This window comes from Marinibacterium profundimaris (genome assembly GCF_002210095.1).
GTDB classification, from domain to species: Bacteria; Pseudomonadota; Alphaproteobacteria; order Rhodobacterales; family Rhodobacteraceae; genus Marinibacterium; species Marinibacterium profundimaris.
In genome coordinates, this window is sequence record NZ_AQQR01000006.1 from 1 (window position 1) to 111,442 (window position 111,442).

Genomic DNA, 111,442 nt, shown 5'->3' on the forward strand with positions numbered 1-111,442 from the left:
AAACTGACCAAGGCGGGTGTCTAGGAAACTAGGGGCACCTCAGTCAGCCGGAAGCTGGAGCGAGCAAAGAAGCAGGAGAATATGGGTTGACTGTAAACGCATCTGTAAACGGCAGAGCCGCTACATTGCAAGGAGTGACGCAAGTGCTTGAAGTTAAATGGAGGCGAGTACCGGAATCGAACCGGTGTACACGGATTTGCAATCCGCTGCGTCACCACTCCGCCAACTCGCCTAGCCGCTGTGGTTGTAGTCACTTAGAATAACCCGCAGGGCAGTGCAAGGGGCCTGCCACACGGACGGCCGCAGTTTACCGTTTCGTGGGTGTCCCGTTCTCGCGCGTCTTGGCTGGCAACAGATCTGCGCGCCGCGGGCCCGGACGCGTCTGCGAACGTGCCGGGGGGCAGGGCCGAACCATCGCTTCGGTCCGGCCGGTGACGCCAGCGATCAACTGGTCGCTGCAGCCCGCGAACAATAGTTCCATGGCCGCAATCAGGATCTTCATGTTTATCGGGCGCCTGGCCGTTTGCAGAACCGCCATGGAACGCCGCCATGCAGCTTGCTGTTGAACATGCGGAGCGGGCAGCAAGCAATCCGGTGGGCCGCTTGCTCCGACTCAAGGTGAAGCGGTTGCCCGGCCGCGAGCCGTCCGACTTGACGTCGTTGTCATACGACAGGACGCCACCTGCCTAAGCGCGCCCGGCCAAGTCGTTCGACAGTTGCTCCCAGCCGGCCGCGTTGCGGCGGAACCGGGCGCTGCGGACCATGTCGTATCCACTGTCATCGGCGCGATTGGCATATCGGTCGACCTGGACCTGTCCGTCGCCGACCGTCAGAAGGTTGAAGTCGTTTTCCTCTCCGCGCAGCCGGCTCGACAAGACCGTACCGGCATGAACCTGAAGGACGGCCGGATCGTCGGGTCCCTTGCCGAAGACATCGACGCGCCAGCTGTGCAGGTGGCCCGACAACAGGATGTCCGTCCGGGCCTCGGCCAGGGCCGCGCGCGCCCTCTCCGCACCTAGGGTCAGCCGCTTCTCGTCCTCGGGGCGATGGTCCAGCGGGTGATGGGCGACAACGATCCGAAAATCCGTGTCCGGGCTGTCGGCGAACCCGTCCCGGACACACCTGAGCGAGGCGCTGCTGTACCGGCCCCTCTGCCAGCTGAAAGGGTTGGCCGAGTTCAGGCCGATGACCGACCAGCCCGGTTCATGGAATTCCGGAGCAAGATCCTCCGAGATCCATTTCCGATAGCGTCTCCACGGGAAGAACAGGCGTTCGATGGGCCGATGGAGCGGCGTGTCATGATTGCCGGGCACGACGAGGCAGGGGGATTCGATCCGGTCTATCAATTCGCGGGCACGCATGAACTGCCAGTCGCGGGCGCGCTGGGTCAGATCGCCCGAGATCGCCACGAGGTCGGGCGCCAGGTCGTTGACCCGCGCGATCAGGGGATCGAGAAGTTCCGGCCGGACGCGGCCGAAGTGAAGGTCGGACAGATGCAATAGTCGTTTCAAGAGATCAGCGAACGGTTTCCGTGAATTTGTGGGGGACGAGGACTTCGAGGGGCGTATCGGCAAGCTGCAGGCGGAAGGGACCGTCCATGTGGGTCCGTTCCCCGTCACGGGCGACAAGAAGCCGCTTGCCGCGCCGCGCGCGCAGTTCGAAACTGTCGCTGCAGATGATGTCGAAGTCCCGTTTGCGGCTGGCCTGGCCGGTCAGGACGGCCAGGCTGGACCGGATCATGCCAAGTCTTCCGCAATCCGGCGCGATCATCAGGGCCAGTTTGCCGTCCTCGATGCAGTTGGCGCCCTCCATTCCCATTTCCCGCAGCTGGAAGGCATTGTTGAAGACGAAGATGAGCGGGGTGCGCAGGACGGTGCTTTGACCATCGTTGCTGATCTCGATCTTCAGGGGACGCGGCCAGCGGAACAGCACCTTCAGGGCGGACCAGTAGGCTGCGGCCCGGCTGCGGCCCCAATAATCATAGATCTCTTCCCGAGAACGCAGAATATGCGGGTAAAGACCGAAGTTCGCGTTGTTAAGGAAGACCCTGTCGTTGAGCGTGGCGATGCGCAGGGGGCGGGCATGGCCCTTTGCGATGACCTCGACCGCACCGTCCAGCTCCTGCGGGATATCCAGCGACCGGGCGAAGTAGTTGAAGGTGCCGCGCGGCAGGATCCCAAGCCGGCATTTCGTGTCCTTGAGGGCCTCGGTCACGCCGCAGATCGTGCCGTCTCCGCCGGCCGCGACGATCGTGCCATAGCCTTTGTCCGCCACCTTCCTGACGGTCTCGGTCAGCGACACGTCGGGGTTCAGCTCGACGATGTCGGGTGACAAACCGTGCCTGGCAAAGGCCGTCGACAGGTCCTCGGACGTGGCATCGGCCTCCTGCTTGCCCGAGCGCGGATTGTGCAGGACACAAATGCCGTCGCCCTGTGTCGTCTGCTCCGGCTCCTGAAACTGAGTGGACATGTCGCCGCGCATCCTGTGCCTTTCGCTCTCGTGACCGCCAGGGCCGCTCCGGGTCGCGCACAATTGCCGAGCCGGGGGCGTGTCCCCGTGAGACCAAGCAGTTCACCGGTGCAAATGTTCCCGTCCGCGCGGCGGCCGCGCAAGTTTGGCGCCGGAATGCCGGTTTTCGCCGAGAGCTGACGCACCTGACCGCCCGTCGGCACAGGATCGTGCCGCGCATCATGCCGCAGCCGACGGCGGGTCCGCGGCATTCGGATCATCTGGTCGAGTCTGCGGGACTCCCTGGATCGCCTTCGCCCCCGCCGTCCCTGCGGAGGCGGGGGCCAAAAAGCCCGGGCCGGTCAGTTCTGGCCCGAGATCTTCACCGTGTAGCTTTGCGACTGGCCGTTGGGCGGCGCCGGGAACGGGGCGGCGCGTCGGATCTGCGTCACCGCGATCTCGTCCAGCCGGGCCGAGCCGGAACTGCGCGCCACGCCGACACCGGTCAGTTGGCCGGTGGGGCCGATGGTCAGCGTCACGATCGTGGCGCCGCGGACGTTGACCTGGCCGCGTTTGGCCCGGGCGATCCGGCGGAAGACCTTGCCGCGATAGTTCGACATCGCCGCATTGCCGGCCTCGCTGCTGGACGAATTCGACGTCGCCTGCCGCGCCGCCGTGGCAGAGGACGACCCGGTCGCCGCCCCGCGCGTGGCGTTCCGGTCGGAATTGCCCTGTGGCGCGGCCGTGGCGCGCTGCGGCGGTTCGCGCTCCGGCTTCGGGTCCGCCCGCCGCTGCGGCTGGGGCTCGGGTTCCGGCGGGCGAATGCTGTCGGGCCGGGTCGGCGGCTTGCGCGAGATCAGCGGCGCGGTGCTGTCGGGATCCTCGTTCTCCACCTGGGGCAGGGGGGGCTGCGCCGTGGGGGTAACGGGGGTGGTGACCGGCCTGGTCGGTTCCGTTTCGGTCGTCTCTTCGGTTTCGGGCGGCTCCTGCGGCGCCGGGGTCTGCGGGGTCATCGGGGTGACGGGCAGGGCGGTCTGGCGCGGGGTCTCCACGGGCTCGGTCGGCGCGACCTCCTGCGGGGGCAGCACGGCCAGGCCGGTGGTCTGTGAGGGCGCCACGGGCTCGGACGGGGTGGTCTCTGCCGGGGCGGAGGGCTGCGCAGGCTCGGTCACCTGAGGCGCGGTTTCGACCGTCTCGGTGGGCGGCGTGGTCTCGGTGGGCGGCGTCTGCGTGGGCGTCGCGGGCTCGGGCGGGGTTTCGGCGGTTTCCGTCGGCGCGTCGGGCTCGGTGGGGTCCGCCGGGGCCTCGGGGGTCATCTCCTCGGCGGTCACCGGTTCGGCCCGGCCCGCGCTCATGTTCTCGAAGCTCGAGCCAAGCGCCGCGGCCGCCGCGCCAGCGCCGCCTTCGATCTGGACCTGATCCCGGGGCTCGTTGCGCACCAGCGCCGTGGCATGTGCCGCCACCGCCAGCAGCAGCGCGATAGAACCGGCAAGGCGGGACCGGGGAATGCGTCGGGTCGACCGGGTCATTGCAGCCCCCGTTCCGAGACGAGCAGGATCCGTTCGGCGCCATGGCTGCGCAACTCGTCCGATATCGCGATCAGGTCCTTCGCCGGCAGGTCGCGGTCCGGCACGATGCGCACGACGGACCGGTCGTCGTCCGGCAGCCGCTCCATGAAGGCCGAGGCCGAGGTCAGCTCCACACCGCGCAGCCACAGCTTGCCATCCTCGTGGATGACCAGCGTATCCGGCGGCGCGCGGCCGTCGAGATCCTGCGCCTTGATCAGCGACAGGTCGGGATCGAGCGGCGGCGCCAGCGTGCCGGCGATCATGAAGAAGACCAGCATCAGGAAGACCACGTTGATCAGCGCGATCGTAGGCTCCTTGGGGCGGGCAAGGTTCGGGGCAATCTTCATCTCAGTACCACGGGTGTCAGGCCCGGCAGGCCGCGTGCCAGGGTCAGCACGTCAACCAGCTCCTGCGAGCTGGTGGCCTGGGCAGGGCTGATAAGCAGCAGCCGGGGGTCGGCGCCCTCGGGCGCCTCCAGCCGGGCGCGGAGCTCGTCCAGCGCCACGGGCGTGCCGTTCAGCATCAGCCCCTCGGGCCGCAGGGTCAGGAACAGGCGCTCGGCCTCGGTGTCGGCGCTGGCGCCCTGTCCGGCCGCCATCAGCTCGATCTCGCCATACTTGGTGAAGGTCGAGGTCAGCATGAAGAACAGCAGCAACAGGAAGATGACGTCGATCAGCGACGTCATCGACAGGCGCGAGCGCCGGCGCGTTGCGACCTCAAGAGCCATGGGCGCGCAGGCGGGCGGTGCCTTCGGCCATGGCCGCCTCGGGGGCGAAGATGGTGCGCAGGGCGCGGTTGGCGAAGACGCGGTCGCGGCGCATCCGGGCCTCGAACCAGTTCAGCACCAGCGAGGTCGGCATCGCCACGGCAAGGCCCGCGGCGGTGGTCAGCAGCGCGACCCAGATGCCGCCCGCTAGAAGCGAGGGATCGACCGAGGTGCCGGCGTTCTGCAGCGCGCGGAAGGCGTCGATCATGCCCAGCACGGTGCCGAAAAGGCCCAGCAGCGGCGCCAGCTGCGACACGATATCCAGCGCCGACAGCCCGCGTTCGAGCCGGGCAAAGCGGTCCTCGGCCTCGGCATCGGCGCGTTCGGCGTGGAACGTGTCGGCCTCGCCGCAGGCGCGGGCGATCACCGGGGCCAGGTAGCTGCGGCTTTGTTCGATCAGCATCGCGGCACGCGCGCGGTCGCCCCGGTCCCAGGCGTCCACCGCCTGGTCGAGGATCTTGTGGCGCCCGACGCGCGCGGCGCCGAACTGCCAGATCTTGTAGAAAATCAGGCTGGCGGTGACGACCGAGGTCGCCAGCAGGATCACGACGACGGGCCCGCCAAGGTCATAGACCGATTGCAGGGCCTCTCCGATCTGGGTGACAGGGTTCATCCGATCAGCTCCGTTCCGGTGCGCGTGGTCAGCTCCAGCCCGTCGATGCAGGCGCCGTCATCGGCGCCCGCGCAGGTTTCGGCCCCGTTGATCAGCACCCGGCTGATATCGGCGCAGGCCAGCCCGTCGAACTGGAACTGGCGCACGCGGGGGCGGCCCGAGGGCAGCTCCTGGAAGTCGAGAAGGGTCATGAGCGCGACCTGTCCTTCGCGCCCGAACAGAACCATTTCATAGACCGCCTGGGAGATATCGCCCCCGGTGCCGTTCCGGACCAGGAAGCTCATCCGGCAGGCGCTGCCGACATCGTCGGCGGCGCTCAGCTCGATCGACAGGGCCGCGGGCTCCGCGTCGGAGACCGTTTCGGCCTCCGCAGACTGGCCCTGCGCGGCAAGCGGGAACAGGCCCGCCGCGCAAAGCGCGATCACCTGGCTGAAAGACGTGGCTGGCGTAAGTGTCATGTCCGGGTCCTTGTTGAAGTGCTGTCCTGGTCGGAAAGGGGGGGATCGGCCCGCTCAGAATGTCTTGGCGAGCGAGACCTTGAAGTTGCGGCCCGGCGAGGGACGCGTGGAAAGGTAGGGGGTGAATTCCTTGTCGAAGATGTTCTCGACGCTCAGCCGGATTTCGGTGTCCTCCCAGATCCCGCCGGCCTGCGGCCGGTAGGTCGTCCGCAGGGCGTTGACGCCAAAGCCCGGGGTCCTGTCGCCGGTCGAGGTGGTCACGCCCTCGGACGCGGCCAGTTCCCAGCTGACATCCCAGGCCTGCCCGAAGCGCTTGCCCAGCGTGATCTCGGCGCTGTCGGCCGGGGCGTTGCGCCAGCGGCTGTCGACGCCGGTGACCGAGGTTTCGGTACCGTCCACCAGGTTGGCGTTGAAATCCACGTAAAGGCTGTTGTCATGCGCGTAGGAGGCTTCCATCTCGATGCCTTCCATCTCGATTTGGCCGACCGCGCTGTAAGAGGTCACATCCCAGATCTGCGTCTGGTAGATGTTCACCTTGGCCCGCACCGCGTCGCCTTCGGTGAACAGAGCGCTGCGTGCAAAGGATGCGCCGCCTTCCCAGGTGGTCGCCTTTTCGGGCTGGGTCATGAAGACCGGCGTGCCCAGGTCGTCGAGGATCGGCAGGCTTTCGGTATAGGCGAGCGAGCCGAAGACCGCGAAACCGCTGGCGAATTCATACCGCAGCGAGGCGCCGCCCATCAGCGCGTCGTTGTTGTAATCCTGCGGCAGGAAGGTGCCGGTGCCGTCCAGCTTCTGCGTCTCGTAGCGGACCGCCGGCGTGAAGGTCCACCCGCCCAGCTGCATGTCGTCCACGGCGAAGATCGCGAAACGGTCGTCGGTGCCTCCGGGTGCGGATTCGGCCTCCAGCCGGTCGCGGCGGATGAACTCGATCCCCGCGCGCAGGTCGTGGCTGACCGCGCCGGTGGCAAAGAACGCCTGGTTCTTCAGCGTCAGCTTGGTGGTCTCTTACCGCTGGTCGGCGTTGACCACGGCAAACCCGCTCTCTGGGAAGGGGAAGCCGCAGACGTAGGACGGGTAGGGCGGCACATCGCAGGACGAACTGCCCGGCACGTATTCCTGGTCGATCTCCTGGTCGGAATAGGTGAGGTTGGCGGTAAAGTTGATCAGGTCATTGCCGAGCGGGTTGAACTGATACTTCACCCCGACGACCCGCGTGTGGATGTCGCGGTCGACATTGCCGAACTGGTCGCCCGTGGTGCCGAAACTGTCATAGGGCACGTCGCGCTCGGCCGATGAGCTGTCGTTCAGCGACACGGTAACCGAGTGGGCGAGATCCTTGCCGAAGCTGTACTTGCCCTTGATCAGGTAGGACGGCAGCCGGAACGCCGAGTTGCCGATCGTGTTGCCGCCGCCGTCTTCCTGGTCACCCTGGTCGCGCAGGGTGTAGTTCAGCAGGAATTCGGCCTGTTCCGTCGGCTGCCAGGCCAGCGTCGACGAGGTCACGAATCCCTCGCCGTTGGACGAGCCTTCCAGCACCTGCCGGAACCGCAGCCCGATCTCGCCGCCGGTGTAATCCGAGGCGTCCTTCGTCTCCAGCTGCACCACGCCGCCGATCACGCCCGAGCCGTATTCGAACGATCCGATGGTGCCGCGGTTGACCGAGACTTCCTTGTAAAGCTGCGGATCGGTGAAGAGCTGGTTGCCGATGCGGTAGAGTTCCTCGGCGCCGGTGGTGGCGCCGTCGACCAGGATCAGGACCTTCTGGTCGGTGCCGTAGGTCGAATTCGACCCGAAGCCGCGGATGTTGATGCCGGACCCCTGCGGGGTCGAGCCGTTCACCAGCGTCACGCCGGGCACCGAATCGATCAGCTCGGCCACCGTGCCGGCCTGCCGGTCGTTGATCTCGTCCTGGTCGATGATGGTCTGCGCCTCGGCGGTCTGGGTCTGTACCTCACGCTTCGAGGTCCCCAACGCGATCTCTCCGAGATAGCTGTCGCCCAGCGTGGCGTCGGGCAGGTCGGTCTGGGCCAGCCCATCTTCGGCGGGCAGGATGTCCTCTACATCGGTCTCTTCACCGGTGCTGACAAAGACGTCCTCCGCCTCCTGTGCCGTCATCGGCCCGGCCGCGAGAGACAGCGCCATGACAGAGGCTGTCCCCGCAAGGATAGATCGGATCTTGGGTCCGCGCATGAGTGTTCCTTCGTGTCACAAAGTCTAGACCGGAAGGCTTGCGCGAGGTGGCTGGCACGGGTCGGTTTATCAAAATAGGCCGGGTCCCGGCCGGCTTATGACTTGAGGTCTCTAATTTAGGCGACTAAAACAGTCAACAAACAAGTTGCGCGGCCGAACGCCGTGCAGCAGCGCATACGCGCCGCCAGCGAGGGGCTCTCCGATTTTGGGGTAACCCAGCCAGTCATCAGCAGAAATCCTGAAGCTTCGAGGCCATTGATGACCCAAGACACCCCCAAACCGCCGCTGCGCACCGCCGCCGAGATCCGCGACGAGGCCGCGTCGATCGACAACATGCGCGCCCGCGAAAAGGCCGCGCACATGGGCCTGACCGAAGGCCAGCTTGTCGCCGCCTACACCGGCCACGGCACCACCCGGATCGAGGCGCATCCCGACGCGCTGATCCCCGCGATCGCCGCTCTGGGCGAGGTCATGGCCCTGACCCGCAACGACAGCTGCGTGATCGAGAAGGTCGGCGTCTACGACAATTTCCGCTCCGGCCCGCATGCCTCGATGATCCTGAACGACGCGATCGACATGCGGATGTTTCCCTCGCACTGGGTCTCCGCCTTTGCCGTCGAGACCGAGACGGACAGCGGCATCCGCCGGTCGGTCCAGGTCTTCGACGCCGCCGGCGACGCGGTCCACAAGGTCCACCTGCGCGACACCTCCTCGTTCGACGGCTGGGCGACGCTGGTCGAGAAGCTGAAGACCGAGGACCAGTCCGGCGTACTTGAAGTGACCGAGCGCAAGCCGACCGAGGCGGCGAAGTCCAACCCCGAGAAGGCCGAGATCCTGCGCGCCGAATGGGCCAGGATGACCGACACCCACCAGTTCCTGCGCCTGACGTCGAAGCTGAGGATGAACCGTCTGGGCGCCTATCGCATCGCCGGTGAACCGATGGTGCGCCGGGTGGGGACCGATACCGTGGCGCAGGCGTTCGAGGCCGTGTCGGAGCAGGGGATCGAGGTCATGGTCTTCGTCGGCAACCGCGGCTGCATCGAGATCCACGGCGGCCGCTGCGACACGCTGAAGGTCATGGGGCCGTGGTTCAACGTGATGGACCCTGACTTCAACCTGCACCTGCGGGCCGATCACATCGCCGAGGTCTGGGCCGTGACCAAGCCGACCCAGCGCGGCGACGCCGTCTCGCTCGAAGCCTTCGATTCCGAGGGCGGGCTGATCCTGCAGATCTTCGGCCGCCGCACCGAAGCGGGCGGCGATCACCGTCCGGCCTGGCGCGCCATCGTCGACGGCCTGCCCGCGCTGGAATCCGAGGAGGCCGCCTGATGCGCAGCCTTACCCTTGCCATTGGCCTCGCCGCCGCGCTGGCCACACCGGCGCTGGCGGCCGATGCCCGGGCCGACCGCATCGTCTCGATCGGCGGGCCCATCACCGAAATCATCGTGGCGCTGGGTCAGCAGGACCGGATCATCGCCCGTGACACCACGTCGAATTATCCGCCCGCCGTGGCCGAGCTGCCCGATGTCGGCTATGCCCGCGCGCTCTCGCCCGAGGGCGTGCTGTCGGTCGATCCCGATCTGATCATCGCCGAGCAGAACTCCGGCCCGCCCGAGACGATCGAGGTGCTGGAAGACGCCGGCGTGTCTTTCGTGCGGGTGCCGGATGCCTATTCGGTCGAGGGGGTCGCCGAAAAGATCCGCATCGTGGGCGAGGCGATCGGCGAGCCCGAGGCGGCCAGGCAACTGGCCGACGAGGTCGCCGCCGACCTGCGCGCCGCGATCCGCCCTGTGACCGATGACGCGCCCGGCGTGCTCTTCATCATCTCCGCCAAGGGGGGGCGCATCACCGCCGGGGGGCAGGGCAGCTCGGCCGACGGCATCATCGCGATGGCCGGCGGCCGCAACGTGATGACCGACATCCAGGGCTACAAGCAGGTCTCGGACGAGGCGGTGGCCCAGGCCAACCCCGACGTCATCCTGATGATGGACCGCAAGGGCGATCACGGCCTGACCGACGAGGCGCTCTTCTCCATGCCCGCCATCGCCCCCACCAATGCGGCGGAAAACAAGGCGGTGGTGCGCATGGACGGCATGCTGCTTCTGGGCTTCGGGCCGCGCGTGGCCGAAGCGGTGACCGACCTGTCGGCCGCGTTGCAGCAATGAGCCTCGCCGACGCGCCCCTCTCCCGGGCCGCCCCTCCGCGCGACCGGGTGCAGGGCGCCCGGCGACTTACCTTCGTGCTGGTGGCGCTGCTGATCGTGGTCTCGCTGACCTCGCTCTCCTCCGGCGCCACCGGAACCGCGCTGTGGCCCGCGCTCAAGGCGCTGGCCACGGGGCAGGAGCTGTCGGCCCTCGACCGGGTCGTGCTGCTCGACATCCGCCTGCCGCGCCTCATCCTGGGCCTGCTCGTCGGCGCCGCGCTGGCCGTGTCGGGCGCGCTGATGCAGGGCCTTTTCCGCAACCCGCTGGCCGATCCCGGGATTGTCGGTGTCAGCGCCGGCGCCGGGCTGGGCGCGATCCTGGCGATCGTGCTGGGCAGCCTGCTGCCCGTGGCGCTGCAACAGGCGCTCGGCTCCTACCTGATCTCCATCGCCGCCTTCGTCGGCGGCTGGATCTCCACCATCCTGCTCTACCGCGTCGCCACCCATGGCGGCCGCACCTCGGTCGCCACCATGCTGCTCGCCGGCATCGCGCTGGCCGCACTTGTCGGAGCGCTGTCGGGCATCCTCGTCTACATGGCCGACGACACCCAGCTGCGCGATCTGACCTTCTGGGGCCTCGGCTCGCTCGCCGGCGCCACCTGGACCAAGGTCGCCGCCGCCGCACCGATCATCCTTCTGGCGCTCGTCGTCGCACCGTCCCTCGCGCGCGGCCTCAACGGGCTGGCCCTGGGCGAGGCGACGGCCATGCACCTCGGCATCTCGGTGCAAAGCGTCAAGCGCATCGCCATCCTGACCGTCGCCGGGGCCACCGGCGCCGCCGTGGCGGTCTCGGGCGGCATCGGCTTCGTCGGCATCGTCGTGCCGCACCTGCTGCGCCTGGCCACCGGCCCCGATCACCGCACGCTGCTGCCCAATGCCGCGCTTCTGGGCGCCACGCTGCTGGTCGCCGCCGACATGATCTCGCGCTCCATCGTCGCCCCGGCCGAGCTGCCCATCGGCATCGTCACCGCCGTTCTCGGCGCGCCGGTCTTCCTGGCGATCCTTCTCAAACGCCGCAACACGCTGGGATTGTAGCCCCATGATCGGAAACGACATCCGCGTGACCCTGGGCAAGGCCGAGATCCTGCACGGCCTCGATTTCCAGGCCCGCCCCGGCCAGGTCACCGCCATCGTCGGCCCCAACGGGTCGGGCAAGTCCACCCTCATCAAGGCCCTGACCGGAGAGCTTGCCGCGACCGGCAGCATGCTGCTGAACAACCGACCCATCGACACGCTCCGCCCGTGGGAGCTCGCCTCCACCCGGGCGGTGCAGTCGCAAAGCACCACCGTCGCCTTTCCCTTCACGGTGATCGAGGTGGTGCGCCTGGGCCATTCCGCCGGCCCCTGGGCGGCGGAGCCGGGCATCCCCGAGGCGGCGCTCGCTCGGCTCGGCCTCGACGGCTACGCGGGCCGCTACTACCACGAATTGTCCGGGGGCGAACAGCAGCGCACGCAGTTGGCCCGCGTCCTGTCGCAGGTCTGGCACCCGGTCTTCGACGGCCAGCCCGCCTGGGTCTTCCTGGACGAGCCGGTCTCAAGCCTGGATATCGGGCACCAGTTCGTGGTCATGGACCTGCTGGCCGGCTACGCCCGCGCCGGCGGCGGCGTGATCACGGTGATGCACGACCTGAACCTGACGGCAATCTATGCCGACCACGTGGTGCTGATGAAGGACGGCGCCGTGCTGGCGCGCGGCACGCCGTCGGAGGTTCTGACCGATGCCACGCTCAGCCGCGCCTACGATCACCCGCTGCGCGTGAACCAGCCCGCGCCGCACGGCGTGCCCTATATCCTGCCCCAGGCGTGCCGCGCCGCCGCCGGCGGGGCCGGGTGAGCCTTCGCGCCGCGCGGGGCGGGGCAGGGCCTGCGTGCGGGAGCTTGGGCGCGACTGTCGCCATCCCCTTCGGATCCGCCCGCGCGGCCGGATGTCCTGCGCAAGTTTGCGTCGCCGTTCAGCTTTCGGAAAGCATGGGGCGATATGCCGGGGGCAAGGGCCGTTGCCGGGGCCGCCGCTATATGCGACAAGCCGGAAAGACGTCGCCAACGACAAGAGCCAGGCCATGACAGATTTCGAAGCCCGCCGCCGCATGATGGTCGATACCCAGGTACGCCCCTCGGACGTGACCCGTTTCCCGATCATCGACGCCATGCTGACCGTCCCGCGCGAGACGTTCGTGCCGGATGCCTTCCGCGAAACGGCCTATGTGGGAGAGCATATTCCTCTCGGCCGCGACCGCGTGGTTATGGATCCGAGGGTCCTGGCGATGATCCTCGACAAGCTGGACCTGACGGGCGACGACCTCGTTCTCGACCTCGGCAGCGCCTATGGCTACTCGGCCGCCGTGATCGCCCATATCGCCCAGGCCGTCATCGCCGTCGAGGGCGACGAGGATCTCGCCTCCGAATCGCAGGGGCTGCTAAGCGATTATGGCGCCGACAACGTGATCGTCGAACAGGGCGACATGGCTGCCGGCGCGCCCGAGCACGGGCCTTATGACGTGATCATCGTCGAAGGCGGGGTGGAAGCCGTGCCCGCGGCGCTGACCGACCAACTGAAGGAAGGCGGCCGCATGGCGGCGATCTTCGTCGACGGCGCGCTTGGCGTGATGCGGGTGGGCCACAAGCACAATGGCAAGATGACCTGGCGTGACGAATTCAATGCAGGCGTGCCCGTTATGCCGGGCTTCGCGAAGGAAACGGCGTTCTCGTTGTAAATAGGCACCATCCCGGCGCCGGATCCGTGACGTCACGCTTGCGTGATACAGTTGCGCAGCGCTGTCGTCTAAACTGCGCCAAAAGCACGAAAGAGGCGGTATTGGGCATGTCGAGACTTCTGAAACACCTTCGCAACACCGGCGTTGCCGTCATCGTCGCCGTGGTTTCGGGGCATGTGCCGGGCCAGGCCTCGGCCGAGGTGCTCTCGGACGCGATGGCCAGCGCCTATGTCAACAGCGGCCTGCTGGAACAGAACCGCGCCCTGCTGCGCGCCGCCGACGAAGACGTGGCGATCGCGCTGTCGGCGCTGCGCCCCGTGATCGAATGGTCGGCCAGCTATCAGCGCAACTGGATCGAACGTAATCAGGGCTTTGGCCGGGCCAGCGCAACCACGGATACCGGCTCTCTCGGCCTTCAGGGCAGCCAGCTGCTCTATGATGGCGGCGCCTCCCGGCTGAACATCGAGGCGGCGCAGGAAACCGTTCTCGCCTCGCGCGAGACGCTGCGCTCCATCGAACAGAACGTGCTGCTGAGCGCCGTGCAGGCCTACATGAACCTGGTGCGCGCCAACGAATTCCTGCGGCTGGCGCAGAACAACCGCCGCGTGCTCGAGGAAGAACTTCGCGCCTCCCGCGACCGCTTCGAAGTGGGCGAGGTGACGCGCACCGACGTCGCGCTGTCCGAATCGCGGCTGGCCAATGCGGATTCGAACGTGGCGATTGCCCGGGGTGACGTGGTCACCGCGCGCGCGATCTTCGTGCAGGTCGTGGGGCGCGAGCCCGGCAACCTGTCGCCCACGCCGAACATTCCCGAAGGCCCCGGCACCATCGACGCCGCCCAGGCCACCGCCGTGGTGAACCACCCCGATATCGCGACGCTGCAGCGCCAGATTTCCGCCGCCGACCTCTCCGTCGCCGTCGTGCGCCGCTCGATGATGCCGCAGGTGCGCGCCGGGGTGACGACCGGGATCAACAACACCTTCGACAACGAAGTCTATTCCGACAACGTCACCGCCGGGATCACCATGAGCCAGCGGATCTACCAGGGCGGCGCGATGACCGCCCAGGTCCGCCGCGCCATCGCCACGCGCGATTCGCTGCGCGGCAGCCTGCTGAACACCCAGCGCGCCGTGGAACAGGAAGTCGCCTCCGCCTATGTCGAACTGGAAGTGTCGCGCGCCAACATCGTGTCTTCGGCCGAACGGGTGCGCGCCGCGCAGGTCGCCTTCGACGGCATCCGCGAAGAGGCGCGGCTTGGCTCGCGCACCACGCTGGACGTGCTGACCGCCGAGCAGGAACTGCTCGACGCGCAGGCCGCGCAGATCTCGTTCCAGGCCGACCGCTACATCGCCGCCTATCGGCTGGTGGCCGCGCAGGGCCTGCTCAACGCCGAACGGCTGGGCCTGCAGGTGCCGATCTACGATGTGTCCGCCTATTACAACGCGGTCAAAAGCGGGCCGAGCCTTTACAGCAAGCAGGGTCAGGAACTTGACCGTGTCCTCCGGGCCCTCGGGAAAGAGTGACAATTTTCCCTTTCTGTTGTGCGGTGGGCACCCCCGGGTTATCCTCCCGGGTCAGGGCAGAACGGTAGCAGTACATGACAGATCCAGTCTCGAAGGGTGAAATCGAGGACGTGCTGTCCTCGATCCGGCGGCTGGTCTCGGAAGAATCACGCAAGACCCAGGGGCCGACCCCGGCTGATCCCCGGCCGGCGTCGCGGGACAAGCTGGTCCTGACGCCCGCCTTGCGCGTGACCGAGACCGAGACCGACAGTGAAACCGCCTCTGCCGGCCCGCAGGGCGCGGCCGTTTCGCCGCCCGCTGCCACCGGGCCAGACGACAGCGCGGCCGATGCGCCCGATCCGGCGTCCGACGCCGATATGAACGGCGGCCCGGACCATGTCGCCCCGCGCCAGCCCCGGCTCGAACCCGAACGCTGGACCCCGCGGCCGGTTCGCTCCGATCCTGTCGCGGCAGATCCTCTGTCGACCGCAGGCGCGACCCGGGTCGAGGGACCCAGTGCCGCCGCCACCGACACTCCACCCGAGGCCGTACGCCCGGAAACGCCCGGCTTGACGGGCGATGACGTGGCGCCCCGCGAAACGGGGCAGCTCGCGCCCGAGGACACCGACACCCCCGACCGCGCCTTCGAAGACCTCCTGACCGAAGCTGAAGAGGTCGCCGCCAACGCAGCGGAGGCCGGGTTCGACCCGATCTCCGACGCCGATTTCGATCCGGAGCTGGAGGCCGACCTGGACGCGCATCCCGACGCCGGGACGGATGCCGACGCCACCGATCCCGAAACGGATACCGCCGGGCAGGAGGAGGACGCCTTCGCCCCCGCCCACGACCAGTTCACCTGGTCCGGTGCACGGGCCTCCGCGCCCCGCCGCCTGGGCCTCCGCACCGAGGACACGCGCTCCTGGGACCATCCCATGGCGCCCTTCATCAATCCCGGCGCCGCCACTGAGGGCCTGACCGCCCCGGATGCCGGCGCGGCAACGGACAGCGCCTGGGGCGAAGGCCATCCCGTGGTCCATCCGCCCCGCGTGGACGCGCCCGTAGGCTGCCTGCCTGACCCGGACGATCCCGCTGCCGACACCGCCGAAGACAGTGCCGGCGCCGCGCCCGTGCTCCTCGCCGCCTCGTCCCGGGTCGCTCCGCCCTCCGCCGGGGCAGCGGCTTGGCCCGCCATTGAAGGCGACGACAGCGACGAGACGGCCCAGCACATGGCGCCGCCCGAAGAGCGGACCGCCCCCGCCGCGCAAGATGGCGATCGGGTCTCCGACAGCCTCTCGCTTGCCGCATTCGCGACCTCCCAGGCCGGGGAGCGCATTCCGGACGGCCCCTCGGACGACATGGATTACATGCCCGCGGGCCCCGACCTGCCGCGCGAGGCGCCGCTTCGGATGCAGGGCGCGCCACTGGCGCCCGATGCCGACGTGCCGATGCCGCCCACCGCCGCCGCCGCGATCGAGGCGCTGACCGCCAAGATCGCCATGCTCGAGGCCCAGCTGGCCGAGAGCCGGGCCGCCAATGCCGTGCACGACGCCACGGCCCGGGCCACGCCCACGGACCCCGCCGCCCTCCAAGAGGACCTCGACGAGGACGAACCGGCCGATTACACGGGCGCTCCGGCCGAGCAGGCCGTCCACTGGCACCCCGAGCCGTCGGACGAGATCCCTGCCGACAGGGATGAAGAGGCCGAGGCGGAAGCCGAGGCCGCCGCCGCCCTGCGCGAAGCGCAGGCCGCCAACGCGGATATCTTCGGCACCCAGGAGGCGATCCTCGACGAGGACACCCTGCGCGAACTGGTCACCGATATTGTCCGCGAAGAGCTGCAGGGCGCCCTGGGCGAGCGGATCACCCGCAATGTCCGCAAGCTTGTCCGCCGCGAGATCCACCGCGCACTGACCGCTCAGGACCTCGACTGACGCAGCCCTGGCGGGCCGTGCGCTGCAGCCTGCGGCCCGGTATGGCGCAGAGGTGTGGAATAGACGTGTAGACTGGAAGACCGTCATCGCAGCCGATGCGCGCCATGGGCGCCGCACGGCGGGATCGATCCCCGGAGGCACCAAGCATGACGGCCCTGCGCGCACTGCGGCAAGGGCCTTGCGGTCACACCATCAGCCGCGCAGGCCGCGTCGCAAACACAGCCCCTGGGACTGCGCCGAAGACCGGTGTGCGGTCACCCGGAGTGGCCGGCGCAAGACGCGACGTCACTTTCCCGGGTCGCAAAACGAACGACGCGCCCGGTGAGGGGCGCGTCGTTCGGTGTTGGCTGGCGTCCTGTTCAGGCGGCTTCGGCCTGGGCCTCCGCGGCATGACGGCGTTCGCTCTCTTCGCGCGACAGCGCGACCGAGGTCCGAACCCCTTTGCCGACGAACTCCATCAGTCCCGACACGACCCGTTCATTGGGGTCGATGCCAGCGCAGGTCAGCACTTCGCGGCCATCCCGCGAACGGGCCCAGCGGGCGATCTGCTCGGGACCGTTGCCATATTTCTTGTCGTCGGCAATGGCGTCGTCCAAAGCAGCAAGCACCACAGCCGCGAACAGTTTGCGGGCACGGTTGCCTTGCTCATTGTTAAAGGCCGTGCCGTCAACGAAATCTCTCATCTCGTGTCCTTGTTTTTCTTGCTCTTGGTTTTCGGCGTGGCGCCCCTTATGACGATTGCGGACTGATTCGGATACCGCTATATCGCATACCTTCGTTGCACACAGTGCATGGCTGGCGGAGGTGGTCTTAAGTGTTTTCCGTCTTCCGATCCCTTGGACGCCTGGTGGGGTCGTCGCCTTGTCACACTGTTGCGGTGGAGATATAGGGGACCGCAACAGGCCATCAACCATTTCTGAAGGTTTTATGTCATGCCAAAGATCAATGGCAACGAGATCCGTCCGGGCAACGTGCTGGAGCACAACGGCGGCCTCTGGGCCGCTGTGAAGGTGGATCACGTCAAGCCCGGCAAGGGCGGTGCCTTCGCCCAGGTCGAGCTGCGCAACCTGCGCAACGGCTCCAAGCTGAACGAACGTTTCCGCAGCGCCGACAAGGTCGAGCGCGTCCGGCTGGAACAGAAGGACATGCAGTTTCTCTACGAAACCGACGGCATGCTGACCTTCATGGATACCGAGACCTACGACCAGGTCGAGCTGCCCGCCGAGCTTCTGGGCGATCGCCGCCCGTTCCTGCAGGACGGCATGACCATCGTGGTCGAGTTCCACGAGGAAGAGGCGCTGAACGCCACCGTGCCGCAGAAGGTGACCTGCAAGATCGTCGAGACCGAGCCCGTCGTGAAGGGCCAGACCGCGGCCAACAGCTTCAAGCCGGCGGTTCTGGACAACGGCGTGAAGGTCATGGTGCCGCCTTTCGTGGGGCAGGACGAGGACATCATCGTCAACACCGAGACCATGGAATATTCCGAACGCGCCTGAGGCGGGGCCGGCGCGCCGCGGCTGGACGTGGCGCGGGGCGGATGCCGGATGTTGGGGGCGCTGCCCCCGTCCTCCGTCGGAGGACTCCCCCGGAGGTATTTGGGCCAAGAAGAAGCAGGGGCGGGGTGCCCCGAGGCCGGCGGTCCGACTGGGGGCGCCGGTTTCTTTTTGCGCGGTTCGTGGTTAACGGGCGACGTGGTTGTGGGGGTCGACCGGGGATCGGGGGCGCTGCCCCCCTCCGCCCGGGGGGCGGAGTCCCCCGGAGGTATTTGGGCCAAGAAGAAGCATGGACCTGGGTGGGGCGGGGCGCGTCAGGTGCCGGTGGGCGCGTCGCGGTGCATGGGCGTGCCGGGGCGGGGCATGGCGACGTCCTTGAGAAGTTCGTATTTAACGCGGGTCGCGCTGATCTGGCGGTAGAAGGCGATCAGGAAGCTCGTCGGGCCCTGCAGCCGCGACAGGCCCATCACCGCGGCCACCACCGTACCCACGTCCGTCTCGCCCTTCAGCACGTACCAGCCGCCCAGCAACAGCACGCCGACGGTGCCCGCGCCGGTGATCGCGCTGATCGCGAACTTGGTCGAGAGCTTCCATATGAACATCGACCGGCGCGTCGCGTAGATCCCGTCGAAGGCGCCCAGAACATCCGCGTTCTCGTGGTCCAGGTCGTCCTTCACGATGTCCGAGGTCGACCGCCGCAGGATCCGCACGCGTTCGGCCACGTGGCGGTTCACCACCCGCTGGGTCGACAGCACCAGCACCACCTGCGGCGCCATGATGGCCAGCGCGATCACGCCCAGGATCGGTTCGGCCGTGGCGATGTAGCCCACCACCGAGATCATCGTCCCGATCTGCATCACCGGCTCGGAATAGGCGCTGCCGGCGAACTTGCCCAGCTCCTCCGCCTCGGCCGAGATCATCGTCGACACCGTCCCGGTGCTCAGCTCGCTGTCGCGCCCGGTCTCCAGCGCCGTGCCGTAGATCCGCTGGCGCAGCAACCGCGTCGTGTCCTCGCCCAGGAGGTTGGCGCCGAAGCCCGCCGCCCATTTCAGGGCGAGGCTCAGCAGGATCACCCCCATCATCTCGGCGCAGAGCCGCAGCAGCCCGGGAAAGTGGATTTCGGAGGCGGTGAGCTCGTTGATGATGTCCTTCTGGTAGCTCAGCGGCACCGCCGCCAGCGCCGCGATCGCCGCGGACAGGAGGATGAGAATCACCTGGCGCCCCGCGCTGACCCGCCAGATCGCGGCATACATTTCCAGCATTCTGCGGTCCCCGGTCTCTTGAATCCGGCCTCTTTTTGCCCCCGGTCCCCCGCGGGCGCAAGATGACGGGGGCGAAGGGGGCAGATCGCGTCGCCAAACGGTGACAGGCACGGATCCGCTCGTGTAGCCTTACTCCGGGTCCAGTGTTCTTTGTACCGGGTTGGACATGACTGGGATACGAGTGGTTCTTTTTTGCCTGTTCTGCGCCCTGGCCGTGCTGACCGCGGGACCGGGGCAGGCCAAGCGCCTGGCACTGGTGATCGGTGTCGATGCCTACCAGAACGTCACCCCCCTGCAGAAGGCGGCCAACGACGCCCGCGCCGTGGGCCACGCGCTGCAGCGGTCGGGGTTCGAGGTTCTCAGCCGCATCGACCCCTCGCGGACCGAGTTCCTGCTGGCGCTCAACGACCTTTACAACCGCATCGATCCGGGGGACGAGGTCGTCTTCTTCTTTGCCGGCCACGGCGTGCAGCTGGACGGGCGCAACCGCCTGCTGCCCGCCAACGTGCCCCAGGTCGCCCCGGGGAACGAGCTGCTGCTGGAAGAAGACAGCTTTGCCGCCGACCAGATCATGGAGCGCATCCAGCAGCGCGGCGCGCGGCTGACCTTCATGATCCTGGACGCCTGCCGCAACAATCCCTTCCCGACCCAGGGCCAGCGCAGCGTCGGCGGCGCGCGGGGTCTTGCGCGGATGGAACCGGCCGAGGGCGCCTTCATCCTCTATTCCGCCGGCGCGGGGCAGACCGCGCTGGACCGGCTCTCGAATGCCGACAGCGATCCCAACTCGGTCTTCACCCGGTCGCTGCTGCCGCTGATGGAACAGCCCGGCCTGGCGCTGCCGACGCTCGCCCGCAAGGTCCGCGACGATGTGCGCGAACTGGCGCGCTCGGTGAACCACAACCAGTTCCCGGCCTATTACGATCAGCTCTCGGGCGATTTCTACATCCGTCCCGGAACGGCGGATCCCGACCGGGGGGCCTTCAGCGTGACGGCCAGCCCGGCGCCGCCGCCCGCCGATCCGCCCGCGCCGGGCGATCCCTGCGCCGGGGCCGAGGGCATGTGGACCATCATCCAGACCAGCGAGAGCCAGACCGTTTTCGAGGAATTCCGAAAGCGCTACGGCGAATGCGGCATCTACTCGGCCCTGGCCCTGGAGCAGCTGAACCGGCTCAAGGGCGGCATCGCCAGCAGCCCCGCCGACAGCACGGCGCAGACCCGGCCCGTCGCCGCCGCCCCGCCACAGCCTGTCCGCCCGGCGGCCCCGGTGCCATCGGGGGACGCCTGTTTCGACCTGTGGTACCAGCGGAACGCGGTTTTCCAGGCCTACGGCTATTGTTTCCAGACCGAAAAGGCGAAACGCTATTTCGACACCAGCGCCTGCAGCACCCGCTCGCCCCGCCTGTCGGCGGCGGACCTGAGCCGGGTCGAAGCCATCCGCGCCAGGGAACGGGCCGCGGGATGCTGAATGCCATCGTCCGCTGCGCCCTGCTGCTGGGCCTCGCGGCGCCGGTCGCGGCCTCGGATTGCACGGCGCGCGATTTCCTCGGCCTGACGCTGCCCGACAGCCCGGGGCGCCCCGCCATCGCCATCGCGCTCGAGACCGCCTATCCCGGCCTTTATGTCGACGAGGGGCAGGGCAATGTCCACATGCCCGACGGCTCCACCGTGCTGCCTCTGGGCGGCGTGACCGGGCGCGACCCGGCCCAGCGGCTCGACAGTCCCACGATCGCGGAACAGTTCTTCTATACCTACCCGCTGGCCTTCGACCTTGGACCGCGGCAGGTGCCCTGGACCGATCCGGGCCGCCTGCGCAACCCGGCCTTCTTCGAGGCGCTGTACTACAGCACGCAGGCCGAGGCCGCGGCCGACATGCGCCGCGTCACCTACGCCCCCACCGGCACGCGCTTCGTGCTGGGCGACCGCACCTGCGCGGCGACGCAGCTGGACGCCGCGCTGCGCGACATCGCGGGGCAGGGGATCGATTACAGCCGCTTCTTCCGCAACGTCGGCGGCAGCTTCAACTGGCGCCGCATCGCGGGTACCGACCGGCTCAGCGCGCACAGCTTCGGCATCGCGCTGGACCTGAACGCGGACCTGGGCGGCTACTGGCGCTGGTCCGGCGCCGCGCCGGGGGCGGCGCAGCGCTACGACAACCAGATCCCCGAAGGCATCGTCGCGGCGCTGGAACGCTATGGGTTCGTCTGGGGCGGCAAGTGGCACCATTTCGACGGCATGCATTTCGAATACCGCCCCGAGCTGATCCTGCACGCCCGGCTGTCCGGGGACCGCGCCTGAGCGGCCCCCGCAAGGTCACGCAACCGGATCCAGGCTGACCCGTGCGTCGCCGGCCTGCATCTCCGGCGCCACGCGGTCAAAGCGCAGGTAGGCGATGCCCTTGTCCCCGGCGGTGCTCAGCAGCGTGCCGGCGGCCTTCTCTCCGGCCAGGATCTCGGTGCCCGGCGCGGCCTGGCCGGCGACGGCGACCCGGGCCAGGCCCTTGCGCAGCTCGGTCTTGTGCTTCATCCGCGCGGTAACCTCCTGGCCCACGTAACACCCCTTGCGGAAATCCACGCCGTTGAGCCGTTCGAACCCGGCCTCCAGGATGAAGGTGTCGGGCGTCAGCTCGATACCCGTTTCGGGGATGCAATGGGCGACGCGCAGCGCGGTCCAGTCGGTGCCATCGTCGCTCTCGGGCGCCTCGGAGTAGGCCCGCCACCCCAGCGCCGCGTGGCGCGGGTCGCGGAACGCGCCCTCGGGCGCCGGCCCGGTGCCGCGCTGCACCTGCAACCCGCTGTCGGAAATCGCGACATCGGCGCGCAGCTTGTACATGCTCAGCCGTTTGGCCAGCGCGTCGGCCAGGGCCTCGTCCACGTCCAGCAGGATCGCGCCGCCCTGCCGGGCCAGGAAGAAATCGGCGATGTACTTGCCCTGCGGCGTCAGCAGCGCGGCATAGACAAGCCCGCCGCCGTCCCCGGTCTGATCCGGGTCGAGGCGGCTGATGTCATTGGTGACGAGGCCCTGCAGAAACTCCTCGGCCTCGGAGCCGGTGATTTGGAATACGCGTCGTGAGGGCATCTTGGGATCCTTGTTCCACGGCCGCCCGGGTCGGCGGCGATCTTGTGTCTGGCTGCCGTTGATATAGGTATGCGCAGGCCGCACCCTAACCGAGAGATGCCATTGACCGCCACGCTCAGCATCGTCATTCCGACGCTTGACGCGGAAAAACACCTGCCGAGGTGTCTCGACAGCCTGATCGAAGGGCTGACGGCTGGGCTGATCCGCGACCTGGTGATCACCGACGGGGGCTCGTCGGATACCACCCGCGACATGGCCGATGCCGCCGGGGCGACCCTGGTGACCGGCCCGGCCTCGCGCGGGGGGCAGCTGCGCCGGGGCGTGGCGGCGGCGCGCGGCGACTGGGTGTTGGTGCTGCATGCGGACACGGTGCTGTCCCACGGCTGGTCCGACATCGTGATCGACCATATCCGGGAACAGGGCGGGCCCGCCCATTTCCGCCTGGCCTTCCGCGAGAGCGGCCTGATGCCGGCGCTGGTGTCGGGCTGGGCCAACCTGCGCGCGGGGCTCTTCGCCTTGCCCTACGGCGACCAGGGCCTGCTGCTGCGCCGCGCCGACTACGACCGCGCCGGCGGCTACCCCGACCAGCCGCTGATGGAGGACGTGGCCCTGGCCCGCGCCCTGCGCCGCTCCGGCTGTGCCATCACCCGCCTTAACGCCCGCGCAACCACCTGCGCCGAACGCTACCTGCGCGACGGCTGGATCCGCCGCGGCGCGCGCAACCTCTGGACGATGTTCCGCTACATGATCGGCACCGATCCCGAACGCCTGGCCGCCTCTTACCGGCGCTGAGCACTCAGGCCACCGGCGCGTTCGTGGCGGTCGCTGTGTTGGAGTATTTTTACAAAGATGAAGCAGGGGACCTGTGCGCGATCCATCCGTCCGTGCCTCTGGTCGGGTGGCGGCCCCTATTTGTCGGCTTGTACAAAACGGACAAAGCGCGGCCCGATCCTTGTACAAAACGGCCAGTTCTTCACCTTTGGCCAAATACCTCCGGGGGAGTCGCGGCCTGCCGCGACGGGGGCAGCGCCCCCATCCAACGGTCACATCCTGCGCCGTCACCGGCCCCGGGCGCGCGCGCCTCAGGTCCCCTCGTCGCGGAACTGCAGCCGGTAGAGATCGGCATAAATCCCGCCGCGTGCCAGCAGCTCCTCGTGGGTGCCCTGATCGACCACGCGGCCGTGGTCCATCACCACGATCCGGTCCGCCTCGCGCACGGTCGAGAGCCGGTGCGCGATCACCAGCGTCGTGCGCCCGCCCGAAAGCTGGTCCAGCGCCTGCTGCACCACCTTCTCCGATTGCGCGTCCAGCGCGCTGGTGGCCTCGTCCAGCAGCAGAACCGGCGCCTCGCGCAGCAGCGCCCGGGCGATCGCCACCCGCTGCCGCTGCCCGCCCGACAGGGCCGAACCGCGCGGGCCCACCATCGTGTCGAGCCCGTCGGCCAGCTGGGGCAGGAAATCGCTCACATGGGCGGCCTTCAGCACATCCTGCAGGTCGGCGTCCGAAATGTCGGTGCGGCCCAGAAGGATGTTCTCGCGCAGGGTCTCGTCGAACAGCACCGCCTCCTGGCTGACCACCGAGAAGAGGCCGCGCAGCCCGTCGAGCGACATGTCCCGCGCCTCGATCCCGCCGATCTTCACGGTGCCCTCGGCCGGGTCCACCAGCCGGGTCAGGACATTGAAAATGGTGGATTTCCCCGCGCCCGAGGCACCGACAAGCGCAGTGGTTTTCCCGGCCTCGGCATGCAGCGTGAGATCGCGCAGCACCGTCGTGTCGCCGTAGGAGAGCGTGACATGATCCAGCGCGATGCCGGGCAGACCCTCGGGCGGGTCCACCGGGTGCTCGGGCGAGGTCAGCGTGACCGGCGCATCCAGCAACGCCTTGATCCGCTCCATCGCCGCCGCGGCCACCTGCCAGAGCCCGCTGATCGAGCCCAGCCGCCGGATCGGGTCGAAGGCCAGCCCCATGGCGGTGAAGAAGCTCATGAATTCGCCCACGGATTTCTCGCCCGAGATGATCTCGGACCCGCCGAAGACCAGCACGGCAAGAAAGCCCAGACCTGCGATCACGTCGACCATGCCCGGGATCAGGGCGGACCCGAAGGAGGCGCGGACCTCGGCGCCGACATAGGCCTGCATCTTCTCGTCGAACCGGTTGGCCTGATAGCGTTCGAGCCGGTTCAGCTTTACGGGCACGATGCCGTGGAACACCTCGTCCAGCCGGGTCGCCAGCGCCGCGCCCAGGTCGCGGGCGGTCCGCGCCTGGCCGCGCACGAAGCGCTGGATCGTCGCCACCGGCAATGCCATCAGCGGCACGCCGATCAGGGTCACCGCCGTCCAGCGCCAGTCGATGCTGATCGCCACGCCCATCAGCGCAAAAAGCGAGACCGCATCGCGCCCGGTGCCGGTGACCACCGCGCGCCAGACGTCGTTGATGGAATTCACGTCGGTCTGGATCCGCTGGATCAGGAAACCGGGCGGATGGGCCAGGTGAAAGGCGCCGTCCTGCCGCATCATGTGCCTGAGGATGTCCAGCCGCAGGGCCGCGCCGGTCAGCTGCGAGATCCGGGTGAGGATGACGCTCTTGCTGACCCCGCAGAAGGCGCGCAGCGCGAAGATCCCGGCAATGGTGACGCCCACGCTCCAGATCGCGCTGCGTTCGCCGCCGACGAAGATCTTGTCGAACATCGGCTGCATCATGTAGCTGAGCGCCCCCAGCATCGACCCCTCGATCGTCATCAGGACCATCGCCACCGCCAGCCAGCCCATGTGCGGGCGCAGGTAGCCCCGCCAGAGCCAGCGAAAGAGCTCGGGCGAGGGGGTGGTGTTGGGTTCGGGCATATCGGTCTTGCTCATTCCGGGGGCTCTTTGGCGCGGAAGGCGCGGATCATCGCCTCGTTGTCGTATTCGGTGGCGATCCAGTCCTCGAAGCCGATCGGGTCGCGCGCATTGCGCGCTTCGTAGACATCGAGCGTGTAATCGAGGATGCCCACCTTGCCATTGCGGAAATGCATGAAGCGCGGCGCCAGCATCTTGCGCGCCTCCGAGACCGGTTTGCCCTCGACCTCGATCAGGTAGATGGCCGAGGCGAAGCCCGAGCGGTCGGCGCCGGATTTGCAATGCATCACGAAAGGCTTCTCCAGCGTTTTCATCAGGTGGATCACGTGAAGGATATCCTCGCGCACCGCGGCGCCGCGCGCCAGCAATTGCGCATCGACAAGCTCAAGGCCCAGATCCTCGCAGGCTTCCTTTTCCAGCAGGTAATGCGCCGTCTTCGTCACCCCGCGCAGGTTCAGCACGGTGCGGATGCCCATGGCCTTCATCTTCTCAAGCCGCCCGCGCGAGGGCTGGTTCGACCGGTATACCCCCGGGGCGACCTTGTAGAAGTTCGTCCAGACACGGCGGATGATCTCGTGGTCGAACCACAGGGTGTAGATCATCGCCCGGCGCCGGTGCGCGGGCGTCGACAGGTCGGTGTTGAAATACGCCCGCAGCCGCTTTTCCCAGTCTTTCAGCTGCCGTCCGAGGCGCATGTATCTTCCCTTGCAGATCCGGTCGCATTGCTTTTGCGCAGACGGTCCCTCTTGACAAGCCATGCGTCGCCATGGCGAGCCGTGGATTGACGCCGCCGGGAAGCCCGCTAACGTGCCCGGCGCTATTACAGGAACGTTCCATGACATCCAAGCCAAGCCTTCGCCACGGTCGCCCCTACCTTGCCATCCCCGGCCCCTCCGTCATGCCGGACCGTGTTCTTCAGGCGATGCACCGCCCGGCGCCGAACATCTACGCGGGCGAGGTGGTGGACCTGACGGCAAGCCTGGTGCCCGATCTGAAATACGTGGCCGGGACAGAGCACGACGTAGCGATCTACATCGCCAACGGCCATGGCGTGTGGGAAGCCGCGCTGTCCAACGTGGTCGCCCCCGGCGAGCGGGTGCTGGTCCCCGCCACCGGCCGCTTCGGCCACGGCTGGAGCGAGATGGCCGCCGGCATCGGGGCCGAGGCGCAGATCCTGGATTTCGGCAAGCGCAGCCCCTGGGACCTGGAGCGCATCGCCGATGCGCTGCAGGCCGACTCCGAGCGGAAGATCAAGGCGGTGCTGGCGGTGCACGTGGATACCTCGACCTCGATCCGCAACGACGTGGCCGGCCTGCGCGAGGTGCTGGACGAGACCGGGCATCCCGCGCTGCTGATGGTGGATTGCATCGCCTCGCTGGCCTGCGACCGGGTGACGATGGACGCCTGGGGCGCCGACGTGCTGGTCACCGGCAGCCAGAAGGGGCTGATGACGCCACCCGGGCTGGGCTTTGTCTTCTTCGGACCCAAGGCGGCCGCCGCGCGCCAGGCAATGCCGCGGGTCAGCCGCTACTGGGATTGGGTGCCGCGCGCAAACCCTGAATTCTACTATGAATATTTCGGTGGCACCGCGCCCACGCACCATCTGTTCGCCCTGCGCGCCGCGCTGGACATGATCCGCGAGGAAGGGATCGAGAACACATGGGCCCGCCACGCCACGCTGGCCCGCGCGATCTGGGCCGCGGCCGAGGCCTGGGGCGCGGATGGCCCGATGGAGCTGAACATGCCCGACCCCGCCTTCCGGTCGCACGCGGTCACCGCGCTGCGGATCGGCGCGCCCCATGGCACGGCGCTGCGCGACTGGGTGGATCAGAACCTCGGGCTGACGCTGGGCATCGGGCTGGGCATGGCGCCGCCGGGCGATCCGGCCTGGCACGGGTTCTTCCGGATCGGTCATATGGGGCACGTGAACGGCCACATGATCCTGGGCCTGCTGGGCGGGATCGACGCGGCGCTGAAGGCGCTCGAGATCCCCCACGGCGACGGCGCGCTCGAGGCGGCCTCGACCGTGATCGCCGGTCTCTGAGGTCCCGGCCGGGCCCGCGCGCCGCATGGGGTCAGTCGTCGCTCTCGCGCATTGGCGCGCCCCGGGCTGTGGCGATCCGGTCGATGCCGTGGTTCAGCGCCAGTGCCAGCAACAGCACGGCGGCGAAGCCCCAGGCCGACCAGATCACCCAGAACATGCAGACCAGGTTCACACCCAGCATGATGATCGTGGCATTGGCGTAATCGGGGGCTGGTGGCCTGCTGTCGGACGGCATTGGACGTGCTCCTGAACGGTCGCGCCGACCCTAGCCGCCCTTTGGTGCATGTCAGGTTAATTCCTGCAAAGCCCCGGCCCGGGCTTCAGCCCCGGGCCTCTGCCAGCGCCCCGGGCAGGGCCTCGGCAAATGCATCCAGATCCGCCTGCGTCCCGCAGCTGACGCGGATGCAGCGGTTCTGCGGCGCGACAAAGGGCATCCGCACGAAGATCCCGCGCCGGATCAGCCCGTCCAGCACCGTCTTGGCAAAGGTCCCGTCGGCCCCGCAATCGATGGCCACGAAATTGGTGGCCGAGGGCAGCGGCTCCAGCCCGTTGTCGCGCGCGATCTGCGCGATCCGGCCGCGCGAGGCGTCGATCTCGGCGATCACATGGGCCAGCCACTCGGCATCCTGCAGCGCCGCCAGCGCGCCGGCCTGGCCGATGCGGTTCACGCCGAAATGGTTGCGGACCTTGTTGAAGGCGGTGATCAGGTCTTCGTGCCCCAGCGCGTAGCCGATCCGCTGGCCGGCCATGGCATAGGCCTTGGAGAAGGTGCGCATGCGGATCACGCGCGGATCGTCATGGGGCAGGGGCAGCGCGGCGGCCTCGGGGGCGCATTCGATATAGGCCTCGTCCAGCACCAGCAGGGTGTCCTCGGGCAGATCCTCCATCGCGCGCAGGATGTCGGCGCCCTCGATCCAGCTGCCCATCGGGTTGTCGGGGTTGGCGATGTAGACGAGTTTCGCGTCGGTCTCGCGCGCCTTCGTGAAAAGCGCCCGGGGATCCTCGGCATCGTCGGTATAGGGCACCTTGTGCAGCTCGCCGCCGAAACCCGCCACGTGGTAGTTGAAGGTCGGGTAGGCCCCGTCCGAGGTCACCACCGCGTCGCCCGGCCCGATCAGGAGCCGCACCAGCGAGCCCAGCAGCCCGTCGATGCCTTCGCCGACGGTGATCTGTTCCGGCGTCACACCGTGATGCGCGGCCAGGGCGGCGCGCAGGTCGTGGCTTTCGGGATCGGCGTAGCACCAGACCTCGGGCAGGGCGAGGCGCATGGCCTCGAGCGCCCTTGGCGAGGGGCCGAAGACATTCTCGTTCGCGCCGATCCGCGCGACAAAGGCGCTGCCCCGCGCGCGTTCCTGCGCTTCGGGTCCGACGAAGGGCACGGTGGCGGGCAGGCTCTGGGCGAGCGGGGTATAAAGCGGCGCTGTCATGGCGCGTCATATTGCCCGAGCCGCGCGCCCGCGCAAGAGCCGACGGTCATCGTCGTGACCCGGCGTCGTTCTGGACGGAACGGCGGGACGCCTGCAGTCTGGCGCCAACACGAGGAGGAGGACAGCCCATGGCCCGCGTTTCGGTGACATATCAGGATCACGTCGCGATGGTGACGCTGACCCGGGGCAACAAGATGAACGCCCTGGACGACGAGATGGTCCAGGCGATCCTTGCCGCCGGCGCCGAGGTTGCGGCCTCGGACGCCCGCGCCGTGGTGCTGACCGGGGAGGGCCGCAGCTTCTGTGCGGGGCTGGACCTGCAGAGCTTCGCGAAACTGGCCGGGATGGATGTCGAAAGCTGGCTGATGGAGCGTACTCATCACGACGCCAATGCCATGCAGGAGGTCGCGCTGTGCTGGCGCCGGCTGCCGGTTCCGGTGATCGCGGCGCTAAAGGGCGCGGTATTCGGCGGCGGTCTGCAACTGGCGCTGGGGGCCGATATCCGCATCGCCGGCAGGGACGTGCAGATGGCGGTGATGGAGATGAAATGGGGCCTGGTGCCGGACATGGGCGGCATGGTGCTGCTGCCGGGGCTGCTGCGCTCCGACGTGCTGCGGCTGCTGACCTACACGGCCGCGCCGGTGGAGGCCGAGCAGGCGGAGCGCTGGGGGCTGGTGACCCGGCTGGCCGACGATCCGCTGGCCGAGGCGCAGGCGCTGGCGCGGGAAATCGCGGGGCAGAGCCCGTCCGCGATTCGCGCCGCCAAGCAGCTGATCGAGACGGCCGAGGCGGAGAGCCGCGAGGAGGTGCTGCTGGCCGAGAGCCGTGCGCAGATCGGGCTGATCGGCAAGCCGGACCAGGTCGAGGTGGTCACCGCGCAGATGCAGAAGCGGGCGCCGGTGTTCAGGTGAGCCCCTATGAAGGGGGCGCTGCCCCCGTCGCCTTCGGCGACTCCCCCGGAGGTATTCTCTCCAAGAAGAAGACCTGGGGTTTAAAAATGTCCCACGCGTGGGACAGAGAGCCCGGCGTTTTGAATCAAGAGGTTGGACGGGTGGATTAACGAAGCGTTCAGGATTTTTGGCGCCACGCCCCTGCTTCTTCTTGGGCGAAATACTCCAGAATGCTGTTTCAGCCTGGTGACGTCAGCGGAAAAAGGCGCGACGCGCGTCACGGGCCATGTTGTAGCGCATCTCCAGATCCGCGATCCGGGCCATGGCGGCGCGTTTCTCGTCTGCATCGGTGAGCGTGGTGTAGTGCTGGCGGGCGGCGGCGAGCTGCTCTTTCAGCCCGAATTCCTCTGGCTTTACCCCGGCCTCGGCCATGATGCGCATGCCGGTGGCGAGGGCCGGATCGACCATGGCTTCGCCGCTGCGGTCGGGGAGACGTTTGCCTTCGCCCGCGAGGCCGGAGAGCTTCCTCTCGGCGCGGGCCTTGAGGATCTGGCGTTCGATCAGGGATCGGAAGGCGCGGGACATGTCATACGATTACCGCATGTCCCGCGCGATTTCCAGTTTCAGCCGACCTCGGAGAGGCGGGCGAGGGCCTCTTTCAGCTGGGCTTCTTCGGCTTCGCGCGCCGCGAGATTGGCGCGGGTTTCCTCGACGACCTCTTCCGGGGCGCTTTCGGCGAACTTGGGGTTGTTCAGCCGGCCGCGCAGCCCGCCGAGTTCCTTGGCGAGTTTGCCAAGGGTCTTTTCAAGCCGGGCCTTTTCCTCGTCGATGTCGATGATGTCGGCCAGCGGCAGGCCGAAGGTCGCGCCCTCGGCCGGGATGGTGATCGTGCCCTTGGGCATCGCGGTGGCCTCGGTGAGGCTGTCGATGCGCGCGAGGCGTTGGATCAGGGGGGCGTTGGCCTCCCATGCCGCTTTTGCCGCCGGGTCCATCTGGGTGACGATCATCGGCACCTGCAGGCCGGCCGGCACATGCATCTGGGCGCGGGCGGATCGGGTGTTCTCGATCACCGAGATCACCCAGTTCATCTCGCGGTCGGCGGCCTCGTCGATCAGCTCGTCCCCGTAGGTCGGCCAGTCGGCGTGGATCAGCATCTTGGACCGGGGGCCGGTGGCGTCCCAGAGCTCTTCGGTGATGAAGGGCATGATCGGGTGCAGCAGGATGAAGCACTGGTCGAGCACCCAGCGCATGGTCTTGCGCGTTTCCGCCCTGGCCGCCGCGTCGTCGCCCGAGAGCAGCGGCTTGGCGAATTCCACGTACCAGTCGCAGACCTTGCCCCAGGTGAAGGCATAAAGCGCGTTGGCCGCGTCGTTGAAGCGGAAGGCCTCGAGTGCTGAATCGACCTCGGCGCGGACGCGCGCGGTTTCGCCGATGATCCAGCGGTTCACCGTGGCGGTAGCCGCCGGCGGCGCGGTGGGCGCGGGATCGGTGAAGACCTCGTTCATCTCGGCGAAGCGGGCGGCGTTCCAGAGCTTGGTGCCGAAGTTGCGGTAGCCGGCGATGCGCGACGTCGAAAGCTTCAGATCGCGGCCCATGGCGGCCATCGAGGTCAGCGTGAAGCGGACCGCGTCGGCGCCGTATTCGTCGATCATATCGAGCGGGTCGAGCACGTTGCCGAGCGATTTCGACATCTTCTTGCCCTTCTCGTCGCGGACGAGGGCATGGACATAGACGGTGTCGAAGGGGCGTTGGCCCACCACGGCATATTGCATCATCATCATCCGGGCGACCCAGAAGAAGATGATGTCGAAGCCGGTGACGAGCACGGAGGTGGGGAAGTATTTCTGCAGCGCCTCGGTCTGGTCCGGCCAGCCCAGCGTGCCGATCGGCCAGAGGCCGGAGGAGAACCATGTGTCGAGCACGTCCGGGTCGCGCCAGACCGGGTAGAGCAGCTGGGTCGGATCCTGCGACATCTCGTATTCGGCGAGGCTGCGGGCCAGCGTTTCGATGGCGGTGTGCTTGTCGGCGACCTCGACGATGCGGGCGTGATTCAGGGGCGTCGGGATGTCGGCGATCTCGTCGAGGAACCCGTTTTGCACCTCTTCGAAGCTGGGCGCGCAATGGGCCTTCTGGCCGGCATGGACCATGCCGCCTTCCTGCAGGAGGCGGCCCAGTTCGACCATGTCGAGTTCGCCGTCGCCTTCATCGTCCTTGAAGCCCGGCGCCGAGAGGTCGAGCCCGTACCAGACCGGGATCTGGTGGCCCCACCAGAGCTGGCGCGAGATGCACCATGGCTCGATGTTTTCCAGCCAGTGGAAATACACCTTCTGGTCCTGTTCCGGCAGGATCTGCGTTTCGCCCGAGCGCACGGCGTCGAGCGCGGGGCCGACGATCTGCGCGGTGTCGACGAACCACTGATCGGTCAGCATCGGTTCGATCACAACCTTGGAGCGGTCGCCGAAGGGCTGCATGATCTGCTTGGCCTCGACCAGCGGGACAAGCGCCTGCTCGTCGGTCTCTGCTTCGTCCGCCTCGCTTTTCTTCTTCGGCTTGCCAAGTCGGGGGTCATCGGCGGTGGTCATCACCGCCAGGCCCTCGGCGGTGATCTCGGCGACCACCACCTCGCGCGCCTCGAACCGGTCGAGGCCGCGCAGGTGATCGGGGACAAGGTTCATGCCGTCGACTTCGTTCTCGCCGAAGCTGTCGCCATTGGCGATCTCCTGCGCGCGGGCCGCGCAGGTGGCGTAATCGTAGCCGTCCGAGCGCAGGTGGCCGGAGGTGTCCATCAGCCGGTACATCGGGATGTTGTTGCGCGAGGCGACCGCATAGTCGTTGAAATCATGCGCGCCGGTGATCTTCACCGCGCCCGAGCCGAAGCTGGGATCGGGGTATTCATCCGTGATGATCGGGATCAGGCGGCGGTGTTCCCTGGGTCCCACCGGGATTTCACAGAGCTTGCCGACGATGGGGGCGTAGCGCTCGTCCGACGGGTGCACCGCGACGGCGCCGTCGCCCAGCATGGTTTCGGGCCGCGTCGTGGCGATGGAGATGTAATCCCGCGTTTCGCGCAGGGTGACGTTGCCGTCCTCGTCCTTCTCGACATATTCGTAGGTCTCGCCATCAGCGAGCGGGTACTTGAAGTGCCACATGTGGCCAGCGACGTCGATATTCTCGACCTCGAGGTCGGAGATCGCGGTCTCGAAATGCGGGTCCCAGTTGACCAGCCGCTTGCCGCGGTAGATCAGGCCCTTGTTGTACATGTCCACGAAGACCTTGATGACGGCGTCGTGGAAATTGCCGTCCTCGCCCTCGGGTGCACCGGGGGCGCCGGACATGGTGAAGGCGTTGCGCGACCAGTCGCAGGAGGCGCCGAGGCGTTTCAGCTGGGTGATGATCGTGCCACCCGATTGGCCCTTCCACTCCCAGACCTTCTCGAGGAAGGCCTCGCGGCCCATCTCGCGTCTTGTGGCGTTGCTGCTGTCCTTGGCCAGTTCGCGTTCGACGACCATCTGGGTGGCGATGCCGGCGTGGTCCTGGCCGGGCTGCCAGAGCGTGTCGAAGCCGCGCATGCGGTGCCAGCGGATCAAGATGTCCTGCAGGGTGTTGTTGAACGCATGCCCCATGTGCAGCGAGCCCGTTACATTGGGCGGCGGGATCATGATCGAGAACGTCTCGGGGCGCGAGGCATTGGCCCCGGCCTTGAAGGCGCCCGAGTCTTCCCAGGCCTGGTAGAGACGGCTTTCGGCTGCGGCGGCGTCGAATGTCTTGTCCATGGGGTCCACGCTTTCGTCCTGTCGGTCGGCTTTGTCCTCTACCGCGTGGGGCAGGGAAGGGGAAGCCGGAGGCGGGGATTTCTTGAGGAACGGGCGGGGCCGGGCCGGGGTTCCGGGAGGGAGCAGGGTGATGTCGGGCCGCGCTGACCTGCGGTGGTGCGGGTGGCGGCGTCGGACTGGAGTATTTGTCTCCAAGAAGAAGGGTGGAGGCTGCGCCATGGGATCGGGCCAAGGGGAGGGAGAGCGGATGTCGGACGAGGGCGAGGTGGGGCGAGTGATGCTGGAGCTGGTGGCGGAGCGCGGGCCGGGGCGGACGATCTGTCCGTCCGAGGTGGCGCGGCGGCTGGGCGGCGACTGGCGCGCGCGGATGGACGAGGTGCGGCAGGTGGCGGCGCGGCTGGCCGCGGACGGTCGCATCGTGGTGACGCAGAAGGGCCGGGTGGTGGAGACCGGGCAGGCCAGGGGGCCGATCCGGCTGGGCCTGCCGGGGGAGGCGGGGTGAGACTTTCGCGTGACCGGGCGGTGCGGCGGCGCTAGGCTTGGGCCATGGCCACCGTTGTTGTTCCCACCCGCTTCGGAGAGATCGCCCTGACCCAGGACGGCGACGCGCTGGTGCGCGCCACCTGGGATGGCGAGACGGAGGGCGAGGAGACGCCGCTGCTGGCCGAGGCGGCGCGGCAGTTGGGGGAATACGACGCCGGGACACGCGAGGATTTCGACCTGCCGATGGAGGTGCGCGGATCGGAGGCCCTGCAAGCGGTCTGCGCGGCGATGCGGGCGATTCCCTTCGGCTATACGCGGACCTATGGCGAGATCGCGAAGGACACCGGCCTGTCGGCGCAGGCGGTCGGGCAGCTTTGCGGGTCGAACCCGCTGGCGATCCTGATCCCCTGTCACCGGGTCATGGGGGCCTCGGGTCTGACGGGCTATTCCGGCAAGGGTGGGGTGGAGACCAAGGTCGCCCTGCTGCGGCACGAAGGCGCGGGGTCGTTCCTGATCTGAGCGGCTCCGGGCGTTGCGCGGTGGTGCGATGCGTGCTCGGCGTGGTCTGCCCGGCCGCTTTCGGCGCGAATCTGCATGGTCGTTGCATAGCGACAGGGGACCGTCGGGCGCCCGGATCGGCGGGCGACGCAAGGCTGCGGTCAGACAGGGCGGTGGCGCGGTGGTCTCCCGACATCGAGGGCGATTGCAATCGGGCCCTTCAGCGTCCAACTTGAATACCGAGGATCACAGGAGGACGAGGCGATGACCCAGGACCGGGCGGCGCTCAAGGCGAAACTGCACGAACGGATGAAGGCCCTTGAAGAGGCCGAGCTGGCCGCGGCCATCGAGCATTACGAGGCGCATATGGCCGACAGCAGGCTGAGCGGGCGCGAACAGCATGACAACGACGATATCGCCGACAGCGTGACCGAGCTGAACCTGGCGCAGGGGTTCGAGCACCCGGTCGAGGAACACCAGGCGAAGATCGCGGCGATCCGGTCGCTGGACCTGTCGCCGACCGACGTGGTGCGGCCCGGCGCGGCGATCGTGGTCGGCGGCAAGAACTTCATCGTCAGCGTGGCCACGGCCCGGTTCGACTGCGAGGGCGAGACCTGGATGGGGATTTCGACCCAGGCGCCGATCTACCGCGCGATGGACGGGCTTTCGGCCGGCGACAGCTTTGAACTCGGCGGCCGCAACATGGTCATCGACGAGGTGTTCTGAGACGGGGTTTGGCCCCTTTCGAACAGTGGCGTGCCCGGATGCCCCGACGCGGGCGGCAATCCGGGTGATGCCATTCGGACGACCGGACCAAGCGCGCGGTCCGGTCCCGTGATCGGTGGTCCGGGACAGTCGACCGGAACCGTGGGGCGTGTCCCGGCGCCTAAAGGGCGCTGGATTGTCCTGCGGGCGGTGGGCGGCGCCTCTGGCCCTCAGGTGGCCGCGCTTTTCCCCGGGGCGGATCGGGCGCCGCGGCGGGCGCGGGGATGGGCCTGGTCATAGACCTCCATCAGGCGCGCGGTGTCGACGGCGGTATAGGCCTGCGTGGTCGACAGCGACGCATGGCCCAGAAGGTCCTGGATCGCGCGCAGGTCGCCCCCGGCGGCCAGCAGGTGCGTCGCGAAGCTGTGCCGCATCGCATGGGGCGTCGCGGTGGAAGGCAGGCCCAGCTGCTGGCGGGCGCGGGCCATCACGCCGCTGACGGCGCGCGGGTTCAGCGGGCCGCCGCGCACGCCGCGAAACAGCGGCGCATCGGGCGTCATCGGGTGCGGGCAAATCGCCAGATAAGCCTCCACCGCCTGCCGCGCGGCGGGCAGCACCGGCACGATGCGTTCCTTGCCGCCCTTGCCCCGGATGCGCAGCACCTCGGGCAGGGGGGCGTCCTTGAACGTCAGCCCCAGCGCCTCGGAGATCCGCAAGCCGCAGCCGTAGAGCAGCGTCAGCACGGCGCTGTCGCGGGCCGAAACCCATTTCTCGGGCGATTGCAGTTCCACCGTGTCGATCATGGCGCGGGCGGCATCCTCGGCCAGGGGGCGGGGAAGCTTGCGCGTGAACTTGGGCGAGCGGGTGGACAGGACGGCGGTGGCGTCGAAGCCGTCACGTTCGGCCAGCCAGCCGATGAACCCCTTCACCGCCGAGAGGCGCCTTGCCAGGGACCGGGCCGAAAGGCCGTGGGCGCGTTCGGAGGCCATCCAGGCGCGCATGTCGGAGACGGTGATCTCGCGCAGCGGGCCAAGCCCGGCGCGGCCGCCCTGGTGGATGGCGAGGAAGGCCAGGAAGCCCGAGACATCGGTCGAATAGGCGCGGATCGTGGCATCCGCGGCGCCGTTCAGGGCGCGTTCATGGGTCAGCCAGCCCTGCAGCGCGTCGCGGCTGGCGGCCGCGATCAGCATGCTGCGGTCCGGCGCCGTCACGACAGCCAGTGCCGCATGGAGCGTTCGAAGACGCCGGCGAAGAAGCTGAGCAGGTCGGTGCCTTGCTGCGGCGTGAACTGGTGCGGATCCTCCGAGCCGAGGGCGAGCATGCCGGGCAGGCGGCCGGAGCCGAAATCGAGCCTCAGGCAGGCCTCGGACCGGATCCAGCCGGCGCGGGGGCCGTGAACCGTGGTGACGCCCTCCTGCAGCTGGCGCAGGGTGACCTGGCGCGGGCGCGGTTCGTTGCCGCGGCCGAGGTAGCCGTCGATGAAGCCGGGGTCGCAGATATGCAGAACCTGGCCCAGGCGGTGGACGGCCGGGTCTTCTTCGGCCTGGGTGGATTCGAGGATCAGCGTGACGGCATCGACGCGCAGGATCTCGGCCACTTCGCCGCCCAGGTCGCGCAGGAAGCCTTCGAACTCGACCGGGTCGAGCATGCGCAGGATGGCGCGGTGGACCTGGTTGGTGCCGGCGAGGTTTTCGTAGGCGGCGGCGATGACGGAACGATGGGTGTCCTCGAGCCGGTCGAGCCGGGCCTCGAGCCGCTCCATGGCGATGCCGCGGAGATCGACGATATTGCCGCCCATGGACCGTTCGTTGGCGGCGATGAGGGCGCGCATCAGGTCCTGGTCGTCCAGGATGGAATCGGGTGCCGCAATGATCGCGGCGCGCGTGGCGTCGTCGAGTTTCGGGCTACTGCTCATGAAGGCCTCTGGTGATTTGGAGTGTGTATAACATGACACAAGACCGCGTTTCGACGGAAAAAGCCCCGTCCCGCGGTCGAAACTGACCCTGTGGCGCTCCCGCCGCTTGTCATGCCGCGGCTGCGCCGCGCCCTTCCGCGCGTTGGGCATGGCCCTGCGCCTGCGGCGCAGGGCGGTCGCGCCAAGCAACACCGGTGGGATCAGCGTGCAACCGCCGCGCGGCCTCGTCAGAGGCCGCGCGGCCGGGCCCAAGGCCCGCAGGGCCCCGGCCAGGCCGGGGCCGAGGGGCGCGGGAGCCCCCCGGTCAGATCGCGGATGCGTCAGATCGTGAAGACGGGCAGCCCTGGATCACAGGATCTTCTGGCCGGTCTTTTCCCAGTCCGCCAGGAAGGCGGCGAGGCCCTTGTCGGTCAACGGGTGGCTGGCCAACGACTTGATCACGGCCGGCGGCGCGGTGATCACGTCGGCGCCGATGCGCGCACAATCCTGCACGTGGTTGGCGCTGCGGATCGAGGCGGCGAGGATCTCGGTCTCGAACCCGTAATTGTCGTAGATGGTGCGGATATCGTCGATCAGCTCCAGCCCGTCGAGCGCGATGTCATCGAGCCGCCCGATGAAGGGCGAGATGAAGGTCGCGCCCGCCTTGGCCGCCAGCAGCGCCTGGTTGGCCGAGAAGCACAGCGTCACGTTGACCATCTTGCCTTCGCCCGACAGCACCTTGCAGGCCTTCAGCCCGTCCCAGGTCAGCGGCACCTTCACGGTGATGTTGGGCGCGATCTCGGCCAGCTTGCGGCCCTCGGCGATCATCGCGTCGGCCTCGGTGGCGACCACCTCGGCGCTGACCGGGCCGTCGACCAGGTCGCAGATCTCCTTGGTCACTTCCAGGATGTCGCGGCCGGATTTCATGATCAGCGACGGGTTGGTGGTGACCCCGTCGACCATGCCAAGGTCGTTCAGCTCGGCGATTGCATCGATTTCGGCTGTGTCCACGAAAAACTTCATTTCTGTCCCCTTCTGCCCCTCGGGCGTGGCGGTCGTCTCTTGCCGGTCTGGTATCGCAAACGACGTCCACCGGAAAGCCCCGGCGGCACCAATCCTGCGATCGCGCGCGCCCCGGTGGCACGGTCCCGCCGGCGGGTGCGGATGCCATCACCCTTGCCCTTCCCGCATGGCCTGCGCTACCTCCCGACAACCACCCGAAAAGCCCGGAGGCATCCCATGGACGCGAGCCAGGAATTCGCAGCCGGAACCCCGGTGGCCGTCCTGACCACGCAGCCGCTCGACCGGCTGCTGGATTACAAGGCGCCCGAGACCGGCTGCCAGACCGGCGATTTCGTCGAGGTCCCGCTGGGCCCGCGCCGGGTGCTGGGCGTGGTCTGGGGCCCGGGGCAGGGCGACTTCGATCCGGCGAAGCTGCGCCCCGTGAACCGCGTGCTCGACGCCGCGCCGATGCGCGAGGAGCTGCGGATTTTCCTTGAGAAATGCTCGGCCTACACGTTGACGCCGATGCCCGCCATGCTGCGTCTGGCGACCCGCGCGCCGGGGCTGGGCGACCCGCCGTCGATGCGCAAGATCTACCGCCTGGGCGATGCCGAGCCGAGCCGCATGACCGACGCGCGGACCCGCGTGCTGGAGGTTCTGCGCGACCACGGCGGGCTGGCCTTCACGCTGGGCGAACTGGCCGAGATGGCCGCTGTGGGCACCTCTGTCGTCAAGGGGCTGGTCAAGCAGGGCGCCGTGCGCGAGGAGGACAGCCCCCGCGACCTGCCCTTCCCGCGTCTCGATCCCGGCCGCCCGGGCAAGGCGCTGACCGAGGACCAGTCCGCCGCCGCGACCCAGTTGCAGGAGGCCGTCGCCTCGGGCCAATACGGCACCACGCTGCTGCGCGGGATCACCGGCTCCGGCAAGACCGAAGTCTACCTGGAGGCCGTCGCCGCCTGCCTGGAGCGCGGGCGCCAAGCGCTTGTCCTGCTTCCGGAAATCGCGCTGACGGCGGAATTCCTGTCGCGGGTCGAGGCGCGGTTCGGCGCGCGCCCGGCCGAATGGCATTCGGGCGCCACCATGACCGAGCGCCGCCGGATCTGGCGCATGGTGGGCGAGGGCGGCGCGCAACTGGTGGTCGGCGCGCGCTCGGCCCTGTTCCTGCCGTTCCGCGACCTGGGCCTGATCGTCGTCGACGAGGAACATGACACGGCCTACAAGCAGGAAGAGGGCGTTCTGTACAACGCCCGCGACATGGCGGTGCTGCGCGCCTCGATCTGTGCGGCGCAGGTGGTGCTGGCCTCGGCCACGCCGTCGCTGGAAAGCTGGACCAATGCACAGGCCGGCAAGTACCGGAAAATAGAGCTGAATTCGCGGTTCGGGCCGTCGATCCTGCCGCAGATGCAATCGCTCGACATGCGCGAGGCGAAGCTGCCCGCCGGGCGCTGGATCTCGCCCGCTCTGGCCGAGGCGGTGGAGGCGCGGGTCGCAAAAGGCGAGCAGGCGCTGCTTTTCCTGAACCGGCGCGGCTATGCGCCGGTGACGCTGTGCCGGGCCTGCGGATCGCAGATCGCCTGCCCGCATTGCGACGCGCGGATGGTCGAACACCGGTTTCTCAAGCGGCTGATGTGCCACCAATGCGGCGAGACGATGCCGATCCCCAAGGCCTGCCCCGAATGTGGTGTCGAGGACCGGCTGGCGCCCGTCGGACCGGGCGTCGAACGGGTGGCCGAGGAGGCCGCGGCGCTGTTTCCCGAAGCGCGGCAGGCGGTGCTCAGCTCGGATCTCTTCGGCTCGGCCCGGGCGCTTAAGGCCGAGATCGAGCGGATTGCCGAGGGCGGGGCGGAGATCATCATCGGCACGCAGCTGGTGGCAAAAGGCCATAACTTTCCGTTGCTTACGCTGGTTGGCGTGATCGACGCGGACCTTGGCCTGCAGGGGTCGGACCTGCGCGCGGCAGAGCGGACCTTTCAGCTGATGCGGCAGGTGGCGGGCCGCGCGGGGCGCTCGGAGCGGGCGGGGCTTGCGTTGCTCCAGACCTATCAGCCGGAGCATCCGGTGATCCGGGCGATCCTGGCGGGTGACGAGGACGGGTTCTGGCGCGCCGAGGCCGGAGAGCGGCAGGCGGCCGGGGTGCCGCCCTTCGGACGGATGGCGGGGATCATCCTGTCGGGCACGGATACGGCGCAGGTCTTCGACCTGGGCAACGCGCTGGCGCGCAACACGGGGCCGCTAAGTGCAATTGGCGCAACGGTTTTCGGCCCCGCGCCGGCGCCGATCGCGCGGATCCGGGGGCGGCATCGCGTGCGGCTTCTGGTCAAGGCGCCGAAGGGCGTCGCGCTGCAGGAGGCGATCTCGCGCTGGATCGCGCCGGTGCGGCTGAAGGGGGATCTGAGGCTGGCGGTGGATATCGACCCGCAGAGCTTCTTCTGACGGTGGATTGGGGGCGCTGCCCCCGTCCTCCTGCGGAGGCCTCCCCCGGAGGTACTTGGGCAAAAGTGAAGATATGGACGTTTTGTACATTGTCCGAAGCGGGGTATGTCCGTTTTGTACATCTGCGAAACGCCGCTCCACCGCCGGATCCGGGCGCGCCGCCCGGGCGTCTGGCACAGGTCCCCTGCTTCATCTTTGCCCAAATACCTCAATCCGACGGTGGCCACGACACGGACCGATTGCATGATGGCGACTGGACCGCAACACGCCCGATCCGGCCAGCCGCATCCGCGCCCGAGGATCATCCACGCGCGACCGCGGTGCAAAATCCGCCCGGCGGTGGGAGCGGTGCGTATTTGTCTCGCCAATCGCGGGAGCGGGGCGTAAAGGGGCAGATATGCCCCGTATCGTGCCTCTGTCCGAGATCGGGTCGCAGCCGGCCTGGCGCCGGCCGATCCCGCTACTCGTCCTCACCGCGCTTGCCATGCCGATCGCCTTCGCGACCTGGTCGGCGCTTCTGAACAATTTCGTCATCGAGGTCGCGGATTTCGACGGCTCGGATATCGGCTGGCTGCACACGGTGCGCGAGATCCCGGGCTTTCTGTCGATCGGCGTGATCGCCATCATCATCTTCATGCGCGAGCAGGTGCTGGGGCTGGTCGCGCTTTTCATGCTGGGGGTGGCGACCGCCGTCACCGCCTGGTTCCCGAGCATGGGCGGGATCCTGACGATCACGATGCTGAGTTCGATCGGGTTCCATTACTACGAGACGGTCAACCAGTCGCTGCAGCTGCAATGGATCGAGAAGTCCAAGGCGCCGCAGGTTCTGGGCTGGCTGCTGGCGGCGGGATCGGCGGCGACGCTGGTGTCCTACGGGCTGATCGTGCTGCTGTGGGACCGGCTGGGGCTGACCTACAACACCGTCTACCTTGCCTCCGGCGGGATCACGGCGCTGCTGGCGGTGCTGGGCTTCCTGCTGTGGCCGCAGTTCGAGGCGCCGCATCCGCAGGTCAAGAAGATGGTGCTGCGCAGGCGCTACTGGCTTTATTACGCGCTGCAGTTCATGTCCGGAGCCCGCAGGCAGATCTTCATCGTCTTCGCGGGCTTCATGATGGTCGAGCATTTCGGCTTCGACGTGCACGAGGTCACGTCGCTTTACATGATCAACCTGGTGCTGAACATGATCTGCGCCCCGCTCATCGGCAAGGCGGTCAACGCCTGGGGCGAGCGGCGGGCGCTGCTGTTCGAGTACACCGGGCTGGTGATCGTCTTTCTCGCCTATGGCGGGATCTATTTCTTCGGCTGGGGCGTGGTGCTGGCGGCGACGCTTTACGTGATCGACCACCTGTTCTTTGCCATGGCGCTGGCGTTGAAGACCTATTTCCAGAAGATCGCCGATCCGGGCGATATCGCGCCCACCGCCGCCGTGGCCTTCACCATCAACCATATCGCGGCCGTCTTCCTGCCGGCGGGGCTGGGCTATCTGTGGCTGGTGTCGCCGGCGGCGGTCTTCGTGCTGGCCTCGGGCATGGCGATGACCTCGCTGCTTTTGGCGCTGATGATCCCGCGCCACCCCGAGCCGGGGCGCGAAACCACCCTGGCCGGCGCGCTGCCGGCAGCGGCGGCGGAATAGCCGGCCCCGTCCTTCCCTAACAGAGCGCCGGTGAGACCGGCCTTCGCAGCCAGAAGAGCGTGATGTGAGTATCCTCAACGAACCCGGACGTTTCCTGACAGGCTCGATCATGGGCCACGTGGCGCGGATGACGCTGACCGGCATGATCGGCTTTGTCTTCATCTTCGCGGTGGACGCGATCAACCTCTACTGGCTGTCGCAGACCGGCGACACGACGCTGGTGGCGGCCGCCGGGTTCGCCATGGCGATCCAGGTGATCTCGCTGGCCGGGGGGATTTCGATGATGGTCGCCTCCTCGGCGCTGATCTCGCGCGCGCTGGGGGCGGGAGAGGCAGAGCTGGCGCGGCGGCAGACCGCCTCGGGCGCCGTGATCGCGGCGGTGGTGCAGGGGATCGTGGCGGCGCTGCTGATCAGCTTCCGGCACCCGGTGCTGGCCTTCCTGGGCGCCGAGGGCGAGGTGGCGGCGCAGGCGGCGCATTACCTCGTGGTCTCGCTGCCGGCGCTGACGGTGCTGGGCGCGGGGATGGTGATCAACGGGGCGATCCGGGCGCAGGGCGATGCGCGGCGCTCGGTCGGCGTGACCATGCTGGGCGGGCTTGTCTCGGCGATCCTGGGCTATGTGCTGATCCACCGGGCCGGGCTGGGTCTGACCGGGGCGGCGCTGAGCGTGAGTGCGGCGCAATGCGTGTCCTTCCTGCTGGCCTTCCGGGTGGCGCGGCGGGTGCACGACCTGCTGGCGCGGCCGCGCGCGGCGGATATTCGCGCGACTTTCGGTCCGTTCATGGTGATCGCCGTGCCCGCGATGCTGTCGCAGCTGGCCCGGCCCGTCGGGCTGGCGGTGCTGGTCATGGTCATGGCGCCTTTCGGCGAAGAGGCGGTGGCCGGCTGGACCGTGCTGTCGCGGCTGATCATGGTGGCTTTCGGCGGGCTTTTGTCGCTGGCGGCGATGATCGGCGGGATCTTTGGCCAGAACTACGGCGCCGGGCGGATCGACCGGGTGCGCCGCACCTTCCGCGACGCGACGATCTTCGGCGTGGCCTATGTGCTGGTGGTCTGGGCGCTGCTGATCTGGGTGACCGAGCCCGCGATCCGCGCCTTCGGCGTCACCGGGCTGGGCGCCGACGTGCTGCGCGCCTTTACCCATTACGGGGCGGGGGGCTATGTTTTTGCCGCGATGCTGTTCGTCAACGGCGCGGCGCTGAACGTGCTGGGGCGGCCGCACTGGGCCACCGGCTTTGCCTGGGTGCGCGAGGTGGCGCTGACCTGGCCCGCCGCCGTGCTGATGGCGGGCTGGTTCGGGGCCGTGGGCGTCGTCTATTCCCAGATCGTCGTCAGCATGATAATCGGCACCGCCGCCTGGCTGGTGGGCCTGTGGTACATCCGGTCGCTGAAACCGGGCTCCGTCGCGCCCTCCGCCACCACCCCGACCCTTGCAGAATAGAGCCGATCCCATGCCCACGTTTACCGCCCTGACCACCCTGACCGGACGCAAGGAGGCCGAAGCCCTTGGCGAGGCGATGGAGCGGCTGGACCCCGAACCCACCGGCGTCGGTGTCTTCGAACTGGAAGACGGATCGGGCCTGTGGGAGGTCGGCGGCTATTTCACCGAAAGCCCCGACGCGGCGGGGCTGGCGTTGCTGGCCCAGGTCTTTGGCGCAAAGCCCTTCGCGGTGTCGGAACTGCCCGAGACCGACTGGGTCGCCAAGGTCCGGCGCGAGCTGTCGCCGGTGGCGGCGGGGCGGTTCTTTGTCCACGGCAGCCACGATTCCGACAAGGTGCCCGACGGGGTCGAGGCGCTGCTGATCGACGCGGCGATGGCCTTCGGCACCGGGCACCACGGCACCACTCTGGGGTGTCTCAAGGCGCTGGACTGGCTGATCGAGCAGGGCGAGGTGAAGCACAACGTGGCCGATATCGGCTGTGGCACAGCGGTGCTGGCGATGGCCGCCGCGAGGACCTGGCCCGAGGATGTGCTGGCCTCGGACATCGACCCGGTCGCGGTCGAGGTGGCGGAAGCCAATGCGCGGGCCAACGGGCTGGAGGGGCGGCTGCATTGTGTCGAGGCGGCGGGGTTCGATCATCCCGCCCTGGCCGGGGCGGCGCCCTTCGACCTGATCTTCGCCAACATCCTCAAGGGCCCGCTGATGGCGCTGGCGCCGGACCTGTGCGGCGCGCTGGCCCCGGGCGGGCATGCGATTCTCTCGGGCATCCTGGTGGAGCAGGCCGATGACGTGGTGGCCGAGTATTCCCGTTTCGGAACCAATTTGCAGCGGCGGGACGATATTGGCGACTGGACCACGCTAATCCTTATCCGAACGGAGTGATTGGGGCGCATTTGAGCCGAGTTCTATCCGTTCGCCCCGGTTTTGCCACAATCTGGCCGTAGCCAGAGCCATCCGTTGGTGGGGGCCACGGACCGGGGTTCTTAAAGATGTCTGACAGTTTCGCGGGGTTTGACGCGCGCCGTCGCCGGATCGAGACCAAGCACGGCAAGCTGGCGAATGGCTACGACCTTCACATGCAGAAAGACGGGCTGATCGTCGCCCGTCCGCGCCGGACGCGCGGGCTGGGCGTGACGCCCCGGGTGCTGATCCTCGTCGTCGCGGCCCTGCTTGGCTTCAAGGGCTTCCTGATCGCGGCGCTGGGCCCGATGGCCTATAGTGATCGCGTGGAGCGGCTGGGTGCCGGATCGGCCTTCGAGAAGGCCGGCGCCTGGGTCATGCAGGCCGACCCCGTCTCGCGCGAGATCGGCGCGGCACTTGCACCCTACCTGAAGTAACGACCCGACCGGGCGGTGCCTTGTGCTGCCGGGGGATGCGACGGGGGGCTGGCGCGCGGGGCGACGGTGCGCCGTGCAGCGTTAGACAGGATGAACGGGCGCAACCCCAGACCTTTTTCGGTCGTGCAGCCGTCGGTCCCGGTCCGGGGCGGTGTGTTGCGGGCGATGGGGCGACTGGCCAGGTCGGTTTGCTGATGTCTCGACGCGCGCGGGGCGCGGAGTGTCAGCGGCCTGCGGGACAAGGGTCCCTTCGGAAATCCTGTGGGCGGCGCGATGGGCCGGCCCGGTCCGCCCGGAGGCGGCGGTGACAACGCCGCGCGGATTTCGCGCGGCGCGTCAACGGCAACCCATCAGCGGGTCCAGCGGCCGACGGCGACGGCGTCGATGTCGCTGCGGTTCAGGCCGATGTCTTCCAGTTCGCGATCGGTCAGGCGCGACAGCGTGTTGCGCGTGCGGCGCGCGTCGTTCCAGCCGGCGAAGGCCGAGAAGAGAAGGGTGAACGGCGTGAGCACATGGCCAGCAGGGCCAGTGGAGCCGTAGGTCGGACGAGTGGTGTCGTAAGCAGCCATGATCGTTTCCTATGTGCAGAAGGTCAAAACAAAGACCGCATCAGCGGTCTGTCTCGCACATAGATTGCCCATTATGTTACCGCAACTGGTCCAGATTGCATTCTAGCTATGCGTTTTTAGAATGCCTTCGATTTAAGCAATATGCCCATAATTCAAAACCCTCTGCGCCGCGGAATTCATGTCGTTTGCAGGCAAAAGAGCGTCGATTTTGACGTCTTCCCGGGGCAGGATCCCGCCGGGGACCGGATCCGCGCCAAAACCGCGTTCGCCGCGAAGCGCTTGGCAGATGTTCGCGTTTCGTGCTAATGACTTGAAAAAAATGACACCAAGACAGCGGGCGGGCAGCCAGATGCGGGTACTGGGCATCGATCCGGGTTTGCAATGCATGGGATGGGGCGTGATCGAGCAGACGGGAAGCCGGCTGGTTCATGTCGCCAACGGCACCTGCAAGACCCAGGGAACCGACCTGTCGGCGCGGCTGTTGTCGCTGTTCGACCAGCTGTCGGATGTGCTGGACCGGCACCGCCCGGACGAGGCCGCGGTCGAAAAGACCTTCGTGAACAAGGATGGCTCGGGCACGCTGAAACTGGGCCAGGCGCGCGGCATCGCGATGCTTGTGCCGGCGCGGGCCGGGCTGCCGGTGGGCGAATATTCCCCGAACTCGGTGAAGAAGACGGTGGTGGGCGTGGGACATGCGGACAAGCGGCAGGTGATGCACATGGTGAAGCTGCAATTGCCCGGCTGCAATCCCGAGAGCCCGGATGCCGCCGACGCGCTGGCCATCGCCATCTGCCACGCCCGCTATGGCGGATCGCGCGGCATCGCCCTGCGCGAGGTGCGGGCATGATCGGGCGGCTGTCGGGGCGGCTGGATTACCGGGCCGCGGATCACGTGCTGATCGATGTGCGGGGCGTGGGATACGTGGTCTATTGCTCGGACCGGACCATGGCGTCGCTGCCGGGGCCGGGGGAGGCGGTGTCGCTTTATACCGACCTGCTGGTGCGCGAGGACCTGATGCAGCTGTTCGGTTTCCCGACGCTGGTCGAAAAGGAATGGCACCGGCTGCTGATGTCGGTGCAGGGCGTGGGCGCGAAGGCGTCGCTGGCGATCCTGGGGACCCTTGGCGCCGACGGGGTCAGCCGGGCGATCGCGCTGGGCGACTGGTCGGCGGTGAAGGCGGCCAAGGGGATCGGGCCGAAGACGGCGCAGCGCATCGTGCTGGACCTGAAGGACAAGGCGCCCAGCGTCATGGCGATGATGGCCCCGGCGCAGGCGCCCGCCCCGGCGGATGCCGGTGAAGCGCCGGTGGAGGTCGTGGAGACCGCCGCTCCGGCGCCGAAAGCCGCGCCGCCGTCGAACACGAACGCCCAGGCGGATGCGATGTCGGCGCTGTCAAACCTTGGCTACGGGCCGAGTGAGGCGGCCGCGGCGGTGGCCGAGGCCAGGGCCGAGGCGCCGGAGGCCGACAGCCCGGCGCTGATCCGGGCCGCGCTGCGCCTGCTGGCACCGAAGGGATAAGCCATGACCGAAGCCGATCCCACCCTGCGCCCGGAGCCGCTGCCCGAGGACAACGACCGCGCGCTGCGGCCGCGCCAGCTGGGCGATTTCATCGGGCAGGCAGAGGCGCGGGCGAACCTTGCCGTCTTTATCCAGTCCGCCCGCCAGCGCGGCGAGGCGATGGACCACACGCTGTTTCACGGGCCGCCCGGCCTGGGCAAGACGACGCTGGCACAGATCATGGCGCGTGAGCTGGGCGTGAATTTCCGCATGACCTCCGGTCCCGTGCTGGCCAAGGCGGGGGACCTGGCGGCGATCCTGACCAACCTGGAATCGCGGGACGTGCTCTTCATCGACGAGATCCACCGGCTGAACCCGGTGGTCGAAGAGGTGCTGTATCCGGCGATGGAGGATTTCGAGCTGGACCTTGTCATCGGCGAGGGGCCGGCGGCGCGGACCGTGCGGATCGAGCTGCAGCCGTTTACGCTGGTGGGCGCCACGACGCGGATGGGGCTGCTGACGACGCCGCTGCGCGACCGGTTCGGCATTCCGACGCGGCTGCAATTCTACACGGTGGACGAGCTGCACGAGATCGTCACGCGCAATGCCCGCACGCTGGGCGCCCCGGCCGATGAAGCGGGCGCGCGCGAGATCGCGCGGCGGGCGCGGGGCACGCCCCGGATTGCCGGGCGGTTGCTGCGGCGGGTCGTGGATTTCGCCGTGGTCGAGGGCGACGGGCGGATCGACCAGGCGCTGGCAGATCGCGCGCTGACGCGGCTGGGCGTCGACGGGCTGGGGCTGGATGGCGCGGACCGGCGGTACCTGACGCTGATCGCCGAGCATTACCAGGGCGGTCCGGTGGGGATCGAGACCCTGTCGGCCGCGCTGTCGGAAAGCCGCGATGCGCTGGAGGAAGTGATCGAGCCCTACCTGCTGCAGCAGGGGCTGATCCAGCGGACGCCACGAGGCCGGATGCTGGGCCAGAGGGCCTGGACCCACCTGGGGCTGCAGCCGCCGAAGTCCGAGCGCGACCTGTTCTCCTGAGGACCTGCAAAAAGACGGCCCCGAAGGGGCCGCCCCCGCAGGGGGACGCGCGCGAAGCGCGCGCCACGGACAGATTCGGGCCGGGGCCGAAGGCCCCGGCAACCGCCGTCAGGCGGCCTGTGCCGCGTCGGGGTTGAACCGGCCGTAGAAGGTCTGGTTCTTCTCGGCCATCTCGCGCAGCAGCGGCGGGCAGGCGAAGCGGTCGCCGTAATCCGCGGCCAGCTGGTCGCAGCGCTCGGCCGCATAGGGCGCGCCGATGATGTCCAGCCAGGACAGCGGGCCGCCGGACCAGGGCGCGAAGCCCCAGCCCAGGATCGCGCCCACGTCGCCCTCGCGGATGTCCATCAGAACGCCCTCCTCCAGAGCGCGGACCGCTTCCAGCGCCTGGATGAACATCAGCCGTTCCTGCACTTCGGTCAGGCTGGGCTGGTCTTGCATCAGCGGGAACTTGTCCTCGACCCCCTTCCAGTAACCCTGCCGCTTGCCGGCCTCGTCATAGTCGAAGAACCCGGCCTTGGCCTTGCGGCCCAGCCGGCCCTGTTCCTCCATCCAGAACAGCAGCCCGTCGCCGGGGTTTTCCGGATAGGCATTGCCCATGGCGGCCTTGGTCGCCCGCGCGATCTTGGCGCCCAGGTCGATCGAGGTTTCGTCGTTCAGCTGCACCGGCCCCACGGGGAAGCCCAGCTGCTGCGCCGCATGGTCGATCAGCGGCATCGAGACGCCTTCGGTGATCATGCGCAGCATCTCGTTCATGTAGGGGATGATGCAGCGGTTGGCATAGAAGAAGCGCGCATCGTTGACGACGATGGGCGTCTTGCGAATCTGGCGCACGAAGTCGAGCGCCTTGGCCACGGCCCGGTCGCCGGTCTCGGCGCCCTTGATGATCTCCACCAGCAGCATCTTCTCGACCGGAGAGAAGAAGTGGATGCCGATGAACTGTTCCTGCCGTTTGCTGGCCTTGGCCAGTTCGGTGATCGGCAGGGTGGAGGTGTTGGAGGCGAAGATGCAATCGGCGGGGATGATCGCCTCGACCTTCTCGGTCATCTCGGCCTTGACCTTCGGGTCCTCGAAGACCGCCTCGATGATCAGGTCGCAGTCCTTCAGCTGATCGAGATCCGGCGTGGCGGTGATCAGGTCCAGCATCGCCTGCTTCTTCTCGGGCGTGGTCTTGCCGCGCTTGATGCCCTTGTCGGCATAGCTCTCGGTATAGGCCTTGCCCTTGTCGGCGGCGGCCTGGTCCCGGTCGATCAGCACGACCTCGATCCCGGCCTGGGCCGAGACCAGAGCGATGCCCGCGCCCATCATGCCCGCGCCCAGAACGCCCAGCTTCTTCACGCGTTGGTCGGGGATGCCCTCGGGGCGCACCGCGCCCTTCTCCAGCGCTTCCTTGTTGAGGAAGAGCGAGCGGATCATGGCGCCCGAGGAGGGGTTCATCAGCACATGGGTGAACCAGCGCGCCTCGATCTTCAGCGCGGTGTCGAAATCGACCAGCGCGCCCTCGTAGACGGCCGACAGCAGCGCCTTGGGCGCGGGGAAGGCGCCCTGGGTCTTGCCGTGCACCATCGCGTTGGCGCCGACGAAGGTCATGAAGCCCGCCGGGTGATAGGGCGCGCCGCCGGGCATCTTGTAGCCCTTGGCGTCCCAGGGCTTGACCAGGTCGGCGGCTTTCGCCTCCAGCACCCACGCCTTGGCGGCGGCCAGCGGATCGTCCGAGACCTCGTCGATCAGGCCGGCGGATTTCGCCTTCTTCGGCTCGACCATCTTGCCTTCGAGCAGGTAGGGCGAGGCCCCCATCGCGCCTAGCTTGCGCACCAGCCGCGTGGTGCCGCCCGCGCCGGGAAAGATGCCGACCATGATCTCGGGCAGGCCGATGCGCGCCTTGGGATTGTCGGCGGCAAAGATCCGGTGCGTGGCCAGCGGCAGTTCATAGCCGATGCCCGCGGCGGTGCCGGGCAGGACGGAGGCGATGGGCTTGCCGCCCTTCTTGGTCTTGACGTCCATGCCGGCCAGCTCGATCTTGCGCAGCAGCGCATGCATCCGCATCACGCCTTCGAAGAGCCCGCGCGCCGGGTCGTCGCCGGCGTCTTCCTTCATCTTGGCGAGGATGTTCAGATCCATCCCCCCGGCGAAGGAGCCTTCCTTGCCCGAGGTGATCACGATGCCCTTCACCGCCTCGTCGGCCAGCGCGTCGTCGATCAGTGCGTCCAGATCGTCCAGCCCGTCGAGAGACATCACGTTCATCGACTTGCCGGGCACGTCCCAGGTGATCACGGCGACGCCGTCGTCGCCCTTGGCCATGGTAAAATCTGTCATGTCAGTCTCCGTCTGTCGTGAGTGGCAGGACGGGCTGACGTCAGTCGTCGGGGTGCCCCCCCCTGCAATGGCTCGAATGTGCCCTGGGCCGTGATCCGCGCCAGGCCGCGGGACCAGCGGATGTGCCCGAACGAGCTGCGGATCAGCGCGATCCGCCAGTCGCCGTTCTGCGGGCGCAGGACGAATTGGGTGTGAAAAGGTTCGACGATCCGTCCGGTGGTGCCAAGGATGTTGGTCTCCACCGTGACCTCGATCCAGTCCTCCTCCATCTGCGAAAAGGACAGCACGCGGCGATAGATGTCGGTGGCGCGCTGGATGCTCAGCGCCTGGTGGTAAAGCTCGAAATCCTCGCGCAGCTCCTCCTCCGTGCGCATCACGGAGGCCTCTTCGCCCCGGGGGACCGTGTGCATCGGCAGGTGGATGATCGAACGGTAGAGGTCGAAGTCGCCGGAGATCAGCGCCCGCGTCAGGGTGCGTTCGATGATGGTGAACTCTTCGGGCGTCATGCCTGCGGTCCTTCTCCGGCAACGCGAAACGCCCCGTCACGCAGGCGCCCACGGCATCATCGCCGGCAGGACCGCCTTCGGTCAGGAGCATTCTCGGGCCGCAGATCGGTCCGTGGAAGGGGGTCTTCACCGCGGCCCCTCCCAGTCTGTGCCGTCGCGGTACAGGAATTTCGGCTGTCCGTCCATGATCTCGATCAAGAAGTCCTCGTCGGAATAGGTGGCGCGTTCCTCGGCCGCCTTCGTGCCTACGACGAGAAAGGCGGCGCGCGCGCCGGAGCGGTTGATGAAGCAATGCCCGTTCGGATTGCCGGCCGGGAAGGCGGCGCAATCGCCCGGCGTCATCTCGGTCTCGCCCTCGTCCTCGTGCAGCATCAGCGTGCCTTCGGTCACCATGACGAATTCGTCCTCGTTCAGGTGCCAGTGCCGCAGCGAGGATTTCGCCCCCGGTTCGAGAAAGACCAGGTTCGCGCCGAACTGCGTCAGCCCGCCCGCCGCGCCCAGGCGGAGCGAGCTGCGTCCGGCCATCTGCGAGGCATAGGGTTCGGGATAGATCGAGCCGGTGCGCAGCTCGAGCGTGGAGAGATCGATCTTGGGCATGGCAGTGCTCCTTGACGCGGTGGCGATGCGCCGCCCCGGGCGGGGCGGCCGCAGGGGTCAGACCCGTTCCAGGATCGTGGCCGCGCCCATTCCCGAGGCGATGCAAAGCGTGGCAAGGCCGGTTTCCTTGTCGGCCCGCTCCATCTCGTCAAGCAGGGTGCCGATGATGATCGCCCCGGTCGCGCCCAGCGGGTGGCCCATGGCGATCGAGCCGCCATTGACGTTGACCACGCCCGGATCGACATCGAAGGCCTGGCAGAAGCGCAGCACGACCGCGGCGAAGGCCTCGTTCACCTCGAAAAGGTCGATGTCGCCGATCTCCATCCCGTGGTCCTTCAGGATCTTCTCGGTCACCGGGACGGGGCCGGTCAGCATGATCGTGGGATCGGTGCCGATCTTGGCGGTGGCGCGGATGCGGGCGCGGGGCTTCAGCCCGTGCTTCTCGCCGAACTCCTTGTTGCCGATCAGCACGGCGGCGGCGCCGTCGACGATGCCGCTGGAATTGCCGGCATGGTGGATGTGGTTGATCCGCTCCAGCTCGGGGTATTTCATCATCGCGATCTTGTCGAAGCCGGGCATGACCTCGCCCATCTGCTGGAACGAGGCGTTGAGCGCGCCAAGCGCCTGCATGTCGGTGCCGGGGCGCATGTATTCGTCGTGATCGAGGATCGGCAGGCCGTTCTGGTCGGTCACGGTGATGACCGATTTCGCGAACCGGCCGTCATCCCAGGCGGCCTTGGCCCGGCGCTGGGATTCGACGGCCAGCGCATCGGCCTGGTCGCGGGTGAAGCCGTATTTCGTGGCGATGATGTCGGCACTGATGCCCTGCGGCACGAAGTAGCTTTCCATCGCGACGGTGGGATCCACGGCGATCGCGGCCCCGTCCGAGCCCATCGCGACCCGGCCCATCATCTCGACGCCCCCGGCGATATAGGCCTCTCCGGCGCCGCCGCGCACCTGGTTGGCGGCAAGGTTCACGGCTTCCATGCCCGAGGCGCAGAAGCGGTTGATCGCCAGCCCGGGGATGGATTGGTCGAGATCGGAGGCCAGCACCGCCGAGCGCGCCAGGCAGCCGCCCTGTTCCATGACCTGGGTGACATTGCCCCAGATCACGTCCTCGACCGCGTGGCCGTCCAGGTTGTTGCGCTCCTTGATGGCGTTCAGCGTCAGCGCCGAAAGCCTGAGCGACGTCACCTCGTGCAGGGCGCCGTCCTTGCGGCCCTTGCCGCGGGGGGTGCGCAGGGCGTCGTAGATATAGGCGTCGGTCATCTTGGTCTCCTTCAGGCCCGGTCCGAGGGGTTTCCGGGCATCAGATCGTAGGGATGTTTCCAGCCGGGCTGTTCGCTGAGGCGGGTGAGCCAGGCGTCGATATTGGGCCAGTCGGCGCGGTCGAAGCCGAAGGGTTCGGGGTAATAGAGATACCCGCAGCAGGTCAGATCGGCATTGGTGAGGCTGTCGCCCACGATCCACTCGCGCCCCATCATGTGCTTGTCGAGCACGTCATAGGCGGCCTTGAGCCGGCCCTGGAACATGGCGATCGCCTCTTTGGGCTGCTTGTCCTCGGGCAGGAAGTTCATCAGGAACCGCGTCATCCCGGCGACGGAGGACAGCTTGTGATTGTCCCAGAGCACCCAGCGCAGGACCTCGTATTTCTCCATGTCCGTGCCGCCCAGCTTGCCGGTCTTGTCGGCGATGTATTGCTGGATCACGCCCGATTGCGTGAGCTTCACGTCGCCGTCGATCAGCACCGGCGCCTCGCCCATCTCGTTGACATTGGCGCGGTATTCCGGGGACCGAGTCTCGCCGTTGAAGAAATCCACCTTCACCGGTTCCCAGTCGAGCCCGGAGAACTGCAGCGCCAGGGCCGCCTTGTAGGAATGCCCGGATTCTCCGAAGCAGTAGAGCTTGATGGTCATGTGCCTTATCTCCCTGGGTGGCGCCTGTGGCGGGTGTCGTGTTGCGGTATTTTTACAAAGATGAAGCCAGGACCGGGTTACCCAATATTAACCTTGTTCGCCAACGATAGGCTTGCGGTACAGGCTGCGGAGCCGATGACCGTCAAAGGTGAAGCCCCGCCGCCCTGCCTGCGTTCCGTCTGACGGTCGGGCCGCGCGGCGGGGTGGACCTCAGAGCGCAACCGGATCTCTTCATCTTTGCATAAATACCCGCCGCCGGAGGCTCCCGAAGCCGCCGCAAGCACTGCCGCCGGGCCGATGCGCCCGACGTCGCCACGCTCTTCCCGACGCGCAGTCTTCAAGTAGGACGTAACCATCGCTCCTCCCCGATCCAGCTATCTCACCTCTTCCTTGCGTCCAGTTCCGAGTTGAACAGCCGCAGCCGGTGCGACAGCGCCTCCGTGTCGGTCACGCTGTCGAAATGCTCGAAGAGAAAGCTCAGCGCCTCGCCCTCGTCCAGCCCTGCCTCTGCGGCGAAGCGTTTCAGGCGGCGGTACCCGTCCTCCGTCATGGCGACGGGAAAGCGGCGGGTCAGGCGAAAGCGTTTGGGCATCTTGGCTCCTCGTCGGGCTGGGGTAGGGTGGGGTTGCACCCCACCGCCACGCAGACCCTAGAAGTTCGCCGCTTCAAGCGCCATCACCGGCTCGGCACCGCTCTGGATCCGGGCCAGGTGCATCGCCGTCGCCGGCAGCTGTCGCGCCATGTAGTAGCGGCCGGTGGCCAGCTTGGTCTCGTGGAACGCTGCGTCAGCGGCGCCCTCGGCCAGCGCCTCCTGCGCGGCCTTGCCCATCATCGCCCACATCAGGCCCAGGCAGACATGGCCGAACATGTGCATGAAGTCATAGGACCCGGCCAGCGCGTTGTTGGGATTTTTCACGCCGTTCTGCATGAAGTACATCCCCGCCGCCTGCAGGTCCTTCGAGGCGGCCTTCAGCGGTTCGACGAAGTCCTTGTCGAACCCCGCGTCGGCCCCGGCATTGTCCTTGCAGAAGCTCTTCACCAGCTCGAAGAAGGCCATCACGTGCTTGCCGCCCTGTTGCGCCAGCTTGCGGCCCACCAGATCCAGCGCCTGCACGCCGTTGGCGCCTTCGTAGATCATGGCGATCCTGGCATCGCGGGTGAATTGCGACATGCCCCATTCCTCGATGTAGCCATGCCCGCCATAGACCTGCTGCGCCGCGACGGTGCAGTCATAGCCCTTGTCGGTCATGAACCCCTTGATGACCGGCGTCAGCAGCGAGATCATCCCGTCCGCGTCCGCATCGCTCATCCGGTGCGCCTGGTCGATCATCACCGCGCCCCAGAGCGCGAAGGCGCGGGCGCCTTCGGTAAAGCTTTTCTGGTCCATCAGCGCGCGGCGGATGTCGGGATGCACGATCAGCGGGTCGGCCGGGCCGTCGGGGTTCTTGGCCCCGGTCACGTCGCGGCCCTGCAGCCGGTCCTTCGCGTAGGCCACGGCGTTCTGGTAGGCGGCATCGGCCTGGGCGAGCCCCTGCATGCCGACACCCAGACGCGCCTCGTTCATCATGGTGAACATGGCGCGCATGCCCTTGTGCTCCTCGCCCAGCAGGTAGCCGGTGGCGCCATCGTAGTTCATGACGCAGGTCGAGTTGCCGTGGATGCCCATCTTCTCCTCGATCTTGCCGCAGCTCACGCCGTTGCGCGCGCCAAGGCTGCCGTCCTCGTTCACGAGGAATTTCGGCACGATGAAGAGAGAGACGCCTTTGATGCCCTCGGGCCCGCCGGGGATCTTGGCCAGCACGAGGTGAATGATGTTCTCCGCCATGTCGTGTTCACCGGCGGAGATGAAGATCTTCTGCCCCGAGATCCTATAGGTCCCGTCACCCTGCGGCTCGGCCTTCGTGCGCATCAGGCCAAGGTCCGTGCCGCAATGGGGTTCGGTCAGGTTCATGGTGCCCGTCCAGTCGCAGGACACCATGTTGGGCAGGTAGGTGGCCTTCTGATCCTCGGTCCCGTGGGTGAGGATCGCCGAGGCCGCTCCGTGGGTCAGCCCCTGGTACATGGCGAAGGCCTGGTTGGCGGCCGAGAAATACTCGCCCACCGCGGTCGACATGACGTAGGGCATGTTCTGCCCTCCGAACTCCTCGGGGAAATCGATACCGGTCCAGCCGCCGGCCTTCATCTCTTCGAAGGCCTCCTTGAAGCCGGCCGGGGTGCGGACCACGCCATTTTCCAGCACGCAGCCCTCGGTATCGCCGATCACGTTCAGCGGGGCCAGGACCTCGCCGCTCAGCTTGCCCGCCTCTTCGAGGATGGCGCCGGTGAAACTGGCCTCCATTTCCTCGTACCCGGGGATCCCGGTTTCGGTCACCTTCAGCACATCGTGCAGGATGAACTGCGTGTCCTTGGTGGGTGCGGTGTAGCTGGGCATGGAAGGTCCTCCCGTTCCGTCAGTCTGGGCTTGTCTTACTGTGCGGCCGCCTTGCTGGACGACTGGATCGAGGCAAGCATCTTCTCGCCCCATTTCAGCTGTTCGCGCAGGTCGGCGATGTTGCGGTCCATCTCGTCCCGCTCCGCCTCGAGCGCGCGCAGACGTTCGCTGGCCAGCTCGTAGGTGCGTTCCAGCTGGGTCTGCTGCTGGTCGCCCACGTGGTAGAGGTCGAGCAGCTGGCGAATTTCCTCGAGGCTGAAGCCGAAGCGCTTGCCGCGCAGGATCAGCTTGAGCCGGGCCCGGTCGCGCTTGGTGAACAGGCGCTTCTGGCCAAGGCGGAGGGGAAAGAGCAGTTCCTTGGATTCGTAGAAGCGCAGCGTCCGAGGGGTCACCTCGAATGCATCGCACATTTCCCGAATCGTCATCGTGTCAGTGGTCATCTATCTTCCCTGGCGGATGAGGCAAGGCCCCGGTCCGCTCCCGTTGAGGGTGCTTAGAGCAGGCGTCCGAGCTTTACGCAGCCTGGACGTCGCGTCAGCACCAAGTTGACGTTGGATCATGTCGCGTCAACTTACCCGTCGACGCGACTGGGCTCACATAGGGATCCCCTGCCGCGGCGTGAGGTCAGGATTCCCATACGTTGTGCGCTCGTGACCCAACGTCAGAACGCATGCGCGTCATATTTTGTTCAATTTCGGACAGGCCCAAATGGTGCGATCGGCAATATAACGCCGCGTCACGGGATCCCGGGGCCGGATCCGCCCCCGCTGTGCGCGTCCGCGCCGGCGGGAACCTGTCAGCTCAGCGAATCTCTTGTCTCGTCGCGGAGGCGCTCAAGCTCTTCCATCGCCTCGTCCAGCTGGGCGCGCTGTTCGGCCAGGGCCCGCAGCTGGCGGTCGGCGGATTCGACGAAGGCACGCATCTGCACCTCGGTGCCTTCGCGTTCGTAGATCGTCAGCCACTGGCGGATGTCTTCCAGCTGAAAGCCCCAGCGGCGCCCGCGCATGATGAGTTTCATGCGCGCAAGCTCCCTGGGGCCGTAGTACCGCGAACGCCCTTCGCGTTCGGGCTGCAACAGCTCGATATACTCGTAGTAGCGCAGCGTCCGGGGCGTCACGTCGAAAGCCGCGCACATTTCCTTGAAAGTCAGGCGTTTGTCCGTCATGCCGACCCTACTCCCGTTTGCGCGAAATCTATGCGCAACGGGTGCGGGACGCAACACTCGGGCTTGCCCCGGGTCCTTGCGGCGGTCCACATAGCATCCGTCAACATCCGAAGAGGGGCCCATGGTCGACAGAGCGACGCTTGCACGCCAGTTCATCGAGGCGATTCCCCATGCCCGGGCCCTGGGCCTGGAGCTGGTGGAGATCGCCGAGGGGCGGGCCGTGATCTCGATGCCGTATGACGAGAAGCTGATCGGCGATCCGGAGACGCGGGTGATCCATGGCGGCGCGGTGTCGGCCCTTCTGGACACCTGCTGCGGGGCGGCGGTGATGAGCCATCCCACGCAGCCGGACGCGACGGCGACGATCGACCTGCGCATCGACTACATGCGCGCGGCGACGCCGGGGCAGACGCTTGTGGCCACGGCCGAATGCTACCACGTGACCCGCTCGGTCGCCTTCGTGCGCGCCACGGCGGTGGACGGTCGGACGGACGTGCCGGTGGCCAGCGCCGCGGCCTCCTTCACCGCGGAGAGACGCTGATGCCTCGGTCGCGTCCCGAACCGATGCAGGTGGTCAAGCAACGCCGCGACGGCGCGCTGAAGGCGCTGGTCGAGGCTGTTCCCTACGTCCGCTTCCTGGGGATCGTCTTCGACCGCCGTGGTGACGAGCTGACCGGCGTGATGACCTATTCCGAGGACCTGATCGGCAATCCCTTCCTGCCGGCGCTCCATGGCGGCGCGACCTCGGCCTTCCTCGAGGTGACGGCGATCGTCTCGCTCAGCTGGGCGGTGCTGTGGGACGACCTGGAAAGCGGCGCGCTTGATATCGCCCGGCTCGAGGCCGGGGACCTGCCGCGCCTGCCCAAGACCATCGGGCTGACCACCGATTACCTGCGTTCGGGCCTGCCGCGCGACGCCTATGCCCGGGCGCGGATCGTGCGGCGCGGGCGGCGCTATGCCTCGGTGCATGTGGTGGGCTGGCAGGACAATCACGACCGGCCCTTCGCCCAGGCGACGGGGCATTTCCTGATGCCTCCGCGCGACGGCGACGGGGCGCCGGACACCCCGCGCGAGCCGATGGCGCCCGGTGGACCGGGCCCGGCCGATGGCTGACACGGCCGCGCCCGGCTCGCCGATCACCCACCGGCGGGTGCTGCACATCGCCATTCCCATCGTGCTGTCGAACGCCACCGTGCCGATCCTGGGCGCGGTGGATACCGGCGTGGTGGGCCAGATGGGCGCGGCGGCCCCGATCGGGGCGGTCGGCATTGGCGCGGTGATCCTCTCGGCGGTCTACTGGATCTTCGGCTTTCTGCGGATGGGCACGACCGGCATGGTCGCCCAGGCCAAGGGCGCGGGCGACGTGGCCGAGACCGGCGCGCTGCTGACCCGCGGCATGTTGGTCGGGCTGATCGGCGGGGTCGTGCTGGTGGCGCTGCAGGCGCTGATCTTCTGGGGCGCGTTCCAGCTGTCACCGGCGTCGGACGAGGTCGAGGGGCTGGCCCGGCAGTACCTGTCGATCCGGATCTGGGGCGCGCCGGCGGCGATCGGGATCTATGCCGTCACCGGCTGGCTGATCGGGATGGAACGCACCCGGGGCGTGCTGATGCTGCAGCTCTGGATGAACGGGCTGAACATCGGGCTGGACCTGTGGTTCGTTCTGGGCCTCGGCTGGGGTGTCGGCGGGGTGGCCACGGCGACGCTTTTCGCCGAATGGACCGGGCTGGCGCTGGGCCTCTGGCTCTGCCGCGCGGCGTTCACGGGGCATCAGTGGCGCGACTGGCCGCGCGTTTTCGACCCGGCGCGGCTGAAGCGGATGCTGCAGGTGAATGGCGACATCATGATCCGCTCGGTGCTGCTGACCGGCTCCTTCATGACCTTCCTGTTCCTCGCCGCAGACCTGGGCGACGAGACGCTGGCCGCCAACCAGGTGCTGATCCAGTTCCTGGAGATCACCGCCTTTGCGCTCGACGGCTTCGCCTTCTCGGCCGAGGCGCTGGTCGGCGTGGCCGTGGGCGCGCGCAACCGGGCGGACCTGCGCCGCGCGGCGATCATCGCCTCGCAATGGGGCCTGGGTGGGGCGGTGCTGCTGGGGGCGGTTTACTGGCTTTTCGGCGGCATGATCATCGACCTGATGACCACGGCGGAGGGCGTGCGGGCCGAGGCGCGCAGCTACCTGCCCTGGCTGGCCATAGCCCCCCTGCTGAGCGTGGCGTCGTGGATGTACGACGGGGTCTTCATCGGTGCGACATGGACCCGGCAGATGCGCGGCGCGATGTTCGAGGCGGTGGCGATCTACCTGGTGGCGCTGGCGATCTTCCTGCCGTGGCTGGGCAATCACGGGCTGTGGCTGTCGCTGATGGTGCTGAATGTCGCCCGCGCGGCGACGCTGGCCCGGCGCTATCCGAGGCTGGAGGCGACGGTCACCTGACCCGTGGGCGCGCCTGTTGCGGGTGTTGTGTTGGTGTATTTGGCCAAAGGTGAACGAGGCGCGGGGCGCGATGTCCCACGCGTGGGACACCTGGCCGGTCGTTTGAAATCAAGGGGTTGCAAGGCTGGGTTTACGATCTGTTCACGATCTGCAGAGCCACGCCCATGTCTTCTTCTTGGCAAAAATACCTCAATCCAACGGCTGCAACTTGCGCCGACCGTTCAGAAAAGGGCGCTTGTCGGCCTCGTCATAGGATCTCCAGCACCGCTTCCGGAGGACGGCCAAGCGCGGCCTTGCCACCGGCCAGCACGACCGGCCGTTCGATCAGCTTCGGCGTGGCGGCCATGGCGGCGATCAACGTGGCCTCGTCGCTGTCGCGGGTCAGGTCCTGGGCCTTGAATTCCGCCTCCTTGACCCGCATCAGCCCGATCACCGGCAGGTCCAGCAGAGCCAGCACCGCGCGGATCTCGTCCTCTGACGGCGCGTCCTCGAGGTAGCGGCGTTCGGTGATGGCGCAGCCGCGCTCCTGCAGCAGCGCCAGCGTCTGGCGCGACTTGGTGCAGCGCGGATTGTGCCAGATGGTCACCTGCGTCACAGCCAGTCCTCCCGTCCGGTGCCCACCGCCTGGGCGATGCTGTCATAGCCGTCGCGGGCCAGCAGGGCGTCCAGGCCGCGGTTGATCTCGGTCACCAGGCCCAGCCCCCTGTAGACCAGTGCCGAGTAGAGCTGCAGCGCCGTGGCGCCGGCGCGGATCTTGGCATAGGCGTCCTCGGCCGTGGAGATGCCGCCGACGCCGATCAGGGGGATGGTGCCGTCGGTGATCTGCGAGAGATAGGCAAGCACCCGGGTCGAGGGTTCGAACAGCGGCGCGCCGGAGAGGCCGCCGGTTTCCACGCGGTGGGGGCTGGTGAGCCCGTCGCGGGAGATCGTGGTGTTGGTGGCGATGATCGCGTCGACGCCGGTCTCTCGTGCGGCGGCGGCGATGTCGTCCAGCTCGGGCCGCGTGAGGTCCGGGGCGATCTTGAGGAAGATTGCGAGCGGCGTGGGCAGCCCGGCGCGGGCCTCCATCACGCCGGACAGCAGCGCCGTCAGCGCCTCCTTGCCCTGCAGGTCGCGCAGCTTTTCGGTGTTGGGAGAAGAGACATTGACCGTCGCGAAATCGAGGTGGGGGCCGCAGATTTCGATCAGGCGGCGGTAATCGCCGGCGCGGTCGGCGCTGTCCTTGTTGGCGCCCAGGTTCAGGCCGACAATGCCGCCGGGCGCGCGCGCCTTGAGCCTTTCGGCCACCGCCTCGGCGCCGTCGGAGTTCAGGCCGAAGCGGTTGATCACCGCGCGGTCCTCGGTCAGGCGGAAGAGGCGCGGGCGCGGGTTGCCGGGCTGGGGCAGGGGGGTGACGCCGCCCAGTTCGATAAAGCCGAAGCCGGAGCGGGTCAGCGGGTCGATCGCTTTCGCGTTCTTGTCGAACCCGGCGGCCAGGCCCAGCGGGTTGGGCAGCGAGAGGCCGGCGAGCGTGACGGCGAGGCGCGGCGATTTCACCGGCGCGTCGGGCCGCACGAGGCCGGTTTCCAGCGCCTTGAGAGCCAGCCCATGGGCGCGTTCCGGGTCCATCCGGCGCAGCAGCGCCAGGCCCACGTCCTGCAATCCGCTCATGCGCGGGCCGCCGTCATGTCATGGCCTCGGGGAAATCGTGGGTATCGCCCGCCAGCGGCAGGGGCGCGGTCCAGGCGACTTCGGCCCGGGTCAGGGGGCGGTAGAGATGCGGGAAGAGCGCTCCGCCGCGCGAGGGCTCCCATTTCAGGGCCTCGCCCAGGGCATCGGCCTCGACCGCGGCGAGGACCAGGTCGTCCTGCCCGGCGAAGTGCTTTGCCGCCGTCTCGCGCGCCTGTCCGGCGGTGGAGAAATGGATGAAGCCGTCGGCGAGGTCGACCGGCGCGCCGGCGGTTTCACCGGCGGCATCGAGCGCCTCCCATTCGGCGCGGCGGAAAATCTTGTAGATCAGCATGGGAATGCGAATGCAGCGAAATCGCGGGCCGGTCAATCCCCGGGGACCTTGTCGTGGATCGCGCGGACCGCGCCGGAGGGCGCTTTTGAGCGGGCGCGCGGGACCGGCGGCGGTCACATTCACATCCCTGATACAAAAGCCATTTGAAATCGTGATGAAAAGCGGCTGTTGTAGGTTTCGTGTCTGCACACGGAGGTTTTACGATGCGCACGTCTTACGCGGCCCTGGCCAGTGCCTTTCTGACCATCGGCGCATTGCCGGCGGCAGCCGATTACGCCCTGACCATTCTTCACACCAACGATTTCCATGCCCGGTTCGAACCGATCAGCAAGTACGACAGCGGCTGTTCGGCCGAGGACAACACCGCGGGCGAATGTTTCGGCGGCTCCGCCCGCCTTGTGACCGCCGTGGAAGAGGCGCGTGCGCGGTCGGACAATTCCATCCTCGTCGATGGCGGCGACCAGTTCCAGGGCACGCTGTTCTACACCTATTACAAGGGTGCGGCCGCGGCCGAGATGATGAACAAGATGGGCTACGACGCGATGACCGTCGGCAACCACGAGTTCGACGACGGCCCCGAAGTGCTGCGCGGCTTCATGGATGCGGTCGATTTCCCGGTGCTGATGTCGAATGCGGACGTGTCCAAAGAGGAGCTTCTGGCCGACACGCTGATGAAATCCACCGTGATCGAGAAGAACGGCGAGAAGATCGGCCTGATCGGCCTGACGCCGCAGAACACGGATGAACTGGCCAGCCCCGGCCCCAACATCACCTTCACCGACCCGTCCGAGGCGGTGCAGGGCGAGGTCGACAAGCTGACCGGGCAGGGCGTGAACAAGATCATCGTGCTGAGCCATTCGGGCTATGGCGTGGACCAGCGGGTGGCCGAGAATACCACCGGGGTCGACGTGATCGTGGGTGGTCATTCCAACACCTACCTGTCGAACACGGCCGACAACGCGGAAGGCCCGTACCCGACCATGGTGGGCGACACGGCGATCGTCTCGGCCTATGCCTACGGCAAGTTCCTGGGCGAGCTGAACGTGGTCTTCGACGATGACGGCAAGGTCATCTCGGCCGAGGGCGAGCCGATCATCATGGACGCCGCCGTGACCGAGGACGAGGCCACCGTGGCGCGCATCACCGAGCTGGCCGCGCCGCTGGAAGAGGTGCGGTCCAAGGTGGTGGCCGAGGCCGCGACCGAGATCGTCGGCGCGCGCGAGGAATGCCGGGCGATGGAATGCCCCATGGGCAACCTGATCACCGACGCGATGCTGGCCCGCGTTGCCGACCAGGGCATCGACGTGGCCATCGAGAACGGCGGCGGGATCCGTGCGTCGATCGACGCGGGCCCGGTGACCATGGGCGAGGTCCTGACCGTGCTGCCGTTCCAGAACACGCTGTCGACCTTCCAGGTTTCAGGCGCGGTGCTGAAAGAGGCGCTTGAGAACGGTCTGAGCCAGATCGAGGAAGGCGCCGGGCGCTTCCCGCAGGTCGCCGGCATGACCTATGTCTTTGACGCCTCCGCCGAGCCGGGCAGCCGGATCGTCGAGGTCACCGTGGGCGGCGAGCCGCTGGACATGGAGAAAACCTATGGCGTGGTGTCCAACAACTACGTGCGCAACGGCGGCGACGGCTACGCGATGTTCAAGGATGCCGCGAATGCCTATGACTTCGGCCCCGACCTGGCCGATGTGACGGCCGAATACCTGGCCGAGAATTCGCCCTATACGCCCTACAAGGATGGCCGGATCTCGGCCAAGTGATCCCGTTTCGCTGACCGGCCCCGGGCCGGCCGGCAGGATCTGCGGCGCGTCCCGGCGGGGCGCGCCGTTTGCGTTTGCGGGTCTCGACCGGGCGGTACGGCGGGGATAGTCTGCGGCCCATGTGTGGACGTTTTGCCGTGACCCTGCCGCCGGACGCGATGGCGCAGCTCTTTGCCGCGCAGCCGGCCAATGACCTGCCGGATGTGCCGAATTACAACGTCTGCCCGACGGTGCAGGTGCATGTCGTGCGCGGGGGCGAGACCGGGCGCGCCCTGGTGCCGATGCGCTGGGGCTTCCTGCCGCACTGGTACAAGTCCGAGACCGGCGGGCCGCTGCTGATCAACGCCCGGGCCGAGACGATTGCCGAGAAGCCGGCGTTCAAGTCCGCCTGCCGCGACCGGCGCTGCATCGTGATCGCGACGGGGTTCTACGAATGGACCAAGGATGCCGATGGCAACCGGCTGCCGTGGTACATCTTTCGACAGGACGGTGAGCCCATCGCCTTTGCCGGGGTCTGGCAGGACTGGGGCAAGGACGAGGCACGCCAGAGCACCTGCGCCATCGTGACCACCGGCGCCTCCGAGGTGATGTCGCGGATCCATCACCGGATGCCGCTGATCCTTGATCCCGACAGCTGGGCGCTGTGGCTGGGCGAGGAGGGCAAGGGCGCCGCGCGGCTTATGGCGCCGGGACGAGAGGATCTGCTGGACTTTTACCGGGTCGATCCGAAGGTGAATTCGAACCGCGCCTCGGGGCCGGAGCTGATCGAGCCGTTCGAGGAGGAGTGAGGGCAGGGCGCCGGTTGGCTCGAGGTTTTCGACCGGGGTCTGAGCAAGAAAATTCGTCGAATTTTCTTGGACCCGCGCGATGCGGACAGGGACACCCCCCCTCAGACCACCGGCACCACGTCCACGCTGTGGCTTGTCGCGTGCAGGCCCGCGGTCCGCAGCGACCCCTTCACCGGCGCCACGTCGGCGTAGTCCCGGCCCATCGCGACGGTGATGTGATCCTCGCCCACGCGCATGTCATTGGTCGGGTCCATCTCGACCCATCCCATCTCGGACCCGCACCAGGCGCGGATCCAGGCATGCATCGCATCCGCCCCGTCCAGCCGCGCCTCGCCCTCGGGCGGCTCGGTCCGCAGGAAGCCCGAGACGTAGCCCGCCGGGATCCCGACCTCGCGCAGGGCGGTGATCATGATGTGGCTGATGTCCTGGCAGACCCCGCGGCGTGCGAGGAAGGCCTCCTCGGCCGAGGTGGTCACATCGGTCGCCGTGGGATCGAAGGCGATCTCGCTGTGCAGCGCGCGCGACATCCGGGCGACGGTTTCAAGCACCGGCAGGCCCGGTTCCAGCTGATCGCGGGCAAAGGCGGCGATCTCGGGGCTGTGGCGCACGCGCGAAGAGCGGCCCAGGAAGTGATGCGGCGATTGCGGCACGATGGAATGGGTGTCCGCCAGTTCGCGCGCCAGCATGTCCAGCGGGCAGGAGAGATCGAAGGCGCCGGGTTCGAAATTGCGATCGACCCGCCCGGCAAAGCGGAAGGCATATTCGCTGAGCTGCCCGTCATAGGCGACTTCGGTCCGCGCATTACCGAAGAAGTCCTCGCCGTCCTGGCGGAAATCCGGCTCGGGATCGATCGCCACCCGGCCCGAGACCAGCCGCTGATCGGGGCCCGACAGCGGCTGCATCCGCAGCACCGTGCGGTTGGCGGCGGCCGGGCTCTGGTAGCTGTAGCGGATCGTCAGGCGGATGTCGTAGAGCATCGCGGGCCTCAATCGAAGTAAAGCTGGCCGAGCGCGTCCGAGATCCGCCGCATCTGCTTGCCGATGGCAAGGAATTCGGAGCGGGTCATGGTCTCGGGCGTGGCGACGGCCAGCCGGGTTTCAAGCTTCAGGATCAGCCGGTCGGCATCGGTCATCGGCCCGTCGCGGCGGCGCAGCTGGGCTTCCTGCTCGCTCAGCTGCGAGAGCTGGAACATCACCGAGCGCGGGTTGTCGGTATCCAGCGCCAGCAGGTCGACGGCGGTGTTGCGCGTCACGTCGACCGAGTAGCGGCGGCGGTGGGTCATGACGCTGTCGCCAATCTCGATGGCGAGGTCATAGCTACCTGGGGGCGCGTCGGGATCGGAGAATTCCGTCAGCAGGGTCGTCATCAGCTCGGCCCGTTCCAGCGCCCGGCCCATGGTCAGGAACCGCCAGCCGGCAAAGCGGAACATGTTGTCGTAGACAAGGCCGGTGAAGCCGGCGAGCTGGCGCAGCAGCTGGCTGAGCTGGCGGCTGGCATCGACCTCGGAGGCCGTGGTCTCGTGGCTGCCGGGTGTGGGGGGGCCGCTGACCGGGGCCGGGGCCGGGTCGGTTGGGGCCAAGTCGGCAGGGTCAATGTCGGCCGGGTCGATGTCGGTCTGGCCCGGGACGGTCGGGGTGGCGCGGTCCGCCATCTGCTCGGCCTCGGCGCTCAGCGCGCGCGCCGTCTCGGCCAGCTCGTCCAGCGCGGTCCAGCCATCGGTCGAGAACCGGTCGCGCACCTTGGTGGCGCAGTTGCGGGCCTGGTCGAAGAGGTTGATCAGGCTGTCGGGGATCGCCGGTTCCAGCGGATGGCCCAGCGACAGGATGAAGGGTTCGAGCTTTTGCAGCAGCGGCGTGGCCACGGGCCCGGCCTCGGTCCGGCGCAGGTGGTAGGCGCGCAGGGTGCGCAGCGCGAAATCGGCGCGTTCCACGTAGCGGCCAAGCCAGAAGAGGTTGTCCGCGGCGCGCGCCGGCAGCCGCCCGGGCAGGCGCCGCACGAAAGGCCCGTCGTCGGATCCGGCGAGGGTGGTCTCGCGGTCCACCTCGGTTTCGGACACGACCCAGACATCGGCGACCGATCCGCCGTCCTGCATCGCCAGCGCGGTCGGATCATCCGTCCGGCCGATGCGGGCATAGCCGCCGGGCATCACCGTCCAGCCGGTCTTTGTCCGCGCGGCAAAGACCCGCACGATCACCGGGCGCGGCACCAGCTGGCCGTCGATCATCGCCGGCGTGGTCGACAGCGTCACCGCCTCCTGGCCCACAAGCGTGCTGCCCTCGGCCTCCAGCCAGTCGCCGATCGGCACCTGCGCGGCGGTGCGGAACTTGCCGCCCAGCGCGGTGGAGGCGTCGATGTCGAAGGGCAGCTTGGTCGACAGCGCCGGTCCGATCATCATGCGTTCCAGGTTCTGGCGCACGTATTGACGTTCAGAGGCCTGCCCGCACCACCAGGTGGCGATGTTGGGCAGCTTCAGCTCTTGGCCCGTCAGCTCGCGGCAGATGCGCGGCAGGAAGGCCATCAGCGCCCGCGCCTCCAGCACGCCGGAGCCCAGGCAATTCATCATCGTCACGTTGCGGCTGCGCAGGGCGCTGACCATGCCCGGCGTGCCAAGGGCGCTGTCCTCGTCCAGCTCCAGCGGATCGGCAAAGCGGCTGTCGAGCCGGCGCCACAGGACCGAAACCGGTTCCAGCCCGTTGACGGTGCGCACCATCAGCCTGCCATCGACGACCTTCAGGTCCTCGCATTCCAGAAGCATGACGCCGAGGTAGCGCGCGATATAGGAATGTTCGAAATAGGTGTCGGTGTTCTGGCCCGGGGTCAGGATCGCCACCCGCCCCTCCGGATCGCGGCGCTGGTCATAAAGCGACGACCGGAACTGCCGGAAAAAGCCCGCCAGCCGTTCGATATGGGCGCGCGCGTAGAAATCCGGGAAGACCCGGGCCGTGGCCATGCGGTTTTCCAGCGCGAAACCCGCGCCCGAGGGTGCCTGCGTCCGGTCGCCCAGCACGAACCAGCTGCCATCCGGAGAGCGTCCGAGCTCGAACGCGAGGAAGTGCAGGAAATGATCCGATTGCGGCTTCAGCCCGACGATGGGGCGCAGCCATTCGGGGTTCTGCGCCACCAGCGAGGCGGGGATCGCGCCGGATTTCACCAGGTTCGCATCGCCGTAGAGATCGGCCATGACCCGTTCCAGCAGGTCGGCGCGCTGGGCGATGCCCTCGGCCAGATCGGTCCATTCGTCCTGGGCGATGACCACCGGGAAATGGCTGAGCGGCCAGGCGCGTTCGGTCGATCCGCTGTCGGAATATTGCCGGTAATAGACACCGGCGTCGCGCAGGTACTGGTCGCCGCGGGCAAACCGCTGGGCCAGCGCCTCGGGCGAGAGGCGGGTCGCATGTTCGATCAGGGGCCGCCACACGGGACGCAGGGAGCCATCGGGCTTGAGAAGCTCGTCCGCCACGCCGTCCGGCGGGTCATAGCCCTCGACGAGGGCCGGAATGCGGCTGCGGTCGTCCGACCGCCACTTTCTCACCTTCGAATTCCCCGTTCACCTGCGTGTTGGAAACCCTGCGCGCAGCCCGCCCCTGCTTTGGGCGCGGCCCGGCACCGGTTCCATTGTAGTCCCAGTTCCATGACCAGTCCGTCAACCGGTCTGACGGCCCCCCTGACCGTCCATCGCGGCCCGCACGCGGGCGCGCCCGCCAGAGCCCGATCCCCTATCCGATCCCTGCGTCACCCTGCAAGCCTGAGACGCGCATCCGGGTGACATCCGTCAGGCCCCGGCCCCGGCCCCGGCACCAAGGCCAAGGCCAAGGCCGGGAAGATTACAGCCCCGGTGCGCGGCGCAAATCCAGTGTCATCGGGAAATCGGGATGGGTGCGTTCCACCGCCGGCCAGTAGCTGCCGGGCGTGTGGCCGAATTTCTCGAACCGGGCCAGCCGGCGCGCGTCGGCCTCGTTGGTGTTGATCGGGAAGGTGTCGTAGTTGCGCCCGCCGGGATGCGCCACGTGGTAGGTGCAGCCACCAAGCGACCGTCCGGTCCAGGTGTCGAAGATGTCGAAGACCAGCGGCGCGTTCACCGGCAGCACCGGGTGCAGCGATTCGGCCGGCTGCCACGCCTTGAAGCGGACGCCGCCGATGGACACACCGCTGCGTCCCGTCGCGGTCAGCGGCACGGCGCGCTGGTTGCAGGCGACGATATAGCGGTCGGGATCGTTGGATGTCAGCTGCACCTGCATCCGCTCGACCGAGCTGTCGGTGTAGCGCACGGTGCCGCCGATGGCGCCGCGTTCGCCCATCACGTGCCAGGGCTCCAGCGCCTGGCGAACCTCGAGGTGCACGCCGTCGTATTCGACCTCGCCGGCGAAGGGGAAGCGGAACTCGGTCTGGGCCTCGTACCATTCGGGGCGCAGGTCGAAGCCGTGCTCGGACAGGTCGCGGAGCACGTCCATGAAATCTTCCCAGACAAAATGCGGCAGCATGAACCGGTCATGCAGCGCCGTGCCCCAGCGCACCGGCTTGCCCTTGATCGGGTTCAGCCAGAACCGCGCCAGAAGCGCGCGGATCAGCACCTGCTGGGCAAGGCTCATCTTGGCGTCGGGCGGCATCTCGAAGCCGCGGAATTCGACAAGGCCGAGCCGGCCGGTGGGCCCGTCGGGCGAATAGAGCTTGTCGATGCAGATCTCGGCCCGGTGGGTGTTGCCGGTGACGTCGATCAGGATGTTGCGCAAGAGCCGGTCCACCAGCCAGGGCTGGGGCGGCTGGCCCTCGTGCGGGGCGGGGATCTGGGACAGCGCGATTTCCAGCTCGTAGAGCGTGTCGTGCCGGGCCTCGTCGATCCGCGGCGCCTGGGAGGTCGGGCCGATGAAGGTGCCCGAGAACAGGTAGCTGAGCGACGGGTGCCGCAGCCAGTGCAGGATCAGCGAGCGCAAGAGGTCGGGCCGGCGCAGGAAGGGGCTGTCGTTCGGGGTTTCGCCGCCCACCACGACGTGGTTGCCGCCGCCCGTGCCGGTGTGCTTGCCGTCGATCATGAACTTGTCGGCGCCCAGGCGGGTCTGGCGGGCCTCCTCGTAGACGGCGTTGGTGATCTCGACGCACTCTTCCCAGGAGGTGGCGGGGTGGATGTTGACCTCGATCACGCCCGGGTCGGGTGCAACCTTGATGACGTTGAGCCGGGGATCGTGGGGCGGGGTGTAGCCCTCGACATGGACGGGCAGGTCCAGCGCCTTGGCGGTGGCCTCGACCCGGGCCAGAAGCTCCAGGTAATCCTCGAGCGCCTCGACCGGGGGCATGAAGACACAGAGCCTGCCGTCGCGGGGTTCGACCGCGATTGCGGTGCGCACGGCGCCGCCGTCGGGATCGCCGGCATCTTCGGGCATCAGGCGCTGGCGGTTCATCTCCTGCCGTTCGCCCAGGTCCTGGCCCGCCTCAGAGGGCTGCGCGCGGCCTTCGGTGACCTCGGGCAGGGTCTCGGCCTCTTCCTTCGCGATCCGTTCCAGAGTCTTCAGGATATCGGCCTTCTGCTTTTCGACCTCGCTCAGGTAGTCGGGCAGGTCCTCGCGCTCGACCGTGGGGTCGGTCGGGTAGGTGTAGGGATAGGCGTTGGGCGGGATATAGGGCAGCGAGCCCAGCGGCAGGCGGAAGCCCACGGGGCTGTCGCCGGGGATCAGGTAGAGATGCCCGCGCCGGGGGCGCCAGAGTTCGGAGCGCCAGCGTTCGGTCTTCGCCTTCGACTGCCAGCGCTGGATCGGCAGGACGAACCCGGCCGGATCGCCCAGGCCGCGGGCGAAGACGCGGGCAATGCGGGCGCGCGCCTCGGGGTCCTTCAGCTTGGGATCGTCGGGGGTGACATTGGGCGGCAGTTCGGCCTCTTTCAGGATCCATTCGACGGGATCCTCGTAGGCCGGCTGCACGTAGTCGGGATCAAGTCCGAGCTGATCGGCGAAGGTCTTGAGGAAGAGGCCGCTTTTCTCGGGCGTGACACTGGTCTTGCTGTCCTCCAGCGCGACCATGTCGGCGTCCTTCCAGATCGGCACGCCATCGCGTCGCCAGTAGAGAGAGAAGGTCCAGCGCGGCAGCGTTTCGCCCGGGTACCACTTGCCCTGACCGTAATGCAGCATGCCGCCGGGGGCAAAACGGTCGCGCAGGCGGCGGATCAGCTGATCGGCGAGGCCGCGTTTCATCGGCCCGACGGCGGCGGTGTTCCATTCCTCGCTCTGGAAATCGTCGATCGACACGAAGGTGGGCTCGCCGCCCATGGTCAGGCGCATGTCCTGATCCTTCATCACGGCGTCGACCTTGCGTCCCAAAGCGTCCAGCGCCTGCCAGCTCTCTTCCGAGAACGGCTTGGTGATGCGCGGATGTTCGGCGACGCGGGTCACCTCCATCTCGAATTCGAACTCGGTCTCGGTGTCCTTGTGGCCCGAATAGCCCCCGACGATAGGGGCCGCGTTGCGGTAATGCGGGGTGGCGGCCAGCGGGATGTGGCTTTCGCCGGTCAGCAGGCCCGAGGTGGGATCGAGCCCGATCCAGCCGGCGCCGGGCAGGTAGACCTCGCACCAGGCGTGCAGGTCGGTGAAATCGTGATCGGTGCCCGAGGGTCCGTCGAGCGCCTGCAGGTCCGGCTTCAACTGGATCAGGTAGCCCGAGACGAAGCGGGCGGCGAAGCCCAGGGACCGCAGGATCTGCACCAGCAGCCACGACGTGTCGCGGCAGGAGCCCTTGCCTATGGTCAGCGTCTCGTCCGGGGTCTGCACCCCGGGCTCCATGCGGACGATGTAGTCGATGTGCTGCTCGAGCTTGCGGTTGACCTCGACCAGGAAGTCGATGGTCTTTTCCTTCTTGCGCGGGATCGTCTTGAGGTAGGCGTCCAGCGCCGGGCCGGTTTCCTCGGGCGTGCGGTAGATCGACAGGTCGGTGCCCAGGTCCTCGGGGTAGTCGAAGGGCCAGAATTCGGCGGTGTCCTCGATGAAGAAGTCGAACGGGTTCCAGACCGTCATGTCGGCGACGAGGTCGACCTCGATCTTGAACTCGCGCACCGGCTCGGGAAAGACGAAGCGGGCCAGCCAGTTGCCGTAGGGATCCTGCTGGTGGTTCACGAAATGGGTGCCCGGGCTGACGCGCAGGGCATGCGAGATCACGCGAGTCCGGTTGTGCGGCGCCGGGCGCAGGCGGATGATCTGCGGAGAGAGGGTGACCGGGCGGTCGTACTTGTAATGAGTGACGTGCCGGATGCTTGCCTTGATCGCCATGTCAGCGCCCTGTCCTTGGTGTTTGGAACGGTCGTCTCTCACCTGAGGCGAGGGCGGCCGACTTGTAAACCCTGCGTTTGGAGAAGCCGGGGCGCTGTGCCACGGATCCCGCAGCCTGCCTACGGCTTGGTCGTGCGGTGTCCGGCGGGGTGCCGGTGGGCGTCGATGGGCATGGCCGCCACCGGGGGCTCCCGCCCGCTGCGCCCCGATCTGCGATCGGACCCCGGCGGTTGGGCCCGGCCCTGCGCCGTGCCGGCGCAGGGCGGTGGCGCCCCGGTGCAGGGAGCCGCCCCATGATCCCGCGCCGACCGCCGCGCGCCCCGCAGGGGCGCGCGGCCGGGCCCAACGCCCGGTCTCGTCCGGCGAAGCCGGGCGGGGGCGCGGGGGCGGGAGGACGCGACCCGCCGTTCAAGGGTCTACGAGCGGGCCCTTGCCGGGACCGCGCCGGCGATGTTCGACAGTCGGGGCGCGGACGGGACGGTGCCGGCGCCCGGCTGGCGCCTTCGCCGGTGGCGTCACGGCTGGGCGGAACGACATTTGTCACACGACATAACAAGGGGCGCCCCCGAAGGCGCGCCCGAGGTATCGTTCAGCGGGTGGCGGCGGGCCTGCCGGCCGACCAGGACCTCAGCCCAGCCACCAGATCTCGCGGTAGCCCCGGCGCACCTTCCCGGCGCTTTCCAGCCGCGACAGGATCCGCGAGACCGCGCCGCGCGACAACACGCACATGTCGGCCAGCTGCTCCTGCGAGAGCGGGATCGGCGTGTCGCGACCCAGGCTGTCGCCCAGCCGGCGCAGCACGGCCGACACCCGGTCCTCGGGCCGGGTCAGCATGAGGTCATGCGCGGTCTGCACGGCGATCATCGAATTCGCCGCCGACAGCGCCGCCAGCCCGCGCCAGAGGTCGGGCTGCATGTCCGCGATCTCCTCGATCACGGGCAGCGGCAGGTAGGCCAGCCGCGCTTCGGTCAGCGCCATGGTCGTCACGCTGCGCGGCTGCCGGGTCAGGGCCGAGGTCTCGCCGAACCACGATCCCGGGCCCAGAAGGTGCCCGATCAGCGGTGTTTCGTCCCAGCTCATCACGGCCACGACACCGCTTACCACGCGGTAGATTCCGCCCGGCGGCTCTCCGTGGTCGTAGACGCGGACACCGCGCGCTGCATGCACGATCCGTGTACTCGACATGATCTGTCGGGACAGACCGTCGGGCAGGGTCATGAGCCAGCTTGCAGGCTCAGACCTTTGCAAATGGTCGAGTGACATAGAAGGGAACCTCCCCTAACTGAGTTCCAACACATCCCAGTGCCCGTCACGTGGTCCGCGGGCATTCTTCTTGGTCTTTCAATCATCTACGTGATTTCAAAATTAAGTATGATTGTATTTCGCTGAACGAACAATGGCCCGCATGTGATTTGCGTGTCCGGTTTGCCATGCCGGGTTCTTTACCTTGCGCAGGATTTGGGCGGAACCGGGGCAGCCGCGGCCCAGTCGGGGGCCGATTCCACGATACGCAGGTGGTCGGCACCCAGGCTCGCCGCGATCAGGGCGCTTAGGTGGCCCATCGCTTCACGCAAGGTGCAACCGCTTGCGATCAAAGCGGAAAACACGTCCCCAACCCCATGCGGCACCCCGTCGAGCCGGGCGGTCTCCACCAGGGTTCCGGCCGCGTCACCTGCCTCCGGGCCGACCTCCAGAACTCCTATGGACCCGTCCGAGACCGGCACCGAGGTGATCATCGCCCGACAGCCCAAGCCTTGGGCGGCTTCGGCGGTGCAGCGCACGGTTTCAGTATACAATCCGGTCAGCCAGCCAAGTTCGTAGAGATTCGGCGTGACAATGTCGGCGCGCGGCAAGAGCTCGGTCCGGATCGCCGCGGCCGCCGCGGCGTCGATGTAAAGCCCCTTCGGGCTGTCGCCCAGGACCGGATCCACCACGACGCGCAGATCCGGGACATCCTTCCGCAGCCGGTCGATCACCCATGCAGCCAGCTCCACGTGGGCGGCCGAGGGCAGGTAGCCGGTCAGCACCGTGTCATGCCGCGCCAGCCAGCCGTTCCGGGCCAAACCCTCCACCATGCCGCGGAGATCCTCCACCGGCACCCGGTGCGCCGCGACATGCGGCCAGCCCGGATGGTTCGACAGCATCACCGTCGGCAGGGGCGTGACCGCGACGCCCAGCCTCTGCAGAACGGGCACCGCCGCCGAGAGCCCGACATGGCCAAAGGCCACCTGGCTCGACAGCGCCAGGACACGCCCCGACCGCGCCGCCTCAGCCCCGGCCGTCCCACCGCTCTGCTGCATCGCGGGTCTTCCTTCTTTCTCTGTCGCGGGTCGCCGGGCAGAGTGTCGCACGGCATATGGAACCCCGGCCGAATGCCGCCCGCTGTCCATGCGCGAGACCCTAGCCGCGCCGCCATGATGCGTCCACTGTCGACGGAGAGCGGGCGCAGGATCGCGGGCGAAGACAAGCGGGCGGAGGCACGGCGAAAGATGACGGCACAGCGTCGGGCGGCCGACAGGGGCCGGACCGCGCTGTGCCGCCGGCCTGACAGGTGGATCGATGTCCTGCGACGGCCCCCGCCTCGGGGCTGACCGGAATTGTGTCACATGACATCCCCGCGCCCGGAAATCCTCAGCCCCATCCGCCGCCGGATCCATGACCAAAGTCGTATTTGGCCCGCCCCGGCCCGCGGCTAGCCTTCGCCCATCCCGGGGAGGGGAGACAGACATGAGCCCCAAAGACAACGAGGGCCTCCACCGCGAGAAGATCCGCGCGGTTCGGGACGCCCTGGCCGCAGGGCTGGTCGGGCACGAACTGCTGATCGAACGGCTTCTGATCGCGGCGCTGGCCGGCGGTCACGTGCTGATCGAGGGCGCGCCGGGCCTGGCCAAGACCCGCGCCGTCACATGGCTGGCGCGCGCGGTCGACGGGTCCTTCGCGCGGGTGCAGTGCACGCCCGACCTGATGCCCGCCGACCTGACCGGCACCGCCGTTTTCCGCCCCGACACGGGCGGTTTCGAATTCGTGCGCGGCCCGGTCTTTCACAACATCGTCCTGGTGGACGAGATCAACCGCGCCCCGCCCAAGGTGCAATCGGCCCTGCTCGAGGCGATGGCCGAGGGGCAGGTGACCTCGGGCGGCGAGACCCACGCGCTGCCGGTGCCCTTCCTGGCCATCGCGACCCAGAACCCGATCGAGCACGAGGGCACCTATCCGTTGCCCGAGGCGCAGCTTGACCGGTTCCTCTTCCACGTCTCGCTGCAGCTTCCGGGGGCCGAGGTCGAACGCCGCATCCTCGACCTGGTCGAGGCCGAAAGCCAGACCGCGCCCGAGATCGCCTCGGTCGGGCTTGAGCCGCTGATGGCGGCGCGGCGCGATGCGATGGCGGTGCATCTCTCGCCGGTGCTGCGCGACTATATCGTGCGGCTGGTGATGGCCACGCGCGACGAGGCGCTGGCCGACCGGGTGGACTATGCCGTCTCGCCCCGCGGGTCCCTGGCGCTGGCGGCGGCGGCCAAGGCGCGGGCCTGGCTTGACGGGCGCGACCACGCGCTGCCCGAGGATGTGGAGGCGCTGGCCGGCGATGCGCTGGCGCACCGGCTGGTGCTGACCTGGTCCGCCCGGGCCGAAGGCCAAACGGCGCGCGCGCTGATCGCCGATATCGTCGCCCGGACGGAGGCCTTGTGACCGGCGCCGAGCTCAGGGCCCCGGAGCTGGTCGCCCTGCGCGGCCTCGCCGGGGCGGCGGCGCGGATGCCCGAGGGGCTGGGCGGTCTGCCAGGCCATTTCCGCGCGCGGCAGAAGGGGCAGGGGCAGGACGTGGCCGACATCCGCACCTATGTCCCCGGCGACGACGCCCGCGCGGTGGACCGCAACGTCACCGCCCGGACCGGTACGCTGCACGTCCGCACCCACCATGCCGACCGTGACCGCACCCTGCTGCTGGTCGCCGATTTCCGGCCCTCGATGCTTTGGGGCGTGACCCGCGCCTTCCGCTCTGTCGCGGCGGCCGAGGCGCTGGTGCTGCTGGGCTGGCGCGCGGTGGAGGCCGGCGGGCGCGTGGGCGTCGTGGCCCTGACCGCGCGGGGCCACGTGGCGGTGCCGGCGCGCGGACAGACCCGGGCGATGCTGGCGGTGATCGGCGCGCTGGTGCGCGCCCATGCCCAGGCGCTGGAGGCGGCGCGGGACGGGCTGGAGGATCCGCCGCTGGATGCCGCGCTTGAGAAGGTGCTGCGCATCGCGGGCAGGCGGGGCGAGATCTGCCTGGCCAGCGGCTTCGACACGCCCGGCCCGGCGTTGGAGATCCGGCTGGCCGAACTGGCCGACCGGGGCGAGCTGCGCCGGATCCGCATCGGCGACGGGGTGCGCGGCGGCCTTCCGGCGGGCATCTACCGGCTTTCCGATCCCGGCGGCCGGGTGATCCGCGCCGATGTCTCGGGCGAGGGGACGGAAGAGCCGGGCCAGCCCTCGGAAACCCTGCTTGATCCCGCGATGCCGCCCGCGCGGGCGCTGCAGATCCTGGACGGCGCCCATGGCCTCCGCTGATCCCGATCCGCTGATCGGCCTGCACGGGTTTCGCCTGCCGCCCGACGTGCCGCTGCAGGGGCTGGCCGATGCGGCGGCGGCGCTGGGTGTCGGGCTGGCCTTGGCCGCGCTGCTGGCCCCGCTGGTCCTGCGCCTGACTGCGCGGCGCCCGAAGGCGCCTTCGGTCGAAACCCGCATCGCGGCCCTGAAGACAGAGCCCGACGCGATCCGGGTGCCCGCGCTGCTGTCCCTCCTGCAGTCCCGCGCGCCGGAAGCCGCTGACCGGTTCCGCGCCGATCTCTACCGCCCCGGCGGATTGCCAGGGGCCGAGGCCGTGGAACAGGCCCTGCGCGAGGCCGGCTGACATGGTCTCTCTCGCCACGCCCCTGCTGCTTCTGCTGCTGCCCCTGCCGTTGATCCTGACCCGCCTGCTGCCGCCCCGACGGGGCGAGGACCCGGCGCTGGTCGCCCCCGAGGCGACGGTCAGCTGGTTCGCCGCCCATCGCCCGCCCGCGCCGCGCCGCCGCGCCCGCCTGCGCGCGGCGCTGCCGTGGGTGGCGTGGCTTTGCCTTGTGACCGCGCTGTCCGGCCCGCGCCTGGTGGTCCCCACCGCCGCGCTGCCGGTGACGGGGCGCGACCTCGTGCTGGCGCTCGATCTCTCCGGTTCGATGGTGCGCGAGGATTTCTTCCTGGAGGGACAGGAGATCAGCCGCCTCGACGCGGTCAAGCGCGTGGCCGGGGACTTCGTGCGCGGCCGGGGCGGCGACCGGGTCGGTCTGGTGATCTTCGGCTCCGACGCCTATGTCGCGGCGCCACTGTCCTACGATGTCGAAAGCATCGCGGACCAGGTGGAGGAGGCGGTGATCGGCATTTCGGGCCGGGCCACGAATATCGGCGACGGGCTGGGGCTGGCGATGAAGCGGCTGGAGGCCTCCGAGGCGGCAAGCAAGGTGGTCGTGCTGCTCTCGGACGGGGTGAACAACGCCGGGGCCGCGCGCCCGCGCGATGTGGCGCAGCTGGCCGCGGGGATGGGGATCCGGATCCACACGATCGCGCTGGGGCCGAAGGACCTGACCACGGCGGAGGAGGGCGAGCGCGGCGTGGTCGATGCCGGCACCCTGCGGGCCATGGCGGAGATGAGCGGGGGCGAAAGCTTTCGCGTGCGCAACCTGGAGGACCTGGAGGCGATGGCCGCCGCGCTCGACCGGCTGGAGGCCACCGACCGCGCGGGCGTTCCGGCCGAGATCTACCGCGCGCTCTGGATCTGGCCGGCGCTGGTGGCGCTGGCCTGCCTCGTAGCGATGCCGCTGGCCGGGGCGCTGCCAAGCGTCGGTGCCTGGCCCGGACGCCTGTTGCAAAGGCGCAGCGGCGGGGCGCCGGTCCGATCCCCGGCAACGGCGGAGCGCACCGGATGACAGGGATCGAGCTCCTCCGCCCCTGGTGGCTTCTGGCCCTGCCGGTGCTGGGCCTGCTGGCCTTCTGGCTGCTGCACCGCCCGGCGTCGCTGGGCGCCTGGAAAGCGGCGATCGACCCTGCGCTGATGGCCGCCATGGCCCGCATAGGCCGCGTGCCCGAGGCCCGCGCCAGCCGCGCCGCGCTGGTCCCGCTGGGCGCCGCCGCCTGCGTCGTCCTCGCGCTCTCTGGCCCGGCGGTCGAGGTCCGCGACGCGCCCAGCTTCCGCAACCTCGACGGCGTGGTGCTGGTGATGGATCTCTCGCCCTCGGTCACCGGGGGCGAGGCTTTGGAGCCGCTTCGCACCGCCGCCCGTGTCCTTCTTGCCCGGCTCGGATCGCGCCCCGCCGCGCTGGTGGTCTATGGCGGCGACGCCTATCTCGCGGCGCCGCTGACATCCGACACGACCCAGATCGGCCTGACCGTCGCGCTGCTGGACGAGGACATCGTGCCCGACCCCGGCAGCCGCCCGGCCGTGGCGCTGGCCCGCGCCGGGGCGCTGTTGCGCGAGGCCGAAATCGTGGCAGGCGACGTGGTGCTGTTCTCGGACGGTGGCGGGATAGACGGCGCGGCGCACAGGCAGGCGGCGGACCTGGCGGGGCAGGGCGCGCGGCTCTGGACCGTCTCGGCCGGCGCCGCCGGGGACAGCGACACCGAAGCGCTGTCCGCCCTGGCCGAAACAGGGGGCGGGGCCCTGCATGACACCGCGCAGGCCAGCGCACTGGCCGATGCCATCGCCGCCGGCCGCACCGCACGGCTGGGCGAGACGGATATCGCCATGCTCACCCTCAACGACCTTGGCCGCTGGCTGCTGCTGCCCGCCCTTCTGCTCTGCGCGCTGCTGTTCCGGAGGCGCGCATGACCTCCCTTCGCCCTCTGGCCCTGTCGCTTGCCGCCGTGCTCTGCCTGGCGCTGGCCATGGCGGTGGGCGGGCTTGCCCCCTTCGGACGGCTCGCCCTGTCGCTGGGCCTTGCCGGTCCGGCGCAGCTGCTGTTCTCCGATCCGGGCTGGGCCGGCCTTGCCGCGGCGCGCGCGGGGCAGTTCGACAGTGCCGCCGCCCGCTTCGCCCTGGTTCCCGGCGCCGATTACAACGCCGGCGTGGCGCTGGCCCGCGCCGGCCGCTACGCCGCCGCGCTCGAGGCCTTCGACCGCGCAATCGCCGCCGATCCGACCGACCACGAGGCCGCCGCCAATTTCGAACTGATCTCGCGGATCTATGCCGGCACCGCCATCTCGACCGAGGCCGCCTTTGCCATCGTCGAACGCGACAAGGACGGCCCGGTGGCCGAAGCCGAGATCGGCCTGGGCAACGCCCGCGCCTCGGGCACCGGCGACGCGGCCACCAACACCGGCACCACCCTGGGCCTGGCCGAGCTGCAATCGCGCGAGCAGCAGGCCGTCCGCAAGCAGTTCGACGACCGCTTCATGCTGGCCAACGACCGCTGGCTTCGGACCCTGGCCGACGTGCCGGGCGAATACCTGGCCGCCCGCATCCACGAGGAGCGCAAGCGCCGCGCCGCCGCCGGCCTCTCCCCGCCCGACCCGGAGGATCCGCGATGAGCCAGCGCGTCCTCCTCTCGCTCCTGTGCGTCCTTGTGGCCCTGGCCCCGATCCGCACCCGCGCGCAGGACATCCAGCCCGGCGACCTAAGCCTGACCCTGCGCGTCGAACCCGGCCCTGAAATCCCCTTCGTGGGCGAGATGGTCCTTGTCACGCTCGAAGGCGTCTTCCGCCTGCCGATCATCCGCGAACAGATGATCCAGCCCACGCTCGACGGTTTCTCCTGGATGCAGCTGGGAACCGATTACTGGTCCGATCAGCGTGTCGACGGCTACCCGGTCAAGGTCTTCCGCCGCCGCATGGCGCTGTTCCCGGAACGGGCCGGCGCGCTAAAGATCGGCGCCTTCACCCACCGCCTCACCCTGCTGGGGCCGCACAACAAATGGGTCGAACACGACATCAGCTCCGAGCCGGTGTCGCTGGAGGTTGCCCCGCATCCGCAGGTCGACGGCTGGTGGCTTCCGGTGCGCCAGCTGCGGGTGTCGGATGACTGGTCCAACGCGCCCGACCAGCTGGGCGAGGGCGAAGGCGTGCTGCGCATGATCCGGGTCGAGGCGCTGGGGATCTCGCCCGACCTACTGCCGCCGATGCCCGAGATGACGAGCCCCGGCGCGGTGATCTTCCCGCATCCCGAAAAGCGGCTGGTGGACCTGTCGGCGCAGGGGCCTATCGCGGTCGCCTTCTGGCGCTGGACGGTGATGCCGCAGACCCCGCCCTCGGCCATCGTGGAGCCGATCACCATCGATTTCTTCGACACCACCCGGCGCGAGATGCGGCGGGTGACGATCTCGCCCCAGCGGGTGGCGGTGGAGGGCGCGGCCATGGCCGATTTGCCGCCGCCGCAGGGGGCCGGACGCGCGCGGGCCGGGCTGATCCTTGGCGGGCTCGGGGCGGGGCTTGCCGCGGGGCTCGTGCTGCTTGTGCTCGGCCGTGCGCCGGGCCGGCGCGACCAGATCCTGAGGCGCCTGGGCCTGCATCCCGACCAGCGCGCGCTGGCCCGCGCCGCACGGCGCAGCGACGCCGCCGGCGCATGGCGCGCGGCGCGCCGGCTGATGCGGCACCACGCGGTGGGCGAGGCGGGCCAGGCTGCGATGAGGCAGCTTGAAACCCATCTTTTCGGCCCGGACCCGACCGCCCCCGACCTGCGCCGTTTCCGGCAGGTCTTCACCGGCGCGCTGGCGGACTGACGCCTCGGCTTCGGGTCGTTACACCGTCTCGATCGCGATGGCCGTCGCCTCGCCCCCGCCGATGCAGATCGAGGCCACGCCCTTCTTCGCCCCGCGCGCCCGCATCGCGCCCAGCAGCGTCACCAGGATCCGCGCCCCCGAGGCGCCGATCGGATGGCCCACCGCCACCGCGCCGCCATGGACGTTCAGCCGCTCGTGCTCGATCCCCAGCTCCTTCATCGAGGCCATGGCGACCACCGCGAAGGCCTCGTTGATCTCGAAGAGGTCGACCTCCTCCAGAGTCCAGCCGATCTTCTCCATCAGCCGCTGCTTGGCGTAGATCGGCGCCGTGGTGAACCAGCCCGGCTCTCCGGCATAGGACGCATGCCCCACGATCCGCGCCAGCGGGGCCAGACCCAGCTTTTCGGCCTGGCGCGCCGTGCCCAGCACCAGCGCCGCCGCGCCGTCGTTGATCGACGACGAGGACGCCGCCGTGATCGTCCCGTCGCGCTTGAAGGCGGGCCGCAGGTTGGGGATCTTGGCGGGGTCGATCTTTTGCGGCCCCTCATCCTGGCGCACCTCGGTCTCGCCCTTGCGGGTCTTCACCGTCACCGGGGCCAGTTCCCAGTCGAAGGCGCCGCTCTCGGCCGCCTGCTGCGCGCGGGTCACGCTGGCGATGGCATAGGCATCCTGATCGTCGCGGGTGAACTGGTAGCGCTCGGCGCAGTCCTCGCCGAAGGTGCCCATCGACCGCCGCGTGCCGTCGGGCCCGATGTCATAGGCATCCTCGAGCCCGTCCAGCATCATGTGATCGAGAACCTTCGAATGCCCGATCCGCGCCCCGCCGCGTTCGTTCGGCAAGAGGTAGGGCGCCCCGGTCATGCTCTCCATGCCCCCGGCCACGGCCAGGTCGACGCTGCCCGCCACCATCGCGTCATGCGCCTGCATCACGGCCTTCATCCCCGATCCGCAGACCTTCGACACGGTGGTACAGGGCACCGTCACCGGAATGCCCGCGCCCAGCGATGCCTGCCGCGCCGGCGCCTGGCCCAACCCGGCCGAAAGCACGTTCCCCATCAGCACCTCCTGCACCGCCTCGGGCGCCACGCCGGCCCCCTCCAGCGCCGCCCGGATCGCGGTCGACCCCAGCTCGGTCGCCGGCACGCCGGAAAACGCCCCCTGGAACGCGCCCAGAGGCGTCCGTGCCGCACCCAGGATCATGATCGGATCGCTTGGCCTGTTCCCGTCCATCTCGCTTATCCTCCTCTGTCGCCGGGACCCGTCCCCGGCCCTTTGCCCGCGATCCTAGGCGCGTCCCGCCGCCTCCGCCAGCCCGGTCCGCGCCGTGGGCAGCGCCCCCATGACCCGCCCGCCTGGGGCACAGCCTCATGCCCGCGGGTGCAATACCCGCCCGATCACGTTCAGCCCAGGATGCAGACATCGTCGTCGATGGCATCCCAATCCTCGACATAGGGGTATTTCCCGAAGGTCGCGATGCCGACGAAGGGCAGGTTCAGCCGGCCGCCCTGGTAGCCGTGGCTCACGCGTCGCCTCCCTGGAAATAGGTCACCGGATCGAAGCCGGACGGCCGGCCGGGCAGCGACAACACGGGATGCGACGGCGCCGTCTCGGCGATCACCTGTCCGCGCCGCATCACGATCCGGGGCGCGGCGCGCAGGCGGATCACCTCCCAGGGCGAGGTCGCCTCGTGCAGCAGCAGGTCGGCCGATGCGCCCTCGGCCAGGCCCAGATGATCCAGCTTCATGATCTCGGCCGGCGCGGCGGTGACGTTGCCGAAGGCCGCCGCCAGCCCCGCCGGGCTGGTCATGTGCACCACATGCGCGGCGATATAGGCCACGTCGGCCAGCGCGGCCCGGCCCAGCGGATACCACGGGTCCAGCACGCAATCCTGCGCGAAGCCCACCGTCACCCCGGCCTCCATCAGCTCGGCCACCCGGGTCAGTCCGCGCCGTTTCGGATAGGTGTCGAACCGGCCCTGCAGATGGGTGTTCACCGCCGGGTTGCTGGCCACGTTGATGCCCGAGGCCGCGATCCGCGTGATCAGCCGCGCGGCATAGAAATTGTCCATCGAATGCATCGAGGTCAGGTGCGAGCCCGTCACCCGGTCATGCAGGCCCAGCCGCTCGGCCTCGTAGACCAGCGTTTCGACATGGCGCGAATTCGGGTCGTCGTTCTCGTCGCAATGCATGTCGACCATGGTGCCGCGCTCCGCCGCGATCTCGCAAAGTGCGGTGATCGAGGCGCGGCCCAGCTCTGCCGTCTTTTCCAGGTGCGGCGCGCCGCCGACCACCTGAAACCCAAGGTCCAGCGTCTCGCGGATCGTGTCGCCCATGGTGTCGCGGCAGAAAAAGCCCATTTGCGGGAAGGCCACCAGCTGCAGATCGATGTAATCGGCGACCTCCTCCTTGATCTCGGCCAGCGCCTTCGCGGCCACAAGGTCGGGGTCCGTCACGTCGACATGGGTGCGCACGGCCAGCAGCCCCTGGCTGACGGCGATGTCGAAATAGCGCCGCGCGCGTTCCTTGTAGCCTTCGAAGGTCAGGTCCGGCGCCATCCGGGCCCAAAGCGCGATGCCCTCGGCCAGCGTGCCGCTTTCGTTGTATTCGCCGTTCATGCCCAGCGACAGCGTCGCGTCCAGGTGGAAATGGCAATCCACGAAGGGCGCCGAGACAAGTCTCCCCCGGGCGTCGATGACCCGCGTGGTCTCGGCGGCGGCAAGGCCGGGGGCGATCCCACTGATGCGGCCCTCGCGGATGCCGATATCGATGCCGGTGCGCCCGTCGGGCAGGTTTGCGTTTGTGATCAGCGTGTCGAAGCTCATGCGCCCCATTTCCATGTCCGGGCCCCCGGCGGGCCGCGCCGGCCGGCACGAGGGGCGATGTCCTGGCGGCGCAAGCGTGCCGCCGTGGGGCGGATGATCGGGGAAGTTCCCGTCGGGCACAAGCGCGGCGCCGGGCTTTGGACGGCGGGCGGGGAACAGGGCGGTTTGTTTGGGCACCCCGGGTGGAGGCCTCCGGGGCCCGCGCGCCCGGCGAATGGGCAAACCGGCCGCCGACAGGGGCAGCGAGCGGTTTAGTCGTCGCGGCGCGGGACGTCCGGCGAGGCAGGGATTGCATGATCGGACCTCAGGCGCAGAGTTAGGGGCCACAGGCAGGAGCGGCAGAATGACGACAGGATCAACGACAGGCCGGACTCCGGTCCGGGACGAGGCGCAAGGCCCATGCTGATCGCCCATCTGTCAGATCCGCACATGCGCGCGGCCGGGCAGCTCTACCAGGGGCTGGTGGACACCAACGCGCTCTTCGATCTGGCGCTCGACACGCTGCTGGCACTGGACCCGGCGCCGGATCTTGTCATCATCGGCGGCGATCTCGTCGACGAGGGGGCGGAGGCGGACTATGCCGTGGCCGCCGAGAAGCTCTCTCGCATCCCCATGCCGGTCCACGCGATCCCCGGCAACCATGACGACCGCGAGACCTTCCGCCGCTGTCTGCAGCATCTCTCCCCATCCCCCGAGGGCCCGCTGCATTTCATCGCCGACGGCCCGCTGCGGGTGGTGGGTTTCGATATCACCGTGCCGGGCGTGCATCACGGGCTGGTGGACGAGCCCGCCGCCGCATGGCTTGATGCGGTGCTCGGGCAGGCGCCCGACACGCCGACCCTGGTGCTGATGCACCAGCCGCCGATCCTGACGGGGATCGACTGTATCGACACCTACAATTGTCAGGGCGCCGGGCTGCTGGAGGCCGTGCTGACCCGGCATGCCCAGGTCGAACGCGTGCTTTGCGGTCATGTCCACCGCCATATCCAGACCGTCTTTGCCGGGATCCCGCTGATCTGTGCGCCGGCGACCGCGACGTCGATCGCGCTGCGGCTGGCTCCGGGCGCCGAACCGGCGTCCTTTCTCGAACCGCCGGGGCTGCTGCTGCATGACTGGCGCGGGCCGGGGCGGCTGATGACGCATTCCCTGCCGGTGGGGCGGTTTCCGGGGCCGTTTGCGTTCTTCTGATCCCCGCCGGGGCGTGCGCGGTGCCGGCGATACCCCCTGTCCTCGGCCCGCAATCCCCTGCATTCGGCGCCCGAAGCACCCCGCGCGGTCCTGCCACGCTTGACCATCCGGGCCTGAAAAGCGATGACCTTCGCCGAAACGCGGCCCTGCGCGGGCCGGTGAGGACGGGAAGGAACCCTGATGGCCGAGAGCAAGCCCGCCCCTGCGGCACCGGCAAAGACGGCACCGGGCAAGACCGAGCCGCGCGAGAAATCGAAGAAGATCGGCTCGCTGGGTGCGCTCTGGCCCTTCATGCGGCCCTACAAGCTGCTGATCGCCCAGGCGATCCTGGCCCTGATCCTGACCGCCTGCGTCTCGCTCGCGCTGCCGCTGGCGGTGCGCCGGGTGGTGGACAATTTCCGCACCGGCCAGTCCGAGCTGCTGGACAAGTATTTCCTCGCCGCGCTTGGCATCGCCGCGCTGCTGGCGATCGGCACGGGCCTGCGCTACGCGCTGGTCACGCGGCTGGGCGAACGGGTGGTGGCCGATATCCGCAAGTCGGTGTTCAACCGCGTCATCGGCATGAGCCCGGCCTTCTACGAACAGATCATGACCGGCGAGGTTCTCTCCCGTATCACCACCGACACCACGCTGATCCAGTCGGTCGTGGGGTCTTCGGTCTCGATCGCCTTGCGCAACATCCTGATCTTCATCGGCGGGCTGGCACTGATGATGCTGACCTCGCCCAAGCTCAGCGGGCTTGTCCTGCTGCTGGTGCCGCTGGTGGTGGTGCCGATCCTGACGCTGGGCCGCCGCCTGCGCGCGATCTCGAAGGAGAACCAGGACTGGATCGCGGCGTCGTCGGGCAACGCCTCCGAAGCGCTGTCGGCGGTGCAGACGGTACAGGCCTTCACCCACGAGGGGGCCAGCCGCACGGCCTTTGGCGATGTGACCGAAACCTCCTTCGACGTGGCCCGCAAGCGGATCCGCACCCGCGCGGCGATGACGGTGATCGTGATCTTCCTGGTGTTCTCGGGCATCGTCGGCATCCTCTGGGTCGGCGCCATCGACGTGCGCAGCGGCCTGATGACCGAGGGCACGCTGGTGCAATTCGTGATCTACGCGGTCATGGTCTCGGGCTCGGTCGCCGCCCTGTCCGAGATCTGGGGCGAGCTGCAGCGTGCCGCCGGCGCCACCGAGCGGCTGGCCGAGCTGCTGCAGCTGGAAGACAGCGTGCAGGACCCGGCCGCGCCGCAGGCCCTGCCGACCCCGGTCCGGGGCGAGATCGCCTTCGAGGACGTGGCCTTCCGCTATCCCTCGCGGCCCGACCGCGCGGCGCTGGACGGGGTCAGCCTGCATGTCGCCGCCGGCGAGACGGTGGCCTTCGTCGGCCCCTCGGGCGCGGGCAAGACCACGATCCTGCAGATGCTGCTGCGCTTCTACGACCCCGACGCGGGGCGGATCACGCTGGACGGCGTGGACCTCTCGGCGGTCACGCGCGGCGATTTCCGCGCGCAAATGGCGCTGGTGCCGCAGGATCCGGTGATCTTCGCCGCCTCGGCCCGCGACAACATCCGCTTCGGCCGCCCCGGCGCCAGCGATGCCGAGGTCGAGGCCGCCGCGAAGGCCGCCGCCGCGCATGAGTTCATCACCGCCCTGCCGGAGGGCTACGACAGCTATGTCGGCGAGCGCGGCGTGATGCTGTCCGGCGGACAGAAGCAGCGCATCGCCATCGCCCGCGCGATCCTGCGCGACGCGCCGGTGCTGCTGCTGGACGAGGCGACCTCGGCGCTGGACGCGGAAAGCGAACGCGCGGTGCAGGAGGCGGTCGACAGGCTGTCGGAAGGGCGCACCATGCTGGTCATCGCCCACCGCCTGGCGACCGTGAAGAAGGCCGACCGGATCGTTGTGATGGAAGACGGCCGCATCGTCGCCCAGGGCAGCCACGATGCGCTGGTGGCACAGGGCGGGCTGTACGCACGCCTCGCCCGGCTGCAGTTCACCGACGGCATCGCCGCCGAGTAAGCCGGGGGCCCGCGCTGCGCGCGCAGGGTATCGGTGGCGCCCCTTCGGGGGGCGCGGGGCGGGCGCTGCGCGCCCGTCCTCTCAGTCCCGTCACATGGCCGGTACGCCGGTGCGCGGCGCTCTGCCACCCTGCGGGTAGCGTAGCGTCAGGACGGGGGGCCAAGGCTTGGCGCACCCCGGTCTTTGACATATCGTTTTCCCGAGGGGACACCGGGCCATAACGCGCCCGAACGGGAGGGACACGCCATGGACATGGCACCGATGGCCGAGAAAATTCAGATCGAAGCCGAGATGGACTGGGACGCACGCGATGTGCCGAAGACCATCCACCAGATGCTCTCCCGCACCGCCGCGGCCTATCCGGACAACAAGGCCGTCAGTTTCCAGCTGACCTCGGGCCCCGCCGACAAGGCCGAGACGCTGACCTACCGCCAGCTGCTGGACCGGGTCACCCGCGCCGCCAACCTGTTTCGCGCTCAGGGCGTGGAGGAGGGCGACGTCGTCTCCTACATCCTGCCCAATTGCACCGACACGCTGGTCACCTATCTTGGCGGCGCGGTGGCCGGCATCGTCAACCCGATCAACCCGCTGCTCGAGCCCGAGCAGATCGCCGCCATCCTGCGCGAGACGAACTCGAAGGTCGTGGTGACGCTGAAGGCCTTTCCAAAGACCGACATTGCCCAGAAGGTCTCCGAGGCCGTCCGCCACGCGCCGAACGTGCGGAGCGTGATCGAGATCGACCTGAAGAAACACCTCGCGCCGCCGAAATCCTGGCTGATCCCGCTGATCCGTCCCAAGAACCCGGGCCCGCGCCACGCCGATTACCTCGATTTCGAGGCCGGGCTGGCGCGGCAGCCGACGACGCTGAGCTTCACCGACACCCCCCGGGACCGCTGCGGCTTCTATTTCCACACGGGCGGCACCACGGGCATGCCGAAGGTCGCTCAGCACATGGTGTCGGGCGCGATCTACAACGGCTGGATCGGCCAGAGGATGCTGTATGGACCGGACGAGGTGGTGATGTGCCCGCTGCCGCTGTTCCATGTCTTCGCCTGCCACGTCGTGTCCATGGGCGTTCTGATGTCGGGGGCGCATGTGGTCTTTCCGACCCCGGCGGGCTATCGCGGCGACGGGGTCTTCGACAATTTCTGGAAGCTCTGCGAGCGCTGGAAGGTCACCTTCATCTTTACGGTGCCCACGGCCATCTCGGCCAAGATGCAGCGGCCCGTCGATGCCGATCTTTCCACGGTGAAATACGCCTTCTCCGGCTCCGCGCCCCTGCCGGTGGAGCTCTTCCGCCGGTTCGAGAAGGCCGCCGGCATCGAGATCATCGAGGGCTACGGCCTGACCGAAGCGACCTGCCTTGTCGCCTGCAACCCGCTGAACGGCGAGAAGAAGATCGGCTCCATCGGGCTGCCGTTCCCCTATACCGAGGTGAAGATCCTGCGCGATGCGCCCGAGGGCCCGGTGGAATGCGCGGTCGACGAGATCGGCGAGATCTGCGTGTCGAATCCGGGCGTGGTGCCCGGCTCCACCTATATCGAGCAGGACAAGAACCACCGGCTGTTCCACCACGACATCTACCTGCGCACCGGCGACCTGGGCCGGGTGGACGCCGACGGCTATCTCTGGATCACCGGGCGCGCCAAGGACCTGATCATCCGCGGCGGCCACAACATCGACCCGGCCGAGATCGAGGAGGCGCTGCTGGGCCACGAGGCGGTGGCCTTCGCCGGCGCCATCGGCCAGCCCGATTCCCGCGCGGGCGAAATGCCCTGCGCCTATGTCGAACTGGTCTCGGGCGCCGAGGTCACGGGCGAGGAGCTGATGGAATACTGCAAGGTCCATGTCCACGAACGCGCGGCGCATCCGAAGTTCGTCGGCATCATGGACGAGCTGCCCAAGACCGGCGTCGGCAAGATCTTCAAACCGGCGCTGCGCATGGCGGCGATCACCCGGGTCTACAATGGCGCGCTCGAAGCGGCGGGCGTGCCGGCGCGGGTGGTCGAGGTGATCGACGACAAGACGCGCGGCCTGGTGGCGCAGCTCGACCGCAACGGGGCCGACGCGGCGGAGGTGGCAAAAGTGCTTGATGACTATACCCGCCCGTGGGAGTGGTCGTCCTGACAGGACATCTCACCGGGACATCATGGATTACGAGACGCTGATCGACGCCGAAACCTGGGCGTTCATCGACAGGACGAACGGCTATTACCCGCCGGACGCGACCACGCGCACGATTGCCGAGCAGCGCCGGGTCTACGACGAGATGTGCCGCGCCTTCTTCCAGGGCTATCCCGAGGGCATCTCGGCCACCGACCTGGAGGCGGACGGCGTGCCCTGCCGGCTCTACTCGGCCGGCGATCCGTCGGTGACGGTGGTATACTTTCACGGCGGCGGCTTCGTGGTCGGCGGGCTCGACAGCCATGACGACATCTGCGCCGAGATCTGCCAGCAGACCGGCTATCGCGTGCTGGCGGTCGATTACCGGCTGGCGCCCGAACACAGGCACCCCGCGGCCTTCAAGGATGCCTGGACCGCCACGCAATGGGCGGCGGCGGAGTTCCCTGAACCGCTGGTCCTGGCCGGCGACAGCGCCGGCGGCACGCTCGCCGCAGCCGTGGTGCAGCACATGCGGGGCAAGCTGAAACGGCTCCAGGGCCAGGTGCTGATCTACCCGGGCCTGGGCAGCGACCTCGACACCGCCTCGGCCCGCGAACATGCCGAGGCGCCGCTGCTGACCCTGGACGAGCTGCGCTTCTACCGCAGGGTCCGCACCGGGGGCGAGCCGCCCGCCGACGACCCGACGCTGTCGCCGCTGTGTGATACCAGCTTCAAGGGCCTGCCGCCGACGGTGATCTTCACCGCCGATTGCGATCCCCTGCGCGACGACGGCCGGCTCTACCGCGACAGGCTGCGGGAGGCGGGCGTGAAGGTCGCCTGGATCAACGAGGAAGGCCTCGTCCACGGATACCTGCGCGCGCGAACATCCGTCGCCCGCGCCCGGCAGAGCTTCGAGCGGATCTCGCTCGCGATCGAGGCGCTGGGGCAGGGGCTCTGGCCGTATTCCTGATGCGGAGCGGGAATTGGGGCTCTGCCCCCGCCGCGGCAAGCCGCGACTCCCCCGGAGGTATTTTTCCAAGGTGAAGAAGGGGCGTTGTGCCTCTAATCCTGAACGGATCGTTAATCTGGCGTTGTAACCTCTTGATTTTAAAAGGAGGGGATACTGTCCCACGCGTGGGACATGTTCGGACCCCCTGCTTCTTCTTGGCCCAAATACCTCCGGGGGAGGCGCCGCAGGCGACGGGGGCAGCGCCCCCTCAATGCCCGGCGCTTTCCATCTTGCGATGCGCCAGCACCTCTTCGAGCCAGCCCAGCTTCATCTCCGGCACCGAGCTCAGCAGCAGGTCGGTGTAATCGTCGAAGGGCGGCGCGAGCACCTCGCTCTTGGGGCCGTAGCGGACGACCTTGCCCTGGTACATGACGGCGATGCTGTCGGCGATGGCGCGGACCGTGGCCAGGTCATGGGTGATGAACAGGTAGGCCACGTTCTCCTTCTTCTGAAGGTCCAGCAGAAGCTTCAGGATGCCGTCGGCCACCAGCGGGTCGAGGGCTGATGTGACCTCGTCGCAGATGATCAGCTTCGGATCCGCCGCCAGCGCGCGGGCGATGCAGACACGCTGTTTCTGGCCGCCCGAAAGTTCGGCCGGGTAGCGGTCGATGAAACCGTCGGCCATCTCGATCTTGTCGAGCAGCTCGGCCACGCGGTCGCGCAGCTTGCGGCCCTTCATGCCGAAGTAGAATTCCAGCGGCCGGCCGATGATCGTCCCCACGGTCTGGCGCGGGTTCATCGCCACGTCGGCCATCTGGTAGATCATCTGCAGCTCGCGCAGGTCTTCTCGAGACCGTCCCGCAAGGGCGGGCGAGAGGGTGCGGCCGGCGAAGTCGATCTGGCCCTCGGACGGCGGCAGCAGGCCGGTGATCACGCGTGCGAGCGTCGACTTGCCCGAGCCGCTTTCGCCCACCACCGCCAGCGTGTGGCCCGGGGCGAGATCGATCGAGACATCCTTCAGCACGTCGTACCTGGTGCCCGAGTAGCGCGCGGTGATGTTCTTCGCGGTCAGCACCGGTTCGGCCGGCGCCTTTTCCGGGTGGTCGATCTGGCGGACCGTCACCAGCGCGCGGGTATAGTCTTCCTGCGGGGCGTTGATGATCTGCTCGGCGGTGCCGTATTCGACCTTTTCGCCATGGCGCAGCACCATGATGTGGTCGCTGACCTGCGCCACCACCGCGAGGTCGTGCGTGATGTAGAGCGCGGCCACACCGGTGTCGCGGATCGCATCCTTGATCGCGGCCAGAACGTCGATCTGGGTGGTCACGTCCAGGGCCGTGGTGGGCTCGTCGAAGACGACGAGGTCAGGCTGCGGGCAGAGCGCCATGGCCGTCATGGCCCGCTGCAGCTGTCCGCCCGAGACCTGGTGCGGGAAGCGGTTGCCGAAGGTCTCCGGGTCCGGCAGGCCGAGCTTGTCGAAGAGGCGCACGGCGCGGGCCTCGGCCTCGGATTTGGTGCAGCGGCCGTGTTGCAGGGCGGCTTCGGTGACCTGCTCCATCAGCTTGCGCGCCGGATTGAAGGCGGCGGCGGCGGATTGGGCGACATAGGTCACCTCGGCCCCGCGGAGCGCGCGCAGGCCGCGCATGCCGCCCTTCAGGATGTCGCGTCCGTTGATCCAGACCTCGCCGCCCGTGATCTCGACCCCGCCGCGGCCAAAGCCCATGGACGCAAGGCCGATGGTGGATTTGCCCGCGCCGGATTCGCCGATCAGCCCCAGCACCTGGCCCTTTTCGAGGGAAAACGAGACGCCCTTGACGATCTCGATGTCATGCGGCTTCTCGCCCGGCGGATAGACCGTGGCGCCGATCCTGAGGTTCTTCATCTCCAGCAGATCGCTCATCCTCGGCCTCCTTTCAGGCTGGTTGTCCGGTTCAGTACCCAGTCGGCGACCAGGTTGACCGAAATGGCCAGCGTTGCGATGGCGACGGCGGGGTAGAGCGCCGCACCGATGCCGTAGACGATGCCGTCGGCGTTTTCCTTCACGATGCCGCCCCAGTCGGCCTGCGGCGGTTGCACGCCGAGCCCGAGGAACGACAGGGTCGACACGAAGAGCACCATGAAGATGAAGCGCAGCCCCATCTCGGCCACCAGCGGCGAGAGCGCGTTGGGCAGGATCTCGCGGAAGATGATCCAGCGGTAGCCTTCACCGCGCAGGCGGGCGGCCTCGACGAAGTCCATGACCTCGATGTCTACCGCCACGGCGCGGGCCAGGCGGTAGACGCGGGTGCTGTCCAGAAGGCCCATGACGAGGATCAGCACCGGCACGGTGACCGGCATGACCGACAGCACCACGAGGGCGAAGATCAGCGTCGGGATCGACATCAGCAGGTCGACGAAGCGCGACAGCACCTGGTCGGCCCAGCCGCCGAGAACGGCGGCGATGAAGCCCAGGACCGAGCCGGTGGTGAAAGACAGGATCGTGGCGGCGGTGGCGATGAATATCGTCGTGCGACCGCCGTAGATCATGCGGCTGAGAAGGTCGCGGCCGATGTTGTCGGTGCCCAGAAGGTGGGCGTCGGACGACGGCTCCCATACGCCGCCGACAACCTCGGCCATGCCGTAGGGCGCCAGCAGCGGGGCGAAGATGGCCATCAGGAAGTAGAAGGCGGTCAGGATCAGCCCGATCAGGGCGGCTATGGGGATCCTCATGCGCGATCCTCCCGGGCTTTGATCGTGGTCGCGGGCGTGCAACGTGGGCGGAGAAAATTCGTCGAATTTTCTCGGGCGGTGCGGGGGGTGACAAGGCGCGCGCTCATTTCGGATGCCTCAGGCGCGGGTTGGCCAGGATCGAGATCACGTCGGCCAGCATGTTGAGCCCGATGTAGACGGCGGCGAAGATCAGCCCGCAGGCCTGCACCACCGGCACGTCGCGTTTCGACACGTGGTCCACCAGGTACTGGCCCATGCCGGGATAGACGAAGACCACCTCGACCACGACGACGCCCACCACGAGATAGGCGAGGTTCAGCATCACCACGTTGACGATCGGCGCGATCGAGTTCGGGAAGGCGTGTTTCCAGATCACGCGGAAGGTCGACAGGCCCTTGAGCTCGGCGGTTTCGATATAGGCCGATTGCATCACGTTCAGGATGGCGGCGCGGGTCATGCGCATCATATGCGCCAGCACCACCAGCGTCAGAACCGCGACGGGCAGGGCGATGGCCTCGAGCCGGGTGAAGACATCCGCGTCGGGGCGGTAGCCGATGGCCGTGGAGGGGAACCAGCGCAGCTTCACCCCGAGGAAGAACATCAGCAGGTAGCCGATCAGGAATTCCGGCAACGAGATCGAGGCCAGCGTCACGGCCGAGATCAGCTTGTCGGGCCAGCGGTCGCGGTAGCGCACCGCGAGGAGCCCGAGGAACACGGCAAGTGGCACGGCGATGATCGCCGCCCAGAAGGCCAGGAACAGCGTGTTCCGGAAGCGGGCGCCGAGGCTCTCGGCAATGTCCTGACCGGAGGTCAGCGCAGTGCCCAGGTCCCCCTGGAAGACGCCGAAGAGCCAGTCGAAGTAGCGCGTCAGCGCCGGTTCGTTCAGGCCCAGGTCCTGGCGCAGGTTGGCAAGCGCCTCGGGCGTGGCCGATTGGCCGAGAATGGATTGCGCCACGTCTCCGGGCAGGATCAACGTGCCGACGAAGATCAGGATGGAGACGAGGAACAGCAACAGCAGGCCCAGCGCGATGCGCTGGGCCAGGAGTTTCACGACGGGAGTCATCTCAGCCGACGACCCACATCTTCATCGGAGCGTAGTAGTTCATCAGGTCGAAGCCCTTGTAATCCTCGACCCAGCCGGCGACGCGATCGGAGGTGGCGTCGACCCAGTCGTTGAACATCGGGCAGATCAGGCCGCCCTCGTCGCTGACGATCTTGCCCATGTCGGCATACATCTGGGTCCGCTTGGCCTCGTCCAGTTCGCCGCGCGCGGCGACAAGCATCTGGTCGAACTGCTCGTTGAAAAACCGGGTGTCGTTCCAGTCCGCCGTCGAGAGATAGGCGGTGGAATACATCTGGTCCTGCGTCGGACGGCCGCCCCAGTAGCTGGTGCAGAAGGGCTGCACGTTCCAGACCTCGGACCAGTAGCCGTCGTTTGGCTCGCGCTCGACATCAAGGGAGATGCCGGCCGTGGCCAGCGACTGCTGGAACAGCGCCGCGGCATCGGGCGCGCCGGGGAAGGAGTTCTCGGAGGTGCGCAGAAGGATCTGACCGGCGTCGCCCGCCTTGTCGAAGTGGAACTTCGCCTTGTCGGGATCGAAGCTGCGCTGCTCCATTTCGGTGTAAAGCGGGTAGGAGGCGTTGATCGGGGTGTCGTTGCCGACCGAGCCGTAGCCGAAGAGGATCTTCTCCAGCATTTCCTCGCGGTTGATGCCGTATTTCAGCGCCAGGCGCACGTCGTTGTTGTCGAACGGCGCGGTGTTGCAATGCATGATGAAGACGTAATGCCCCGGACCGGAGGTCTGGTGCACGGTGATCCCGGGTGCGCGGGCGATCAGCCCGGCGGTGCGCGGCGGCACCCGCAGGATCATGTCGACCTGGCCGGATTGAAGGGCGGCGACGCGGGCGGTGTTGTCGTTGATGACGATGTATTCCAGCGTGTCGGCATAGCCCAGGTCACCCCAGTAGTTGGGGTTCTTCTCGGCCACGAAGCGCACGCCCATGTCGACCTCGGACATGACATAGGGGCCGGTACCGATGCCGGCGGCGGGATCGTCGAAGCCGCCGTCGGGCTGGATCATCAGGTGATAATCGGTCAGCAGGTAGGGCAGGTCGGCGTTGGGCGCGTCAAGCTCGATGATGAAGGTCTCGCCCTCGGTCCGCATCGACGAGATGCCGCGCATGATCCCCAGCGCACCGGACTTGGTGTCCTCGCCCGAGTGGCGCTCCATGGTGCGCAGGACGTCATCGGCCGTCAGCGGCTGGCCGTTGGAGAACTCGACGCCCGAGCGGATCTTGAAGGTCCAGGTCTTGGCGTCGGCCGAGGCCTCGTAACTTTCGGCCAGCTTGTATTCGATCCCGCCATGGGGCGCGAGTTCCAGCAGTGGTTCACCCCAGAGGCGGCTGACCGCGGTGGCGGTGGCGTTGGCGGCCAGCGCCGGGTCGAGGCTGTCGGTGGTGGCGCCGCCCTGCATGCCGACGCGGATCGTGCCGCCCATCTGCGGCTCCTGTGCGCGGGCGGTCTGGGCGAGGAAGGTGTTGGCTGCGGCGGCGGTCACACCAAGTGCTGCGGCCCGGCCGAGGAATTCGCGACGGCTCGTGAGACCCGCGGTCACCCGGCCGGCGTAATATGAAAGTTGGCTTTTCATTATGTGTCAAACTCCCGTTTGATTGTCCTGCGTTCTGTCGACGCAGCTGTTTCCGATATGAGCGGAGGATCGCCCAATCGGCATGGGGTCGCAAGGGTTAATCAGGTTTGTGGAGATATCGGCGCGCGGCCGTGTCTTCCTGCCCGGCCGCTGGACATCACGCGCCATCCACAGGCAAGGCGGAAGTCTCGGTGGGAAAACGGACCGGGAGAGGGAAATCTCCGGGCCCGTTTCCGGGGGGGTGCGTCGTCCTGCCTGGGGCGCCCGGGCGGTATCCTGCGCCGCCCGGACGCCCGAGCGCCCGGCCGGGCGCATGGCTTTGGGTCAGGCGATGACGGTGTCGAAGATCGACAGGTCAAGGCCCGAGGTCGCGTTCAGCGGGTCGGACGGGTCGAAGACGGTTTCGTATCCCAGATCCTCGAGCGCGGCGATCGTGGTGTTGGACAGGTAGTTGCCCGCGTTGTCGAGATAGCCGGTCATGATCTCCCGGTCGAAGGCGAAGCCGTCGTTGCCGCCTTCGTTCCAGTGGCGGCCGGCGGTCCCGCTGCCGCCGCTTGTCTCGACCGCGACGGCGCCCGGGCCGAACTCGGCATTGAAGGCGGTCCGCCCGTTTTGGCCCACGTAGTCGATCGTGTCGTCATCGCGGTCGCGGGTCAGGCCCAGCACCGTCCAGAGCGTGCCGAACCCCAGCACGTGCATCATCTCGTGGAACACCAGGTCGTCGAAAAGCCCGGCATCGGCGTAATCCTCGGCATCGGCGATATCGAATTCCATCCGCCCGGTCTTGGGCAGGAACCCGTCGAGCAGCCGAAACGAGCGCGGCCCGGCCTGACCCAGCGTGCCGCTCGGGCCGTCGATATCGGTCAGGACGGCAGTGATCTGCACGTCATCGACGCTGTCGGGGCGGAAGATCCCCGGCCCCAGAAGGTTCGCGTCGGGAATGTCTTCGGTGATGATTTCGGACAGCAGGTCGGCGGCGTCGATGAAGGCCTGTTTCAGCTCCGGGTCCCAGTCTCCGCGAAAGTCGACCTGTACGTTGAAGCCGCTGCCGTCCGGGTTGCCCGAGGTATAGCTGTCGGTGATGCCCACGAAGCTTGAGGCGAGAAGCGCCGCGTCCTGACCCGGGCCGGGCACCTGCAGCGCGGCCCCGGGGTGCAGGCCGCCCGGGGCAAAAAGCCCGCCCGCGCCGATGTCGATCTGCGGCGCGCGGTCCCAGGTGTCGCGATCGGCCCACGCCTCGCGCAGGGTCGACGCGGCGGTGCCCGGCGCGCAGCCCTGGTCCGGTTCTATCCCGGCCGCGGCGCGGGCGAAGGAGATCCAGGGGGTGTCGTCCTCTGCCGCCGGGAACGCGGCTGTGTCCGGCGCGGGGCGCGCTGACAGGATGTGTCTCATTTCGGGGGGTCCTTCTCACTGGTCACGGGCGCATGGAACAGCACTTGCCCGGAACGGGGCAGGCGCTCGGGGCCAGTGTTGCGGGAGAGACGGTGTCGGGCAAGCCCTGCCTGCCGTCGGAGCCGAGAATGCGGGGCGCGCCCTGCGAGGCGACCCCGGAGGGCCGGTCTTGCAGGTGCGGCCCGAAACGAAGCGCCCCCGGTGCGGAACCGGGGGCGGGAAAGGCTCAGAGGTTGTCGCGGGGGATGCTGTCGGTCACGTCCCGCTCATAGATCAGCCGGTCGCCCTCCCAGGCCTCCAGCCGGGCCTTGAGGTGGAAGGTCTCGGCATCCGACCACATCTCCGAGTAGGTCTCGGTCCGGATCGACCAGTCGCCGCGGCCCAGTTCCTCGGTCCAGTGGCACCGGCCCCGGGCCGACAGCGGATCGTCGGGGTGGATCGACCAGCGCTCGCGCGCGACCGTGCCGCTGATCAGCCCGTGATCGGCATCCTCGGCCTTGCCGAAATCGTCCTCGATCACCAGCGTGACCATGCCGGTGACCTGGTCCTGCTCGATCCGGCGGACATGGGCCTCGGGGCGGATCTCGTTGGTCTGCCAGGGCGTTTCGGCATCGGGCGGCGGAAAGGCGCATTCGTCGCCCTTGGCGGTGGGCCGGACGGGCAGGGCGAGGCGACCTTCGGTCAGCTGCAGCGTGCCGGCCTCGGGCGAAGGCCAGACCAGCGGCCAGTAGGCCGACGAGATCGCGACCCGCAGGCGGTGCCCCTTCGGCAGGCGATAGGCGATGTGATCGAGGTTCAGCGCGATCTCGGTCGGCGCGCCCGGTGTCAGCGGCGCGGTCTCGGCCGAGCCGTTGCGGTGCGACAGGTTCAGCACGCCGTAGGTGATCCGCGCCGAGGCGCCATCGGGTCCGACATCGCACAGCCGCACGGCGATCTGCGCCTGGGGCTTGTCCGAGCTCAGCGTCAGTGTCACGCGCGGCGCGCCGAGGATGTCGGTGTCGGCCTCTGCCGGGGGGCTGTCGAAACAGGCCGAAAGCGCGTCATCGCCGCGCTGGTCGCCCGGCATCTCGGGGCCCAGCCAGATCGCGCAGTATTCGCCCGCCGCCATGCCGCAGGTCTGGGGCGAGGCGATGGTGCGGTCCACCGGGCCGGGGGTGGTCTGCAGCCCGGTGTCGGTGAGGTGCCAGTCCTGCGTGGGGAGGTGCGAGGTCGCGCCTTCAGGCTCGGCGATCCAGCGGCCGGGGCGTTCGGTGTACCAGGTGGCCGGCGCGATCCCGTCCATCAGGTAGGCGCGGTAATCCGGGTCGTCCTCGACCCCGGTGTCGATCCCCTTCAGCCAGCGGTCCCACCAGCGCAGCGCCTCCTGCAGGAAGCCGATGCGGGGTTCGGGGGCGGCGAAATGCGGGTACTTGTGGACCCAGGGCCCGACGATCCCCTTGGCGCCGGGGAGGTTCTCGACCAGCTGCGGCACCGCGTTCTTGTAGGCATCGCCCCAGCCGCCGACGGCCAGCACCTTGGCCTTCAGCCGCGAGAAGTCCTCGCAGACGGATCCATGCTGCCAATAGGCGTCTCGGCTTTGGTGGCGCAGCCAGGTGGAGGGCAGGAAGGGTTCGTTTTCCAGCCGCTGCAGCCAGAGCTCGCGCCAGTCCTCGCGCAGCTGGGGATCGGGCGCGCGGGACGAATAGGCCCACATGGTGGCGCCCCAGCCGAGGTTCTCGTTCAGCAGGCAGCCGCCCTTGTAATGGATGTCGTCGGCGAAGCGGTCCACGGTCGAGCAGAGGGTGATCACGGCCTTCAGGGGATCGGGCTGGAGATAGGCCAGCTGCAGCCCGTTGAAGCCGCCCCAGGAGATCCCCATCATGCCCACCGTCCCCGAGCACCAGGGCTGCGCCGCGAGCCAGTTGATGACCTCCACGGCGTCGGCCTGTTCCTGGGCGGTGTATTCGTCTTCCATCAGCCCTTCGCTGTCGCCGTTGCCGCGCATGTCGACGCGGATGCAGGCATAGCCGCGCTTGGCGAACCAGGGGTGGGTCAGGGCATCGCGGGCGGTGGTGCCGTCGCGCTTGCGATAGGGAAGGTATTCCAGGATCGCCGGGACGGGATCGTCTGCGGCGTCCACGGGCCGCCAGACGCGGGCCGAAAGACGGCAGCCGTCGGAGAGGGTGATGCCGAGATCGGGAAGCTCCTCGATCTCGCGGAGGGTATTGGTCAGGTCGCTCATGGCGCGCAAGCTCTGCCGGGGCAGAGGGGGTGTCAAGCCGGGAATGTGGCCAAGGGATGTCCCACGCGTGGGACAGGAGGCGGGTGTAATGAAATCAATGGGTTCTGGAGGCGAATTAGGACTTCGTTAGGGATTGGCCGCGCGGGTGGAGGACCATCTTGGGGGGCCTCGGGGGGTGCGGGGCACGTTCGGCGGGGCGGGTGCCCTGCGATGGGCCAGATTGATCGGTCGGGTGACCGGCGGGCCGATGGCCGGGGGGGGCGACGATCGGACCGGGTGAGGTGGCGCTGGCCCGGTTCTTGCCCGGTCTTTGCCTGGCCACAGGGCTTGGTGCGTCCGGAGCCGTTTGCAGGGCGCGGCGGATCGGGCGGGTGCCCGACCGGGCCTGCCGAATTGTGGCATGAGATCCGGGGAATTGCGGCCCCGTGTTTTCGAGAGAGGGGAATTGCACGCGTGGGGCGGTGCACTGCCGCGGAATTGTCGCGGCAGTGACCTCGGGAATGGTGTTGGCATTCCCGTGCTACGTAATCAGGGCAATGGAACGGGACTTCCGTCCAATCCGCATTCCATTCCACATCAGGTATTCAAATCCGCCCGCCGGACATGCGGCGAGCGCGTGGATGTTTCGCTTCGGTGCCTCAGTTGCCCGGCGTGTTACTATCGCGATTGAGGCCGCTGACATAGGAGCCCAGATCCTTGCCGGCTTCGCCAGCCTCCTTCTTGGCCTGCCCGGGGGCTACTCCGGCCTCCTTGGCCTGCTGGGTGAGGCTCCTGACCTCGGCGCCGCCGGCGCCTTTCGGGTTGGTGTCATCGGCAAATGCGAAACCTGCGGTCATTGAAATGGCGATGGCTGTGACAGCGAGCTTTTTCATAAATCACCTCTAGGGTTTTAGATTGCATCTTAATTCCCGAAAAATGGGGGCAATCGTAATCACATGTCACTGCGGGATCCTGAAGGGGCCGGCAGTGTAAAATGAGCCTTCTTAAGGAAGGCAATTATGATTAATACCACGCTTCCCGTTCGCAGTCTGCACACTTTTTCGCCAAATTCGATGCTTTGCGTGGCAAATGCGTGGCGTGGCGCGGCGGGTATCTCGGGATTGTGCCGAGGGGTGCATTTTCTGCTTTGAATGCGGATGGTTGGCACGCGCCTGCCTTGCACGGCCCTGCGATGGACCTGACCCGGCTTGTCTGTCAGGGGCGCGGCCCGGGTGCTTTGCGTCGCCCGCACGACCCGCCGGGCGGGCCCGCAGAGACGACAAGGGCCCGCCGGCGTATGCGCTGGCGGGCCCCCTGAGAATCGTGTCGCAGTGTCAGATCACTGCTGCTCGACGCGGTCCTCTACCATCGCGCTCACCCGCGCGGCGAGTTCCTGATCGGTCTGCAGCTCCTGTCCGATCGCGGCATATTCCTCGACCGTGATGCCGTCGGCCGCCTCGATGCGGCTTTTGGCTTCGGCCTGGGCCTCGGTTGCGATCTGCTGCTGTTCTTCGGGTGTCTCGGCGGCCTGCAGATCCCGCTGCAGCTCGGCATTCATCTGGCTCACGTCGAGCGCGGCGGTGACGAAGGCGTCCAGTTTCGCATCGCTGTAATCGGCAGATTCAGCCATCGCGGCGGTTCCACCGATCGCGAGTGCGGCGGCCAGCGCGCCGGCTTTCACTGTGGTCTTAAAGGTCATGATCTTCCCTTCGTTTTTTTTCGCGTTGCTGAAGGGAGCTAGGGCGGCCCGATCGGCCTGGCAACACGGCCAGCGGAGAAACGCTGGCCGTGCCGGGAGGTCAGCATGAACTTGCCTCCCTGGCCGGGTCGGCCGGCTGTTCCCCCACGTAAAGGGCGGCGGCGCGCCCCTTGTCGCGCCGGGCGGGACGGCGCGTTGGCCGGCGGCCGGTTCGGGGGGCCGTGGCGTCAGCTGCGCAGGACCACCGCCACGTCCATCACGTTCGTGCCCGTCGGTCCCGAGATCAGCAGCGCGTCCTTTTCGGCCAGATAGGTGCCGCTGTCGGCCTTCTTCAGCGCCTCGGCCGCGCCCGGGCCCCAGGTGGTGCCGGTGACGATGCCGCCGGCGGCCTCGGTCGGGCCGTCGGTGCCGTCGGTGCCGCCGACGAGGATGGTGATGTCGTCGCGGCCCGCGATCGCCTCGGCCAGGGCCAGGGCCAGGGCCTGGTTGCGGCCGCCCTCGCCCGGGTGGGGCGGCAGGTGGACCGTGGGTTCGCCGCCGAAGATCATCACGCCGGGTTCCATCGCCGCGATCCGGGGGCCGAGCCAGGCGGCCAGGTCGGGCACGTCGTCATAGAGGCATTCCTCGTTCGCCAGCACCGGGTAGCCGGCGGCCTGTGCGGCCTCGGCCACCGCCGCGCGGGCGATGGCGTTCGAGGCGGTGCAGGTCAGCTGGCAGGCAAAGGGCGGATCTTCGGGCAGCAGGCCGATGCCGGAGCCGATCACCGCCGGGTCGTCGCCGGGCACGTCCGAGATCGTCAGCACGTCGGCATGGGCGCCGGTGAAGGCGCGCAGCAGGCCGCCGCCCTTGATCTTCGACACCTTGCGGCGTTCCACGTTCATCGCCCCGATGTCGAGCCCCCGGGCCAGCAGGTTGGCGTTGAGGCTCTTGAGGTCGTCGAGGGTGACGCCTTCGACCGGGGCCTCGGCCAGCGACGAGGCGCCGCCGGAGACCAGCAGCAAAAGGCGGCTGTCGGGGCCCATCGCCGACACGCAGTCCAGCAGCGCGCGGCCGCCGATCAGCGAGCGGTCGTCGGGCACCGGGTGAGAGGCCTCGATCACCGTGGCGCTGTCGGGGACCTCTTCGGCGTGGCCGTCCTTGGTGACGACAAGCGCGGGCACATCGGGCCAGCGGTCGAGCGCGGCGCGGGTCATGGCGCCGGCGGCCTTGCCCACGGCGACGATGCGGTCGGGGCGGTCGAGGCCGGTGAGCGCGCGGGCGACCGAGGCGTGGCCGCCGACGGCGTCGACACCGGCCTCCCACAGGCCGCGAAGGATCTGATCTGGGGTCATGATGCGGTGTCCATCCATATTGTGACGGGGCCGGCATTGGTGAGCGAGACAGCCATGTCCGCGCCGAAGCGGCCGGTTGCGACGGAGATGCCCTGGAGGGCGACCTGTTTGCAGAAGTAGTCGTAGAGCCGTTCGCCGTCTTCCGGGGCGGCGGCGGAGGAAAAGCCGGGGCGGTTGCCGCGCGAGGTGTCGGCGGCCAGGGTGAACTGCGACACGATCAGGGCCGAGCCGCGGATGTCGAGGATCGAGCGGTTCATGCGGCCGTCCTCGTCGGGGAAGATGCGGAGCTTGGCGATCTTCTGGCTGAGCTTGTCGGCCTCGGCCTCGGTGTCGCCGTCCATGGCGCAGACGAGGATCATCAGCCCGGGCCCGGTTTCGCCGATGACGGCATTGTTGACGGAGACGCGGGCCTCGGTGACCCGTTGCAGGAGCGCGCGCATTCAGGCTTTCCAGTCGATGATGTCGGCAACCTCCGCGCGGGCGGTGCGGAAGCCGTTGGCAGGGTGGTCGGGGTCCTCGTAGCCGAAGGAGATGCCGCACAGGACAAGGCGGTCGTCGGGGATCGAGAAATACGAATGCAGGAACGGGGCCTGGGCGGCCAGCGCGGCCTGGGCGATGGTGGCGACGCCAAGGGCCTGGGCGGCCAGGGTGAAGGCGGTGACGAAGCCGCCGCAATCCATCGCGCCGTAGGGACCCAGTTCGGCCGGAGAGGTCACGATGGCGACGTGGGGTGCGCCGAAGAGGCGGAAGTTCTCCAGCATCTGTCTGGCGGATCCGGCGCGGTCGCCCTTTCCGACGCCGACGGCCTCGTAAAGCTGCCAGCCGCAGGTGCGGCGGCGGTCGAGGTAGGGGCCGGAATAGCCGGTGGGAAAGGGCAGGTCGGGCGCGGCACCGGGCGCGGCGGTGGCCGAGCCGGCAGTGGCGGCCTCGCCGGTGACCTGGGCCTGCAGGGCGGCGCGGAAGCGGTCGGTTTCGGCGCCCGTGGTGACGATCAGCTGCCAGGGCTGGGCGTTGCACCACGACGGCGCGCGGCCGGCGGTTGCCACGATCTGCTCGATCACCTCGCGCGGGACCGGCCCGGGCCGGAACCCGCGGCAGGAATGGCGCGCGGCGAAGACCTCGCTCAGCGTCTGGTATTCGGGTGTCATGTTCTTGTTCTGCCTCCCCCGGCGGCAGAATGGCGTCGGGGGGCAGGATCTGCAAGGGAGGATGGCCAGAACTTGAGCCAGATCAATGTGCAAGGGCCGGCTGGCGGCTTGGCTGCCCCTTGCGAGCGACGGGTTTGAGGCAGAAGCCGCGAGCGGTTGTGGAGTGAGGGACGCCCCCGTCCGGTCCGTCCGGGCGGGGGCATTTTGCCGTTACGCCGGCGCCGCCGCGCGCCAGAGCCGGACGGGCCGGGTGCCGCGTGTTGTCGTCAGAACCCGCCTTCGCTGAGCGCGATGCCGTAGCCGACCGCTGCCGCCACGGCGAGGCCGATGACCACCGCCACGAGGATCTTGATCGCCGACCAGGGCCGCTCGCCCTGCACCTGCCCGGTGCGGCCGTTGACCACGAAGCGATAGCTTTCGCCGCGATAGCGATAGGCCGCGGTCCAGACCGGCAGCAGCACATGTTTGAAGGTCACGTCCGAGACGCGCGTTTCGATATGGTGGATGCGCTGGCGGTCGCCGCCGATGTCGAAGCGCACGTCGCGCTGGATCACGCGGTCCATGATCTCGCGCGCCTCGGTGAAGGCGTCGGGAAGCTCTACGGTATAGGCCTCGGCCCGGAAGCCGGACAGGAACTGTGGCTGGTAGGGTTCGAGCGAGGACAGATCCCAGGGCTGCAGCGCGTCGGTGTAGCGTTTGGGCAGGGAGGTGGAGCCGAGCACCAGCACGTCGTCGAAAAAGCGCGCCACGGCGCCGGAGGCGGGGCGCCAGCGGACGCGGGGGACCTGCACCTGCTGGCGCTTGCCGTCGCGCATGACGGTTCGGGTCTCGTAATAGACGGTGCCGCGTTCGCCGCGATAGCGCGAGGTCGTCTCGGCATCGAAGGTCCAGTAGGGAACGTAGATGCCGTCCATCTTGCGGCCCTTGCGGGCGTAGTCCTTCAGGCCGCTGGGCGCGAACCAGAGGCGGCCGAGCCAGTCGTCCATGGCCTTGTGGGCGGTACGTTCGTCCAGCGCGAAGGGCAGGACGCCGCGCGGCTTGATCTGGCGGTGGGTGCCGGTGTCGGTGACCACGGGCGTCGCGCAGAACGGGCATTCCGAGGCATGGGTGTCGTCGTCCAGCGTGATCTCGGCGCCGCAACCGGGGCACTTGGTGATCCGCGCCTCGATCACGTCGGCCTCTGACAGGTGCCCGGCGATGGCGGCTTTGAAATCCTGTTCGCGCAGGGCGCCGCCCTTCCAGGGGCCGGAGTCGATCGGTTCCTCGTGGCCGCAGAAATCGCAGATCAGGGCGCCGCGCTCCGGCTCGAAGCGGCAGGCGGCGCCGCAGTTCTCGCAGGGGAAGCGGTGCTCTTCCGGGCGGGACGGGTCGGACATGGGCGGGACCTCTGGCGGATCTTGGTCGGGGGGTGGGGTGATCAGAAACGGACGCCGACGCGGGCCTGGCCGCTGAGGCGGAGGCCGCTTTGCGGCGCGGGGGCGGTAGCCACCGGGCCGTGGCGCGGACCCGTGCCGGGGGGGTGCGGATAGGGGCCGGGCGCGGTGCCGGAAGCCGGGCAGCCCGCCGAGCGCGACGGATCGCAAGCAGCCGTGGCGGCGGCGCCCGAGGGGCCCTGGGCCGTGGCCGGGGCACCGGATGCGGGCATGGCGGCGGGGCCGGTCATGTTGTAACCGCCGGGCCCGCCAGCATGGGGCCCGTGCGGGCCCATGCATCCGGCCAGCAGGAGCGTCACGAGCCCGGCGACCGGGCTCATGGGCAGGATCGGCAGGGGCCGGGCCATGCTACACGCCCGGCGGCGGGGGCGGCGGCAGGATGGTGAAAAGCTGCGCCAGCTCCTGCACGTCTTCGGCGGTCTTCCAGCCGTCCTGGCCCTGGGTCCAGACATGGGTGCCGCGCTTGAGCTCTCCGGTGGTGACCATGCGGCCCATCTGCGCCTTCGAGAAGGGGCCGCGCGTTTCGCCGTTCTCGGCGATGTGCCAGACATGTTCGACCGGCGGCGGCGGTGGCGGCGGAGCGGCCGCGGCCGGGGCGCTGTAGGCCTGCTGCGGATGGGCGCCCCAGGGGCCGGGCTGTTGCGCGGGCTGCGCCATCTGCTGGCCCATGGCCATGCCCATCCCGGCGCCGAGACCCGCGGCCATGCCGCCGCCCGCGGGGTTCTCGGCCGCCGAGGTCATCGCCTCGGCCGCGGAATAGCGGGTATAGGCATCCAGGTCGCCGACGATCCCCATCGAGGTCCGCTTGTCCAGCGCCTTCTCCACCGCCGGGGGCAGCGAGATGTTCTCGATATAAAGTTCTGGGATCGACAGGCCGTAGCCCTCCAGCGTGGGCGCGATCTGCGAGGTGATGAGCTTGCCGAGTTCAGCGGTGTTGGCCGCCATGTCCAGCACCGGGATGCCCGAAGAGGCGATCACGCGCGAGAATTCCTGCACGATGATGTTGCGGATCTGGAAGGTGATCTCGGCCGTGGTGAATTCGCCGTCGGTGCCGACGATTTCCACCATGAACTTCGCCGGGTCGGCGACGCGGATCGAGTAGGTGCCGTAGGCGCGGATCCGGACCGGCCCGAATTCCGGGTCGCGCAGCATGATCGGGTTCTTCGTGCCCCACTTGAGGTCGTTGAACCGGGTCGTGTTGACGAAATAGATCTCGGACTTGAACGGCGACTTGAACCCGTGGTCCCAGTGCTGCAGCGTCGTCATGATCGGCATGTTGTTGGTCTCTAGCATGTAGAGACCGGGGGTGAAGACATCGGCCATCTGGCCTTCGTGGATGAAGACCGCCGATTGCCCTTCGCGCACCGTCAGCTTGGCGCCGTACTTGATTTCGTGGCCGTGGCGCTCGAACCGCCAGACCATCGTGTCGCGGGTGTCATCCGTCCAGTGGATGACGTCGATGAACTGGCCGCTCAGGAAATCGAAAATCGACATGGGTGGTCCTTTCCTCGTATCGGGGTCCGTCCGGGGATGCGGGACGGGACCCTTGAACCGGTGTGTGTCCTCGGGCGGGTGCGGATCCTCACAGCACCTGGCCCGTCAGCTCCCTTGCGATGATGCGGACGATCGGGCGCGCCTCGGCGGCGGTCATGCCGATGCTTAGGCGCGGATCGTACAGCATCTTCAGCAGCATTTCGTCATGGTTGGTCAGCAGCGCGAATTCGTCGTCGTCGTTGAAGATCGAGGGCCGCGCGTCGGGGCTGTCGTTGGCGGGGCCCAGGCCCTGGGCGATCTCTTCGTGGACGCAGGACTGGCGCAGCAGGTCCGGAAGCTCGGCCCGGATCAGGGCGATGGCCTTGGTATAGGCATAGGGGTTGTCGGGGGCAGAGAAGGCCAGGACCGAGCATTCGATCGTCAGAGGCATCTCGCGGATGAAGACCAGCGTCTCTTCGGCCATCGAGGGCGCCAGTTCGCGCATGCGCCGGGTCAGCTGGGTGCGGTCGTCCTCGCCCATGACGAGCACGTGGAAATTGACGTCGGTCTGGGCGCGCATCACCGGGTGGCCGGTGATCCGGCCAAGCCGGCTGGCAAAATTCGCGATCTGGGCGGCATCGTTGCGCCGCTGCTGGCTGGGCACAGAGGCGCCGAATTCGACATCCACGCGCACCGGCACGTCCCAGCGGCGCAGATGGCCCGACGGGCTGCGGCGGGGGCCGACCCCGCCGGTGTATTCGTCGTAGAAGACGATTTCCTCGAAATTCGCGGCCAGCGCGTCGGCGTCGAAGGGCGTGTCGGGTCCGCCGCCATCGATGCGCAGCAGGCCCTGGGTTTCAAGGTCGGCCTGACGCCGGCCGTAGTAGCGGACGGTGCGCAGGCTGTTGTCGGATTGCTCGGTCGGCTGCGGACGGATCGAGGCCTGCGGCGCGACGGGTTCCGGGCGCGCCGGCGGCTCGGGCTGCGGGATCTCCTCGCAGGCCATCAGCAGAAGGGCGAGACTTCCCGCCGCGAGAGACCACAGGCCCCGCCGCATGGGTCAGCCGGGAACCGCGGTGCCGGCATTGTCGCCGGTCCCGTCCTTGCGCGCCTTGGCCGAGGCCAGCGTGTCGCGCAGCTCGGTTTCCATGTGCTTGAGCTCTTCCTCGGCGGCGGCGCGGCGCTTCTTGCCCTCGTCGGCGATCTGCAGGCTTTCCTGGATCGTGGCGATCAGGTCGGCATTGGCCTGTTTCACCGCTTCGATGTCGAAGACGCCGCGTTCCATCTCGGTGCGGATGGCCTTGTTGCTGTCGCGCAGGTTCTTGGCGTTGGCGGTCAGCAGCTCGTTGGTCAGGTCGTTGGCGTCGCGCACGGCGCCGGCGGCCTCGGACGAGCGCTGGATCGTGACGGCCTGCGCCAGCTGGGTTTCCCACAGCGGCACGGTGTTCACGAGGGTCGAGTTGATCTTGGTCACCAGCGACTTGTCGTTCTCCTGCACCAGCCGGATCGAGGGCAGCGACTGCATCGTCACCTGCCGCGTGAGTTTCAGGTCGTGCACCCGGCGTTCCAGGTCGTCGCGGGCGGCGCGCAGGTCGCGCAGCTCCTGCGCCTGCATCACCTGCTCGCCCTCGGGCGCGGCCTGCACCTCGCTCTCCTTGGCGGGGATCTCCTCGATGTCGAGGATCCGCAGCTTTTCCTCGCCGGCGGCGATGTAGAGCGCGAGTTCGTCGTAGAAGTTCAGCGTGCGGTCATAGAGCATGTCGAGCGACTTGATGTCCTTGAGCAGCTGGTGCTCGTGGCCCAGAAGCTCGTCGGTGATCTTGTCGATCTGGGACTGGATCGTCTCGAACTTGGCGGTGAACTGGGCGATCGGCGCGGCGCGGCCGATCAGCTTTTCCCAGAAGGTGCGTTCGCGGCGCACGTCCAGCTCATCCACCGAAAAGCCGCGCAGGGTCGAGACGATGTCGCGCAGGGAATCGCCGGCGGGGCCGACATCCTTGTTGCGCACATCCGCCAGCATGGCCTGGCTGATCTCCTGCAGCTCGGCCTGTGCGGTAGAGCCGAAGGAGACGATGGAATTGGTGTCGCCCATGTCGATCTCGGCGACGCGCTTGGCGATCGCCTCCTGCGTGGGGGCGTCGGCGGCGGCCATGGGCGCGATCTCTCCGCCGGGATCGACAAGCTGCACGTCGGTGACTTCCCGGACCATGGTCTCGCTGGCCTCGGCCTTCTGGCGCACTGTTTCGGACATCGTTACCTTCCTCGTCTTCGGCCCCTGCCGGGCCTCGGGGTGAAACGGGATCAGCCTTGCAGCCGGACCCCTTCGCGTTGCAGCCTGTCGCGCAGCACGTCGATCTCGACCGTCAGGTCGGTGCGGTCGTCGCTGAGCATCTTGCGCGTGCGGGCTGCGAAATTCTGTTCGAGATCGTCAAGCAGGGCCATGTAATCCTTGCGCGCCTGGGCATCGCGGGTGCGCGCGTAGAGGTCGGCGAACTTCACCGAGGCATCGCGCGCCCCCATCAGGTAGACGCCCAGGAACTTGCGCGCCGCGGTCAGGTCGCGCGGGTCTTCCTCGACCGTGCGGATCATCTCGCGCGCGGTGGCCTGGAACCGTTCGACGCGCGCCTCGACCGTACGGTCGCCGGCGCGTCTGACCGCCTCGGACATGGCTTTCAGGTAGGTCTCGGCCTCGTCGACGACACGGGCGACGCGCGCCTGCTGGAAATCGTCGATATCCTCGGTGCCCTTGTCCCGAAGCGGATCCAGCCCGAAGGCCGCCATGTGCAGCCCGGCAGCGATCACGCCATAAAGCGCGGATCCGGCGATATCGCCGTCGTTGCGGAAGGCGGCCAGCGCGACGCCGGCGCCGGTCAGAAGGCTGGCCAGGATCTTGCGGGGCAGCGCGGGCTTGCGCGCGACACGGCGGGCGTTGAACGCCACCTCGGCGCGCAAGCCTTCGCGGGTGAGAAAGGCGGCGCCAGCGAGGATCCCGGCCGAAATCAGCCCGGTGGCCAGCGTCAGCGCCCCGCCCGAGAGCGAGGTGAAGACCAGCACGACAGGCGGCACGAACAGCAGGTTGCAGCGCGCCCCGGCCGGATCGACCTGCGCGCCGTGATAGGCGCCGCGGGGAACGGGCGGAGTGCTGTCGGGATCGTCCGGATCACCCGGCGTGCCGGTGCCGTGCGGGCTGTACCTGCCGCCAAAGCGCTGCCCCATGGGTCAAAGGCCTCCGAGCCAGCCGGAGGCGGTCCCGAACAGGACGATAACCAGCGCCACATAGGCAATGTTGCGGAACGCGGATCGCGGCATTCTGCGCCTCCTCGGTAACACAGCTTTAAACTAGGCCATTGCAGCGGTTTAGGCTACAGCAACTTCCCCTTCAGATATGGTGCCGCGGCGCCGGAACAAGCCATGATGTGGTGCTTTGGTCGGGCTTTTGCTGCGACGTCGAGGCAGGCGGCGACGCAGGGTCGCGGCCGGCGGGGCCGTTGCGCACCAACGGGTTCGCGGCATGGGGCCGCGCCCTGGCCCGGGCGGGATCAGCGCCGGCGGTCGCTGCGGCCCCGGCCGGGCGGGCGGCGTCCGGGGGCCGGGCGCCCGCCCTCACCGCCGGGCGCGGCTCCGGGCTTTCGGGCGGGTTTGCCCCCCTGTGATGACCCCGTTCCGCCCGCGCTCCGGTCCGGTGACTTGCCGCCTTTCCGGTTGTCCTGTGACATATCCTTGGCGCTGTCGGCCTTGCCGCCGGGTTTGGCGCCCGGGCCGCCCCGGGGCCGGGGGGCCGGTTTGCCGCGCGGGCGCGAGGCGGCGGGCTTGGCGGTGCCGCTGTCGTCGCCGCCGCCGTCCAGGCCCAGCTGGTCGCGCAGCACCTTGCGGCGCACCTCTTCCACCTCGCCCGAGGCCAGCTTGCCCAGCTGGAACGGCCCGTAGGAGATCCGGATCAGCCGGTTCACGGCAAAGCCCAGATCCTCCATCGCGCGGCGGATCTCGCGGTTCTTGCCCTCGCGCAGGCCGACCGTGACCCAGGCGTTGGACCCCTGCTGCCGGTCGAGCGTGACCATCATCGGCTGGAATTTCTCCTCGCCGATCTGGAGCCCCTTTCGGAGCGGTTCGAAATCCTCGGGCTTCGGATTGCCCCGCATCCGCACCCGGTAGCGGCGCAGCCATCCGGTCGAGGGCAGTTCAAGCCGCCGCTTCAGCTCTCCGTCGTTGGTCAGCAACAGCAGGCCTTCGGAATTGAGGTCGAGCCGGCCGACGGTCATGACCCGGGGCAGGCCCTCGGGCAGGGCGTCGAAGATGGTGCGGCGGTCCAACTCGTCCTTGGCCGTGGTCACCAGGCCCGTGGGCTTGTGGTAAAGCCAGAGCCGCGCCGGCTCGGGCGCGGCCAGTGGCTTGCCGTCGACGGTGATTCGGTCGGCCTCGGTGACGTTCAGCGCGGGGCTGTCGATCCGCTTGCCGTTGACCGCGACCCGGCCGGTCTCGATCATGCGCTCGGCCTCGCGGCGCGAGGCGACGCCGGCCCGGGCCAGCACCTTGGCGATCCGGTCGCCGGGAGGGGGTGTTTCGCTCATGTCCCGCTCATAGAGGAAGCGGGGCGCTTGCGAAATAGGGCGTGAGCGGTCAGGGAAGGGAAATGGTGTTCACCTCGCATATGTCCCTGGCCCTGGCCGAGGCCCGCGCCGCCGCCGCGCGGGGCGAGGTGCCGGTGGGCGCGGTGCTGCTGGATGCGACGGGCGCGGTGCTGGCCAGTGCCGGCAACCGCACGCGCGAGCTGCACGATCCGACGGCCCATGCGGAACTTCTGGTGATCCGAGATGCCTGCGCGGCGCTGGGGACGGAGCGGCTGACGGGCTGCGCGCTGTATGTGACGCTGGAACCCTGCGCCATGTGCGCCGCCGCCATCGCCGCGGCGCGGATCGCGCGGCTGTATTACGGGGCGGCGGACCCCAAGTCGGGTGGCGTGGCCCATGGCGCGCGGGTCTTCGCCCATCCGCAGGCGCATCACGTGCCCGAGATCTACGACGGGATCGACGCCGCCCGCGCCGGGGCACTGCTGACGTCGTTTTTTCGCGACAGGCGCGAGGCTTGAGCCTGACGCGCGGGTCGATCCGTGCTAGGATCGGATCACGTCACCAGAGCCGACGCAACGCCGAGGGGCACGCAGGGATGGCCGATACGGAAATCGTCCGGAAACCGAAGGCGAAGCCGCGGGTCGAGCGGCCGAAGCTTTACAAGGTGATCCTGCTCAACGACGATTTCACCCCGCGCGATTTCGTCGTGACGGTGCTGTGCTCGGTCTTTCGCATGACCGAGGACGAGGCCAGCCTTGTCATGCTGGCCGCCCACCGCCAGGGCGCCTGCGTGGTCGCCGTCTACACCAGGGAAGTGGCCGAGATGAAGGCCGAGGAGGCGACCGACGCCGGCCGCTCCTGGGGCTATCCGCTGGCGTTCACCATCGAGCGCGAGGATTGAGAGCGCCCGCGGGCAGGCATGCGTCCGGCCGAGTATTTGGACAAAGGTGAAGACAGGGGGGCGGCGCGCCGGTCGGATGGCGCGGCATGTTTGCCACCCTGCGGATCCGACATCTGCAAACAGGGCCGACAGGGGGCGGGCTCGTGCTGTCCCCCTGTCTTCACCTTTGTAAAAATACTCATCGCAACGCCAGCCACGGACGGCCCGGCCGGGGTGAGGGCGCACACCCGGCCGGGCTAGGCTGCCGACAGGACCCTGCGGCGGGGATCAGATCTCGATCGCGGTCATGACCTGCGGTTCGATCACCTGCACGTCCGGAAGGGCGTCGACCAGGGCTTGCGCCGATTGCTCGAGCAGCGGGAAGGTCTTGTAATGGGCCGGGATCAGGGTCTTGAAGTTGAAGTATTTCTTCGCCGCGTAGGCCGCCTTGTCCATGTCCATGGTGAAATGGCCGCCGGCCGACAGGATGCCGATGTCGGGTTTGTAGTAGTCACCGAACCATTCCATGTCCGCCATCACGTCGGTGTCGCCGCTGCAATAGATCGTGTGGCCCTCGGCCGCGATCATGTAGCCGACCTCGGAGCCGGCCGCTTTCAGCCCGTCGGGCGTGGTGAAGGTCGAGGAATGCTGCGCCACGACCATCGACACCTTGACGCCGCCCAGGTCGACCGTGCCGCCCTTGTTGAAGCCGACCGTCTCGATCCCTTCGGTTTCGCCCCACAGGCCCATCAGGTCGAACTGGCCCGCCACCGGCGCGCCCAGCTTCTTCGACAGCGACACCGCGTCGGCGGCGTGGTCGAAATGGGCATGGGTCAGCAGGATATGGGTGGCGCCTTCGACGGCGGCCTCGTGCTGGTCCTCGGGCAGGACCGGGTTGCCGGTCAGCCAGGGATCGAGCAGCAGGACCTGCCCGCCGATTTCAAAGCGGAAACTGCCGTGCCCCAACCAGATGATTTTCATGCGAACCTCCATTCGTATCGGGGTCGAGCGTAGCACGGGGAGCGCACAAGTCCATGAGGCAGCGGGAGAAAGGGCGCCGCCGGGCGCAGGGCCGGACAGGGCGGAGGGGGGCGCTGCCCCCGTCCTCCTGCGGAGGACTCCCCCGGAGGTATTTGGGCCAAGAAGAAGCAGGGGCGCGGCGGATGGCCCGCGGGCGCGCGGGCGGAAGAATGGACGGAGAGTGGACGCAGAGCGGACGCGGGACGGGTTTCGCCCGGGGCTGCCCTTGCAGGGACAGGCGCGGGGCGGTACATGCGC

At 68.4% G+C, this 111,442-nt stretch carries 101 protein-coding genes, 1 tRNA gene and 1 pseudogene; 42 read left to right on the top strand and 61 right to left on the bottom strand.

Annotated elements, in window-relative coordinates:
* Nucleotides 1–158: 158 nt before the first annotated feature.
* The 10 genes from ATO3_RS15225 to ATO3_RS29230 form a co-directional block, all read right to left on the bottom strand.
* A tRNA-Cys gene (locus ATO3_RS15225) sits at nt 159–232 on the bottom strand.
* Nucleotides 233–686: 454 nt separating this feature from the next.
* Nucleotides 687–1,499, bottom strand: a complete 813-nt coding sequence (locus tag ATO3_RS15235; RefSeq protein ID WP_233152166.1) for a metallophosphoesterase family protein — start codon at nt 1,497–1,499, stop codon at nt 687–689.
* 16 nt (nt 1,500–1,515) lie between these two features.
* Nucleotides 1,516–2,469, bottom strand: a complete 954-nt coding sequence (locus ATO3_RS15240; RefSeq protein ID WP_088650980.1) for a diacylglycerol/lipid kinase family protein — start codon at nt 2,467–2,469, stop codon at nt 1,516–1,518.
* A 341-nt stretch (nt 2,470–2,810) separates the two neighbouring features.
* The gene (locus ATO3_RS15245; protein WP_088650746.1) at nt 2,811–3,977 is read right to left on the bottom strand and encodes a cell envelope integrity protein TolA; all 1,167 of its coding nucleotides are present in this window, start codon (nt 3,975–3,977) and stop codon (nt 2,811–2,813) included.
* Nucleotides 3,974–4,363, bottom strand: a complete 390-nt coding sequence (locus ATO3_RS15250) for an ExbD/TolR family protein (RefSeq protein WP_088650747.1) — start codon at nt 4,361–4,363, stop codon at nt 3,974–3,976. The genes ATO3_RS15245 and ATO3_RS15250 overlap by 4 nt, the downstream gene beginning before the upstream one ends.
* The gene (locus ATO3_RS15255) at nt 4,360–4,743 is read right to left on the bottom strand and encodes an ExbD/TolR family protein (RefSeq protein WP_088650748.1); all 384 of its coding nucleotides are present in this window, start codon (nt 4,741–4,743) and stop codon (nt 4,360–4,362) included. The genes ATO3_RS15250 and ATO3_RS15255 overlap by 4 nt, the downstream gene beginning before the upstream one ends.
* Nucleotides 4,733–5,395: a MotA/TolQ/ExbB proton channel family protein gene (locus tag ATO3_RS15260; RefSeq protein WP_088650749.1), complete on the bottom strand. Its 663-nt coding sequence runs from the start codon at nt 5,393–5,395 to the stop codon at nt 4,733–4,735. Before ATO3_RS15260 ends, ATO3_RS15255 begins: the two co-directional genes overlap by 11 nt.
* The gene (locus tag ATO3_RS15265; protein ID WP_088650750.1) at nt 5,392–5,853 is read right to left on the bottom strand and encodes a hypothetical protein; all 462 of its coding nucleotides are present in this window, start codon (nt 5,851–5,853) and stop codon (nt 5,392–5,394) included. Before ATO3_RS15265 ends, ATO3_RS15260 begins: the two co-directional genes overlap by 4 nt.
* Nucleotides 5,854–5,907: 54 nt before the next feature.
* Nucleotides 5,908–6,846 (bottom strand): TonB-dependent receptor domain-containing protein, encoded by a 939-nt coding sequence (locus ATO3_RS29225; protein ID WP_332888704.1) that lies wholly within the window; start codon nt 6,844–6,846, stop codon nt 5,908–5,910.
* A 12-nt stretch (nt 6,847–6,858) separates the two neighbouring features.
* Complete coding sequence (locus tag ATO3_RS29230; RefSeq protein WP_233152167.1) at nt 6,859–7,995, bottom strand: TonB-dependent receptor plug domain-containing protein; 1,137 nt, start codon at nt 7,993–7,995, stop codon at nt 6,859–6,861.
* 306 nt (nt 7,996–8,301) lie between these two features.
* On the opposite strand from ATO3_RS29230, the gene ATO3_RS15275 reads away from it, so the two are divergent.
* The 7 genes from ATO3_RS15275 to ATO3_RS15305 all read left to right on the top strand — a co-directional run bounded on the left by ATO3_RS15275 (nt 8,302) and on the right by ATO3_RS15305 (nt 16,393).
* Nucleotides 8,302–9,372 (top strand): hemin-degrading factor, encoded by a 1,071-nt coding sequence (locus tag ATO3_RS15275; RefSeq protein WP_088650751.1) that lies wholly within the window; start codon nt 8,302–8,304, stop codon nt 9,370–9,372.
* Nucleotides 9,372–10,208, top strand: coding sequence for a heme/hemin ABC transporter substrate-binding protein (locus tag ATO3_RS15280; RefSeq protein ID WP_088650752.1), 837 nt, complete (start codon nt 9,372–9,374; stop codon nt 10,206–10,208). Before ATO3_RS15275 ends, ATO3_RS15280 begins: the two co-directional genes overlap by 1 nt.
* On the top strand, nt 10,205–11,281 hold the full coding sequence (locus ATO3_RS15285; protein ID WP_088650753.1) for a FecCD family ABC transporter permease: 1,077 nt from the start codon (nt 10,205–10,207) through the stop codon (nt 11,279–11,281). The genes ATO3_RS15280 and ATO3_RS15285 overlap by 4 nt, the downstream gene beginning before the upstream one ends.
* Before the next feature lie 4 nt (nt 11,282–11,285).
* Complete coding sequence (locus ATO3_RS15290) at nt 11,286–12,080, top strand: heme ABC transporter ATP-binding protein (protein WP_088650754.1); 795 nt, start codon at nt 11,286–11,288, stop codon at nt 12,078–12,080.
* A 226-nt stretch (nt 12,081–12,306) separates the two neighbouring features.
* Nucleotides 12,307–12,960 (top strand): protein-L-isoaspartate O-methyltransferase family protein, encoded by a 654-nt coding sequence (locus ATO3_RS15295; RefSeq protein WP_088650755.1) that lies wholly within the window; start codon nt 12,307–12,309, stop codon nt 12,958–12,960.
* Nucleotides 12,961–13,067: 107 nt separating this feature from the next.
* Nucleotides 13,068–14,483, top strand: a complete 1,416-nt coding sequence (locus ATO3_RS15300; protein WP_088650756.1) for a TolC family outer membrane protein — start codon at nt 13,068–13,070, stop codon at nt 14,481–14,483.
* Between the two features lie 74 nt (nt 14,484–14,557).
* The gene (locus ATO3_RS15305; protein ID WP_088650757.1) at nt 14,558–16,393 is read left to right on the top strand and encodes a hypothetical protein; all 1,836 of its coding nucleotides are present in this window, start codon (nt 14,558–14,560) and stop codon (nt 16,391–16,393) included.
* Nucleotides 16,394–16,752: 359 nt separating this feature from the next.
* Here the strand turns inward: ATO3_RS15305 and ATO3_RS15310 are convergent, their stop codons facing one another.
* Nucleotides 16,753–17,076 carry a DUF6280 family protein gene (locus ATO3_RS15310; protein WP_088650758.1) on the bottom strand — a complete coding sequence of 108 codons (324 nt, stop codon included), beginning with the start codon at nt 17,074–17,076 and terminating at the stop codon, nt 16,753–16,755.
* 249 nt (nt 17,077–17,325) lie between these two features.
* Here ATO3_RS15310 and efp point away from each other — a divergent pair, with 249 nt between their 5' ends.
* A complete protein-coding gene (efp, locus tag ATO3_RS15315) occupies nt 17,326–17,889 on the top strand; it encodes an elongation factor P (RefSeq protein ID WP_088650759.1) in 564 nt (187 codons plus the stop codon).
* A 311-nt stretch (nt 17,890–18,200) separates the two neighbouring features.
* Here the strand turns inward: efp and ATO3_RS15320 are convergent, their stop codons facing one another.
* Nucleotides 18,201–19,148 (bottom strand): ABC transporter transmembrane domain-containing protein, encoded by a 948-nt coding sequence (locus ATO3_RS15320; RefSeq protein WP_088650760.1) that lies wholly within the window; start codon nt 19,146–19,148, stop codon nt 18,201–18,203.
* Between the two features lie 166 nt (nt 19,149–19,314).
* On the opposite strand from ATO3_RS15320, the gene ATO3_RS15325 reads away from it, so the two are divergent.
* The gene (locus ATO3_RS15325; RefSeq protein ID WP_088650761.1) at nt 19,315–20,613 is read left to right on the top strand and encodes a caspase family protein; all 1,299 of its coding nucleotides are present in this window, start codon (nt 19,315–19,317) and stop codon (nt 20,611–20,613) included.
* The gene (locus ATO3_RS15330; protein ID WP_088650762.1) at nt 20,607–21,443 is read left to right on the top strand and encodes a M15 family metallopeptidase; all 837 of its coding nucleotides are present in this window, start codon (nt 20,607–20,609) and stop codon (nt 21,441–21,443) included. The genes ATO3_RS15325 and ATO3_RS15330 overlap by 7 nt, the downstream gene beginning before the upstream one ends.
* A gap of 15 nt (nt 21,444–21,458) precedes the next feature.
* Here the strand turns inward: ATO3_RS15330 and ygfZ are convergent, their stop codons facing one another.
* Nucleotides 21,459–22,223, bottom strand: coding sequence for a CAF17-like 4Fe-4S cluster assembly/insertion protein YgfZ (gene ygfZ, locus ATO3_RS15335; RefSeq protein WP_088650763.1), 765 nt, complete (start codon nt 22,221–22,223; stop codon nt 21,459–21,461).
* Between the two features lie 102 nt (nt 22,224–22,325).
* On the opposite strand from ygfZ, the gene ATO3_RS15340 reads away from it, so the two are divergent.
* Nucleotides 22,326–23,015: a TIGR04283 family arsenosugar biosynthesis glycosyltransferase gene (locus ATO3_RS15340; protein ID WP_088650764.1), complete on the top strand. Its 690-nt coding sequence runs from the start codon at nt 22,326–22,328 to the stop codon at nt 23,013–23,015.
* 290 nt (nt 23,016–23,305) lie between these two features.
* Here ATO3_RS15340 and ATO3_RS15345 read toward each other — a convergent pair whose 3' ends face one another.
* Both ATO3_RS15345 and ATO3_RS15350 read right to left on the bottom strand, forming a co-directional pair.
* Nucleotides 23,306–25,078, bottom strand: coding sequence for an ABC transporter ATP-binding protein (locus ATO3_RS15345; RefSeq protein ID WP_233152168.1), 1,773 nt, complete (start codon nt 25,076–25,078; stop codon nt 23,306–23,308).
* Nucleotides 25,075–25,755 (bottom strand): tyrosine-protein phosphatase, encoded by a 681-nt coding sequence (locus ATO3_RS15350; protein ID WP_088650765.1) that lies wholly within the window; start codon nt 25,753–25,755, stop codon nt 25,075–25,077. Before ATO3_RS15350 ends, ATO3_RS15345 begins: the two co-directional genes overlap by 4 nt.
* A gap of 140 nt (nt 25,756–25,895) precedes the next feature.
* Here ATO3_RS15350 and ATO3_RS15355 point away from each other — a divergent pair, with 140 nt between their 5' ends.
* Nucleotides 25,896–27,104 carry a pyridoxal-phosphate-dependent aminotransferase family protein gene (locus ATO3_RS15355; protein WP_088650766.1) on the top strand — a complete coding sequence of 403 codons (1,209 nt, stop codon included), beginning with the start codon at nt 25,896–25,898 and terminating at the stop codon, nt 27,102–27,104.
* Between the two features lie 31 nt (nt 27,105–27,135).
* Here the strand turns inward: ATO3_RS15355 and ATO3_RS15360 are convergent, their stop codons facing one another.
* A complete protein-coding gene (locus tag ATO3_RS15360; RefSeq protein WP_088650767.1) occupies nt 27,136–27,339 on the bottom strand; it encodes a hypothetical protein in 204 nt (67 codons plus the stop codon).
* An 85-nt stretch (nt 27,340–27,424) separates the two neighbouring features.
* Nucleotides 27,425–28,531 carry a pyridoxal phosphate-dependent aminotransferase gene (locus tag ATO3_RS15365; protein WP_088650768.1) on the bottom strand — a complete coding sequence of 369 codons (1,107 nt, stop codon included), beginning with the start codon at nt 28,529–28,531 and terminating at the stop codon, nt 27,425–27,427.
* 128 nt (nt 28,532–28,659) lie between these two features.
* On the opposite strand from ATO3_RS15365, the gene ATO3_RS15370 reads away from it, so the two are divergent.
* The gene (locus ATO3_RS15370; protein WP_088650769.1) at nt 28,660–29,442 is read left to right on the top strand and encodes a crotonase/enoyl-CoA hydratase family protein; all 783 of its coding nucleotides are present in this window, start codon (nt 28,660–28,662) and stop codon (nt 29,440–29,442) included.
* 231 nt (nt 29,443–29,673) lie between these two features.
* Here ATO3_RS15370 and ATO3_RS15375 read toward each other — a convergent pair whose 3' ends face one another.
* Nucleotides 29,674–30,006, bottom strand: a complete 333-nt coding sequence (locus tag ATO3_RS15375; protein ID WP_088650770.1) for a DnaJ family domain-containing protein — start codon at nt 30,004–30,006, stop codon at nt 29,674–29,676.
* Between the two features lie 38 nt (nt 30,007–30,044).
* A complete protein-coding gene (locus tag ATO3_RS15380; RefSeq protein ID WP_088650771.1) occupies nt 30,045–33,194 on the bottom strand; it encodes a valine--tRNA ligase in 3,150 nt (1,049 codons plus the stop codon).
* Between the two features lie 217 nt (nt 33,195–33,411).
* On the opposite strand from ATO3_RS15380, the gene ATO3_RS15385 reads away from it, so the two are divergent.
* From ATO3_RS15385 to ATO3_RS15395, 3 genes are all read left to right on the top strand, one after another.
* Nucleotides 33,412–33,696: a DUF3253 domain-containing protein gene (locus ATO3_RS15385; protein ID WP_233152169.1), complete on the top strand. Its 285-nt coding sequence runs from the start codon at nt 33,412–33,414 to the stop codon at nt 33,694–33,696.
* A gap of 44 nt (nt 33,697–33,740) precedes the next feature.
* Complete coding sequence (locus ATO3_RS15390) at nt 33,741–34,196, top strand: methylated-DNA--[protein]-cysteine S-methyltransferase (RefSeq protein WP_088650773.1); 456 nt, start codon at nt 33,741–33,743, stop codon at nt 34,194–34,196.
* A gap of 243 nt (nt 34,197–34,439) precedes the next feature.
* Nucleotides 34,440–34,901 (top strand): hypothetical protein, encoded by a 462-nt coding sequence (locus ATO3_RS15395; RefSeq protein ID WP_088650774.1) that lies wholly within the window; start codon nt 34,440–34,442, stop codon nt 34,899–34,901.
* Nucleotides 34,902–35,110: 209 nt separating this feature from the next.
* On the opposite strand, the gene ATO3_RS15400 is transcribed toward ATO3_RS15395, so the two are convergent.
* From ATO3_RS15400 to fsa, 3 genes are all read right to left on the bottom strand, one after another.
* Nucleotides 35,111–36,070, bottom strand: coding sequence for a tyrosine recombinase XerC (locus ATO3_RS15400; RefSeq protein WP_088650775.1), 960 nt, complete (start codon nt 36,068–36,070; stop codon nt 35,111–35,113).
* 17 nt (nt 36,071–36,087) lie between these two features.
* Nucleotides 36,088–36,795 (bottom strand): DUF484 family protein, encoded by a 708-nt coding sequence (locus tag ATO3_RS15405; RefSeq protein WP_088650776.1) that lies wholly within the window; start codon nt 36,793–36,795, stop codon nt 36,088–36,090.
* A 348-nt stretch (nt 36,796–37,143) separates the two neighbouring features.
* Nucleotides 37,144–37,797 carry a fructose-6-phosphate aldolase gene (fsa, locus tag ATO3_RS15410; RefSeq protein WP_088650777.1) on the bottom strand — a complete coding sequence of 218 codons (654 nt, stop codon included), beginning with the start codon at nt 37,795–37,797 and terminating at the stop codon, nt 37,144–37,146.
* A 216-nt stretch (nt 37,798–38,013) separates the two neighbouring features.
* On the opposite strand from fsa, the gene ATO3_RS15415 reads away from it, so the two are divergent.
* The 5 genes from ATO3_RS15415 (at nt 38,014) to ATO3_RS15435 (ending at nt 44,621) form a co-directional block, all read left to right on the top strand.
* Nucleotides 38,014–40,209 carry a primosomal protein N' gene (locus ATO3_RS15415; RefSeq protein WP_088650778.1) on the top strand — a complete coding sequence of 732 codons (2,196 nt, stop codon included), beginning with the start codon at nt 38,014–38,016 and terminating at the stop codon, nt 40,207–40,209.
* 397 nt (nt 40,210–40,606) lie between these two features.
* Complete coding sequence (locus tag ATO3_RS15420) at nt 40,607–41,842, top strand: MFS transporter (protein WP_088650779.1); 1,236 nt, start codon at nt 40,607–40,609, stop codon at nt 41,840–41,842.
* Nucleotides 41,843–41,906: 64 nt separating this feature from the next.
* Nucleotides 41,907–43,283 carry an MATE family efflux transporter gene (locus ATO3_RS15425; RefSeq protein ID WP_088650780.1) on the top strand — a complete coding sequence of 459 codons (1,377 nt, stop codon included), beginning with the start codon at nt 41,907–41,909 and terminating at the stop codon, nt 43,281–43,283.
* Nucleotides 43,284–43,293: 10 nt separating this feature from the next.
* Nucleotides 43,294–44,166 (top strand): 50S ribosomal protein L11 methyltransferase, encoded by an 873-nt coding sequence (locus ATO3_RS15430; protein WP_088650781.1) that lies wholly within the window; start codon nt 43,294–43,296, stop codon nt 44,164–44,166.
* A gap of 107 nt (nt 44,167–44,273) precedes the next feature.
* Nucleotides 44,274–44,621 carry a hypothetical protein gene (locus tag ATO3_RS15435; protein ID WP_088650782.1) on the top strand — a complete coding sequence of 116 codons (348 nt, stop codon included), beginning with the start codon at nt 44,274–44,276 and terminating at the stop codon, nt 44,619–44,621.
* A 350-nt stretch (nt 44,622–44,971) separates the two neighbouring features.
* Here ATO3_RS15435 and ATO3_RS15440 read toward each other — a convergent pair whose 3' ends face one another.
* Nucleotides 44,972–45,190, bottom strand: coding sequence for a DUF1127 domain-containing protein (locus ATO3_RS15440; protein WP_088650783.1), 219 nt, complete (start codon nt 45,188–45,190; stop codon nt 44,972–44,974).
* Between the two features lie 349 nt (nt 45,191–45,539).
* Between ATO3_RS15440 and ruvC the strand changes: the two genes are divergently transcribed.
* The 3 genes from ruvC to ruvB are packed head-to-tail and all read left to right on the top strand — an operon-like array spanning nt 45,540 to nt 47,731.
* Entirely contained in the window at nt 45,540–46,037 is a 498-nt protein-coding gene (gene ruvC, locus ATO3_RS15445; protein WP_088650784.1) for a crossover junction endodeoxyribonuclease RuvC, read from the top strand.
* Nucleotides 46,034–46,708, top strand: a complete 675-nt coding sequence (gene ruvA / locus ATO3_RS15450) for a Holliday junction branch migration protein RuvA (RefSeq protein ID WP_088650785.1) — start codon at nt 46,034–46,036, stop codon at nt 46,706–46,708. Before ruvC ends, ruvA begins: the two co-directional genes overlap by 4 nt.
* A gap of 3 nt (nt 46,709–46,711) precedes the next feature.
* Nucleotides 46,712–47,731 carry a Holliday junction branch migration DNA helicase RuvB gene (gene ruvB / locus ATO3_RS15455; RefSeq protein ID WP_088650786.1) on the top strand — a complete coding sequence of 340 codons (1,020 nt, stop codon included), beginning with the start codon at nt 46,712–46,714 and terminating at the stop codon, nt 47,729–47,731.
* 108 nt (nt 47,732–47,839) lie between these two features.
* Here the strand turns inward: ruvB and ATO3_RS15460 are convergent, their stop codons facing one another.
* The 9 genes from ATO3_RS15460 to ATO3_RS15500 form a co-directional block, all read right to left on the bottom strand.
* Nucleotides 47,840–50,044, bottom strand: a complete 2,205-nt coding sequence (locus tag ATO3_RS15460) for a 3-hydroxyacyl-CoA dehydrogenase NAD-binding domain-containing protein (RefSeq protein ID WP_088650787.1) — start codon at nt 50,042–50,044, stop codon at nt 47,840–47,842.
* On the bottom strand, nt 50,041–50,550 hold the full coding sequence (locus ATO3_RS15465; protein ID WP_088650788.1) for a hypothetical protein: 510 nt from the start codon (nt 50,548–50,550) through the stop codon (nt 50,041–50,043). The genes ATO3_RS15460 and ATO3_RS15465 overlap by 4 nt, the downstream gene beginning before the upstream one ends.
* A gap of 126 nt (nt 50,551–50,676) precedes the next feature.
* Nucleotides 50,677–51,147: a cupin domain-containing protein gene (locus tag ATO3_RS15470; RefSeq protein ID WP_088650789.1), complete on the bottom strand. Its 471-nt coding sequence runs from the start codon at nt 51,145–51,147 to the stop codon at nt 50,677–50,679.
* 57 nt (nt 51,148–51,204) lie between these two features.
* Nucleotides 51,205–52,416, bottom strand: coding sequence for an acetyl-CoA C-acetyltransferase (locus ATO3_RS15475; protein ID WP_088650790.1), 1,212 nt, complete (start codon nt 52,414–52,416; stop codon nt 51,205–51,207).
* 11 nt (nt 52,417–52,427) lie between these two features.
* On the bottom strand, nt 52,428–53,063 hold the full coding sequence (locus ATO3_RS15480; protein WP_088650791.1) for a glutathione S-transferase family protein: 636 nt from the start codon (nt 53,061–53,063) through the stop codon (nt 52,428–52,430).
* Between the two features lie 379 nt (nt 53,064–53,442).
* A complete protein-coding gene (locus tag ATO3_RS15485) occupies nt 53,443–53,655 on the bottom strand; it encodes a hypothetical protein (RefSeq protein ID WP_088650792.1) in 213 nt (70 codons plus the stop codon).
* Nucleotides 53,656–53,712: 57 nt separating this feature from the next.
* Nucleotides 53,713–55,494 carry an acyl-CoA dehydrogenase C-terminal domain-containing protein gene (locus ATO3_RS15490; RefSeq protein ID WP_088650793.1) on the bottom strand — a complete coding sequence of 594 codons (1,782 nt, stop codon included), beginning with the start codon at nt 55,492–55,494 and terminating at the stop codon, nt 53,713–53,715.
* Nucleotides 55,495–55,529: 35 nt separating this feature from the next.
* Nucleotides 55,530–55,934, bottom strand: a complete 405-nt coding sequence (locus ATO3_RS15495; protein WP_088650794.1) for a MerR family transcriptional regulator — start codon at nt 55,932–55,934, stop codon at nt 55,530–55,532.
* 356 nt (nt 55,935–56,290) lie between these two features.
* The gene (locus ATO3_RS15500) at nt 56,291–56,659 is read right to left on the bottom strand and encodes a MerR family transcriptional regulator (RefSeq protein WP_088650795.1); all 369 of its coding nucleotides are present in this window, start codon (nt 56,657–56,659) and stop codon (nt 56,291–56,293) included.
* Between the two features lie 121 nt (nt 56,660–56,780).
* Between ATO3_RS15500 and ATO3_RS15505 the strand changes: the two genes are divergently transcribed.
* The 3 genes from ATO3_RS15505 to ATO3_RS15515 are packed head-to-tail and all read left to right on the top strand — an operon-like array spanning nt 56,781 to nt 59,090.
* A complete protein-coding gene (locus ATO3_RS15505) occupies nt 56,781–57,200 on the top strand; it encodes a PaaI family thioesterase (protein WP_088650796.1) in 420 nt (139 codons plus the stop codon).
* Nucleotides 57,200–57,772 carry a PaaI family thioesterase gene (locus ATO3_RS15510; protein ID WP_088650797.1) on the top strand — a complete coding sequence of 191 codons (573 nt, stop codon included), beginning with the start codon at nt 57,200–57,202 and terminating at the stop codon, nt 57,770–57,772. Before ATO3_RS15505 ends, ATO3_RS15510 begins: the two co-directional genes overlap by 1 nt.
* Entirely contained in the window at nt 57,765–59,090 is a 1,326-nt protein-coding gene (locus ATO3_RS15515; protein WP_088650982.1) for an MATE family efflux transporter, read from the top strand. Before ATO3_RS15510 ends, ATO3_RS15515 begins: the two co-directional genes overlap by 8 nt.
* Nucleotides 59,091–59,337: 247 nt before the next feature.
* On the opposite strand, the gene arsC is transcribed toward ATO3_RS15515, so the two are convergent.
* Genes arsC through ATO3_RS15530 form a run of 3 tightly spaced genes read right to left on the bottom strand, consistent with a single transcriptional unit; the run spans nt 59,338 to nt 61,092 of the window.
* A complete protein-coding gene (gene arsC / locus ATO3_RS15520) occupies nt 59,338–59,685 on the bottom strand; it encodes an arsenate reductase (glutaredoxin) (RefSeq protein WP_088650798.1) in 348 nt (115 codons plus the stop codon).
* Complete coding sequence (locus ATO3_RS15525; RefSeq protein WP_088650799.1) at nt 59,682–60,740, bottom strand: quinone-dependent dihydroorotate dehydrogenase; 1,059 nt, start codon at nt 60,738–60,740, stop codon at nt 59,682–59,684. Before ATO3_RS15525 ends, arsC begins: the two co-directional genes overlap by 4 nt.
* A gap of 13 nt (nt 60,741–60,753) precedes the next feature.
* Nucleotides 60,754–61,092, bottom strand: a complete 339-nt coding sequence (locus ATO3_RS15530; protein ID WP_088650800.1) for a DUF952 domain-containing protein — start codon at nt 61,090–61,092, stop codon at nt 60,754–60,756.
* Nucleotides 61,093–61,295: 203 nt separating this feature from the next.
* Between ATO3_RS15530 and ATO3_RS15535 the strand changes: the two genes are divergently transcribed.
* Both ATO3_RS15535 and ATO3_RS15540 read left to right on the top strand, forming a co-directional pair.
* Nucleotides 61,296–62,858 (top strand): bifunctional metallophosphatase/5'-nucleotidase, encoded by a 1,563-nt coding sequence (locus tag ATO3_RS15535; RefSeq protein WP_088650801.1) that lies wholly within the window; start codon nt 61,296–61,298, stop codon nt 62,856–62,858.
* A 119-nt stretch (nt 62,859–62,977) separates the two neighbouring features.
* Nucleotides 62,978–63,646 carry an SOS response-associated peptidase gene (locus ATO3_RS15540; RefSeq protein WP_088650802.1) on the top strand — a complete coding sequence of 223 codons (669 nt, stop codon included), beginning with the start codon at nt 62,978–62,980 and terminating at the stop codon, nt 63,644–63,646.
* Nucleotides 63,647–63,747: 101 nt separating this feature from the next.
* On the opposite strand, the gene ATO3_RS15545 is transcribed toward ATO3_RS15540, so the two are convergent.
* From ATO3_RS15545 to ATO3_RS15565, 5 genes are all read right to left on the bottom strand, one after another.
* Nucleotides 63,748–64,623, bottom strand: a complete 876-nt coding sequence (locus ATO3_RS15545; RefSeq protein WP_088650803.1) for a transglutaminase family protein — start codon at nt 64,621–64,623, stop codon at nt 63,748–63,750.
* Nucleotides 64,624–64,631: 8 nt separating this feature from the next.
* Nucleotides 64,632–67,178 carry a circularly permuted type 2 ATP-grasp protein gene (locus tag ATO3_RS15550; protein WP_088650804.1) on the bottom strand — a complete coding sequence of 849 codons (2,547 nt, stop codon included), beginning with the start codon at nt 67,176–67,178 and terminating at the stop codon, nt 64,632–64,634.
* A 292-nt stretch (nt 67,179–67,470) separates the two neighbouring features.
* Complete coding sequence (locus ATO3_RS15555; RefSeq protein ID WP_088650805.1) at nt 67,471–70,896, bottom strand: transglutaminase family protein; 3,426 nt, start codon at nt 70,894–70,896, stop codon at nt 67,471–67,473.
* A gap of 627 nt (nt 70,897–71,523) precedes the next feature.
* A complete protein-coding gene (locus tag ATO3_RS15560; protein ID WP_158217982.1) occupies nt 71,524–72,114 on the bottom strand; it encodes a Crp/Fnr family transcriptional regulator in 591 nt (196 codons plus the stop codon).
* Between the two features lie 224 nt (nt 72,115–72,338).
* Nucleotides 72,339–73,196, bottom strand: a complete 858-nt coding sequence (locus tag ATO3_RS15565; protein WP_158217983.1) for a bifunctional hydroxymethylpyrimidine kinase/phosphomethylpyrimidine kinase — start codon at nt 73,194–73,196, stop codon at nt 72,339–72,341.
* Between the two features lie 427 nt (nt 73,197–73,623).
* Between ATO3_RS15565 and ATO3_RS15570 the strand changes: the two genes are divergently transcribed.
* Genes ATO3_RS15570 through ATO3_RS15600 form a run of 7 tightly spaced genes read left to right on the top strand, consistent with a single transcriptional unit; the run spans nt 73,624 to nt 79,618 of the window.
* Nucleotides 73,624–74,583, top strand: a complete 960-nt coding sequence (locus ATO3_RS15570) for an AAA family ATPase (protein WP_088650808.1) — start codon at nt 73,624–73,626, stop codon at nt 74,581–74,583.
* Nucleotides 74,580–75,440: a DUF58 domain-containing protein gene (locus tag ATO3_RS29030; RefSeq protein WP_198963291.1), complete on the top strand. Its 861-nt coding sequence runs from the start codon at nt 74,580–74,582 to the stop codon at nt 75,438–75,440. Before ATO3_RS15570 ends, ATO3_RS29030 begins: the two co-directional genes overlap by 4 nt.
* Nucleotides 75,427–75,783, top strand: a complete 357-nt coding sequence (locus ATO3_RS15580) for a hypothetical protein (protein ID WP_088650809.1) — start codon at nt 75,427–75,429, stop codon at nt 75,781–75,783. Before ATO3_RS29030 ends, ATO3_RS15580 begins: the two co-directional genes overlap by 14 nt.
* 1 nt (nt 75,784) lies before the next feature.
* Complete coding sequence (locus tag ATO3_RS15585) at nt 75,785–76,834, top strand: VWA domain-containing protein (RefSeq protein WP_088650810.1); 1,050 nt, start codon at nt 75,785–75,787, stop codon at nt 76,832–76,834.
* The gene (locus ATO3_RS15590) at nt 76,831–77,733 is read left to right on the top strand and encodes a vWA domain-containing protein (protein ID WP_088650811.1); all 903 of its coding nucleotides are present in this window, start codon (nt 76,831–76,833) and stop codon (nt 77,731–77,733) included. Before ATO3_RS15585 ends, ATO3_RS15590 begins: the two co-directional genes overlap by 4 nt.
* Entirely contained in the window at nt 77,730–78,431 is a 702-nt protein-coding gene (locus ATO3_RS15595) for a tetratricopeptide repeat protein (RefSeq protein WP_143747288.1), read from the top strand. Before ATO3_RS15590 ends, ATO3_RS15595 begins: the two co-directional genes overlap by 4 nt.
* Complete coding sequence (locus ATO3_RS15600) at nt 78,428–79,618, top strand: BatD family protein (protein ID WP_088650812.1); 1,191 nt, start codon at nt 78,428–78,430, stop codon at nt 79,616–79,618. Before ATO3_RS15595 ends, ATO3_RS15600 begins: the two co-directional genes overlap by 4 nt.
* Nucleotides 79,619–79,636: 18 nt before the next feature.
* On the opposite strand, the gene ATO3_RS15605 is transcribed toward ATO3_RS15600, so the two are convergent.
* The 3 genes and pseudogenes from ATO3_RS15605 to ATO3_RS15610 all read right to left on the bottom strand — a co-directional run bounded on the left by ATO3_RS15605 (nt 79,637) and on the right by ATO3_RS15610 (nt 82,439).
* A complete protein-coding gene (locus ATO3_RS15605) occupies nt 79,637–80,848 on the bottom strand; it encodes an acetyl-CoA C-acyltransferase (protein ID WP_088650813.1) in 1,212 nt (403 codons plus the stop codon).
* A gap of 173 nt (nt 80,849–81,021) precedes the next feature.
* Nucleotides 81,022–81,141: pseudogene (locus ATO3_RS28535) on the bottom strand (arginase); the annotation flags it as partial.
* Complete coding sequence (locus ATO3_RS15610) at nt 81,138–82,439, bottom strand: cytosine deaminase (RefSeq protein WP_088650985.1); 1,302 nt, start codon at nt 82,437–82,439, stop codon at nt 81,138–81,140. The pseudogene ATO3_RS28535 and the gene ATO3_RS15610, both read right to left, overlap by 4 nt.
* Nucleotides 82,440–82,838: 399 nt before the next feature.
* Between ATO3_RS15610 and ATO3_RS15615 the strand changes: the two genes are divergently transcribed.
* The 4 genes from ATO3_RS15615 (at nt 82,839) to ATO3_RS15630 (ending at nt 88,704) form a co-directional block, all read left to right on the top strand.
* Nucleotides 82,839–83,627 (top strand): phosphodiesterase, encoded by a 789-nt coding sequence (locus ATO3_RS15615; protein WP_088650814.1) that lies wholly within the window; start codon nt 82,839–82,841, stop codon nt 83,625–83,627.
* Nucleotides 83,628–83,807: 180 nt separating this feature from the next.
* On the top strand, nt 83,808–85,631 hold the full coding sequence (locus tag ATO3_RS15620; protein ID WP_088650815.1) for an ABC transporter transmembrane domain-containing protein: 1,824 nt from the start codon (nt 83,808–83,810) through the stop codon (nt 85,629–85,631).
* Between the two features lie 246 nt (nt 85,632–85,877).
* Entirely contained in the window at nt 85,878–87,758 is a 1,881-nt protein-coding gene (locus ATO3_RS15625; protein WP_088650816.1) for an acyl-CoA synthetase, read from the top strand.
* A gap of 22 nt (nt 87,759–87,780) precedes the next feature.
* On the top strand, nt 87,781–88,704 hold the full coding sequence (locus ATO3_RS15630; protein WP_088650817.1) for an alpha/beta hydrolase: 924 nt from the start codon (nt 87,781–87,783) through the stop codon (nt 88,702–88,704).
* A gap of 247 nt (nt 88,705–88,951) precedes the next feature.
* Here ATO3_RS15630 and ATO3_RS15635 read toward each other — a convergent pair whose 3' ends face one another.
* From ATO3_RS15635 to ATO3_RS15720, 17 genes are all read right to left on the bottom strand, one after another.
* Nucleotides 88,952–90,583, bottom strand: coding sequence for an ABC transporter ATP-binding protein (locus ATO3_RS15635; protein ID WP_088650818.1), 1,632 nt, complete (start codon nt 90,581–90,583; stop codon nt 88,952–88,954).
* On the bottom strand, nt 90,580–91,392 hold the full coding sequence (locus ATO3_RS15640; protein WP_088650819.1) for an ABC transporter permease: 813 nt from the start codon (nt 91,390–91,392) through the stop codon (nt 90,580–90,582). The genes ATO3_RS15635 and ATO3_RS15640 overlap by 4 nt, the downstream gene beginning before the upstream one ends.
* Before the next feature lie 103 nt (nt 91,393–91,495).
* Entirely contained in the window at nt 91,496–92,455 is a 960-nt protein-coding gene (locus tag ATO3_RS15645; RefSeq protein WP_088650820.1) for an ABC transporter permease, read from the bottom strand.
* 1 nt (nt 92,456) lies between these two features.
* On the bottom strand, nt 92,457–94,040 hold the full coding sequence (locus ATO3_RS15650; RefSeq protein ID WP_088650821.1) for an ABC transporter substrate-binding protein: 1,584 nt from the start codon (nt 94,038–94,040) through the stop codon (nt 92,457–92,459).
* Between the two features lie 324 nt (nt 94,041–94,364).
* Nucleotides 94,365–95,432: a leishmanolysin-related zinc metalloendopeptidase gene (locus ATO3_RS15655; protein ID WP_088650822.1), complete on the bottom strand. Its 1,068-nt coding sequence runs from the start codon at nt 95,430–95,432 to the stop codon at nt 94,365–94,367.
* A 226-nt stretch (nt 95,433–95,658) separates the two neighbouring features.
* Nucleotides 95,659–97,653, bottom strand: coding sequence for a CocE/NonD family hydrolase (locus ATO3_RS15660; protein WP_088650823.1), 1,995 nt, complete (start codon nt 97,651–97,653; stop codon nt 95,659–95,661).
* 638 nt (nt 97,654–98,291) lie between these two features.
* Nucleotides 98,292–98,525, bottom strand: coding sequence for a hypothetical protein (locus ATO3_RS15665; RefSeq protein ID WP_088650824.1), 234 nt, complete (start codon nt 98,523–98,525; stop codon nt 98,292–98,294).
* Between the two features lie 446 nt (nt 98,526–98,971).
* Nucleotides 98,972–99,331, bottom strand: a complete 360-nt coding sequence (locus tag ATO3_RS15670) for a DUF4168 domain-containing protein (RefSeq protein ID WP_088650825.1) — start codon at nt 99,329–99,331, stop codon at nt 98,972–98,974.
* 227 nt (nt 99,332–99,558) lie between these two features.
* Nucleotides 99,559–100,662 (bottom strand): glycerate kinase type-2 family protein, encoded by a 1,104-nt coding sequence (locus ATO3_RS15675; protein WP_088650826.1) that lies wholly within the window; start codon nt 100,660–100,662, stop codon nt 99,559–99,561.
* On the bottom strand, nt 100,659–101,102 hold the full coding sequence (gene dtd / locus ATO3_RS15680) for a D-aminoacyl-tRNA deacylase (RefSeq protein ID WP_088650827.1): 444 nt from the start codon (nt 101,100–101,102) through the stop codon (nt 100,659–100,661). The genes ATO3_RS15675 and dtd overlap by 4 nt, the downstream gene beginning before the upstream one ends.
* Entirely contained in the window at nt 101,103–101,810 is a 708-nt protein-coding gene (locus ATO3_RS15685; protein WP_088650828.1) for a nitroreductase, read from the bottom strand.
* 266 nt (nt 101,811–102,076) lie between these two features.
* Nucleotides 102,077–103,186 (bottom strand): TFIIB-type zinc finger domain-containing protein, encoded by a 1,110-nt coding sequence (locus ATO3_RS15690; protein WP_088650829.1) that lies wholly within the window; start codon nt 103,184–103,186, stop codon nt 102,077–102,079.
* A gap of 405 nt (nt 103,187–103,591) precedes the next feature.
* Complete coding sequence (locus tag ATO3_RS15700) at nt 103,592–104,737, bottom strand: SPFH domain-containing protein (protein WP_088650831.1); 1,146 nt, start codon at nt 104,735–104,737, stop codon at nt 103,592–103,594.
* 88 nt (nt 104,738–104,825) lie between these two features.
* On the bottom strand, nt 104,826–105,773 hold the full coding sequence (locus ATO3_RS15705; RefSeq protein ID WP_088650832.1) for a DUF2927 domain-containing protein: 948 nt from the start codon (nt 105,771–105,773) through the stop codon (nt 104,826–104,828).
* 3 nt (nt 105,774–105,776) lie between these two features.
* Nucleotides 105,777–106,967, bottom strand: a complete 1,191-nt coding sequence (locus ATO3_RS15710; protein ID WP_088650833.1) for a toxic anion resistance protein — start codon at nt 106,965–106,967, stop codon at nt 105,777–105,779.
* A gap of 50 nt (nt 106,968–107,017) precedes the next feature.
* Nucleotides 107,018–107,932 (bottom strand): 5-bromo-4-chloroindolyl phosphate hydrolysis family protein, encoded by a 915-nt coding sequence (locus tag ATO3_RS15715; protein WP_088650834.1) that lies wholly within the window; start codon nt 107,930–107,932, stop codon nt 107,018–107,020.
* Nucleotides 107,933–108,255: 323 nt separating this feature from the next.
* Nucleotides 108,256–109,284, bottom strand: coding sequence for a pseudouridine synthase (locus ATO3_RS15720; RefSeq protein WP_088650835.1), 1,029 nt, complete (start codon nt 109,282–109,284; stop codon nt 108,256–108,258).
* 62 nt (nt 109,285–109,346) lie between these two features.
* Between ATO3_RS15720 and ATO3_RS15725 the strand changes: the two genes are divergently transcribed.
* On the top strand, nt 109,347–109,802 hold the full coding sequence (locus ATO3_RS15725; RefSeq protein ID WP_088650836.1) for a nucleoside deaminase: 456 nt from the start codon (nt 109,347–109,349) through the stop codon (nt 109,800–109,802).
* Nucleotides 109,803–109,879: 77 nt separating this feature from the next.
* A complete protein-coding gene (gene clpS / locus ATO3_RS15730) occupies nt 109,880–110,185 on the top strand; it encodes an ATP-dependent Clp protease adapter ClpS (protein ID WP_088650837.1) in 306 nt (101 codons plus the stop codon).
* Between the two features lie 267 nt (nt 110,186–110,452).
* On the opposite strand, the gene ATO3_RS15735 is transcribed toward clpS, so the two are convergent.
* The gene (locus tag ATO3_RS15735; protein ID WP_088650838.1) at nt 110,453–111,145 is read right to left on the bottom strand and encodes a metal-dependent hydrolase; all 693 of its coding nucleotides are present in this window, start codon (nt 111,143–111,145) and stop codon (nt 110,453–110,455) included.
* Between the last annotated feature and the right edge of the window lie 297 nt (nt 111,146–111,442).

Bases quoted from the DNA above. Each gene is read 5' to 3' on its own strand.
- ATO3_RS15245 (WP_088650746.1), bottom strand. From the start codon at position 3,977: ATGACCCGGTCGACCCGACGCATTCCCCGGTCCCGCCTTGCCGGTTCT.
- ATO3_RS15530 (WP_088650800.1), bottom strand. From the start codon at position 61,092: ATGCTGATCTACAAGATTTTCCGCCGCGCCGAATGGGAGGCGCTCGAT.
- ygfZ (WP_088650763.1), bottom strand. From the start codon at position 22,223: ATGCCCTCACGACGCGTATTCCAAATCACCGGCTCCGAGGCCGAGGAG.
- ATO3_RS15525 (WP_088650799.1), bottom strand. From the start codon at position 60,740: ATGAGCGGATTGCAGGACGTGGGCCTGGCGCTGCTGCGCCGGATGGAC.
- ATO3_RS15260 (WP_088650749.1), bottom strand. From the start codon at position 5,395: ATGAACCCTGTCACCCAGATCGGAGAGGCCCTGCAATCGGTCTATGAC.
- ATO3_RS15370 (WP_088650769.1), top strand. From the start codon at position 28,660: ATGGCCCGCGTTTCGGTGACATATCAGGATCACGTCGCGATGGTGACG.
- ATO3_RS15725 (WP_088650836.1), top strand. From the start codon at position 109,347: ATGGTGTTCACCTCGCATATGTCCCTGGCCCTGGCCGAGGCCCGCGCC.
- ATO3_RS15630 (WP_088650817.1), top strand. From the start codon at position 87,781: ATGGATTACGAGACGCTGATCGACGCCGAAACCTGGGCGTTCATCGAC.
- ATO3_RS15710 (WP_088650833.1), bottom strand. From the start codon at position 106,967: ATGTCCGAAACAGTGCGCCAGAAGGCCGAGGCCAGCGAGACCATGGTC.
- ATO3_RS15300 (WP_088650756.1), top strand. From the start codon at position 13,068: ATGTCGAGACTTCTGAAACACCTTCGCAACACCGGCGTTGCCGTCATC.
- ATO3_RS15590 (WP_088650811.1), top strand. From the start codon at position 76,831: ATGACAGGGATCGAGCTCCTCCGCCCCTGGTGGCTTCTGGCCCTGCCG.
- ruvB (WP_088650786.1), top strand. From the start codon at position 46,712: ATGACCGAAGCCGATCCCACCCTGCGCCCGGAGCCGCTGCCCGAGGAC.
- ATO3_RS15635 (WP_088650818.1), bottom strand. From the start codon at position 90,583: ATGAGCGATCTGCTGGAGATGAAGAACCTCAGGATCGGCGCCACGGTC.
- ATO3_RS15705 (WP_088650832.1), bottom strand. From the start codon at position 105,773: ATGCGGCGGGGCCTGTGGTCTCTCGCGGCGGGAAGTCTCGCCCTTCTG.
- efp (WP_088650759.1), top strand. From the start codon at position 17,326: ATGCCAAAGATCAATGGCAACGAGATCCGTCCGGGCAACGTGCTGGAG.
- ATO3_RS15280 (WP_088650752.1), top strand. From the start codon at position 9,372: ATGCGCAGCCTTACCCTTGCCATTGGCCTCGCCGCCGCGCTGGCCACA.
- ATO3_RS15620 (WP_088650815.1), top strand. From the start codon at position 83,808: ATGGCCGAGAGCAAGCCCGCCCCTGCGGCACCGGCAAAGACGGCACCG.
- ATO3_RS15510 (WP_088650797.1), top strand. From the start codon at position 57,200: ATGCCTCGGTCGCGTCCCGAACCGATGCAGGTGGTCAAGCAACGCCGC.
- ATO3_RS15540 (WP_088650802.1), top strand. From the start codon at position 62,978: ATGTGTGGACGTTTTGCCGTGACCCTGCCGCCGGACGCGATGGCGCAG.
- ATO3_RS15515 (WP_088650982.1), top strand. From the start codon at position 57,765: ATGGCTGACACGGCCGCGCCCGGCTCGCCGATCACCCACCGGCGGGTG.
- ATO3_RS15715 (WP_088650834.1), bottom strand. From the start codon at position 107,932: ATGGGGCAGCGCTTTGGCGGCAGGTACAGCCCGCACGGCACCGGCACG.
- ATO3_RS15485 (WP_088650792.1), bottom strand. From the start codon at position 53,655: ATGCCCAAACGCTTTCGCCTGACCCGCCGCTTTCCCGTCGCCATGACG.
- ATO3_RS15470 (WP_088650789.1), bottom strand. From the start codon at position 51,147: ATGCCCAAGATCGATCTCTCCACGCTCGAGCTGCGCACCGGCTCGATC.
- ATO3_RS15435 (WP_088650782.1), top strand. From the start codon at position 44,274: ATGTCTGACAGTTTCGCGGGGTTTGACGCGCGCCGTCGCCGGATCGAG.
- ATO3_RS15480 (WP_088650791.1), bottom strand. From the start codon at position 53,063: ATGACCATCAAGCTCTACTGCTTCGGAGAATCCGGGCATTCCTACAAG.
- ATO3_RS15430 (WP_088650781.1), top strand. From the start codon at position 43,294: ATGCCCACGTTTACCGCCCTGACCACCCTGACCGGACGCAAGGAGGCC.
- ATO3_RS15565 (WP_158217983.1), bottom strand. From the start codon at position 73,196: ATGCAGCAGAGCGGTGGGACGGCCGGGGCTGAGGCGGCGCGGTCGGGG.
- ATO3_RS15400 (WP_088650775.1), bottom strand. From the start codon at position 36,070: ATGCTGATCGCGGCCGCCAGCCGCGACGCGCTGCAGGGCTGGCTGACC.
- ATO3_RS15325 (WP_088650761.1), top strand. From the start codon at position 19,315: ATGACTGGGATACGAGTGGTTCTTTTTTGCCTGTTCTGCGCCCTGGCC.
- ATO3_RS15595 (WP_143747288.1), top strand. From the start codon at position 77,730: ATGACCTCCCTTCGCCCTCTGGCCCTGTCGCTTGCCGCCGTGCTCTGC.
- ATO3_RS15465 (WP_088650788.1), bottom strand. From the start codon at position 50,550: ATGACGCCCGAAGAGTTCACCATCATCGAACGCACCCTGACGCGGGCG.
- ATO3_RS15605 (WP_088650813.1), bottom strand. From the start codon at position 80,848: ATGGACGGGAACAGGCCAAGCGATCCGATCATGATCCTGGGTGCGGCA.
- ATO3_RS15440 (WP_088650783.1), bottom strand. From the start codon at position 45,190: ATGGCTGCTTACGACACCACTCGTCCGACCTACGGCTCCACTGGCCCT.
- ATO3_RS15380 (WP_088650771.1), bottom strand. From the start codon at position 33,194: ATGGACAAGACATTCGACGCCGCCGCAGCCGAAAGCCGTCTCTACCAG.
- ATO3_RS15305 (WP_088650757.1), top strand. From the start codon at position 14,558: ATGACAGATCCAGTCTCGAAGGGTGAAATCGAGGACGTGCTGTCCTCG.
- ATO3_RS15495 (WP_088650794.1), bottom strand. From the start codon at position 55,934: ATGACCACTGACACGATGACGATTCGGGAAATGTGCGATGCATTCGAG.
- ATO3_RS15600 (WP_088650812.1), top strand. From the start codon at position 78,428: ATGAGCCAGCGCGTCCTCCTCTCGCTCCTGTGCGTCCTTGTGGCCCTG.
- ATO3_RS15615 (WP_088650814.1), top strand. From the start codon at position 82,839: ATGCTGATCGCCCATCTGTCAGATCCGCACATGCGCGCGGCCGGGCAG.
- ATO3_RS15330 (WP_088650762.1), top strand. From the start codon at position 20,607: ATGCTGAATGCCATCGTCCGCTGCGCCCTGCTGCTGGGCCTCGCGGCG.
- ruvA (WP_088650785.1), top strand. From the start codon at position 46,034: ATGATCGGGCGGCTGTCGGGGCGGCTGGATTACCGGGCCGCGGATCAC.
- ATO3_RS15395 (WP_088650774.1), top strand. From the start codon at position 34,440: ATGACCCAGGACCGGGCGGCGCTCAAGGCGAAACTGCACGAACGGATG.
- ATO3_RS15460 (WP_088650787.1), bottom strand. From the start codon at position 50,044: ATGACAGATTTTACCATGGCCAAGGGCGACGACGGCGTCGCCGTGATC.
- ATO3_RS15560 (WP_158217982.1), bottom strand. From the start codon at position 72,114: ATGACCCTGCCCGACGGTCTGTCCCGACAGATCATGTCGAGTACACGG.
- ATO3_RS15655 (WP_088650822.1), bottom strand. From the start codon at position 95,432: ATGAGACACATCCTGTCAGCGCGCCCCGCGCCGGACACAGCCGCGTTC.
- ATO3_RS15625 (WP_088650816.1), top strand. From the start codon at position 85,878: ATGGACATGGCACCGATGGCCGAGAAAATTCAGATCGAAGCCGAGATG.
- ATO3_RS15585 (WP_088650810.1), top strand. From the start codon at position 75,785: ATGGTCTCTCTCGCCACGCCCCTGCTGCTTCTGCTGCTGCCCCTGCCG.
- ATO3_RS29230 (WP_233152167.1), bottom strand. From the start codon at position 7,995: ATGGCGCTGTCTCTCGCGGCCGGGCCGATGACGGCACAGGAGGCGGAG.
- ATO3_RS15405 (WP_088650776.1), bottom strand. From the start codon at position 36,795: ATGAGCAGTAGCCCGAAACTCGACGACGCCACGCGCGCCGCGATCATT.
- ATO3_RS15360 (WP_088650767.1), bottom strand. From the start codon at position 27,339: ATGCCGTCCGACAGCAGGCCACCAGCCCCCGATTACGCCAATGCCACG.
- ATO3_RS15535 (WP_088650801.1), top strand. From the start codon at position 61,296: ATGCGCACGTCTTACGCGGCCCTGGCCAGTGCCTTTCTGACCATCGGC.
- ATO3_RS15240 (WP_088650980.1), bottom strand. From the start codon at position 2,469: ATGTCCACTCAGTTTCAGGAGCCGGAGCAGACGACACAGGGCGACGGC.
- ATO3_RS15350 (WP_088650765.1), bottom strand. From the start codon at position 25,755: ATGCGCCTCGGACGGCAGCTGAAAGACTGGGAAAAGCGGCTGCGGGCG.
- ATO3_RS15675 (WP_088650826.1), bottom strand. From the start codon at position 100,662: ATGACCCCAGATCAGATCCTTCGCGGCCTGTGGGAGGCCGGTGTCGAC.
- ATO3_RS15295 (WP_088650755.1), top strand. From the start codon at position 12,307: ATGACAGATTTCGAAGCCCGCCGCCGCATGATGGTCGATACCCAGGTA.
- ATO3_RS15475 (WP_088650790.1), bottom strand. From the start codon at position 52,416: ATGACCGACGCCTATATCTACGACGCCCTGCGCACCCCCCGCGGCAAG.
- ATO3_RS15735 (WP_088650838.1), bottom strand. From the start codon at position 111,145: ATGAAAATCATCTGGTTGGGGCACGGCAGTTTCCGCTTTGAAATCGGC.
- ATO3_RS15660 (WP_088650823.1), bottom strand. From the start codon at position 97,653: ATGAGCGACCTGACCAATACCCTCCGCGAGATCGAGGAGCTTCCCGAT.
- ATO3_RS15385 (WP_233152169.1), top strand. From the start codon at position 33,412: ATGGGATCGGGCCAAGGGGAGGGAGAGCGGATGTCGGACGAGGGCGAG.
- ATO3_RS15545 (WP_088650803.1), bottom strand. From the start codon at position 64,623: ATGCTCTACGACATCCGCCTGACGATCCGCTACAGCTACCAGAGCCCG.
- ATO3_RS15265 (WP_088650750.1), bottom strand. From the start codon at position 5,853: ATGACACTTACGCCAGCCACGTCTTTCAGCCAGGTGATCGCGCTTTGC.
- ATO3_RS15500 (WP_088650795.1), bottom strand. From the start codon at position 56,659: ATGACGGACAAACGCCTGACTTTCAAGGAAATGTGCGCGGCTTTCGAC.
- ATO3_RS15490 (WP_088650793.1), bottom strand. From the start codon at position 55,494: ATGCCCAGCTACACCGCACCCACCAAGGACACGCAGTTCATCCTGCAC.
- ATO3_RS15355 (WP_088650766.1), top strand. From the start codon at position 25,896: ATGACATCCAAGCCAAGCCTTCGCCACGGTCGCCCCTACCTTGCCATC.
- ATO3_RS15685 (WP_088650828.1), bottom strand. From the start codon at position 101,810: ATGACACCCGAATACCAGACGCTGAGCGAGGTCTTCGCCGCGCGCCAT.
- ATO3_RS15645 (WP_088650820.1), bottom strand. From the start codon at position 92,455: ATGACTCCCGTCGTGAAACTCCTGGCCCAGCGCATCGCGCTGGGCCTG.
- ATO3_RS15285 (WP_088650753.1), top strand. From the start codon at position 10,205: ATGAGCCTCGCCGACGCGCCCCTCTCCCGGGCCGCCCCTCCGCGCGAC.
- ATO3_RS15275 (WP_088650751.1), top strand. From the start codon at position 8,302: ATGACCCAAGACACCCCCAAACCGCCGCTGCGCACCGCCGCCGAGATC.
- ATO3_RS15650 (WP_088650821.1), bottom strand. From the start codon at position 94,040: ATGAAAAGCCAACTTTCATATTACGCCGGCCGGGTGACCGCGGGTCTC.
- fsa (WP_088650777.1), bottom strand. From the start codon at position 37,797: ATGAAGTTTTTCGTGGACACAGCCGAAATCGATGCAATCGCCGAGCTG.
- ATO3_RS15345 (WP_233152168.1), bottom strand. From the start codon at position 25,078: ATGAGCAAGACCGATATGCCCGAACCCAACACCACCCCCTCGCCCGAG.
- ATO3_RS15570 (WP_088650808.1), top strand. From the start codon at position 73,624: ATGAGCCCCAAAGACAACGAGGGCCTCCACCGCGAGAAGATCCGCGCG.
- ATO3_RS15720 (WP_088650835.1), bottom strand. From the start codon at position 109,284: ATGAGCGAAACACCCCCTCCCGGCGACCGGATCGCCAAGGTGCTGGCC.
- ATO3_RS15375 (WP_088650770.1), bottom strand. From the start codon at position 30,006: ATGTCCCGCGCCTTCCGATCCCTGATCGAACGCCAGATCCTCAAGGCC.
- ATO3_RS15555 (WP_088650805.1), bottom strand. From the start codon at position 70,896: ATGGCGATCAAGGCAAGCATCCGGCACGTCACTCATTACAAGTACGAC.
- ATO3_RS15365 (WP_088650768.1), bottom strand. From the start codon at position 28,531: ATGACAGCGCCGCTTTATACCCCGCTCGCCCAGAGCCTGCCCGCCACC.
- ATO3_RS15700 (WP_088650831.1), bottom strand. From the start codon at position 104,737: ATGTCGATTTTCGATTTCCTGAGCGGCCAGTTCATCGACGTCATCCAC.
- ATO3_RS15310 (WP_088650758.1), bottom strand. From the start codon at position 17,076: ATGAGAGATTTCGTTGACGGCACGGCCTTTAACAATGAGCAAGGCAAC.
- ATO3_RS15610 (WP_088650985.1), bottom strand. From the start codon at position 82,439: ATGAGCTTCGACACGCTGATCACAAACGCAAACCTGCCCGACGGGCGC.
- ATO3_RS15670 (WP_088650825.1), bottom strand. From the start codon at position 99,331: ATGACCTTTAAGACCACAGTGAAAGCCGGCGCGCTGGCCGCCGCACTC.
- ATO3_RS15390 (WP_088650773.1), top strand. From the start codon at position 33,741: ATGGCCACCGTTGTTGTTCCCACCCGCTTCGGAGAGATCGCCCTGACC.
- ATO3_RS15415 (WP_088650778.1), top strand. From the start codon at position 38,014: ATGGACGCGAGCCAGGAATTCGCAGCCGGAACCCCGGTGGCCGTCCTG.
- ATO3_RS15665 (WP_088650824.1), bottom strand. From the start codon at position 98,525: ATGAAAAAGCTCGCTGTCACAGCCATCGCCATTTCAATGACCGCAGGT.
- ATO3_RS15420 (WP_088650779.1), top strand. From the start codon at position 40,607: ATGCCCCGTATCGTGCCTCTGTCCGAGATCGGGTCGCAGCCGGCCTGG.
- ATO3_RS15255 (WP_088650748.1), bottom strand. From the start codon at position 4,743: ATGGCTCTTGAGGTCGCAACGCGCCGGCGCTCGCGCCTGTCGATGACG.
- ATO3_RS15640 (WP_088650819.1), bottom strand. From the start codon at position 91,392: ATGAGGATCCCCATAGCCGCCCTGATCGGGCTGATCCTGACCGCCTTC.
- ATO3_RS15690 (WP_088650829.1), bottom strand. From the start codon at position 103,186: ATGTCCGACCCGTCCCGCCCGGAAGAGCACCGCTTCCCCTGCGAGAAC.
- ATO3_RS15505 (WP_088650796.1), top strand. From the start codon at position 56,781: ATGGTCGACAGAGCGACGCTTGCACGCCAGTTCATCGAGGCGATTCCC.
- ATO3_RS15290 (WP_088650754.1), top strand. From the start codon at position 11,286: ATGATCGGAAACGACATCCGCGTGACCCTGGGCAAGGCCGAGATCCTG.
- dtd (WP_088650827.1), bottom strand. From the start codon at position 101,102: ATGCGCGCGCTCCTGCAACGGGTCACCGAGGCCCGCGTCTCCGTCAAC.
- clpS (WP_088650837.1), top strand. From the start codon at position 109,880: ATGGCCGATACGGAAATCGTCCGGAAACCGAAGGCGAAGCCGCGGGTC.
- ATO3_RS15580 (WP_088650809.1), top strand. From the start codon at position 75,427: ATGGCCTCCGCTGATCCCGATCCGCTGATCGGCCTGCACGGGTTTCGC.
- ruvC (WP_088650784.1), top strand. From the start codon at position 45,540: ATGCGGGTACTGGGCATCGATCCGGGTTTGCAATGCATGGGATGGGGC.
- ATO3_RS15250 (WP_088650747.1), bottom strand. From the start codon at position 4,363: ATGAAGATTGCCCCGAACCTTGCCCGCCCCAAGGAGCCTACGATCGCG.
- ATO3_RS15320 (WP_088650760.1), bottom strand. From the start codon at position 19,148: ATGCTGGAAATGTATGCCGCGATCTGGCGGGTCAGCGCGGGGCGCCAG.